Below are 90,981 nucleotides of genomic sequence, written 5' to 3' on the forward strand. Positions count from 1 at the left end.
GAAGTTGGTCGGGCTGCCCGGGGTGTAGAGCGGGTCGCCAGGCTGCAACGGGATGAACACCATGTCGGTGCTGCTCTTGGTGACCAGGTCCAGGCCATGGTCGAAGAACTGGCCGAAGAAGGTCATCCAGGCGTTGAAGCCGGCGGTCAGGCCGGCGTCAGGCGACTGATTGGGAATGAAAAACACCTGCTTGTCGTCGGCTGTGCCGAACACGCCATCCAGGCCGGGGCTGATTACCGAAGCAGCGCCACCGTTTGCCTCGACCGCGGCCGGGTTGTTGGCCGTCTGGTCGACGATCAGGTTACTGATCACCCGTGGCTGCGAATCCACCACTGTGCCCGTCCCGCTGTAAGCCGCGCGATAGGCAGGATCCAGCAGGCGCAGGAAGGAATTGTCCGCCGCGCCGAACTCGCTTTGCCCGGCGACCAGGTTGTTGTAGCTGCCATCAACAGTGCGCAGGCCAAAGGGCACCTGGCTGTTGGGTAAAAGATCAATGAGGTTGGCGCCTTTGGCGTGAGCTTCGGCGATGAAAATCTGCTTGAGGATGAACTCCAGGTCCGACTTGCTGAAATTGGCCATGTTGGTGTGCCTTCGATCTATCGAGTGACGGATGCCGGGCGCAAGGATCCCTCCCACGCCCAGTCGTTAATGACGTGCGCAGTGTTGGGTGCAGCTTCCTGAGGGCGAGAGCTGGCGCGGGAATGCCGTCACCCGGGACCCGGGATGTGCGCCTGGAGTTCGCGAAGTGAATGACTCGCCGGGCGATCAGCCGCAGCGAGCCCTGCCGCTGGGTGGGCCATGACAGCTACCGGCAGCGGCGTGTTTGCGGGGCAGCCTTTTGTCTGGGCAATGCAAGAGGTGACTCATCACGTTTACTCCTGGGACTGTCATCACACCTTGCTTTGCCAAAAAATTGGCAAGCTTCAACGGACGCCCCGCGAATATCCAAGACTAAAGTCGTAGAGCCAAGCCTTGTCAAATTCACGTCACCAAATCGGCCCGAGATGATAATGCGTTGCAACTAGCTGTTTTACCGCAACTTATAGAAATTTTGAGGCAGCTTTAGAGCGAAATGATATTACAAAATATTTCGACACAACCTACGCTGCTGCTTGTGGAAGCCACGCAGAGTTGTTGGAAAATTCGCCAATAGAGCGACCAGCTGCGTGTCAAATAACTGCCACATAGACTGCCGTACTTGCTGTCCGAGCCGCCGCAACGGCGACCCGTTTTCGAAAAGGGAGGCTCCACATGCACAAGCAGCCGCGCACCCGCTCGGAGCTCGCCGATGCGCTTTTTCGCCTACGCCGAAGTTTTTACGCATTGGCCGGCTTCAGTGGCGTGATCAACGTCATGATGCTGACGCCATCGGTGTACATGTTGCAGGTCTATGACCGGGCGTTGGTCAGCCGCAATGTCACGACTTTGACGATGCTCACCGTCCTGGTGGTGGGGCTGTTCTTGCTGATGTCCGCCCTGGAACTGGTCCGCACCCGGGTGTTGATACGGGTCGGCAACTGCCTGGACATGGACCTCAGCCGACGCGTCTTCACCGCTGCATTCGAACGTAACCTCAGCCGCGCTGGCGCCAACCCGGCCCAGGCACTGCACGACCTTGCCCAGGTTCGCCAGTTTCTCACCGGAAACAGCCTGTTCGCGTTCTTCGATGCCCCCTGGACACCGATCTACCTGCTGGTCGCCTACCTGATCCACCCGCTGCTCGGGCTGGTGACAATGATCGGCTCGCTGATCCTGATGGGCCTGGCGTACCTCACCGAGAAGGCGACCCAGAAACCATTGGCCGAGGCCAACCACGCCGCCCTCTCCAGCGCCAACTATGCCAACAACAACCTGCGCAACGCCGAAGCGATCGAGGCCATGGGCATGCTGCCCTCGATCGGCAAGCGTTGGTTCCAGGGCCACCTGCGGATTCTCGAGATGCAGACCCTGGCCTCCGACCGCGCCGCCATCATCAGCAGCACCGGGCGCTTCGTTCGCATCACGCTGCAGTCGCTGATCCTCGGCACCGGCGCATTGCTGGCCATCGAAGGCAAGATCACCCCGGGGATGATGATTGCCTGCTCGGTGCTCACCGGTCGTGCGCTGGGCCCGGTGGAACAGGTCATCGCCTCCTGGAAACAACTGCTGGGCTGCCGTTCGGCCTGGGCTCGGCTCAACGAGTTGCTGCACGACTACCCCCGCCGCCCGCCGAGCATGTCACTGCAGCGGCCAGTGGGCATGCTCGCCGTGGAAAACGTGTTCGCGGGCGCTCCGGGTACCAACAGCACGATTTTGCGCGGCGTGAGCTTCAGTCTTTCCCCGGGTCAAAGCCTGGGTATCATCGGCCCATCGGCTTCGGGCAAGTCCACCCTCGCCCGCCTGCTGGTTGGCGTATGGCCGACCCAGGCCGGCAAGGTGCGCCTGGATGGTGCCGACATCTTCACCTGGAACAAGGGCGAACTGGGCCGCTGGCTGGGTTACCTGCCCCAGGATGTGGAGCTGTTCGAAGGGACCATCGCCGACAATATCGCGCGCTTTGGCGAAGTGGACAGCGAGGCCGTCATCCGTGCCGCCAGGATGACCGGCGTGCATGAGATGATCCTGCGCTTCCCCCAAGGTTATGACACCCGCCTGGCCGCCGATGGCAGCCCGCTTTCCGGTGGCCAGAAACAACGCATCGCACTGGCCCGCGCGCTCTATGGCGAGCCCAGCCTGATCGTGCTGGACGAGCCCAATGCGAGCCTGGACGACGTCGGTGAAAAGGCCCTGGTCGACGCGCTGGCCGAACTCAAGAGCCGTGGTGCCACGGTCATCCTGATCTCCCACCGCCCCAACGTACTCTGCGCCGTCGACCACATGCTGATGCTCCGTGATGGTGGCGTACAGATGTTCGGCACACGCGAAGAAGTCTTCACCGCGCTACGCAAGGCCAGTGTGATCCCCGCTGGCGCGACCGCCCCGTTAGCCGCCGTAAAAGTGCGGGAGTGACCGATCATGGCAACCGAGATGATTCAAGCCGACGCCAACAGCCTGGTCGATCTGGATGCCGGTAAGCCCGCGCGCTGGGGCATCTGGCTGGTACTGGCCGGTTTCGGCGGCTTCCTCCTGTGGTCATGGCTGGCACCGCTGGATGCCGGCGTGGTGGCCACAGGCACGGTCAAGGTCACCAGCAACCGCAAGGCGGTGCAGCACCTGACAGGTGGCACCGTGGAGGCCATTCTGGTTGGTGAAGGCAACACGGTGAAAAAGGGCCAGGAGCTGGTGCGCCTCGACGCCTTGCGTGCCGCGGCCGAACAAGGTGCGGTCAGCGCCCAGTACATCGTCAGCAAGAGCGTGGAAAACCGTCTGGAAGCCGAGCGTGATGGCCGTGATACGGTGACCTTCGCCGCTGATTTGCTCCAGCGCTTCGCCAATGACCCGCGCCTGCTGGCGGCCATGGACCTGCAACAGCAACTGCTCGATACCCGGCGCGCGGGCCTGGCGGGCGAGATCAGCATCCTGCAGGAAAACCTGGCGGCGTCGGCGGTACAACTCAAAGGCCTGCAGCAGGTATACGGCGCCCGCGCTTCGCAGATCAACTTCCTCAACCAGGAGCTGCAAGGCACCCGCACGCTGGCGGCGGAAGGCTATGTGCCCCGCAACCGCCTGCTTGAACTGGAGCGCAGCAACGCCGATCTCTCTGCAGGACAAGCCGAGAACCTCAACAACATCGCCCGCGTGCGCAGCCAGACCACCGAGATCCGGCTGCGGATCCTGCAGCGCCAGCATGACTACCTCAAGGAAGTCGAATCGCAACTGACCGACACCGAGAAGGAAAACACCACCCTGGCCGACCGTTTGCGTGCACTGGACTATGAAGTGACCCACACCGTGATTCGCTCGCCAATCGACGGAATGGTCCAGGGCCTGAGCATCGCCACCGTCGGTGGCATCATCCAGCCAGGCGCCAAGATCATGGAAATCGTCCCGCTCGACGAACCCCTTCAAGTCGACGCGATGATTCCGGTACAAGCCATTGACAAGATGGTCCCGGGCCTTGAGGTGGACATCACCTTCCCAGCGTTCAACCACGCCCGCACGCCCAATATTCCTGGCCGGGTCAAGACCGTCTCCGCCGACCGCCTGTTCGATGAGGAAAGCAAGCAACCGTTCTACCTGGCGCAGGTGGAAGTCACACCCACAGGCATGAACCTGCTTGGCAGCAATCACATTCGCCCGGGCATGCCCGCCAGCGTCACCATCAAGACCGGCGAACGCAACCTGCTGAGCTACCTGCTAAAACCGATGCTCGAACGCGTCGACGGCGCGTTCAAGGAGCAATGAGATGAACTGTCATTGCCTGACATTCTGCCTGCTCGGGCTGTCTTTTTCGGCCAGCGCCATGGACCTCAAACAAGCCTGGGACCTGCTGCAGTACCAAGGCCCTGTGTACCGGGCCGCCGTGCATGAAAAAGAGGCCGGCACGGAAAACCGCGCCATCGGCCAGGCCGGTCTGCTACCGCAGGTCAATGCCTCCGCCTACAACAACAAGGTCAATGGCAGCCAACGCCAGCATGGCATCGACAATGATCTGGACTACGACTCCAGGGGCGCAAACGTGCGCCTGCGCCAACCGCTGTTCAACAAGCAGAAGATGGCCGAGTACCACCAGGGTCAGCAGCGCGCCGACTACAGCGACGCGGTATTCGATGCCAAGTCCCAGGACGCTGCGGTACGCCTGGCCGATAGCTATTTCAACGTGCTGCTGGCCAGCGAAACCATCAGCCTGGCCAAGGCCAAGCTGAACGCATTCGAAGAGCAGCTGGCTTCGGCCAAGCGGCGCATGGAACTGGGGGCCGGCACCGTCACCGACATCGATGAGTCGACCGCGCGCCGCGACCTTGCCGAGGCCGAGCTGATCGAAGCACAGGACAACCTGGTCAACACGCGGCGCAAGCTGGAGGAATACATCGGTGAAACCCCGGACTCGCTGATCACCCTGCAGCCTGGCTTCGCGACCCCACCCCTGCTGCCGAGCAACCTGCAGGATTGGCTGGTCAAGGCCCAGGCCGACAGCCCGCTGATCCATGCGCGCCGTCACAGCTACGAACTCGCCGAAGAAGAAGTCAAGCGTGCCAGTGCCGGACATTGGCCGACCCTGGATTTTGTCGCCGGCTATACCGCCGGGGAAAGCCAGTCGATTTCTGAACTGAACCAGCGCAACCACTACAGCTCGATCGGCGTGGAATTGAATATCCCGCTGTTCAGCGGCGGCGGTGTCAGTGCGCTGACTCGCCAGGCCAGCGCCAACAGTGCCAAGGCCCTGGACGAGCTCGACGCCTCCCGCCAGGAGGTGATCTCCGACACCACACGCGAATTTCGTGGCGTACAAAGCGGCGCCAGCCGGGTACGCGCGCTGGAGAAAGCCGTCGCCTCCAACGAACGATCGCTGCTGTCCACCCGCAAGGGCTTCAAAGAAGGTGGCACCAGTACCAACTCGGATGTCCTCAACGCCGAAGAGCAGCTGTACATCGCACGCCATGACCTGTTCGAGGCCAAGGTGCGCTACCTGATGTCGCGCCTGCGCCTGGCGTCTTCGGTGGGGAGCCTGGGCGAGGACGACATCAACCAGATCAACGATTACCTCGGCCCCGAACTGGTGGTCAGCAACTGACGTCCACTGGCCGGCATCGGGCCCCTCCCTTTGCGCAGCTCAGACGCCACAAGGTTTTGCTTAACAACGTAGTCCTGAAATACCTGTTGGCACATCCGTTGTTCCAGGCACCTGGACGAGGCAATGCGTCATCAGCGGCAATAAGCCATCTAGCTGCGAGCGAGGCACCACACCATGAAAACACCTGCCGTGATCCGTCCCAGCAGCCACGCATTCCGGCTGTCTTCCGTTACTGCGCTGATGCTCGGCCTCGGGCTGATCTCGGCGATGGCCTCCCCGCTCGATGATGTGAGCCAGCCGCCGCCGACGGACCCTTCCGCCTATACCGACCAGCCGGCCGACCCGACCCAGGCCTTGCTCAACCTCAATACCCTGCCGGAGGCCAACCAAGGGGCGCTGGAACTCAAGGACGGTGTTTACGGCGATCGCAATACGGTGCGCATCGACAACGTGCTGCAGCCTGCGCAACAGACCTCGCGCAACTACCCCACCAACGGCAAGCCCAGCCCATTGTTCGGCGCACAACCGTTCACCCAGCAATTGCTGCTGTTCGAGGAATTCGGCCCGGAAAAACTCGACCCGACCCTGCCGGCGCCGCCGCTCACCTTCCCGGTCCCCACCCTTGGCCAGGCGCCGGCCCAGGATCCCAATGTCGTGGCCCGCAGCAGCCCGAACGGCAACGCCCTGGAAGCCTTCCTCAAACAGCCGGGCCTCTACCCGTTCCCGACCCAGTATTCGAACACGCTCGACCGCAACCCTTGGAAGGCGCAGATCGAGATGTTCCTCAACCGCCACCCGGTCGGCTCGCCGGCTGAAGGCCGTCCACCCGGAAAAGGCTGGTCGCACCAGCGCTGGAACGAGTTCTACCCCCAGGCTGGCTTCAAGACCGCACAAGCGGGCGCACGCATCAACCAGGGGCTGCGCGACCGCAAGCAGATGCACAACTATGCCGCGGGCGAATTCGGCCCGAACGGACTGTATTACCGGACCTCGGACATTCCGACCGCGCTGGGCACCACAAAAGGCATCGATACCCGCTTCCACCCCAACTTCCCGCTGCAGAACCACAAGTCACTGTGGACCTTTGACGGCACCTTCCCGCCAAAACTGCTGATGGTCCGTTACGGCCAGCCGATCATCATGCGCCACTACAACGCGCTGCCCATCGACCCTTCGGCCAACGGCGGGTTCGGCCTGCACACCCTCTCGACCCACGAGCACAACGGCCACTCCCCGGCCGAGAGCGACGGCTTCGCCAACGCCTACTTCTTCCCTGGCCAGTACTACGACTACCGCTGGCCTGTGCAGTTGGCCGGCTATGACACCATCAACACCCGCGCCCAGGACCCGCGCGCGGCGTTCCCCTGCTCGCCGGGCGAAACCCTGTTCGTCAACGACGCCTCGCCTGGCCTGAAGACCTGCGAGAACGGCAGCATCAAGATTCGCGGTGACTGGCGCGAAACCATGAGTACCCACTGGTTCCACGACCACATGATGGATTTCACGGCGCAGAACGTCTACAAAGGCAACGCCGTGATGATGAACTATTACAGCGCCCTGGACCGCGGCAACGAAACCCTGCAGGACGGCGTCAACCTGCGCTTCCCCAGCGGTTCGGTCATGCCGTGGGGTAACCGCGACTACGACGTCAACCTGGTGGTCGCCGACAAGGCCTGGGACCAGAACGGGCAGTTGTGGTTCAACCCGTTCAACACCGACGGCTTCCTCGGCGACCAGGTCCTGGTCAACTGGCAGTACCAGCCCAAGCTCAAGGTGCGCGCGCGCAGCTATCGCTTTCGCATTCTCAACGGCTCGGTATCGCGCTACTTCAAGTTTGCCGTGGTGCGTGAAATCGCCGGCACCAGTGGTGAGCTCAAAGGGCCGTCCGGCTCGAACGTCTCCTATGCACGGGTGCCGTTCCACATGATCGCCAACGACGGCAACATCATGGAACACGCCGTACCGTTCGACGGCACCATGGACCTCAATGGCGACGGCGACAGCCAGGACAACAATGCCATCCTGCCGCTGCAAGGTATCGCCGAGCGCTACGACATCATCATCAACTTCGCCAAGAATGGCATCAGGACCGGCGACAAGCTGTACTTCGTCAACCTCATGGAGCACCAAACCGGCAAGGGCCCGAGCCAGGCCATCTCGCTAGCCGACGTGCTGTCCGAGAAGTACAAGGCGGTGATCAAGCAGACCAGCAATGGCCCTGAATGGGACAAGGGCGACCCTGCGGTCGGCAAGTTCCTGCAACTGCTGGTGCAGTCGTATAGCGGCCAGGACGCGAGCATGGACCCCACCGCCTACGAGCCAGCCAAGCCGGGCAAGGCCGAAGGCCTGAAGATGATCCCGCTGCCCATTGACCGCAACTCGGTTGCCGACCAGGACAAGATCAAGGCAGCCCGGCACCGCGAGTTCATCTTCGGTCGCTCCGACGGCACCGACACCACGCCCTGGACCATCAAGACCGATGGCGGCCTTGGCTACAGCATGGACCCGCGGCGCATCAGCGCGGCGCCCCAGCTTGCCAACGAGGCAACCGCCGGCGGCTTCAGTGGCGACGGCACCCTGGAAGTGTGGAAGATCAAGAACGGCGGCAACGGCTGGAGCCACCCGGTGCACGTGCACTTCGAGGAAGGCATCATCCTCAGTCGCGATGGCAAGGTCCCGCCGGAATGGGAAAAATGGGCACGCAAGGACGTGTACCGCATCGGCCCGGACCGCGACTCCTCGGAAGAGGTGGAAATGGCGATCCGTTTCCGCGAATTCGCCGGGACCTACATGGAGCACTGCCACAACACCCAGCACGAAGACTCCTCGATGCTGCTGCGCTGGGACATCGAGCACCCAGGCCAGTTCCAGGTAATGCCGACCCCGCTGCCCGGTTGGGATGGCGTGGAGTACATGGCCTCGGTGGGCCTGCCAACCTTCCGCACTGGCGGCAAAGACGACGAGGACACCAGCAACAAGCCACCCGTGGCGGTGAACGACAGTGGTGCGACCACCGCTGGCAAGCCGCTCGTGCTCAACGTGCTGGCCAACGACACCGACCCTGAGGGCAACCTGCCATTGACCGTCGTCGACCTGAACCAACCTGACTCCGGCAAAGGCTCGGTCAGTACCGATGGCACGCAGGTGACCTATACCCCTCCGGCCACGGTCACCACGCCATTCACCGCCAGCTTCAACTATACGGCGCGTGACGCCAAGGGCGCGGAGTCGGTAGCCCCTGCCACGGTCAGCATTGCCGTGACCCCGGCGGTGGTCGCCGACGAGATACAGGTCAGCAGTGCGACGGTGCAGTTACGCAGCGGCAACCGCTACACCTGGGATGTGTCCGGCACCACGTCGATCGTCGCTGGCAACAGCATCACGGTGTCGGTCGCCACCACCAATGGTCCGCTGAACCTGGGGACTGCGACGCTGACTGCAGTAGGTACCGCGGGCCGTTGGCGGGTGTCGGTCACCACCACGGGCACCGGGCCTGCAACACCGGCAACGGCGACTGTGCGCTCGGCGCTGGGCCAGAGCGTGACGGTACCGGTGAGCTTCCGTTGAGTCGTTAGCGAAACAGGGGCCGCAAAGCGGCCCCTTCAGTCAAACAAGAAAGGATTGCATCATGACCGGCTCATGGCGTGTTCTGCTCGCACTCTCCCTGTTCGCCGCCAGCATCCCCTTCTGGCCGCTGCAAGCACCCCGCAACGCGAGCGCCGAAGCCGCCACCCCGTGGGGCGCCGACTACTTCCCCAACACCCCGCTGGTGACCCAGGATGGCCAGCGCGTGCATTTCTTCGACGACCTGATCAAGGACAAGGTGGTCGCGATCAACTTCATCTTCACCGGTTGCTCCGATTCCTGCCCCGTGGAAACCGCTCGGCTGCGCCAGGTGCAGAAAATCCTCGGTGACAGGGTAGGCAAGGACATATTCCTCTACTCCATCAGCATCGACCCGTACAACGACACACCTGCCACCCTCAAGCGCTACGCCGAGAAGTTCGGCATCGGCCCCGGCTGGACGTTGCTCACCGGCGAGCCCGATGACATCGAGAAATTACGCCGCAGCCTGGGCCTCTATATAGAAGGCCTGGAAAACGGCCGCTCCAAGGACCACAACCTGAGCCTGATCATCGGCAACCAGTCCACCGGTCGCTGGATGAAGGCTTCGCCGTTCGAAAGCCCCTACATCCTTGCCGACCGCCTGGGCAACAGCCTGCACAACTGGAAGCAGGCCAGTCGGATGACCAATGACTACGCCAACGCCCCCGAGGTACGCCCGCCCAGCACCGGCGAGCAGATCTTCCGCACGCGCTGCTCCTCCTGCCATTCCATCGGCAGCGCCGAGCCCGGCGGCGTGCCAGGCATCGGGCCTGACCTGCTCGGTGTGACCCGCCAACGCGACCCTCTGTGGCTGGCGCGCTGGCTGAAAGAGCCGGACCAGATGCTCGCCCAGAAGGACCCGCTGGCGATGCTGTTGTACGAACAGTACAACCGCTTGGCCATGCCCAACATGCGCCTGGGCGACGTCGAGGTCGCCGCGCTGGTGGCTTACCTGGAAGAGGAAACGGTACGGGTGCAGACGCCGCTGGCGGACAGGGAAAAACCATAAGGGCGATTGATGTGTTCGTCGAATAGCTCGCATCAGAACACATCCAGCGGATACTGAATAATGATCCGCACTTGATCGACATCGCCGTCGGCCTGAGCCTTGTTTGCACGGTGGATCGTCTGTTGCGCAACAAGGGAGAGATCCTTCGCCGGACCGCTCTGAATCACGTACTGCAACTGAAAATCTCTTTCCCAATGCCGCCCGCCGCTCCCGAGCCTTGCGTAATAGGCATAGGCACCCGTGGGGTCTACCTTCGAGTTATCGATATGCGAGCCTCGAAGGTAGCGCGTCATAAAGCCCAGTCCTGGCACACCGAGCACAGCAAAATTGAAGTCGTAGCGCAGTTGCCATGATCGCTCACCGGGCGAATTGAAGTCCGAATACAATACCGAGTTGCTCAAGTAGATGGAGTCACCGTCTCCAAGGTAGTCGAACGGTTCGTCTCCCTGGATGCGTTGGTGCGCCAGCATCAGCGAATGCCCCCCTAGCAGCAAGCGCGCGTAAGCACTCCAGCTATCGGTGTCGATCCTGCCTGCCCTCGCAGCCCCTTGATCACGGGTGCGGTAAAGGTTGGCGCCCACGGTCACGGCGTGATGATCATCGAGTGAGAGGGTCCGGTCCAGGCTGATGTAGGTCTGGTTCCAGACATCCTCGAAACGCGCCTGGTACAGACTCAGCGACAACCCACCGGCGACGCTGTAGTCACCGCCCAGGTAACTCGCGGAACGGTAGCGGGTGCCACCGTACTCGGTGCTCAGGTCGTCGTCGTGGTTGCTGCTGGCCTTGTTGCGCGCCGCGTGCAGATGGCCGCCTTGCAGGGTCAGGTTGTCGATGAGCGTGCTGCGCAGCGAGACGCCGCGAAAGCTCTGCGGCAGCAAACGCCCGTCGCCATAGCGGAACACCGGCGTCACCGGAAACAGGTCCCCTGCCTTGAGTTCAGTGTCGAACGCGCGCAGCTTCAGCGCGCCGCCGGCGGCCGAGTAGTCCTCCTCGGCGCGGTTGTGGCTGTCCAACGGCAGCAAGTTGGTGCCCGAGGTACCGCCGCCGCTGTCCAGCTTCAAACCCAGCAACCCGTGGGTATCAACGCCGACGCCAACCGTCCCTTGGGTGTAGCCGGAGCTGTAGAATGCCTGGAAACCTTGCGCCCACTCTTCGCGATAGCTTTGCTGGCGCGAGTTGAACACGCCATCGTCACGACTGCGGAAGTCCCGGTTGAAGTAAAAGTTGCGATTGATCAGCCGCAACGTGCTGTCTTCGACGAAACCCTGCTCGTCGGCGGCCATCAGGGGCAGGCTCAACAGTATCAGGGCGCTTGCACAGAACGCGCGAGGAGTACGGATCGGTTGGGACACGTCGGCGAACCTCTTGTTGTTTTTGTATGAGGAAGCGCCAGTGTTGCCGGCCCGGCCGGGGCCGGACAAACGATCATTTTCAGTGCAGTGCATGCCGGATTTGCATGCAGTAACGCGGTCTCTCAGCGCTGCTCGGCCAGTCCGAGAAAGTCGCGGGTAGCATCGTTGGTGCGCCGGGCGTAGTCGAGAATCCAGTCCTTGAACACCATGTGCGGGCGCGAATCTTCCAGTGCCTTGGCGTAGACCAGGTGTTCGACGTGTCCGGTGTTCACCACGTCCCGCACCGGGCGCAGCAGCGTGCCGTTGGCGAAGTCGGCCAGCGGCGCGACGTAGGCCCACATCAGCACCACCCCCTGCCCGGCAAGGGCCGCCCGGCAGGCGAGGTCGTAGTTGGAAACCGAGAGGGTGTAGTCGATGCCGCGGGTCTCGCAGCCTGCACGGTTGAACCAGTCCGGCCAGCCCTTGACCGTGCGCAGGTGCTTGACCTCGAAGTCGATCAGTTTTTCCCGCGACAGGTCGTCAAGGCTATCGATACCACGGCCCTTCAGGTAGGCCGGCGTGCAGGCCGGGAAGATCACTTCCTCGAACAGACCGGTGGAGACGTAGCCGCCCCGCTGCCCCTGGTCATAGAGGATGGTGAAGTCGGTTTCGTTGTTCTGGATGGCGGCGTAGTCCTCGCCGTCGCCGGCGATCACCCGGACGCGGATGTCCGGATGAAGGTCCTTGAACTCGGCGATCCCCGGCAGCAGCCAGAAGCTGGCGATCGCCATGCTGGCGCTGATGGTGACAGTGGGGCTGCGGTCGTTCTCGATGGTTTCCACCGTGCGGCGCAACTCCGCCAGGCTGCGCTCGATCCCGCCCAGCAGCGTCCGTCCGGCCTTGGTCAGGTCGAGGGTCTTGTGGGTGCGGGTGAACAGCAGCACCCCCATGCTCTCTTCCAGGTGCTTGATCTGCCGGCTCACGGCACTTTGCGAAAGGTTGATCTCCTCCGCCGCCTTGGTGAAGCTCAGATGCCTGGCGGCCGCTTCGAAGGCTTCCAGGTTCTGCAACGGAGGGAGTCGTTTTCGTGAAATGCTCATGGTCGCACCAGGGGATTACGCTAATTAATACTCCTGCCTCCCGACCCAGCGTTCCTTGGCCAGGTACGCCTTCACGCCGACATCCAGGAAAGGCCTGGGCGGCAGCCTGCTCGGCGCGCCCAGTTCCAGCATATCGGCGATCAGCTCGTTTTCTACACCGCAAGCCAGGTCAGCCAAGGTCACGCCGGCGATGGTCTGCTTGGCGATCCCGACACCGTTGCACCCCACCGCCGCGAAGACGTTGGGTTCGATCTTGCCCCAGCGCGGCGCGCCATTGCGAGTGATGCTGAAGAACCCCATCCAGAAATGTTCCATCGCCACGTCCCCGAGTTCCGGAAAGCGCGCCAGGAACACCTCCTTGTGCTGCTCGCGGATACGCCCGCGCACACGCTCGTCGACCCGCATGCCCGGGGTGAAATCGAACTGCTGGCGAATCAGCAGGCGATGATCGCGGGTATAGCGCATGGTCGCCCCGCTGACCGCATTGGCCGGGGTCACGCCCCACTCCTCGACATCGCCGATGCGCGCACGCTGCTGCGCGGTCAGCGGCCGGGTCAGGCTGGCGTAAGAGGCAACGTTGAACATCTGCCGCTCGAAGCCGGGCAACTGCGAGGCGCTGCCATTGTTGGCGAGGATCAGCTGGCGGGCGCTGACTGCGCCGTGGTCGGTGCTGGCGAAAATCATCCGGCCACGCTCCAGGCGGGTCACCGCGCTGTTCTCGAACAGGGTGACATTGTCCGGCAGCGAATCCGCCAGCCCGCGGGTCAAAGCCGCGGGATTGAGCAGGATGCAACCTGGTGTGTAGATCCCGGCGTGAAAGAACGAGGTGCCCAGGCGCCGCGCCAGTTCGGCCTGTTCCAGCCACTCATAGGGCTCGCCGAGGGTCGTAAGCTCCTGGGCGTGCTGGCGCAGCAGGGTCTCGGCCAGCTGCGGCGCGGCGGCGCAGTGGTACTTGCCCTTCTCGCTCCAGTCGCACTGGATTCCCCGCTCCCTGACGATGCCGTCGAGCCAGGCGATGCCCGCCTTCATCAGGCGTTTGTAGTTGACCGCCTTTTCCAGCTCGGCAGTGGAGCTGCCAACGTTGTGCGGCACGTCGATGGCGAAGCCGGAGTTGCGCCCGGAGGCATTATCGCCGGCCTCGCCCGCTTCCAGCACTACGATGCGCTCGTTGGGACGGTTGTGCGCCAGTCGCCGGGCCGCAGCGAGCCCGGCGTAGCCGGCGCCGATGATCAGCCAGTCGGCGTCCAGTTTCTGGCGCAGGGTCGCGTGGGCGCGCCGCGGCGGCAGAATCGCCGACCAGCCGTTGGTGTGGTCGTCGTGGGGTCTGAGTGTGATGTCCATCCGTTTCGCTTCCATGGTTGCCTCACGCCTGCGGCGGGGTAATGACGAAGAAGACCTTCGCTTGCGAGCCGAAGTACTTCACGGCTGTGTTCCTGGGAATCCGCAGGGTCGTCTCGGGACCACCCTCGAAACGCTCGCCGGACGCCAGCTGGAAACCGAAAGTGCCTTCGAGCACGATCAGCACCTCGTCGTAGTTCAGCGTCTTGTAGGGCGACTCGTCGCCGTCCCAGCGGGCGAAACCGGCCAGCAGCGGCCCATCATCGTCCAGGGGGATGGACCAACCCATCTCGACCCGCGAATTGCCAGAAAGCGGACGCTGGCTGTAGAGCACCTGTGCTGCTTTCACGCTGAGTGGCTGGTTCATCGTGTTTCCCTTTTCATATGGCGGGCGCAGGCCCAGTAGTGGTAAGTCGCCCAGAAACCAGTGAAGGTGCAACCCAGCAGCACGTAGCGCAGGGACTCCTGCGGATTGCCCAGGCGTGGCGCGACCACGTCCGACAGCAGGCCCACCAGTTGCGGGGCGATCGCCAGGTTGGCGATGTTGGCGGTGAACAGCAGGATCGCCGAGCCCTTGGCACGCATGCCGGCGGGATAGAGGTTCTGCAGCAGGCCAATGGAAGGGCCGATGTAGATGTAGGTGATGGGCACGAACAGCCAAAGCAGCACGTGGACCAGCTCCAGCCGGGTGGTGGCGAACAGGGCGATGGAGAACAGCGTGCCGAGCAGCGTGGTCCAGGCCACGAAGCTGGATTGTTGGTACATGGCCTTGCTGCGCAGCAGGAGCATCACCAGCACGGTGATGACCATCATTGCGGTGCCGGCGATGCCGTGGATCGGACCGAGCATGGCGCCCGCCTCGCCCACCGTCATCGAGTAGGTGCGCACCAGGAATGAGGTGGCCCACCAGAGAATACCCCAGCCCCAGAAGGTGACGACGGTGGCCCCGGCGATCAGGTGGAACAGCGCCCGGTGCCGGACCGTGTAGCGCAGCGCCTCGCGGAAGCTGGTGGCTTCGCTGTCGCGGCTCTCGCCCTGGTCATGCACCCGCTTCGGCTCGCGGATGCACAGCCACACCAGCAGGGCGAACGGCAGTCCACACAGGCCGAACACCAATAGTGTGGTGCGCCAGCCGTAGGCGTCGTTCAGGTAACCCGCCCCCGAAGCGCCGAACCAGGCGCCGACACTGGCACCGATGCCGTAGACCGACAGGGCGAAGGCGCGCAACTTGGGACGGAACTTGTCAGCGAGGATCGAGTGGCTGGGCGGCGTGCCGCCCGCCTCGCCGACGCCGACACCGATACGGGCCAACAGCAGCTGCCAGAAACTGCTGCTCAGGCCGCAGAGCAGGGTCATCGCCGACCACACCGCTACCGCGGTACCGATCATGCGCTTGCGGTTGGTGCGGTCGGCCAGGGCGCCCAGCGGCAGGCCGGCGGCAACATAGAAGATCGCCAGGGCCACGCCGGTGAGAAAGCCCACCGAAGCGTCGCTGAGCTGGAACTCGTGCTTGATCGGTTCGATCAGGGTGGAGAGGACATAACGGTCGGCGATATTGATCGCGTACACCGCAGTGAGGATGAAAAGCGTGGTCCAGGCGCCGGAACTGGCGACCACAGACGAGGTAGTGGGCGACAGAGCGCCACTGATGCTGTTCGACTGCACGGACATATAGACCTCCAGCCGCTCGGCGCGCCATGGCAACGCCGCGAGCCTTTTTTATTGTTTGCGGGGCGAATGGGTAGCAGTGGATACGGCGCAATCAGCCTGATCGTCTGTGGCGATCAGCGGCGGTCTGACAGGAAAGGACGTGCGGCTTCATGGATTTCCCTCGTACCTTGTTCTTGTTGGAAGGGATGGCTGCGGGTGTTGCAGGCAGGTCCAACATACGCGGGGCATCAGGGCGGCAAAAGCGCAATTTTTTCCTGCGTTGCATGCGCCTGACGCATGCAAATTCGTTGAGAGCGCTGTAGTTGCGATGGTTGCCTGAAAAAATGGCAATCAGCAGCCAGGTTGTGATGCGGCGATCCAGTCCCACAGGGTTTGCGCCATCGGTGTCAGTTCGCGGGAGGCTGGAAAGGCAATGTATTCACCCTGCCCGGTCTTCAGGGTTCCTCGCACGCCCGACACAACCGCTGGCTGTGGAACTCGTCGGGCAGCGCCTCGGCCCAGGCCAGCGCAACGCCCTCGCCGGCCAGCGCCGCCTTGATCGCCAGGTCGTAGCTGGAGACGCGGATGATCGAGCCACGGTGCTGGTCCAGGAATCCCACCTGGCGCATCCACTGGCGGGTCGAAAGGGCCGCGGGGTCGTTGCTTTCCAGTTCGATAAGGTCGCAGCGAGCCAGGTCGGCCAGGCCCTGGATCTGGTTGGCAGCGCGAAATTGCGGGGTGCAGATGGCGAAGATTTCTTCCTCGGCGATGCGCTGGACGCACAGGTCTTTCCACTGACCCTCACCGTAGAGAATGGCGAAATCGGTATCGGTGAAATCCAGCTTCAGGCGATCCTGGGCGCCCACCACCCGCACGTTGATCTGCGGGTACAGCTTGCGGAAGCGAGAAACCAGCGGGATGACCAGATAGCTGGCGATACCGGAACTGGCGCTGATGGACAGGCTCGGCGCCAGCGCGCTGTCGATCTGCTGCACGGCTTCCTTGATGCATTGCAGGCTCTGGGTCACCGCCCGGTACAGCACGGCGCCGCTGGCGGTAAGGATCACCTCGTTGCCCTTGCGCTCGAACAGCGGCGTGCCGAGGCTCTGTTCGAGGCGCTTGATCTGTTTGCTGACCGCGCTCTGGGTGAGATGGAGTTCGCTGGCCGCCCGGGTGAAGGTGCCGAGCCGCACCACCGCGTCGAAGGCCACGACGGCACTCAGGGGTGGCAACTTCTTCGCGCTCATGGATAGTGTTCCCCCGCTCAGGCGCTGTATCGGAAGCGTCCGAGGGTAGCGACAAATCCACGGCTGGGCAATTTGCCGCGGTGCTCAACAATCGAGGGTTACATCCCCCTGGGGGATACCGCAGCAAGACAGGACATAGCCCTCGGCCAGTTCTTCGTCGCTGATGCCGCCTTGGTGTGTCATCGTCACCTCACCGGACAGCTTCAACACCCGGCAGGTGCCGCACAACCCCATGCCACAGGCCTTGGGAATATGTAGCCCGACCCGGCCCGCTGCGGCGTGCAGGGTTTCTCCTGGGGCGACCCGAACGCTGTGCCCGCTGCGGGAGAAGTTTACCTGGTGGCCTTCAGTGGTCCGCAGTGACACCGGCGCTACCTGAGCGACGAACGCTTCCTCGTGATAACGGCCCATGTCGAAGCCCGCGGCCTCCAGCATCTGCCTGACCGCCGCCATGTAGGGCGCCGGGCCACAGCAGAAGACCTCGCGCTGGAGGAAATCGGCCGCGATCAGGTCGAGCATCGGTCGTGTGAAATAGCCGCGATAGCCGGACCACGCTTCGCCTTTCTCGTAGCGCTCGCACACCAGGTGCAGCTTGAACGCCTCGCTGCGGGCGGCCATCCGCCGCAGTTCGTCGTGGTAGATGATGTCCTTCGGCGAGCGGGCGCTGTGCACGAAGACCAGGTCAACCGGCTCATGGGTGTCGAACAGCCAGCGGGCCATGGACATCACCGGGGTGATGCCGACGCCGCCGGAGAGCAGCAACACCTTGTCGGCGGGGAAGTCGATGGCGTTGAACCGCCCCGCCGGGCCGTGGACGACCAACGGGTCGCCCGCCCTCAGGTTATCGTGCAGCCAGTTGGACACCTTGCCCCCCGGCACGCGCTTGATGGTCAGGGAAAAGCTGTACGGCTGCGACGGCGAACTGGAGAGCGTGTAGGAGCGCATAAGCTGTTCACCATCGATCTCCAGCTCCAGGGTGACGAACTGCCCGGGCTTGAAGAAAAACAGCGTCGGTGCTTCGGCCTTGAAGCAGAAGGTCCGCACGTCATGGGTTTCCTCGACGACTGCGACGCAGCGCACGCCATGCCGGCCGTTGCTCCAGATCCGCGAAGTGGTGGATTGCACGAAAGTATTCATATCGGTCCCGCTGGTTATTGTTGTTCTGCCGTACAGGCTGCGAGCTCGAGTATCGAGGCGTCCCGCCGGGCGCCGCAAAGGATGTTTCGGCATGCGCCGATGCCGCCGTGGAATGGCCCCGGATGCCCATGAAAAAAGGAATGGCGGTCATGCCGGAGTTTCGTTTGGCGGCGCCCCCGCCCTGCCCTATAACAACCCCGGCCACATAACAACAACGCCCGAACCGGCGACACTCGATGAGGAACCGCACATGGCAGGCTGCAGCCACGGCATCACCCCGACCGACCATTCCTTCACCGCCTTGGCCGACCTCTACGGCAAGTGCCAGCGCGGCCATACCCTGCCGCAGGCGCTGTACACCTCCCAGGCTGTGTTCGATTTCGAGATGAAAGCGGTCTTCGCCCGCGCCTGGCTGCAGGCCGGACATCTGGCCGAAGTGCCCCGGGTCGGCGACTACATCACCGCGCAAGTGGGCAAGACCTCGGTGGTGATCATCCGCGAGGCGGAAAGCTCGGTCCGTGCGTACTTCAACACCTGTCGCCACCGCGGCGCGCTGATCTGTACCAGTGACAAGGGCTCGGCGCGGCGCCTGGTCTGCCCCTACCACCAGTGGACCTACGACCTCAAAGGCAACCTGATCTTCGCCCGCAACATGCCCGCCGATTTCGATCCGGGTCGGCACAGCCTGATTCCCGTCCATTGCGAAGTGGTGGCCGGCGTGATCTTCATTGCCCTGTCGGATGACGTGCCCGACTTCAGCGAATTGCGCCGGGCGCTCGGACCGATGCTGGCGCCCCACGACCTGGAAAACGCCAAGGTCGCCCATGCGGCGGTGCTGCCCGAATACGCCAACTGGAAACTGGTGATGGAAAACGGCCGCGAGTGCTACCACTGCAGCGCGCGGCATCCGGAACTGCTGTCCTCCTTCCGCGACCCCACCGAGGACGACTACTTCGAAGGCCTGCCGCAGTGGATGGTGGACTTCGAAGCGACCTGCCGGGCCAACGGGTTGATCAATGGCCCGGCCGAGGGCGCCTGGTTCGACATCCTGCGCTTCCCGATCAAGGATGGCGTCGATTCCCTGACCCTGGATGGCCGCCTGGCCTGTGCGAAGCCACTGATTCCGGGCGGCGAAGGCAATATCGGCACCCTGCGCTGGGCCACCGAGCCGAGCGCGTTCAGCCATGCGCTGCGCGACCACGCCTTCACCTTCGAGGCCTGGCCGATCGACGCCGGCACCACCCACGTGCGAGCTAAATGGCTGGTACACAAGGACGCGCTGGAAGGCCGCGACTACGAGCTGGCGCACCTCACCGCGCTATGGAACGCCACCAACGACCAGGACAAGTGGCTGGCTGAAAACAACTTCCTCGGCGTGCAGGGTGCCGGTTATGTACCGGGCCCGTATTCACAGAATGACGAGAAGAAGGTCATCGACTTCGTTGACTGGTATCTCGATACGGTCCGCAGCTATCTGCATAGATGAAAGGTCGTTCGACTTGATCTCATGATGCCCGCAGCCAATCTCAGGTCTGCAGGCAACTGAGTCGAATGCGCAAATTACATTTTGCTACCAGGCAGCACCAGACCCGCAGCGAGCGCGTCCAGCAAAGCACTGACCTTGGGTAGTGCCTGACGACTTTTGATCCAGACCAGATTGATCGCCAGACCGTCGGTGGCCAGATGGGGAAGCACTTGCACCAGTGTCCCATCCTCAAGCTGACGGTTCACCAACCACGTCGGCAACTGCGCAATACCACATCCCGCCAGTACTGCCGTCACCTGGCCTTCTCCATCGCCCAGCACAAACCGCGCGGGCATGACCCTTCGTTCCGTTTCGCCGGGTCGACTCCCCGAAAATCGCCACGGACTTACCGTGCCATCCGCCCGGCCATAAGCGATGCATTGGTGATGTTCCAGGTCGTGAGCATTCACAGGTGTGCCGTACTTGCTCAAATAGGCAGGTGATGCGCAAAAGATATGCCGCTCACTGCCCAGATAGCGATGCCCAAGTGCGGGCGGCCAAACGTCAGAGCCACCGACGCGCACGGCGATATCGACGCCCTCCTCGACCAGGTCGATGAACCGGTCGGAAAACGAAATGTGTGGCATCAGCAAGGCATGATCCTGGGCGAACCGCAGAATGACCGGCAACGCCTGCAAGCGACCGAAAGCCGCGGGTAGATCGATGCGAATCCTGCCGCGCGGCTCGGTGTTTTCGGCGTGCAGCGACAACTCGGCTTCTTCAAGGCTGGCCAGCACATCCGTGCACGTGCGATAGAACGCCGAGCCCGCATCCGTGACTGTCAAACTGCGAGTTGTTCGATTGAACAACCGGATCCCGATCCTGCTCTCCAGCCGAGCAATGCTTTTGCTGATGGCCGAGCCCGTCAGATTCATCCGCTCGGCAGCGGCCTTGAAGCTGCCTGAATCCACGACGCAGACAAACACATCGATACCCTTCAAGCGCTCGGAGGAGAACATACTAATTCCTTTATTGATGAATCTGATTCCTTTTACTGGGTAAAATCTATCGTAAATCAGACCTGTTTTCATCGGTAAGCTGGCGACCGAAGACATCAACCAACCTACAGGTATGTTCATGACCCAGCACAAACCGACGATCCTCGTCACCGGCGCCACCGGACAAATCGGCAGCTACACGCTGCGCTGCCTGCTGGAAAACGACTCCATCACGCCAGTGGCAGCCGTGCGTTCAGCCGCCAAAGCCGAGGCTTTCGAAGCCCAGGGCGTTCGCACGGTCATTGTTGATTTTGATAGAGAGGAGACACTGGCCCCTGCCCTGCAAGGTATCGACCGCGCCTTTCTCATGACCGGCTACACCGTGGACATGCTGCGCCAGAGCAAGGCATTTCTCGATAGTGCGAAACAGGCCGGGGTGAAACACATCGTGCATCTCGGGGCTTGCGGACGTGACGACACCACCATAGCGCATTGGGCCTGGCACCAATTCGTGGAACGCTACATTGAATGGTCAGGGTTCTCCTTCACGCACTTGCGTCCGGAAGTCTTCATGCAAAACCTGCTCAGCTACGACGGCACCCAAGCGGTGAACGCCGGAATCATTCAGCAATTCACCGGCGATGCAGCGTTCAGTTGGGTCGATGGCGAAGACGTCGCGGCAGTAGCTGCGCAAACGCTGTTGCACCCGGACAAACACGCAGGAAGGACCTACCGCCTGGGCTACGATGTAAAGTCCTACGATGAAGTCGCGGCGATCATGAGTGAGTCGTTGGGGCAACCATTCCGCTATGAAGCTTTGCCCGCAGAAGTGTTCCTGGAAAACATGCGGGCGGCGGGCGCCGAGATGGCGTACATGAGTTGCGTGTATGAAAACTTCAAGCGCATCGCCGCTCGGGCTATCCCAGGGGTCGAGGACACGTTTGACAATTTTGCGCAGATTACAGGCCGCGAGCCTGTTCGATGGAAAGAGTTCGTGCAAAAGCATCGCAGCGCATTCGCCTACTGATCCCCGACTCGATAATGGAGCTTCTCCCATTGCCAATTGGCATTGGGAGACGTTCGATGTGGATCAGTAAGTCCCGCGAATGCCTGTTTCACGAGGTAAGCCAACAATATTTCGACCGTGACCTCACTTGCTGGCGAGCACGTGATTAGCCATCGGGCAGCTCTGGGCATTAAGGAAGCGCGATTTCTTCAGCCAGTCCTGCTGCGGGTAATAGGCGAACACATAACTACCGCGCTGCAGCGTATCGATCAACTTGCCGGCAATGGCCGGTCGAACGGCAGGACACCCCTGGCTGCGGCCCAGGCGACCGAGACCGGAAACGACCTTGGGATCGGCATACGCGGCGGCATGCATGACAATCGCCCGCGACATGCTGTTGTCGTTGAACCCCGGCTCCAGCCCCTGCAGGCGCAGCGAGCGGCCGTGCTTGCCGCTGTAGGTCTGACCGGTCTCATACAGGCCGATGGAGGACTGGAAGCTGTTCGGGGTGTTGGAGAACGCAGTCGGCACATCGGCGCCGCTGTTCTTGCCATGGGCCACCCACTCCTCGAACAACAACTTCCTGGCGCGCAGGTCGAACACCCACAGGCGTTTGTCACGCGATGCCTTGGAGTAATCGATGACCGTGAGCAATTTGTCCGCGTCGCTGTCGCTGGCGCACGCATAGGCGGTGAGTGCCAGCTTCAGGGCCGAAAGGCTGGCGTTCGGCGCCAGTTGCTGCAGTTCGGTGGCGCTCGGCAGGGTCTGGGCCTGGGCGGTGTGCCAGGCGCTGAGGAAAAACAGGCCAACAGTGGCTACTGAGAGCCGGACGGCTCCCCGCAATGGGTCGAACATCGACATGGTTTATCCTGTTCAAAACCTGTCTGCGATCGAAAGCTAGTGGGCCGTACGGCGTTAATCCGCACGGACTTTCTCGCTTGCTTGCTTCGCTGTTCGCCTACTGCTTTTTTGTCTTGTACGGCGCTGGCTCACGAAGTCGTCAACAGGTGCTACGTCCTAATGGTCGGTTTTGCTTTGCGTTGTTACGGCACGCGTTCAAAGCGAAAATCGGTTTGTGTGAAGTCAAAGGCCACTACTTTGCTTGATTTTTACAGGGTTGCCGATCATTTCTTGACCAATGGTTTAGATTCTTCACTGTCTTCGGTGCTGACCACGGTGAAATTGCCATTGCTGCGGGTATCCCGGGTCGACGCCCAGTCGGTGATCACCAGCATGGTGCCGATGTCCATCGCCGAGCGTAAATGACGGCGGAATTCCGGACTCATGTTCAATTGGCCCAATTGCTCAAGCGGTGTATCCCCATACTCCGGGTTGCTCAGCGCAACCGCCGACCAGCGTAATGGCTGTGCGGCGTCGAGTGCCATGGCGGATGGCTTTTGCAACAGCGAATACACCGCCATTCCACTGCGATGCCGGCCATTTTCAAGCGACAGCGCGGGCGCCGAGCCGATCAACTGGCCACCACGAAACGCATAGGCGCGCAGGTCGGCGCGACTGATCAGGATCGACAACGGCCCCGCTGTCGGGTCCGGATCGTTCCAGAACTGCTGGTTGTTCAATACCAGCGGTCCTTGGGCCTTGCCCTCGTTGACCGTAGGCGCGAGCACACCGGGGTGGTTGACCTCCACCGGTGCGCTATGGGTATCGGAAACGATCACGGTGGTCGAACTGAAACCGGTGACGCCATACAGCTTCTTGGCGAATTCGAGCGGCAGGCGCACGCAACCATGGGAGGCGGGGTAGCCCGGAAGATGGCCAGCGTGCAGGGCAATGCCGTCCCAGGTCAGCCGTTCCATGTAGGGCATCGGCGCGCTGTTGTAGAGGCTGGATTTATGCTCGACCTTTTTCTGCAGGATGCTGAATACCCCGGTAGGGGTTTCCCGGCCTGGCTTGCCGCTGCTCACGGTGCTGACGCCGATGGCGATGCCATTGCGATAGACGTAGGCGCGTTGCTCGGTGAGGCTGACCACCACGGTCACCGGCCCTACCGGCGAGACCTGCGGGTACCAGAGAAACTGGCCAGGCTTGAGACTGTCGAGCTGGGCCCTGAGTTGGGCCGGGCTGGGCACCTGCAGCGGAGCCGCTTCGACCAAGGCGGCGGCAAGTAACAGACCCAGCGCGAGCGGTAGATGCATCATCGATTCGATCCTTGAATGAACCCTGTTGCCAGCTTAGCTGGAAGCGCCTGGCGCGACCACGCGAATATCATTCACGCAAGGGCTCTACAGAAATCAGAAATCACCTGCATCGTTGCGTCTTCGATCCTTCCTTCCAGGATTTCTGACCAGTTTGTTGACGACCGCCGTTACATCTGACCCACCGTGGTGGCCGGGTTGCGACTGCTACGCAGTCGATCGCAGGCTTCGCCAGCTCCCACAGTAGTCGCAGGGTTGCAGGGGCATCTGTGGGAGCTGCCGACAGGCTGCGATCGCTCCACCGCCGAGTTTCTCCCCTATAGGGTCGACTCACGCACACTGGGTGGCTATCTGGACAACGTCATCGCTGAACAGACCACGTTGATACACGTAAATCCTCCCACCCGTGCTTCCTTTATAGGCCTCAATGACATTGCTCGCCGCCACGGGGCTGGGCAAAACAACCCGGTACCCACGATTGGATTGCGAGAGACTGGGCTCTTGATGACCTTCCCGCAGTTTTTGTACGACGCAAGTGGAATAGGCTTGCGGCGACTTTGACGTAGTGAGTTCCAGTGTTGGCTGGTTTGGGGCGGAGGTACAGCCCGACAATACTGCAAGGGCAAGGGGCAGATAAGCGAGGGTCAGAATACGCATTGGCGTGATCTCAAACGAAGATCGGCTAAAAGACAGGCTGCCATTCTCCATCCCGACGGACTGATAGAAAACAGGTAAATATCGATGGTAACTATCACGTCTATTGATAAGTCGACGCGCCAAAATGAGCGCTGCCTTTGCCAACTTGCCCACTCAGAACAACAACCGAAGCATATCGGCCAACCGCCGGGCCTCGGCATCGGCCGATCGAGCGCAGGCTTTCAACGCTTGCTGCAGACAGGCCACAAAACAGCGCGCCGCCGGATCCAGGGCCTGGTCGCGCAAGCGCACGACACTGATGTCGCCCTCCTCCAGCGTTTCCGCCAGCTCAAGCGCCGCGGCCTTGCCGCGTAACGGCTCGCACAACAACATCGGCTCGGGTGAATAACCCAACATGCCGGCATCGATGATCAGGCTGCTGAGCATGGCGCTGGACTGGGCGCAGACCACGCGCCCGTGCGCCACGCTGTAGCCGTAGCGGCCAAACAACTCATGCATGACCTGCTCGTGGCTGGCCTGGGTGAAGTTCATCACCCAGTCCTGTTCCAGCAACTGGCCCAACGACCGGGCCGTGCGCAGCGGATGACTGTTGCTGGCCAACACCCGCATGCGGTAGCGGGCCAGCGGTTCATGCGCGAACTCCTGGCCGGGCAGATTGCCCGCAGGGCCCAGGGCAAACTGCATCTGGCCGCTACGCAACAATGACAGGCTGACCGCCTGCAGTCCCTCATAGAGCTCCAGTTGCACCGCCGGCATCTCTTGGCGAAATGCCTTCACGGCCTCGGCCAGCAAGGTCTGACCGAACCACGGCGTTACCCCCACGCAAAGCCGCGTCGGTGCTTCGCCACGCAGGCTGGCAAGATCGCGCTGGGCATTTTCCAGCTGGCTGGCGATCTGCCGGGCGTGGGGCAGCAAGGTCTGTCCGGCCACGGTCAGGCGTGCACCGCCTGCATGCCGGGATAACAGCGGCAGGCCCTGCTCTTCTTCCAGCTCACGCAAGGCCCGGGTGATCGCCGCCTGGGACAGCCCCAGGGCACGCGCCGCCGAGCGAATGCCACCACTGTCGGCCACTGCGATCAGGGCCTGTAACTGATGCAACTTCAAGCGCTTCTCCTGCCTGAACACCAAGGGTCGTCACGACAACCATTTTGCAGCTTATGCGCGCCGGCTGCGGGCGTTAGGTTAGATCTCGCGAACGCGCCAGCCAACGGGCCGCGCAGTGTCGCCTTGCGAACCAGGACAAGACAATATGCACGACACCGATTTTGCCCCCGGCATCAACGCCATCACCCCCGCCATGATCGAGCTGCGCCGGGCGATCCATCGCCAGCCGGAACTTGGCTTCGAAGAATTCGCCACCCGCAAGCGGGTGATCGGCCACCTGGAGAGTTGGGGTTACGAGGTCCACAAGGACCTGGCCACAACCGCCGTGGTCGGCACCTTGCGTAACGGTCAGGGTCCGGCACTGGGCCTGCGCGCAGAACTGGACGCCCTGCCGATCCAGGAGCACGGCACGCAACCCTGGGCCAGCCGTACGCCGGGCAAGATGCATGCCTGCGGCCACGACGGTCACACCGTCATGCTCCTCGCCGCAGCCTGCGAGCTGGCCCGCGACCGTAGCTGGCGCGGCACCTTGCACCTGTTCTTCCAGCCCGCCGAAGAAGGCCACGGTGGCTCGGGTGCCAAGCGCATGCTGGATGAAGGGGTGTTCGAGCTATTCCCCTGCGACGCCTTGTTCGCCCTGCACAATTCGCCCGGCATGCCGGTCGGCAAGTTCGGCATCCTGGCCGGCCCCTGCATGGCCTCCACCGACAGCGTCAGCATCGTCATCCATGGCAAAGGCGGTCATGGTGCCATGCCGGAAAAGACCATCGACCCGGTGGTGATCGGCGCGTCGCTGGTGCTGGCGCTGCAGACCGTCGTCTCGCGCAATGCGCCACCCAGCGAAACCGCGATCATCACCACCGGCGCCTTCCTTGCCGGTGACGCCGCCAATGTCATCCCACAGACCGCCGAGCTGCGCCTGAGTGTTCGCTCGCTCAACCCGCAAGTCCGCAGCCTGTTGCGCCAACGCATCCAGGCCCTGGCCGAACTGCATGCGCAAAGCTATGGCGCCCAGGCCGAGGTCAGCTTCGGCGCCGGCTACCCGGTGCTGGTCAATGACCCGGCAGCCAGCCGACTGGCCGAACAGGTGGTGCGTGACTGGCTGGGTGACGATGGCCTGGCGCACAACCAGAAGCCCATCTGCGCCAGCGACGACTTCGCCTTCTGGCTGGAGCGGGTACCCGGTTGCTACCTGCTGATCGGCAACGGTGACGGTGCTGGCAACTGTGAAGTGCACCACCCCGGCTACGACTTCAACGACCAGATCCTGCCGCTGGGCGCCACCTTCTGGGTGCGCCTGGCGCAACGCTTTCTCGCCTGAATCGACTTAACCCAAGAGCCCCACGACGATGACAACAAAAACAACAACGTTCGACCCCAGCTGCGCATTGGCCCGACCGAAGAACCACCGGGCCATCGCCGCTATCTGCCTGGGCAATGCCCTGGAGTTCTACGACTTCCTGGTCTACAGCATGCTGGCGACGCTGATGGCCAGGCTGTTCTTTCCCTTCGGCGACCATCCGTTGATCCCGCTGATGCTGTCGTTGGCGGTATTCGGCACCGGCTTCGTCATGCGCCCGCTGGGTGGCCTGGTGATCGGCCTGTATGCCGACCGGGTCGGACGCAAGGCCGCCATGCGCCTGACCTTGTGGCTGATGGCGATCGGTTCGCTGCTGTTCACCGTCGCCCCGACCTATGCCCAGGCAGGCTTGCTCGGCCCCGCCATCGTCATCGCTGCGCGGTTGCTGCAAGGCTTCGCCGTCGGTGGCCAGATCGGTACCTCGACGACCATGCTGATGGAGTACGCCGACAAGCATACGCGCGGCTACTACTGCAGCTGGCAGACCTTCAGCCAGAGCCTGGGTATCCTCATCGGTGGCTTGATGGTCATGGGCCTGAGCAACCTGCTCAGTCCCGAGGCCATGGACAGCTGGGGGTGGCGCCTGGTGTTCGCCATGGGCATCCTGGGCATCCCGGTCAGTGAGTACATTCGCCATCGCCTGGAGGAAACCGCCGTCCATCGCCAGTCACTGCGCAGCAGGCCATCGCTGTCGCGCTCCGGGCAGTTGGCGTTGTTGCTGCAACACCCGCGGCAGTTGCTCGCCGGTGTCCTGCTGGTGGTCGGTGCCACGGTGCCGATCTACACCATCCAGTTCTACCTGGCCAACCATGCCGTCGGCGTGCTCGGCATGCCGCTGAGCGTCGGCGCCTGGGCAGCCATTTGCGCCTGCCTGCCGCCGCTGTTGCTGTCGGCCCACGCCGGGCGCCTGAGCGATCGCATCGGCCGGCGCAAGGCGATTTTCTGGCCACTGCCGGTGCTGCTGCTGGCGATCTACCCTGCGTTCCTGCTGATCAACCAACACCCGAGCATCAGCGTATTGCTGACCGTGGTGACCTTGCTGTGCATTCCCCTGACCTACACCATCGTGCCTAACCTGGCGATGCTGCCGGAGTTGTTCCCCACGCAGATCCGCGCCAGTGGCATGTCCCTGGCCTATTGCATTGGCGTGGCGCTGTTCGGCGGCTTCGCGCAGTTCTTCGCCGCCGGGCTGGTCAATCTCACCGGCAGCCCCAACGCCCCCGCCTGGTACATCTTCGCTGCCATCCTGCTGTCGCTGATCGGTTTGAAGCTGGCCCCCGAGACCGCTGGCAAAGACCTCGACTGAACCATCCTGCTCAAGGACGAGCACCACCCTCCCAGCTCATTTGCGGCGCGCCGTTGCGTCGTGCAACCGGCTGCGTGAAAAACAATAACAACAGGTAATACGACCATGTCTCGTCCCCACGCCACACTGCTCTGCGCCACCTTGCTCACCGGTCATTCGTCACTGCTGCTGGCCAGTGCCGAGGGTTTTGTAGAAGACAGCCGCCTGGAGCTGATCAACCGCAACTATTACTTCAACCGCGACCTGCGCAACGGCGCCAGCAACACCCAGGGGGTGAACCCGGCGCGGCCTGCCAGCGAACGCAACGGCTACCGCGAAGAATGGGCCCATGGCCTGATGCTGCGCTATGCCTCCGGATACACCCAGGGCACGCTGGGCCTGGGCGTGGATGCTCACGCCGACCTGGGCATCAAGCTCGACAGTGGCCCCGGTCGCACCGGCACTGCCCTACTGCCGATCAGCCACAACCGCCAGGCCGACGCCAAGGTCGAAGACAACTACAGCCAGGCGGGGGCCGCGCTCAAGGTGCGAGCGGGAGCCACTGAACTCAAGTGGGGTGAAATGCGCACGGCCACGCCTGTCTTCACCACCGCCGACAGCCGCCTGCTGCCAGAAATGGCCACCGGCCTGTACCTGCGCAGCGATGCACTGGACGCGGTTCAACTTGAAGCCGGTCACTTCACCGCCTACCACGAGTTTGCCTCCAGCAACAGCGACGACAGCCTGCGCACCCGTTACTCCGATGTCCCGGTACGCAGCCTGGATTTTCTCGGGGGCAGCTATCGCCTCAACGAGGCCCTGGGCCTCAAGCTGTTTTACGCCCGGGCACAGGACAACTGGCTGCAAAGCTACTTCAACCTCAACTACGACGTGCCCCTGGGCATGGGCCAGGGGCTGAACTTAGACACCCATGTGTACCGAAGCGATGCCACCGGCCGTGAGTTGTCAGGGCCGATCGATAACACCAGCTGGAGCCTGGCCGCGGCTTACCGGGTCGGCGCGCAGCGGTTCACCCTCGCCTGGCAGCAGATCGATGGCGACACGCCGTTCGACTATGTCGGCGGTTTGTCGATCGATCTGGCCAACTCGGTACAACTCTCCGACTTCAACGCGCCGGGGATGAAATCGCAACAGGCGCGCTACGACCTCGACCTGGCAGCGCTGGGTATCCCCGGCCTGAACTTCATGACCCGCTACGTTACCGGCCGCGGCGCCAGCGACAGTGGCTGGACGCCGGGGGCGCACTTCGCGGGTGGCCCGGCTTCGACCTATGGAATGTATGACGGTGCGCGCTGGCATGAGCTGGATGTCGACGTGCGCTACGTGGTGCAGCAAGGTTGGGCCAGGGGCATGCTATTGCGCACGCGGTTTGCCGTGTATCGCGGCAACGTTGAGGCGCAGGCAGATCTGCAGGACATCAATGAAGTGCGGGTGATCGTGGAGCATCCGCTTGATTTGCTGTAGGGCTGCGGCAGTGGTTTGAGGTGCAAGACAAGATTAGTACGATAACCCGAAGGGAGTACATTTGTACTCTTCAGCTATTTGAAGCCCTCGGGTCGAGTGATCTAGCCCTTGCCCCTGCCCTTGTTCAGGCCATATAACCACTGACACCATCCCACAAAAGCTTCACGGCTGTGACCACCAGCAGACCGTAACAGGCGCGATACATCTGCCGTTGATCCAGTCTTGCGTGCAGCCGCCAGCCCAGCCAGACACCGCTGGGAATGGCGAGCAGGCAGATCATCATCAGACTCAGCCCGTTACCTGTGGGCTTGGCCAGCAGCAGCCAGGGCAAAGCCTTGAGCAGATTGCCCACGGTGAAAAACATACTGGTGGTGCCGGCATAAACCTGTTTGCTCAAGCCAAGTGGCAACAGATACATCGCCAAGGGTGGCCCGCCTGAGTGCGCGACCATGGTCGTGATGCCCGAGGTGACGCCCGCCGCCACCGCCTTGGCCGATGACCGCGGGCGCACCCTGACTTCCCCGCCGGACTTGAACCAGAGGCCGACAAAGGTCAGGGTGACCACTGCCATCGCAATGGCGACTGCGTGCTGGTCCAGCACGCGAAAGAGTCCATAACCCACGCCGATGCCGACGACCAGGCCCGGCACCAGCAATCTCAGGTCCGGTTTGGACCACGTGGCCGCTTTCCAGTAGCGCAGGCTGAACAGGTCCATGGCAATGAACAGCGGCGCGAGCAGCCCACCGGCAGTGATCGGGTCCATGACCAGTGACAGCAGCGGGATGCCGACAATGGCAAAGCCGCCGCCGAATGCGCCTTTCATGAAACAGATCAAGAACACCCCGGCGAATGTGACAAGGAGTGTGGCCGCAGTCAGTTCCAGCTCCAAGAGGTTGTCTCCTTGTGCTTTCGAGGTTTACGAAGGTCCAGGCGTGGGCCCGGCGCCGGGTCAGCTTGCAGAAGCCCGTGCAGCCGGCACTTGCCACCCTCCTCCCAGTGCCTTGTAGATCGCGACGATGCCGCGATACAGCTCAATCTCTCCTTGGGCCTGGGCATCATCGGCACTCAACTGCTCGCGTTGTGCATCGAGCAGTACCAGGTAATCCACTGTCCCTTCCCGGTATTGAATCGAGGCCAGGGTGGCGGCGCTGCGGCTCGATTCGGCCTGTTTTATCAATGAAGCCAGTCGTTGCTGGCGTTTGCCATAATCGCTGAACGCATTTTCCGCCTCTTCCAGGGCCAGCAGCACCTGTTGCTCATAGGTCGCCAGGGCGCCTTGCGCTTGCGCATTGGCACCGCGAAGCCGGGCGCGGACGCTGCCCAGGTCGAACGCAGGCCAGGTAATGCTCGGCCCCAATGCCCAGGCCGCTGCATTGCCCGAGCCCAATTGCGAACCGCGCGCTGCGGTAAAGCCCAGGAAGCCACTCAAACTGATCCGCGGGAACAGGTCGGCGGTGGCGACGCCGACGTCCGCCGTGGCCGCGGCCAGCTGACGTTCAGCGCTGCGGATATCAGGTCGGCGCCGCAGCAGCTCGCCGGGATCGCCAATCGGCAAGGCCTTGGCAATGGCTGGCAGTTGCGCGGGACGCAGGTCGACGCTCAATTGCTCCGGGCGCTCGCCCAGCAGTGTGGCAATGCGGTTACGTTCGCGCACCTGCTCGGCCTGTAGCTGCGGCAGCGTGGCTTCCACGGCCGCCACACGTGCATCGGCGCGCACGACATCCAGGTCGTTGCCTACGCCGGCTTCGCGTCGGGTAAGGGTCAGGCTGCGCGAATCGTTCTGGTTTTGCAGGTTCTCCAGGGCAATTCGCTCCCGCAGTTGCGCGCCGCGCAGTTGCCCATAGGCGTCGACCAGCTCGGCAATCAGGGTGACCTGCAATTGATACAGATCCTCTCGCACGGCGTCCTCGCGTGCATCGCTCGCCTCCAGTTCGCGGCGGATACGGCCGAACAAGTCGATTTCCCAGGCCATGTCCAGGCCCAGGTCATAGCGCTCGATGTTGACCCTTTTCTCGCTCAGGCCAGGCACCTGGGCCTTGCCCAGGTCGCTGCTGACGCGGCTGGTGACCACCGGCAGCTGGTCATTGGCGACATCGTCGCGAATGGCCCTGGCGGCCTGCAGGCGTGCAAACGCCACGCGCAGGTCGCGGTTGCCCTGCAATGATTTGCCTACCAACTGGTTGAGGACCGGGTCGTCGAATTGCTGCCACCAGACAGCGTCGAACCGGGTGCGGTCGTACCTGGCCGTGGCGGACTGCGCGCTGGCCGAATCAATCCTTGCCGTTGCGATTTCAGGTGCCTGGTAATCAGGCCCCACCGTGCAGGCAGCCAGCGCCACAGCCAGCAGGCCTGGCAGCGCAAGATTCAGGGCGTTCATCAATGCACCTCCGGCTCAGCGCTCAAACGTGCGTGGGCGCGGGCCGCTTTGCGCGCCTGCAAGCGCTCGACATAACGGCGAATCAACACGAAGAACACCGGCGTCAGCAACAAGCCGAAAAAGGTCACCCCAAGCATGCCGGAGAACACCGCCACACCCATGGCATGACGCATTTCCGCACCGGCACCGGAGGAGAATACCAGCGGCACCACACCCATGATGAAGGCGATCGAGGTCATCAGGATCGGCCGCAGGCGCAGACGGCAAGCTTCCAGCACCGCGGCCAGCGGATCGAATCCTTCGGCCTGTTTGTCCTTGGCGAACTCGACGATCAGGATCGCGTTCTTGCACGCCAGCCCCACCAGTACGATCAAGCCGATCTGGGTAAAGATGTTGTTGTCACTGCCGGCCAGGATCACCCCGGTGATCGCCGAGAGCAGCGTCATCGGTACGATCAGGATCACCGCCAGCGGCAGGCTCCAGCTTTCGTACTGGGCGGCCAGCACCAGGAAGGCCAGCAATACGCACAGCGGGAAGACGAACAGCGCGGTGTTGCCCGCCAGGATCTGCTGGTAGGTCAGGTCGGTCCACTCATAGGTCATGCCGTTGGGCAGCTCGGCCTTGAGCAGTTTTTCCATCGCCGCTTGCGCTTGCCCCGAGCTGAAGCCGGCCCCGGGAGCACCATTGATCTCGGCAGTGACGAAGCCATTGTAGTGCTGGACCCGATCCGGCCCCGAGGTATCGCTGACCTTGATAAAGGTCGCCAGCGGAATCATCTCGCCCTGGTTGTTGCGCACCTTGAGCTGGCCGATCTGCTCGGGTTCCAGGCGGAATTGTTGTTCAGCCTGGACGTTGACCTGGTAGGTACGGCCAAAGCGGTTGAAGTCGTTGGCATACAGCGAGCCCAGGTACACCTGCAAGGTGTCGAAGATGTCATTGATGGCCACGCCATGGGTCCTGGCCTTTTCGCGATCGATGGCGGCATCGACCTGCGGCACGTTGACCGTATAGCTGGTGAACAACCTCGCCAGCTCCGGCATGCTGCGGCTCTTGGCAATGATGTTCTGGGTTTCCTTGTACAGCTCGTCATATCCCAGGTTGCCACGGTCTTCGATCTGCACCCGGAAGCCGCCGATGGTGCCCAGCCCATGTACCGGCGGCGGCGGGAATACGGCCGTATAGGCTTCCTGGATTTCACCGAACTTGCTGTTCAACCCCGCAGCGATAGCCGGCGCCGATAGACTGGCGTCCTTGCGCTCATCGAAAGGTTTCAGGCCGATGAACACCACGCCATTGTTCGGGCTGTTGGTAAAACCATTGATCGACAGGCCCGGGAACGCCACCGCACTGACCGCACCGGGTTGCTTGAGGGCAATCTCGCTCATGCGTCCGATCACCTCCTGCGTGCGGTCCAGGCTGGCGGCATCGGGCAGCTGGGCGAAGGTCACCAGATACTGCTTGTCCTGGGTCGGCACGAAGCCGGTCGGCGTGGTGGCAAAGCCAAAATAGGTCAACACCATCAGCCCGCCGTACACCAGCAAGGCGATACCGCTGCTGCGAATGATCCGTGCCACCGTACCCACATAGCCGAGGCTGGCACGCTCGAAAAGACGATTGAATGGCCGGAACAGCCAGGCGCCGAAGAGCGTGTCGAGCATTTTCGAAAAGCGGTCTTTAGGCGCATCGTGACCGCGTAGCAGCACGGCCGCCAGCGCCGGCGACAGGGTCAGCGAATTGAACGCCGAGATCACGGTGGAGATGGCGATGGTCAGGGCGAACTGCTTGTAGAACTGCCCGGTAAGGCCCGAGATGAACGCGGCCGGTACGAACACCGCACACAGCACCAGCGCCGTGGCAATGATCGGCCCGGTGACCTCGCCCATGGCCTTGCGCGTTGCGTCCACGGGTTTGAGCCCCAGCGCGATATTACGCTCGACGTTTTCCACCACGACGATGGCGTCATCGACAACGATACCGATGGCCAGCACCAGGCCGAACAGCGATAGCGCATTGAGCGAGAAATCGAACAGGTGCATGACTGCAAAGGTGCCGATCAGCGACACCGGTACCGCCACCAGGGGAATGATCGACGCGCGCCAGGTCTGCAGGAACACAATCACCACCAGCACGACCAGGACCAGGGCCTCGAACAGAGTGTGCACCACCGCTTCGATCGAGCTGCGCACGAAGATGGTCGGGTCGTAGACGATGCTGTAGTCCATGCCTTCGGGGAAGTCCTTCTTCAGCTCGGCCATTTTCGCCCGAACCTGGTTGGACACCTCGATGGCGTTGGAACCTGGACGCTGGAAGATCGGCATGGCCACCGCCTGCTCGTTGTTCAACAGCGAGCGCAAGGCGTAGCCACTGGACCCGAGTTCAATCCGGGCGATGTCTTTCAGGCGGGTGATTTCGCCATTCTCACCGGCACGGATGATGATGTTCTCGAATTCTTCCTCGTTTGCCAGGCGGCCCTGGGTGTTGATCGACAGCTGGAAACTGGTGGCCGCAGGCGATGGCGGTGCCCCCAACTGCCCCGCCGCCACCTGGCGGTTCTGCTCGCGAATGGCCTTGACCACATCGGTAGCGGTCAGATTGCGCGAGGCGGTCTTGTTCGGGTCCAGCCAGACGCGCATCGAGTATTCGCCCAGGCCCCAGACTTTGACATCGCCGATGCCGCCCAGCCGGGACAGTTCGTCCTTGACGTTCAGGGTCGCGTAGTTGGACAGGTACAGCATGTCGTAGCGCTGGTCGGGTGAGGTCAGGTGCACGACCATGGTCAACTCGGGCGAGGCCTTGTCGACGGTAATGCCGATGCGCGTCACTTCTTGAGGCAGCTTGGGTTCGGTGCGGGTTACGCGGTTCTGCACCTGCACCTGGGCGTTGTCCAGGTCGGTGCCCAGGGCGAAGGTGATGGTCAGCGTCAGCTTGCCGTCCGCCGTGGATTGCGAGGACATGTAGAGCATGTTCTCCACGCCGGTGATGGCTTGTTCCAGCGGTGCGGCGACCGTTTCGCCGATGACCTTGGGGTTGGCGCCCGGGAAGCTGGCACGTACGACCACGGTGGGCGGCACGACTTCCGGGTACTCGCTGATGGGCAGCTGGAACAGGGAAATGGCACCGGCGATCAGAATCATCAGCGACAGCACGGCGGCGAAAATCGGCCGCTGGATGAAAAACTGGGAAAATTTCATGTCGGTCCCCCTCAGCCACGTGGTGACGCGTTACTGGCAACCTTGGGTTGCACAGCGAAGGTTTTGCCTGGCGAATTGCCGGCTTCCAGCACCTGGCGTTGCCTGGCCAACGCCGCCAGGGTCTGCTCGCTGGCCATCGGCGCTTCTTGCGCATCGACCGCAGCCCCCGGACGTACCCGTTGCAAGCCGGCGACGACGATGCGCTCGCCCTTTTGCAGGCCACTGCGCACGATGCGCAGGCCCTCAAGCTTTGGCCCCAGTTCGACGGGGCGGTAGGTCGTGGTGTTGTGCGCGTCGACGATCAGCACGAACTTCTTGCCAAGGTCGGTACCGACGGCTTCGTCCTTGATCAGGATGGCCTGGTAATTGCCGCTGCCCACCAGTTTGAGCCGGGCATACAGACCCGGAGTGAAGTTGCCATCGCGATTGTCGAACACCGCACGGCCACGGATGGTGCCGGTCTTGGGATTGACCTGGTTGTCGACGAAGTTCATCTGGCCCAGGTGCGGGTTGCCGGATTCACTGGACAAGCCCATGTACACCGGCGTGGTCTGCCCACGCTGACCGTCGCGGCTAAGTTGGTTGTACTTGAGGTACACACGTTCATCGACGTCGAAGTAGGCGTAGACCTGGTCGGTCGAGACCACGCTGGTGAGCGCGGTCTGGTCGGCGCGGGCAAGGTTGCCGGCGGTGATTTCGGCGCGGCTTGCGCGGCCGCTGATCGGTGCGGTAACGCGGGTAAAGCTCAGGTTCAGGCGCGCCAGGTCCAGTTGTGCCTGAACGCTGGCGACGCTGGCGCGCGCCTCCTCGGCAAGCGTGCTGCGCGACTCGGCCAGTTCCGCCGAGATCGCATTGCTGGCCCGCAGGCGTTCGCCCCGCTGCGCCTCATTGCTGGTACGCACAACCGTGGCCCGGGCTTGTTGCAGCTGGGCTTCCAGGCGATGGACCTCGGCCTCGAATGGCCGAGGGTCGATCTGGAACAGCAGGTCGCCTTTGCTGACCTGGGCTCCCTCGGTAAACGCCACGCGGTCGATCTGTCCTGAAACCCTTGGGCGCACGATGACGGTTTGCGGCGCTTCAAGGCGACCGGTGAACTCATCCCATTCGGTGATGGGTTGCTCGAGCACTGTCGCGGCAGTGACCTTCGCTGCCGCAGGCGCGGTTGGCGACGCACTTTGCGGGGTTCGATCACAGGCAGCCAGGGCGATCAATCCAGCGGCCAGGGCTGAATAGCGCAAGCGCTTGAGGGATTTGTCCATTGGGCTCACCGATTGTTGTTTTAGAGTGCGCTCAGCGTGTGCCTGCAAGGGCTGCAGCACCAATCGACCGGAACGAAACTTACTATCACCAATCATGATAGTCATCATAATTAGGCACGAGCAGAGGCTAGAAAGCCCGTTATAGAGGGATTCCAGTGTCTGATTTGCGTTGAACGAGCGATGCTGCCAGGGAAACGCACCCCTTGCTTTTATGATGATCGTCATTATTATTTTAAGGTCGTAGGCGATCCACGCGTCCTCTCCCGCAGCGACAGGAGCAGCAAAATGAAGGTCACCAAAGAAAAGGCGGCAAGCAACAAGGCGGCGATCCTCCAGGCCGCCGCCCACCTCTATCGGGAGCACGGTGTCGAGGGTGTCGGCATAGGCCAGCTCGCCCGTTCCGTCGGCCTCACCCATGGCGGGTTCTACGGACAGTTTCCTGGCGGCAAGGAGGAGTTGGCGGCAGCGGCTGTGCAACAGATGTTCGAGTCCGACCGATCGGCCTTCAAGCAGGCCACGACATTGACCGAGCTGGTTGAGGCCTATCTTTCCGAGCGGCATGTTGCCGGTGTCGGTACGGGGTGTCCGGTGCCCGCGTTGGCGGCCGATATCGCGCGTCAGACAGATACCGTGAAACAGCCCTTCACCGCAGGCATTCGCGCCATGCTGGCGACCATCGAGCGGGTCGACGGTGTCGAAAACGATGAGACCAGTCACTTGCGTGCCGCACAGATCCTGGCCTCCATGGTCGGCGCGGTGCTGCTGGCCCGAGCAGTCGACGATCCGCAGCTTGCCCGGCTTTTCCGTGAGGCCACGGCCGAGGCCTGGTGTTCATCAACCCCCTAAGGCACTGACAGGACGCTATAGATCTCGGAAACCACCTGCTCCGTTGCATCTTCGAGCGTTCCGTCATTACGGCATAACGCCCAGCCATGCTCTGCAATCGCCCGCTCGAACGCCTGGGTACAAGCGGCATGCTCCTCCAGCTTGTGCAGCACAGTACTGCTCAGCCCACGCGTACGCGCTGCTGCCCGCGCCCATGAAACATCAGGTGCGGTGACGACCCCGACATGCAGGTCCGGCACTTGCACATTTCGCTCGATGTTCAACTGCAGGATCTCGGCAAACGGGACTATCCGGCGAAACGCGGCTTCAGACGGGTACCAGCGATCGATCAGGATGATGCTGCCCGGGGGCTGTTTAGGCAGTATGTGGCGGGAAATCCAGGAGCGACTATCGGCAAAACGCTCACACACCCCCAACTCCAGGTCCCGGGAGGGATTCCGGACGAGTTTGTTGACGAGGGCCATGGTGTCCCCCCTGAAGGGATCGCTTTTCTTCTCGCAAAGCCGGATCACCTTTTTGTTGTCGGCCCTCAGTACTTTGGTAACGGCCTCCAACAGTGTGGTTTTGCCGGTGCCCTTGGGCCCATCTAATGAAACAAACAGCGGACGATTCATTGTTCAAATAACGCTTGAGAGACGGTTGTTGATGAGCAGGCTAACGGGCGACGCCCAGCATTGAGCTGTAACTCGACGGCGAGGCGCCCATCACTTTGCGAAACGCATTGCTCAGGTGGGCCTGGTCGAAGAAGCCCAACTCGACGGCGATGCGCGCAGGCGCGTCGCCAAGGCGCAGGCGCCGGCGTGCTTCGATCAGGCGCAACTGCTTGAAATACTGCATCGGGGGGAGGTTTTTCTCGGCCTTGAAGCTTCGCACCAGATGGAACCTGGACAGGTTCGCTTCGGCGCACAGGTCTTCAAGCTCGATCGCCTCGTACAGATTGGCCTTCATGAAACGGATCAAGTGTGCCACCCGCAACGGCTCGCCGCTGGTATCTGGCGTGCTCCGAAAACGCGCCAGCTCACTGAACAGCACCAGCAACGCCTCGTCACGGCTGCTGGAGTGCAGCTGCTCATGCAGGTCGAGGATCGAACCAAACAGCGCACTGTCGCGGATATTGCCCTCCTGAAACGCGGGCAGGCCATTGTCGTGCGTGGTCTGGTCGAGAATGCTGCGCACCTGTTGTTCATCCAGATGCAGGCTGATGAACTGTGCGCCCTCACCGCAGAACTCCGATGACTGCACGGTCATCGGGTTATACAGCGTTACCTCGCCCGACAACACCTCTTGCTGCCTGCCGTTATACCAGATCCGCTCTACCCCGCTAAGGTTTGCGCTGATCACATACTCTTCATGGGTATGCTTGGGGTAGCAGGCGCCACTGGCATTGACCTGCGAACATTCAATACGCCCGAACCGGGTCAGATTTTCCATTACCAGGGCCATCGGCCTAGCTCCTCGAACGAATCGGCGCTTAGGGGGAGACATGCCTTAACCGGAGTACCTGTCCATCAACGCCCCCATGCACGCCAGGTACTCGCCACGCCCCAGGTGCAGGATATGGTTGCCGGGGAACCAGTGCAACGCACTACCCGGCCAGTGCCGGTGCAGCAGCCGCAGGTGGCGCGGCAGGGTGATGCGATCGCCGGCACCGCCGATGATCAGCATGCGCTCGCCCTCCAGGCACGGGGCGTAGGTCAACGGATTGTGCACGGCCAGTAATCCACGCATCTCGGCCACGCCAATGCCCTGGCTACGCATCAGCCGGGAGAGCAACAGCCCCGTGGGCTGCCACTCAAGGAACACATCGACCGGGCTGACCGCGGGTACGATCGGGATGCAATAGGCCAGGCGCGGGTCAACGGCCGCCAGCAGCGCCGCGGTATAGCCGCCCAGGGAAATGCCCGTCACACCGATAGGCTCGACGCCGCGTCCCTGGAGATAATCGATGAACACCCGCAGGTCGTGGATCGCATGCAGCGGCGCCTCGTTGAAGGCCACCAGCCCACCGCCGAACAATCCCTGGCCGCTGAACCAGTCGCTGCGCTCTGCGCGCCGACCATGGTGCGGATAGGTGAACAGCAGAATGTCATAGCCGCGCCGATAGAAGCCGGCCAGCGACAGCGCATGGGCATTGAGCCAGTGCGGGTCGGCGGCGAAGCCGTGGATGACGATCAGCGTCGGTCGCGGCCGGTCGCCGTGGCACCAGTGCTGGGCATGGGCAAACCTATTGCGCTGCATGGCCTCGAACTGCGGGCGGGCGTAGGGATTGAGCGGTTTGAACGGACTGGCAAAGCGCAGTTGGAAACGACGGATGTCATTGCCGGGCAACGCGCGTTGTGAAATGGCGATGCCCTTCGGCGGCGCCTGGAATACCCGGGAGGCATCTTGCGCGCGTGCCAGCGGTTCGTAGAAGCGCAGCGCCTCGAACTCGCGCTGCACCCGGCCAGGTTTGCCGAGCGTGGCCAGCGCGCTCGCCGCCACCGTAGCCGCCAGAGAGGTGCGCATCACCCGTTCGATCGCGGCGCTGCCATGTATCTTCAGGCGATGCCTGGCATCGAGCTCGGTGCCATCGGCCTGCCGCCAGAAGTCCTCGGGCAAGCACTCCCACCAGGGCCTGGGTGAATCCCCCGGCCCTTTATCGTTCACGCACTGTTCTTTACGCCACACGCAAGATCCCCTCCCCGGACGGGGGCCAGCAGGTGCGCCCCGACGGTGCGCACGAGACCCTCCGATAGCGCCAGAGTAAAGCGGCGCCCTGCGCGCTTTCCCCCCCATTTGCAGGGGGACGGGGCAAAGGCAGATCGATGAATCTGCCCATCCACCTGCGCCACCACCTTGCGAGAACGTTAACGATGAGCAAACTCAGCGGGCAAGATGCCCTGTTCCTCAAAGTCGATCGTCCCCATGCCGCGTCGCACTGCACCATGATCTATATCTACGATCAGTCCACGGTAGAGGGGCAACGACTCGGCTTTCGGGAAATCGTCCAGCATATCTCGGACCGTCTCGACGTCTCGCCGGTGTTCAAGCGCAAGATCATCCAGGTGCCCTTTGGCCTGGGCTATCCCTACTGGGTGGACGACGATCTGTTCGACATCGACTTCCACGTGCGCCATTTCGCCCTGCCCAAGCCAGGCGACTGGCGCCAGTTCTGCATCCTGGTGTCACGCATCCATGCCCGCTCGGTAGACCTGGCCCGGGCCCCCTGGGAGATGTACGTGATCGAGGGGCTCGACAACATCGAGGGTATCCCCGAGGGCAGCTTCGCCATCCTGACCAAATCGCACCATGCCGCGATGGACGGCGCCGCAGCCGCGGAATTGACCTGGGCCTTGCACGATCTGGCTGGCGCGCAGGGCAAACCGGTCGCGGTGCTTGATAACACGCCGGCGGCAAGCAGCGCGCCGTCGCACTGGGGCATGCTCGACACGGTCGGCCGTATGTTCACCGACAACCTCACGGCCTCCGCCCGCATGGCCCTGCCCTTGGCCCGCGTGCTACCCAGGCTCGCCATTGCCAGTCTGCGTAAAGTGGCAAGCTCCGTGTTCAGCGCTGAAGGGGGCGCACCGCGCACACGTTTCAACAGCAACGTCACGTCCAGTCGGGTCTGGGATTCGGTCACCCTCGATCTGGGCGAAGTGAAAAAAATCAAGAACCTGGTGCCCGGGGCAACGGTCAACGATGCGGTCCTGGCCATGGTCGGTGGGGCGATGCGTCGCTACCTGATGGCAAAGGATGAACTGCCCGAGAAGTCGCTGGTGACCCTGGCACCGGTTAACACCCGCCAGGGCAATGAAGCTGTCGCTGCCGGCAACACCGTGTCGATGCTGACCTTCCCTCTGGGCACGGATATCGAAGATCCGCTCGCCCGGCTGCAAGCGCTGCAGGCCGCCACATCGCAATCCAAGGCGATCCAGAATGCGGTCGGTGCGAACGACCTGACCAACCTGCAGAAATTCGCACCGCCGGCGACCCTGGGGCTCGCCGGCCGCCTGGCGACGCTGATGGGCATGGGCGGCAAGGGCCCGGTGCTGCTGCACAACTGCATGGTGACCAACGTCCCGGGCCCCAATGTGCCGCTGTACATGCTCGGCGCCAGGCTCGTGTACTGGTGCGGTGTGGGGCCGCTGGTCGATGGCCTGTCGTTGATCTGGAACCCCACCAGCTACTGCGGGAAGATGTTCATCTCACTGACCAGCTCACCGAACGTCGTCCCCGACCCGGATTTTCTCGCGCAGTGCCTGAGGGACTCCTATGAGGAACTACAGGCAGTGGCGATCCAGGCAGCCAAGCCCGGTAAAACCAGGCGCGTTGCCCGAAAAACCGCCATACAGAAGGTCGACGAACAGTAGCGGCGCTAGCCGCGAGCGGTCGCCAAGGTCGCGTGAAGGCAAAGCAGGCCAACCGGGCCTGTTTTGCCGCACTGCCACTGCTGCACTGACGTATAATCCCGCCCCCCGAAAATACCGATGATGCTTTTGTATGAAGAAGCTGTTGTACGTCGTAACGCTATCCCTTGCTGCTGTTTCTCCTGCCTTCTCAAGCCCTCCCGCCACCTTCACCGAAGCCAAGGTCATCGCCAAGCAGAAGATCTACCTCGACCAGGCGAACAGCTCGATGGGCGAACTCTACTGCGGCTGCAAATGGACGTGGGTGGGTAAATCCGGCGGCCGGGTCGATGCCAAGTCTTGCGGGTATGAAACCCGCAAAGAGCAAACCCGTGCCGAGCGCACCGAGTGGGAACACATCGTGCCCGCCTGGACGTTCGGCCATCAACGTAAATGCTGGCAAAGCGGCGGCCGGGAACAATGTGTCGATACCGACCCGATATTCCGCGCCATGGAAGCCGACCTGTTCAATCTCTACCCCTCGGTGGGCGAAGTGAACGGCGATCGCAGCAATTTCAACTATGGCATGGTGTCAGGGGTTGCCCCTCAATACGGCCAGTGCACCACCAAGGTTGATTTCCAGCAGCGGGCAGCGGAACCTCGCGACGAGGTCAAAGGCCTCGTGGCGCGGACGACCTTCTACATGTTCGACCGCTACCAGCTGAACATGTCCAGGCAGCAGCAACAGCTACTCATGGCATGGGACAAGCAGCATCCGGTGACGGCCTGGGAGAAAGAGCGCGATCGCCGTATCGCTGCGGTCATGGGGCACTCCAACCCGTTCGTTACCGGTCAACGCAGCTGGACGAGCGGGTATAAGCCGGTCGGTGACGGTGTCGCCAGCGCTGCCCCGGCGCGCGCCCCACAACCTGCTGCAAAACCCACCCTGGCAAGTGCCTCCACCGCCACCGGCGTGGTCATCGGCAACCAGAAGAGCCACGTCTATCATCTGTCCAGTGGCTGCCCTGGCTATGCGCAGGTGTCGGCAAAAAACCAGGTGTCCTTCACCTCGGAAGCTGAGGCCCAGGCAGCAGGTTTCAGAAAAGCGGGTAATTGCAAATAGCGCCAGGCAGTGGACACTATCCATCTAAAGGCAGTGTCCACTCAGCCCCGGGCAGACCATCATGCAGAACATGCTCAACGCCGATCTCCAAGAACGCGCCATCATGCACGGCGGCAGCTTGCCGTGGATTCCCAGCCCTGCTCCGGGCGTTGAGCGGCGCCTGCTGTTTCGGGTCGGTGCTGAGCAGGCCAGGGCCACATCGCTGGTCCGCTACGCCCCCGGCAGTCGATTTTCCGCTCACTCGCACCCAGGCGGAGAAGAGTTCCTGGTACTGGCCGGTGTTTTTGAAGATGAAAACGGCAGCTACCCGAGCGGTACCTACGTGCGCAACCCGCCCGGGAGCAGCCACTCGCCAGCCTCTGCCCAGGGCTGCATCATCTTCGTCAGGCTGCGCCAGTTTCATTCGCAGGATAACGACCGTGTCGTCGTCCAGTTACCCGAAAGCGGCGACAAGCAACTGTGCTGCAATGAGCACGAAAGTGTCTGGCTCAAGGCGCTGTCGCCCGGGCAGTCCCTATCGGTAGGCAATGAGCGTGGGCTTGAGCTGTTTGTCGTGGACGGTGACATTCGAGGTGAGGGTTTCGAGCTAGGTCCGTGGGGCTGGATGAGACTGCCACCTTCTGCTCAATTGCACGCAGTCGCTGGTGAGGCCGGGGCCAGGATCTGGATCAAGGATGCGTCTCTGGAACTAGGATTCTAAAGGCGCTCAGCCCCGTGTTGAGCGTTGGCTGGCGTGCCAGACAGCTTGTGCTAGCGTTCTGAGGTCAATCCCTCCTTTGCGAGCCCGAGCCATGGATGAATCCATCGTTAGCATGACCACCACGAAGTTCAACGCGCTAGTCGCGCTTGTGCAACAGTACGGCGCCGCTTTCGCGGTGAAGATTCTCTCGGCCATCGCCTTCTGGATCGTCGGGCGCTGGTTGATCGGCTTTGCCGTCGGCATGGTGCAACGGGCGCTGACCAAGCAGAAGCTCGACCCGACCGTGCTGCGCTATGTCGGTTCGGTCATCACCGTGACGCTGAACATCATGCTGGTGATCGGCATCCTCGGTTACCTCGGCATGCAGACCACCACCTTCGCCGCGCTGCTCGCCGCGGTGGGCCTGGCCATCGGCATGGCCTGGTCGGGGCTGCTGGCCAACCTTGCGGCCGGTGCCTTTATTATCGTCCTGCGCCCGTTCAAGGTCGGTGACTTCATCTGCGCCGGCGGCGTGACCGGTACGGTCACCGAGATCGGCTTGTTCGCCACCGCGATCAACACCCCGGACAACGTGCTGACTCTGGTCGGCAACAACAAGATCTTCAGCGACAACATCCAGAACTTCACCCACAACCCGTTCCGCCGTGTCGAGCTCAAGGCGCAGTTGTCCGGCGCGGCCGACTGGAAGGCCGCCGCGGCGTTGCTCAAGCAGCACATCGCGACGCTGCCCAACGTGCTCGCCGAGCCTGGGGTGGATGTGGAGATCCTCGAGTTCAACCTGGTCGGCCCGGTGCTGGCGGTGCGCCCGTACTGCCATAACGAGCACTATTGGCAGGTCTATTTCGACACCAACCGCACTATCAAGGATGCCCTCGGCGATGCCGGCTTCCCGGCCCCGATGCCGGCGCAGACAGTGATCGTCCAGCAGCAGGCCAACTGATCGGCAGCGCCTTGACGGCGTCTGCGGTACGAAGTGTTCCGCGGGCACGTCGAGGCACCCTCCCCCTGCTCCCTGCCCTACGCGGCGCGCTGGGCCCGTTCCGACTCATCCAGGTGCTCCAGCAACAGCGCTTTGGTTGCATCGCGCAGCTTGATCGCCTCCACCCAGTCCGGCCCTTGCGCCAATAGCGGCGGGCAGACGTCGACCTGAATTGCGCCATAACGCGGGAACCACCGACCGTCACGCAGCACGCTGCGCGTGCCGCCGACTGCGACCGGCAGCAGTGGCACGCCGGCACGGGCGGCGAGCACGAAGGCGCCCATATGGAAGGTGCGCAAACCGGGTTCGCGGGTGAAGGTGCCCTCCGGGAAGAACACCAACGACTGACCGGCCTGTAGCGCCGCGGCCAATGACTCGGTGTCTGCGGCGCTGCGCTGCAGGTCGAAGCGTTCGACGAAGCAGGTACCCAGCTTGCGCAGGAAGCGGCCGGCGAGCCACTGCCCGGCCAGTTCGCGCTTGGCAACGAAACTGAAGCGCGGCGGCAGGGCTGCACAGAGAATGACGCCGTCGAGGTAGCTGGCATGGTTGGCGGCCAGCACACTTACCCCGGACTCGGGCAGATGCTCCAGCCCTTTGACGCTGAACGGTACGCCCGTCAAATACACGAACACGCGTGCGGCCGCACGGGTAAAGCTGCGGCACCGGCGCTCGCCCGGCACTATCGCGACGCCCAGCCAGGTCAGGGGCGTGACCAGCCAGAACAGCAGCCAGATGTAGGCGCCATAGAGCAGCGCACGGCTGTTGCGCCAGCTGCGACCGAATCGGCTGCCCACGGCCTGCATCAGCAAGCGCAGTAGCTGGCGCCACACGGCAAGGTGTGGCCGGCCTACGTCGCCGTGCTCATACAGTTCACGACTGGCGGCCCGCCGGATCTTCCCGCTCGAGGTCTTGAGCACGCTATGCGGCGGCGCCAGCACGACATCGTCGGGCGACACGCCGGTGAGGTCGAGCACGATGCGGTTGACCTCCTGCTGTAGCCGTTGGCGCGCGACGGCTTCTGTTTCGTAGCTTTCGGCCATCACCACCAGGCGCTCGGTGCCGGTGGCCGGGTCGGCGCTGCCGAACACCGCGACGCAACCTTTGCGCAGGCCGGGCAAATTGCCGACCGCCGTCTCGACATCGTAGGGGTAGATGTTACGCCCGGCGCGGATGATCAGATCCTTGGCGCGGCCCGTCAGGTAGATCTCACCGCCCGCCATGTAGGCGAAGTCCAGCGAGTCGATCCAACCGTCGCGCAGCACCCGGCGAGTCTCTTCGGGGTTGCGGTAATAGCCGCCGGTGGTGGATGGCCCGCTGAATTGCAAATGACCTTCGCAGCGCTCGGGGAGTTCGACCCCTTGGCCATCGACGATGCGGATCTGGTGACCCGGTAGCGGCCGGCCGCTGGAGACAAACTGCAGGACTGCGCTGGCGCCCGCTTCAGCCGGCAGTGCCTGGCCACGGGTCTGGAACGCCTCTCGCTGCACAGGGTCGATCAGCGGCCCTCGGCCCAGGGGCGGAAAGGCCACGCCCAGCGTGGCCTCGGCCAGGCCATAGACGGGCGCCAGTGCAGTGGGTGCCAGGCCGTAGCGCGCAAAGCGTTCGGCGAAGCGCTGCAGGGTAGCCGGGCTGACCGGCTCGGCACCGTTGAACGCCAGGCGCCAGCGGCTCAGGTCCAGGCCCTCGAGGTCGCGGTCAGCGAGCTTGTTCAGGCACAGCTCGTAGGCGAAGTTGGGGGCCGCCGACATTGTCCCGTGAAAGCGGTCGATGGCCCATAGCCAATGCTGCGGGCGGGCCAGGAACGCCAGCGGCGACATCAGCACCAGGTTGTAGCCGTAATACAAGCTGCCCAGCCAGGCACCGATCAAGCCCATGTCGTGGTACATGGGCAGCCAGCTGACGAACACGTCCTGTGGCCCCACTTTCAGCGCCCTGCCCATGGCGCGCAGGTTGGCCAGCAGATTGGCGTGGCTGACCATCACGCCCTTGGGCTGGCCGGTGCTGCCGGAGGTGTACTGCAGGAAGGCGATGTCATCCGCTTGCCGCGCCGCTGTGATGCACTCATCCCCCTCACCCGCCAGTTCGGCCACGCTGGCGATCAGCGCCAGGCTCGGGACCTGCGGCCGCAGCAAGCGGGCCAGCAGCTTCGCCTGCGGCACGGTAATCAGCACCTTGGCCTCGGCGTTGCACAAGATACCGGCCTGGCGGCGCAGATGGTCCTCTATCTGCGACAGCCGCAGCGGTGGATAGATAGGCACCGGCACGCCACCGGCCAGCAGGATGCCGAAAAAGCTCTCGAGAAAGTCGCGGCCGGTGGGCAGCATCAGGGCCACCGTCTGCCCGGCGCGCAAGCCGCCGCGTTGCAACCCTGCGGCAACGGCCAGGGCGCCCTGGTGCAAGGCGCCATAGCTGATCGCTTGTTGCTGGTCACCCTCACCCAGCAGGCGCACATGGAGGTGCTGCGGCTGGTGACGCACATGCCAGTCCAGGACCTCGATCAGGGTACGTGCGGCATCCGGCGTCTGCCCTGTCGCTGCCAGGGACTCGCCAGCGTCGCCCGAAGGCGACGGACGGACGGCCTCGGGAGCATGACTGTGGTTCAGCACGCGCAGTACATCGGCGGGGGTTTCCGCCGAGGCGAACAGGCTTTCCGGCAAGCGCACGGCGAACTCGCGCTCGATACGCGACCACAGCTCGACACGAGCCAGGCTATCCAGGCCCAGGTCGCGGTCCAGCACACTGTGCAAGCTGACCTGCACGGCGTCTGCCGCTTGCGGGTGCAGTTCGAGCACCGTGCGGCGGACAATGTCGAGCAACTTTTCCTCCCCCCCATCGTCGTGGGCAACGGCGGAAGGGTCTGGAGGCGGACGAGTCATCGGCGGCCCCTCATGACAGGACACTCTGCGTGTAACGCCTTGCCAACTGCCATTATGCGCCTATTGTGGCGGCCGGAAAGCCAATATGGGCCGGACCGCTCGCAGGATGGGAGGGCCAGGGCTAGGCTCAATAGCAGTCGGTCAGGGACCTTGACGTGCAAGACAAGCCCATCGCCACACGCCTGCAGAGAGAGCGGCCATGCCAGCCAGCCTTGCCCCCGGGGTGACACGCCGAGAAATCTGGGCCTGGGCGATGTACGATTTCGCCAACTCCGGCTACACCACCGTGGTGATCACCGCCGTGTTCAACGCCTACTTCGTCGCGGTGGTGGCCGAGGGCGCTGCCTGGGGGACATTGGCCTGGACCTGCGCCCTGGCCCTCTCCTACGCCCTGATCATCCTCAGCGCGCCATTGCTGGGCGCCTACGCCGACGCCTTCGCCTGCAAGAAGCGCCTGCTGCTGTTCAGCACGGTCGGCTGCGTCGTCTTCACCGCCGGGCTGGCGCTGGCAGGACCGGGGGAGCTCGCGGTGGCGATCCTGTTCATCGTGCTGTCCAATTTCTGTTTCGGCAGCGGCGAGAACCTGATCGCCGCTTTCCTGCCGGAACTGGCCCGTACCGATGCCCTGGGCAAGGTGTCCGGCTGGGGCTGGGGGTTCGGCTATATCGGCGGCCTGGTCAGCCTGGGCGCCTGCCTGGCCTTCGTCAGCTGGGCCCAGGCGCAGGGCCAGACAGCCGCACAGTTCGTGCCGGTGTGCATGCTGATCACCGCCTCCCTGTTCGCCCTCGCCAGCCTGCCGACCTTCCTGTACCTGAACGAACGCAGCCAGCCGCAGCCCGACCGCGGCACCGCACCTGTCGCCCGGGCGGTGCTGGCACGCTTTGCGCAAACCCTGCGCGAAGCCGAGCGCTATCGTGACCTGCTGCGCTTTCTGGCCTGCACCGTCTGCTACCAGGCCGGCATCTCGGCGGTGATCACCCTGGCGGCCATCTATGCCAACCAGGTCATGGGCTTCGGCACCCAGCAAACGCTGCTGCTGATCCTGGTGGTGAATGTCACGGCGTCCATCGGTGCCGTGCTGTTCGGGTGGTTGCAGGATCGCCTCGGCCATCGCGCCACGCTGACGCTGACACTGCTGGGCTGGCTCGGCATGGTCGGTCTGGTCTGGGTCGCACAGGGCCCCGGATTGTTCTGGCTGGCGGCCAACCTCGCCGGCCTGTGCATGGGGGCCAGCCAATCGGCCGGACGCGCGATCGTCGGCCTGCTTGCGCCGCCGACACGCCTGGCGGAGTTCTTCGGCCTCTGGGGGTTGGCGGTCAAACTGTCAGCAATCCTCGGGCCGATGACCTACGGCCTGGCCAGTTGGCTGTCTGCGGGCGATCACCGCCTGGCGATGCTGATTACCGGCAGCTTTTTCGCCTTCGGCCTGCTGCTCCTGGCCGGCGTCGATCTCAAGCGCGGTCGGCAGGTCGCTATCAGCGCGAGCGCACCTCAGGTCAGGCAATAGAAATCGCTGAGTTCCGCGACGATCTCGCGCTTGGCGTTGTACAACCGCGCCTCGGGCGTCATGGCCATCGAGCGGCCCTCCAGCACATAGCGTTGGCCGGCGACGAAATGGTCATAGTGCAGGGTCAGGTAGCACACCCGTACGGTGGGCCCGCCCATCATCCCCATGTCGCCGCCCCCGGCGACCTCATAGTCGAAGCGGACCATCAGCTCGTGGCTACCCGGGGTGACCTGGAAAAAGCGCCCCTCGCTCAGGCGCTGTTTATCCAGGCGCTCGGCCATCAGCAAGCGGTCGTTGGGGAATGGCGTGGAGAAATCGACCCAGGCCATCTGGGGATTTGCGGTGGGCATCGGGGACTGGCAACCAGCGACCATAGCGGCTGCGAGTAACAGCATTAACGTGCGCATGATAAATGGCCCAAGGGACTATAGATTCAGCATAGCGCCGCCTGTGCAAGCGGGTGCAAACGATGATCAGGCTTGCAAGGGCGCAGCGCTCTTCACAAACATCTGCGCGGTGGCAATGCAGCACTTCTCGGCTTTCTTCGAGCTGAACGCCTTATGGTCGAGCGCCCATTCCAGCCAGAATCCGTCGATCAGCGCGGTAATGGTCAAGGCGGCGCTCCTGGCGTCGATCTGCGTGCCGTTTGCCTTGCCGATGTCCTTGAATACGGCCTCCAGCTCCTTGCGATAGTCGGCGTAGAGCTTCTTGTTCAGCGCGCGCAGTTCCTGCGACGACACCGCCGCGCCCCAGAAGCCCAGCCAGGTGGTGAGGGTGAATTCATTGAAAATCTGCCCGCGAAACGATGAGCGAATGATCGCCAGCAGCCGATCCTCGGGCGAGCCGCCCTGGGTTTCCAGGTATTTGCGGGTTTCTTCACGCAGCTGGTCGGTCAGCTCCTGGTAGGTCGACAGCATCAACTCTTCCTTGCTGGAAAAGTGGTGGCCGATCAGCCCGATGGACACCCCGGCTTGCGCGCAGATGCGTTCCAGGGTGCTGCCACTGTGGCCATAGCGGGTGATGCATTGCATCGTCGCTTCGATAATGGCTTTGCGGCGCATCCCGGGGTCGATACGTGTCCGGCGTTTCTTGGTTTCGACTACTTCAGACTCACTGCTCATACATCGAAAACCTGTGTGTTGCGGGGCATAAATCGACTCTCCGGACAGCGGCAGCATTGGGCACGATACGTGGAACGCGGCGTTAATCTAGCAACTTTTGGCCGGGAGAGTGACAGGAAATAAGCGTGAGGGCGGTGTGGATCAACAACGTGAAACCCGCCGCCCATTGCAGGCGGCGAGCCATTTCAGACCAGGATCAATTGGCTTGCAGGCCGCTTTCCAGGTCCTTGTCCAGGTCATCGATGCGCGACAGCTCTGCCTGGATGTCCTGGGAGCGGCACAGCCAGCCGTAGACAACGGCGGAAACCACCAGGCCAACCAGCATGCTGATGTCGGCACCGTCGAGCAAGGTGGTCACGTAGCCGGTGTACAAGCCGGTGCTGGAGAACGGCAGCATGGCCACGAAGCCGGCCACGTAGGCGCCGATCCCCCGCCAGTTCCAGCGTCCGTAGATGCCGTTGGGCTTGAAGATCTCGGTAATCGAGAACTTGCCGTGGCGCACTTTGTAGAAGTCCACCAGGTTGATGGCGGTCCACGGCGTGAACAGGTACAGCAGGATTGCCAGGAAGTCGCCGAATTCCTTGACGAAGTTATCCGAGGCGGTCATGGCGATGGCGATCGCGGTGCCGCCCACCAGCACCATCGAGACAATCCGCTTGAGCAAGGTGGAGGTCTGGGTTTTCACCGTATCGGCAATGCTCAGCAGGGTGATCGAGGCGCCGTAGAAGTTCTGTGCGGCGCTGGTCACCAGGCTCAGTACCGCCAGAATCAGCAGCATCTCGCCAAAGCCGCTGAACAGCGAGTTGCCCAGCATCACCAGGCCCTTGGCCAGGTTTTGCCCCGGGCTCAGTGCCGCGGCCAGGGCGCCGATCAGCATCATCCAGACGCCGCCGATCATCGCCCCCAGGTAGGTCCACCAGAACGACGAACGCACGCTGACATTGGCCGGCAGGTAGCGTGAATAGTCCGAGACGTAGATCGCCCAGCTCAGCTGATAGGCGGCGGCCACGAAGAACTGCGCCAGGAACGGCGTGGCCTTGAAGCCGGACACGCTCAGTTGCTCCGCCGGCAGCTGGACGAAGAAGAACAGCCCGACGGTGAACACCATCATCACCGCAATCAACACGAAGGCCAGCAGCCGTTGCACCTTGTGGAAGGTGTTGTAGCCGGCAATGGCCATGATGATCGCCAGCAGCGAGAAGGCGATCGCCGAGCCGTTTTCCGGGACATCGAACAGTTCATGCAGGGTCTGCCCGACCAGCAACTGGTTGAAGGCGTTGTAGCCGACATAGGTGGCGATCGCCACCACATAGACCAGCAGTGCGCCCAGGTAGCCGAACTGCGGGCGCGACTGGATCAGTTGCGGCAGGCCCATCTGCGGGCCCTGGGTCGAATGGCCGGCCATGAACAGCGTGCCGAAGGCGCAGCCGAGGAAGATCGCCAGCGCCGACCAGAACAGGTTGGCGCCCATGCCGACGCCGATGATGCCGACCGCCAGGGTGGTCAGGTGCGCTTCCCCGCAAAACCAGATGGGCCACAAGTGCCAGGCCTTGCCGTGGCGTTCGGCGAGCGGGACATAGTCGATGGAGCGGGTCTCGAGGTTCAGGCGTCCCTTGGACGCCGCTTGGCTTGGGGCAGACATGGCAGTTGCACCTTTTGTTATTGGTTTGGTTGCACGGCTAGGTAGTTGGAACGGGGTCAGGCCATCAGTCGCGGGCGCGATCGATCGCCTGCGCCAGCAGCGCCTCGAGTTGTTCGAGGGCGCTGTCGCGCGGGTTGGTCAGGCGCGCCGGATCGCCCATGGCCTTGAGCGCCACGGCGCCGATATCGGCGTGTTTCACGCCCAGGACCGACAGCGACTTGGGAATATCCAGGCGATCGAGCATGGCGCACACGGCGTTGTAGAAGGTCTCGAAGCGATCGTCCGGCAAGTCCATGGCCTGGGCCACAGGCTTGAGCCGTGGGCTGATCAGCGCCTGGTTGAAGCGCAGCACTACCGGCAGGATGATCGCGTTGGTCAAGCCGTGGTGGGTGTTGTAAGTGGCCCCGACCATATGGCTCAGCGCATGCACCATGCCCAGGCCCTTGAGAAAGGCCACACCCGCCAGGCACGAACCGATGAGCATCTTGCCCCGCGCTTCCAGGTCCTGGCCGCGCTGCACCGCCGTGTCGATCGAGCTCCACAGCAACGTCAGGGCCTGCAGGGCGGCGCCGTCGCTGAGCGGGTTGAAGCTCGGCACGAAGTAGGCTTCCAGGGCATGGATGATCGCATCGCAGCCGGTCCAGGCGGTCAGGTTGGCCGGCAGGCTTTGGGTCAGCTCAGGGTCGAGGATCACCGCCGATGGCCGGGCCCGGGGGTGCCAGACACAACCCTTGATGCCGCGACCGGTGTCGGTGAGCATCGCCGTGCTTTCGGTCTCGGCACCGGTGCCGGCGGTGGTCGGGATGCTGATGACCGGAGGAAAGTCCGCAGCGCTGAAGCCTGCTGGCACCGGCTTGTCGAAATCGAACGCCCATAGATCGCAACGCTGCTGGCGGGCGACCAGGGCCACCGCCTTGCCGCCGTCCAGGCCACTCCCACCACCCAGGGCGATGATGCCATCGGCTTCCCAGGCCTGGTACGCCGCCGCGCCGGCCATCACCGACAGGTCGGTCGGGTTGGGTTCGATGCCGCCGTACAGGCCGCAAGCCAGGCCTGCGTCGGTCAGATTGCGCTGTATTTCGCCGACGAAGGGCAGGTTCAGCGAGCCCTGGTCGGTGATGATGATGGGCCGGGTAATATTCAGGTCCCGGCACAACCGGGCCAGTTGCTGGCGTACGCCCGGGCCGTATTCGATCGGCACCGGTACGGTCCATTGTTGCGGGTTCAATGCTGATAGCGTGTTGTCCACGGGGCTCACCTTAACTGCAGCGCATGATGGTCGATTTCAACTCGGTGTACTTGCTCAAGGCATGGGCCGAGTTGTCCCGGCCATTGCCGGACTCCTTGAAGCCGCCGAACGGGAAGTTCATGTCCACCAGTTCGTCGTAGCAATTGACCCAGACCGTGCCGGCCTTGAGCTGGCGGGTGGCGGTATGGATGGTCGCGAGGTCGGACGACCACACCGCCGCCGCCAGGCCAAATTCGGTCTGGTTGGCGATGGCGATGGCTTCTTCGAGGGTGTCGAACGGGATGACCACCAGCACCGGGCCGAAGATTTCTTCGTTGGCGATGCGTGCCGATGCGTCCTCGGCGAGAAAGATCGTCGGCTCCAGGTAGGCACCGGCGTCAATCTGCGACAGCGGCTGGCCACCCTTGAGCAGCCGGGCCTCCTGCTTGCCGATGTCAATGTAGTGACAGACCCGCTCGAACTGCACGGCATCGATGATCGCGCCAGTGACGCTGCCCGGGTCCAGCGGGTGACCCGGAAGGTAATCGTCCGCGGCCGGGAGCAACTCGCGCAGCAAAGGCTCGACGATAGCGCGCTGGACCAGCAGGCGCGAACCGGCGCTGCACACCTGGCCCATGTTGGCGAAGATCGCCGCGGCGGCCGAGCGGGCCGCTTGAGCGATATCCGGGCAGTCGGCCATGACGATGTTGGCCGATTTGCCCCCCAGCTCCAGCCACACCCGCTTGAGGTTGGTGGCGGCGGCATTCTGGGCGATTTCCCGCCCGACCCTGCCTGAACCGGTGAAGGCGATGCAGTCGACATCGACATGCAGGCTCAGGAAGCGACCAACCGCGCCATCGCCAGTGACCACGTTGAACACGCCTGCCGGCAGGCCCGCCTCCATCGCCAGGGCGGCGATGCGCAAGGCGCTAAGCGGGGTTTTTTCCGACGGTTTGAGCACGACGCTATTGCCGGCCGCCAGAGCCGGGGCAAATTTCCAGGCAGCCATCAGCAACGGGTAGTTCCAGGGCACCACCGCCGCCACCACGCCCAGGGGTTGCTGGGTGACGGTGCCGAAGAAGTGCGGGTCGGTGGCCGGCACTTCGCCGTGCACCTTGTCGATCAGTTCGGCGAACCAGCGCAGGCAGTAGATCGTGCCGGGAAGATCGCCGCCCAGGGTGTCGGCGATCGGTTTGCCGCTGTCCAGGGATTCCAGCAGGGCCAGTTCTTCCGTGTGCGCTTCCAGCAACGCTGCCCACTTCAACAACACCGCCTTGCGCTCGCGGGCAGCCAGGCCGGACCAGACGCCTGCCTCGAAGCTGCGACGGGCGGCGCCTACGGCCAGGTCTACATCGCTCCCGGCGCACAAGGCCACAGGCGCCAGCAACGCACCGTCAACCGGGCTGTATGAACTGAAGGTCTCTGCGCTGCGGGCATCGACATAGGCACCCTCGATAAACGCCCTCCCCTCGATCCGCAACTGCCGGGCTTTGTCGAGCCAATAGGCTCTGTCTTTCAACGCTGTCACCGCATCACCTCGTTTTGTTCTTGTCAGGCTGGCGGCAATCCTAGGTGATACTGAAAATATCTTCAATAAGGCCGGCAGCCTTTACTGAATTTTTTTTCAATATAAATGCCCGTATCGGCGGGCATTTCGGCAGGCATCGAGTTGACCGCTGGTCAGAATCGCACCCTGGGCTTGACCTGCATCAACCAGCCCGGATCCCACAGGTGTAGATAGGAAGGGTGCAGTACGAACCTATCCCTCTCTTCGGAGCAACTCCCATGGCATCTGTTCAACCTAATGCACAAGCACCCGCCTCCCCGGCTTTTCCGGCCGAGCCAGGCGAGCACTGGATCGAACCGCTCAAGGACGGCGGGCACGTGCTCATCAGGCCTTTGCGTGCCGAGGATCGCGAGCGGGAAAAAGCCTTCATCATGCGTCTTTCCCCCGAGTCGCGGCATTTTCGCTTCCTGTGCCAGATCAAGGAGCCAGGCGAAGCGATGCTCGATCAGTTGATGACCGTCGATGAGCCGCAGCGCATGGCCTATGTGGCGCTGGCCCACGTCGATGGCGAACTGCGGGAAGTCGGCATCAGCCGCTATGCGGCCTGCTCGCAGCCGGACGAATGCGAATGCGCGGTGACCGTCGATGATCAGTGGAAGGATCGCGGCCTGGGCGCCCTGTTGCTTGGCCACCTGATCGACAAGGCCCGGGCCAACGGGTTCAAGGCGATGTTCTCGATTGACGTGGCCGCGAATGTGGCGATGCACGACCTGGTGCGCGAATTCGGTTTCTCCACCCGCCGTGATCCCGAGGATGCCTGCCAGGTGATCCATCGCCTGTCATTGGCGTGACGCGCGTATCCCGGCGCCATGCGCAAGCACCGCGTCCAGACAGTGCTGCTCGTCTTCTTCGCTGATGCCCTGGTAGTCGGTCACCTCCAGGGCCGCAGTTTCGAACAGGGCGAGCCGCACCATGCCGTTACGGTCCAGGAACACCTGGGCCAGGCATTGGCATACGGGCGCAGCGATCGGTAGCGACCGCCCACCTTCACCCGGGATTGCCAATTGGTCGTTGAGGTTGGTTTCGCAAGCCGCGACGATGGTGCGCAGCGAACGGGCGGCAAAGTACAGGGTCGCCGGGTAGCCTACCGCTACCGCCAGCAGCAGACACAGCACCAGGTTCGATTCCCTGGCCCAGCTGGTCATGCGCCCGACCCGGTTGCGCCAGCCTGATGCACCCGGCGCGAAGATCGCCTTGCCAACCAGCACGGTGTAACGATGCTGGACGATGACGCCCACCCCCAGGCTGATGGCGATAAACCCTGCCAAAACCCAGGGCCTGGCCGTCAGCAGTTGCGCAACACCCTCGAAGGCGCTGGCGATGGAGACCAGCACCACGAAGCTGCCGACGCCGGCAATGGCGCCAAAGCTGCCCCGTGGCCTTTTCAGCCAGGCGCCGAGCTTCTCCTTGGCGGAGGCGTTCATGGTGTGCGATTGACCGCCAGTACACTGCAAAGCGCCGAGTTCACGATCCGCTCGGTCGTATCACCGAGCAATTTGCCCAGGCCCTTGGGTTGCACGATGCCCATCACCACGACATCGACGGCAAGGTCCAGCACCTGTTCCCTGATCACGGCAACGGGCGCCCCCTGGACAAAATGCCGGCATTCAGGCGCGACGCCGTAGAGATCGGCCAGCGCATCGTAGGGTTCACGCAAGGCGGCTACCAGCTCCTCGACCCAGTCCGAAGCGGCATTCGAGTCCGCAACGAACAGGGGCGAAATGTCATAGGCGCACAGCAGGTGCAAGCGGGCATCGCATTGCAGCGCCATGGCCATGGCCTGGCGGATGATGCGCTGATTGAAGTCGGCCCCCTGCTCCGGCAAGGAGGTATCGATGGCGGCGAGGATGACCTTGGGCAGCGCCGCCGCGCCATCCGGGACGACATGTACCGGTACCTGGCTGGCCTGCATCAGCTGTTTGTCGAAGGGCGTGCCGAATGCCCGAGCCAGCGGCGAGACCTTGTGCAAGTCGCTGATGACCATGTCGGGGCGACGTTCGCCCAGGCACGCCAGCACGTCCTTGAGCGGATCATCGCACACCACTGCCTGGCCGCTGGCGCAGGTATTGTCGAGACCGATCGCCCCGACCTGCTCCAGCAAGCGGTCGCGGAACTGCCCGAACTGTTCGGCAATGTGCCGATCCGTGTCTTTTTCCTGCTGCCAGTGGCCAAGCCCGTGGGGCTCGAACAGCCCCAGGACATGCAAGCCTGCTCCCGTCGCCCTGGCCAGGGCGGTGGCGCGTCGCGCCGCCGGCGAGGTCAGCTCGGCATCCTGTGCAAGCAGCAACAACTGCTGGTACTGACTCATGGCAACCTCCAGCCAGGCCTTCGCCTGCGCGCGCAATCAGCTATCAGATCACCGGCGACTCCGGGGTCACGACCAGGACACTGCTCGGCATCTTGTACAGCACCCGCTCCACCGTACTGCCGATGTACTTGGCCAGTCCACGATGATGCACACGGCCCATCACGACGATGTCGATGTCATGGGCTTCACAGAAGATGCTCAGGACTTTCGTCGGATCGCCCATGATCATGTGGCAACGCTCCGGATCGATCCCGTTGCCCTCGGCCAGCTCGCGAAAGGCGGCGCTTTGGGCTTCATGCAGGCTTTCGGCAAGGTTGGAGCCGAACAGGAACGATTTACGCCCCAGGGTTTGCGCATCGGTCTGCAAGGAGCTCAGGTCGTAGGCATACAGCAGCTCGACCTGCGCCTTGCATTGCATGGCCAGTTTCAGTGCTTCCTTGATGATACGGTCATTGAAGCCGGGGAACTGATCTTCAGGACGCGACAGGTCGACCGCCGCCAGCACCTTGCGTGGCGTGGCGTGGCCGGCGTCGCTGACAAAGTGCAAAGGCACCCTGGTTTCGCGCAGCAGCTGGATATCCAGGGAGGTGAACATCGCCCGCATCAGGCGCGATTCACGCTCGATATCCTTGACCACCAGGGCAAAGGGCTGCTCCTTCAGGTGAATGAGGATTTCGTCGAGGACATCGTCGACCCAGACCACTTCAGTGGTGACCGTGAGTCCGTTCCGGCGCATCGGGCCGGCCTGCTCTTCAAGCCATTGATGGTGCTTCTCGACATAGGCCTGGCGCATCACCGCCAGTGCCTGTTCATTGACCAGGCCGGCGGTGGCAAGGCCCACCAGGTAGTCGAACGCCACGATGTGCAGCGCCATGCCCTTGGCTTTGGCCAGGGCTGCGGCACGGTCATAGGCATCGGTGTGCTGCATCAGCGGGGAAGCGATCAGCAGCACGCGTTGATAGTCGGACATGACACACCTCGCACTGAGCGATGAGTAGGTACGCACCATCGTGCATCTGTCCTACGCTGTGTAGTTGACCTGCATCAAGATCGACTGCAAAGCCCGGCAAAACCAGGCACCGTTCGGCTGAATCCGATGACCATCGGTGTGCTCCGACGCACGGTAAGCGCACGACCGGGAACCGGGGTGGATCCTTGATCCGGGTCAATTGATTCGATGATTTTCAGCGCACGCTAAGCAAAGGTGAATGCCGCAATCCGAAAAAGGGAATCGATGCCATGGCGACCATGAAAGCTGCAATTTTTGTGGAAAAGAACAGGATAGTGCTGGACGAAAAGCCGATTCCGGACATAGGCCCTGCCGATGCCCTGGTGCGACTCACCACCACGACCATCTGCGGCACCGACGTGCACATCCTGCGGGGTGAATACCCTGTCGCCAAAGGCTTGACCATCGGCCATGAGCCGGTCGGCATCATTGAAAAGCTCGGCGCCCAGGTCAAAGGCTTCAGCGAAGGACAACGGGTCATCGCCGGTGCGATCACCCCCAGCGGCTACAGCAACGCCTGCCTGTGTGGCTGCGCCTCCCAGGACGGGCCCGGCGCCCTGCATGGCTTCAAGGCGGCCGGAGGCTGGAAGTTCGGCAACACCATCGATGGCTGCCAGGCCGAGTACGTCCGCGTGCCGGATGCCATGGCCAACCTGGCGTTGATCCCCGATCACCTGACCGACGAACAGGTGCTGATGTGCCCGGACATCATGTCCACCGGGTTCTCCGGCGCGGAGCGCGGCGATGTGAAGATCGGCGATACGGTGGTGGTCTTCGCGCTCGGGCCCATTGGCCTGTGTGCGGTCGCCGGTGCCCGCCTCAAAGGTGCGGGCATGATCATCGGCGTCGACAGCGTCAATGCGCGCATGACGGTGGCCCGAAAGCTCGGCGCCACCCACCTCGTCGACTACACCCAGGGCAATGTCGTCGAGCAGATCATGGCGATTACCAACGGCCGCGGGGTGGATGTGGCGATCGAAGCGCTCGGCACCCAGGCGACCTTTGAATCTGCGCTGCGGGTCCTGCGCCCGGGCGGCACCTTGTCCAGTCTCGGCGTCTACGCCTCGGACCTGCGCATTCCCTTCGATGCCTTCGCGGCGGGCCTGGGCGACTACAACATCGTCACCACCCTGTGCCCCGGCGGCAAGGAGCGCATGCGCCGGCTGATGGAAGTGATCGCCAACGAGCGCATCGACCTCGGGCCGCTGGTGACGCACCGGTTCAAGCTCGACGACATCGAGGCCGCCTACGAGCTGTTTGCGCATCAACGCGACGGTGTGATGAAGGTCGCGATTACGCCCTGAGCGGCACTGGCTTCGGGCGGTTTGCACACCGGGTGGCATGGACGCCGTTGCTGATTCGATCGAATGTGGAGCGCGTCACATGTTCACCATACGCTTGTTGTCAATCCTGGCGCGCCTGCCTGGCCTATTTGGCCGCAGGCGGCGCCAACGCGCTCCGGACCTCGAGTGCCTGTTGCGCCGCGAAGTGGGCCTGCCTTGCCAAGGGGCGGGTTGCGCTTCGGCGTTGCGAAATTGCCGTCTCCCTCCCCGCGCCCAGCGCACACCCGGGCATCGACCAGGAGTTGCGTCAAATGAACGTCTACATTGAAGATCACCCACGTCAGGATCGTTGGTGGGTTCACCTGGATGTATGGATGGTGAGCTTTCGCAGCCTTGACGAAGCATCGGCCTTCGTCGATCGCCTCAACGCCCGGATCAGCGCCCCGCACTCATTCGCGCCGATGCAGGACAGGACGCGTTGGCCGCTACCCGTCAGCGGGCACGCCGGCTTTCCAGCAGGTTGAAGATCGCCATTCCCGCCAGCATCGCGAATACGAATACCAGTATCTGCCAGTGGCCGCTCAACACCAGGGCGACTGCTGGCCCGGGGCAGACACCGGCAATGCCCCAGCCGACACCGAACACCAGGCTGCCACCCACCAGGCGGCGATCCAGTGCCCGCGCCGTGGGCAGGCGCATCGGCAAGCCAAGCATCGAACGTGTGCGTTTGCTGCTCCAGCGCATGGGCAGCAAGGCCGCGCCGATAGCCCCCACCATCACCAGCCCGAGCGAGGGGTCCCAGTGCCCGGCCAGGTCGAGAAAACCGAGGACCTTGGTCGGGTTGACCATGCCCGCCAACAACAGGCCGAGGCCAAACACCACGCCGCAGATCAAAGCCGATAGCCCTCGCATCTTCAGGCTCCCAGCAGGTGGCGGATGATGTACACCACGGCAAAGCCCGTGCTCATGAAGCACAGGGTTGCCACCAGCGAGCGCGGCGACAGGCGCGCCAGCCCGCAGACACCGTGGCCACTGGTGCAGCCGGCGGCGTAGCGGGTCCCCACGCCCACCAGCAGACCGGCCACGAGCATCCCCGGCCAACCGGTCTGGAACTGCACGACCGGCGCCCCGGCGAACAACCACCACAGCAGTGGCGCGACCAGCACGCCCAGGAGAAACAGCCCTTTCTCCCCTCTGCCCTCACCCGCCTTTTGCAGCACACTGCCGAGCAGGCCGCTGATGCCGGCGATACGACCATTCATTAGCGCGAACAAGCTCGCGGCAAGCCCGATCAGCACACCGCCGAACAAGGCCGACCAGGGGGTGAAGCTGGGCCAGTCGATCGTCATTTCAACTCCTTTGCAGAAAACAGCGGGTCCGGGTAGCTTGTGTTGTAGGAGCGGGCTTGCCCCGCGATTGCACACTATATCGCGGGACAAGCCCGCTCCTACAGAGGGTAGCGAGCGCAGTTCCGGGAATGCCCAAACAAAAGCCCCCTCACCAGGAGGGGGCTGACGTTGGGCAGGTTCACTGCCTTTTCCGGTCTTTCACTCGTTCAGCGTGCATGAATACCCGCAAGCATCCATGGGCCCGGCTGAGCCGCCACGCTCATGCGTCGGCCGCGTGCCCACTGGGTCAGGGCCACCATCAGCGCGAAGCCGAGCACGATCAACAACGGGTATGCCAGCAGCAACTCGGTGAGCGAATACTTCCAGGCCAGTGGCCGGCCGACACCCAGCATGGCGGCATACAACCAGGACACACCCGACAGTGCGCCGGCGAACAGGGCAAACATGCGTACACCGACCTTGAGATCGAGCAGCGACCCGGCCTTCATCAAGGCAGGCAATACATAGCGATGCAACAACATGCCGTTGAAGGTCAGCAACAAGACAATAATGACTTTGGCGTGAAGTTTTGGGTTATTAAAATAGGTCATGCCTTTTTCGATATAGTCGATGCCGATAATTGCGGCACCGGTCAACCATAAAAATAAAAGTGCATTGGCAACAGACTTCTGCAAACTTGCCATGTGTTCATTATCGTGCCCGCTCGATACTCCACCTTTCAATAAGTCCTTGACCATTGCCGCATCGCTGGCAAACACCAGGCCGATGGCGACACAACAGGCCAGCAAATGGATATAAATAACCGCCAGACGCATAAGTTCCATGGATTCTTTCTGCCCGAACAGGCTGATAATTGTATTAATCTCCACGACGACTTCTCCACGTGATGCATTACTGCTGAATGACCATGCAACCGGCGCACGAAGGCCTTGGTCGCAACTACAGGATCAAGCTCAGATAAACAGACCAGATCATTAATCTGGCATGACGAGGACGCAGCGACTCGCTGGGCGAATCATTGATGGGGGCATGTCATTACTCCGGATTTCAGATAAAAAAAATCCCCATGTGCATGCCCTACCATGCAGATGAGGTTGAACGTCCATTTTTTTACTGGGGAGTGCACGGCGCGATCACTGAGTACCGGCCTGCTGGAAGATAAGAGGCCCGTAGTGTTTGATCGTTCATTTTTATGTGCCATCACCGACGGGCGGTAGTGGGTTCTCGACCTAAGTCTACTAGCCACGGCGACCTGAACCGGCAAGCGGGCACTGCGGCAGCGGCGACACGGGTGACTGTTTGTGGGAGCGGGCGTAGCCCGCGATGAGGCCCGTGCCCCCGGAACCAATTAGACACAATTGCATTTCGCACGATATGCATCCCGGTGATAGCCTTGCGCGCGGTTTCAGCCTAGCTCCACCTGCCTGGGGACGACCCCAGTCACGGTTCTTCTTTTCAACAGGGACGGCCCTGAACTTCCGAGGAAGTAGACAGTGGCCTCTACGATTTCCCATAACTGGGCATTGGGCGCCTTCCTGGTCGGCGTCGTGTCGATCTGCGTGATCATGCTCGGCGTTTCAAAGTTCCTCGGCGGACGCGCCTGGGGACGCAGCAAGAACCAGCCCTTCGAGTCGGGCATGCTGCCTACCGGAGGTGCGCGCCTGCGCTTCTCTGCAAACTTTTATCTGGTTGCCATCCTCTTCGTGATTTTCGAAGCCGAAGCGCTGTTTCTGTTCGTTTACGCCGTGTCAGTCCGTGAAACCGGATGGGCAGGCTTTATCGGTGCGGCGATCTTTATCGCCATTCTGCTGGTCGGTTTGATCTACGAAGGGGCCATGGGCGCCCTCAACGGTGGCGTCTCGGTAAACCAACGCAAGAAGGCCTCGAGCACTCAAGCCCAAGGCCTCCCCGCGTCCAGCGATTGATCCGCGATCAACGATCAGTGATAGGCATCCCCCACCTGCACCTTGCCGCGGAACACGTGATAGCTCCAGAAGGTGTACACCAGGATGATCGGGATGATGAACAGCGCCCCGATCAGCGCAAACAGTTGGCTCGACAGCGGCGAGGCGGCGTCCCAGATGCTCACCGCAGGCGGCACGATGTTCGGCCAGATACTGATCGCCAGGCCCAGGTAGCCGAGGAACACCAGCCCCACCACCGCCATGAACGGCAGGTGCGAATGGCGCTTGCGCAGGGTCTTCTGGATCACCACCACGGCCAGCAGCGCCAGCACTGCGATCAGCGCGGAGCGGACCCAGTGGCTGCCGGCGAACCAGCGCTGGGCGATGTCGTCATGCAGCCAGGCGGTCCAGGCGAAGATCAGCGCAATCACGATCGCCAGCAGGTAGGTCAACGGCCGGCTGTAGTGACGCATGCGCGATTCGAGCATGCCGTCGGTCTTGATCAGCAACCAGGTGCTGCCCAGCAGTGCATAGGTGAGGATCAGGCCCACGCCGCAGAACAGCGGGAACGGTGACAACCAGTCCAGGGCACCGCCGGCGAACTGACGGTTCTCTACCGGAATGCCGCTGATGTAGGTGCCAATGGCCACGCCCTGGAAGAAGGTGGCCAGCACCGAGCCGCCGATGAACGCCTTGTCCCACCAGTGGCGTTTGCTCGGGTGTGCCTTGAAGCGGAACTCGAAGGCCACACCGCGAAAGATCAAGCCGGCCAGTACCAGCACCAACGGCAGGTACAGCGCTTCGAGAATCACCGAGTAGGCCAGCGGGAACGCACCGAACAGCGCCGCCGCGCCGAGCACGGCCCAGGTCTCGTTGCCATCCCACACCGGCGCCACGGTGTTCATCATCACATCGCGCTCGCTGGAGTCGCTGATCAGCGGGAAGAGAATGCCCAGCCCCAGGTCGAAGCCATCCATGATCACATACATCATCAACCCGAAGGCGATGATGACGCCCCAGATGACCGACAGGTCGATACCTTGAATACCCATAGTTCGACTCCTTCTCAGTCGGCGGCCGACAGCGGCCGGCGTGCGGTGGCGTGATTGTCCGGTAGCTCCGGGGACGGGTGCGGCTCATGGGCGCCCGGGCCTTTGCGCACCAGGCGCATCATGTAGCCGATACCGACGGTGAACACCGAGAAATAGATCAGCACGAACAGCGCCAGGGTGACGCTCATCTGCACGGCATTGTGGTTGGAGGCCGCCTCGGTGGTGCGCAACATGCCGTAGACCACCCACGGCTGGCGCCCGACTTCAGTGGTGAACCAGCCCGCCAGCAAGGCCACCAGGCCCGAGGGTCCCATCAGCAGGGCCAGCCACAGGAACGCCCGGTTGCGGTACAGCGCGCCGTTGCGACGCAGCACCAGGGCCAGCAGCGCACAGGCCATCATCAGCATGCCAAGGCCCGCCATGACCCGGAAGCTCCAGAAGATAATGGTGGAGTTGGGGCGGTCTTGTTTGGCGAAGCTCTTGAGCGCCGGGATCTGCTTGTCCAGGCTGTGGGTCAGGATCAGGCTGCCCAGGTAGGGCACTTCCAGGCTGTAGCGGGTGGTCTCGGCGTCCATGTCGGGCAGGCCGAACAGCACCAGCGGCGAAGCTTCGCCCGGCTTGTTGTCCCAGTGCCCTTCGATGGCGGCGATCTTCGCCGGCTGGTGTTCCAGGGTGTTCAGGCCGTGGGCGTCACCCACCACCACCTGCACCGGGGTGGCGACCAGGATCATCCACATGGCCATCGACAGCATTTTGCGTACCTGCGGCGTGTTGCGACCGCGCAACAGGTGCCAGGCCGCCGAGGCGCCGACGAAGAACGCCGTGGACAGGAACGCCGCCAGTGCCATGTGCGCCAGGCGATAGGGGAACGACGGGTTGAAGACAATCTTGAACCAGTCCACCGGCGCCACGCGGCCATCGATGATCTCGATGCCCTGGGGCGTCTGCATCCAGCTGTTGGACGAGAGGATCCAGAACATCGAGATCAGCGTGCCGATGGCGACCATGATCGTGGCGAAGAAGTGCAAGCGGCGCCCTACCCGGCCCCAGCCGAACAACATGACGCCGAGGAAGCCCGCTTCCAGGAAGAACGCGGTGAGCACCTCATAGGTGAGCAAGGGCCCGGTCACGGCGCCGGCGAAGTCGGAGAACCGCGCCCAGTTGGTGCCGAACTCGTAGGCCATGACCAGGCCGGAGACCACGCCCATGCCGAAGTTGACGGCGAAGATTTTCGACCAGAAGTGATAGAGGTCCCGGTACACCGGGTTGTCGGTTTTCAGCCAGCAGCCTTCGAGCACGGCCAGGAAGCTGGCCAGGCCAATGGTGATGGCCGGGAAGATGATGTGGAACGAGACCGTGAACGCGAACTGAAGCCGCGCCAGGTCCAACGCGCCGAGCGTTGCCATGAGGATGTCCTTCTAGACGGACAGCCGTCCACTGCAGGTGCGACCGCCACGCGCGGCCTGCACCCGATGCAGGGAAGTACTGTCGATGGGATCAGGAGAGTGAGGCTTAACCTGCGACGGTGTGGATACGGTTATCCGCCCGTGCCTTCTCCAGTTTGATGGCGATGAACTTCGACGTTGGCGTGTACGTCCGGTCGCCATAGCTTTCCAGCGGCACCAACGGGTTGGTCTCCGGGTAGTAGGCCGCCGCCTGCCCCGCCGGGATGTCGTAGGCCACCAGGGTAAAGCCCGACACGCGCCGCTCGCGACCGTCCTCCCAGAGCGAGACCATGTCGACCTTGTCGCCGGGTTCAAGGTCCAGGCGGCGAATGTCCGCCTCGTTGGCGAACACCACCTCGCGCAGGCCGAACACCCCACGGTAGCGGTCGTCCAGGCCGTACAGCGTGGTGTTGTACTGATCGTGCGAACGCAGGGTCTGCAGGATCAGGTCCGGTTTTTCGCCACGGGCCAGCACGGTTTCATTCACCAGCTGGGCAGGCAAGGCGCTGGGCGTGAATTGGGCCTTGCCGGTCGCGGTTTTCCACTCCCGGGTGGCCGCCGTGTTGCCCAGGTGGAAACCACCGGGATGTTGCAGCCGGGTGTTGAAGTCGGCAAAGCCGGGAATGGTATCGGCGATCAGGTCGCGGATACGGCCATAATCGGCCACCACCCAGTCCCAGTCGATCGGGCGATTGCCCAGGGTGGCCTTGGCCATGCCGGCGATGATCGAAGGCTCGGAACGCAGCAGCGGCGAGCGCGGCTTGAGCTGGCCGAAGGAGATATGCACCATGCTGAAGGTGTCTTCCACGGTCACGCCTTGCGGCCCCTCGGCCTGCACGTCGATCTCGGTGCGGCCCAGGCACGGCAGGATCAGCGCATCGCGGCCGGTCACCAGGTGAGAGCGGTTGAGCTTGGTGGCGATGTGCACGGTCAGCTCGCAGTTGCGCAGCGCGGCATGGGTGCGTGGGGTATCGGGCGTGGCCTGGGCGAAGTTGCCGCCCAGGGCGATAAACACCTTGGCGCGGTGTTCTTCCATGGCCTGGATCGCCAGTACGGCGTTATGCCCGTGCAGGCGCGGCACCTTGAAGGCAAAGCGCTTTTCCAGGGCGTCGAGGAACCAGGTCGGTGGGTGCTCGTCGATACCCATGGTGCGGTCGCCCTGCACGTTGCTGTGGCCGCGTACCGGCGACAGCCCGGCGCCTGGCTTGCCGACGTTGCCGCGCAGCAGTTGCAGGTTGACGATTTCCTGCACGGTCGGCACCGAATGGCGGTGCTGGGTCACGCCCATGGCCCAGCACATGATCACCCGCTCGGCGCGCCGGTACATGCGCGCGGCCAGCTCAAGCTCAGCCAGGCTCAGGCCCGACTGCTCGACGATATGCGCCCAGGTGGTGGCATCGACTTCGGCCAGGTACGCGTCCAGGCCGCTGGTGTGCTCGGCGATGAAGGCATGGTCGAACACCGGCGGCTCGCCGTTGGCCTGGGCCTCGCGCTCCCACTTCAGCAAGAACTTGGCGATGCCGCGCATCACCGCCATGTCGCCGCCCAGGGCCGGGCGGAAGTACGCAGTGTTGGTCGGCTCGGAGCCGTTGCTGAACATCTCGAACGGGTGCTGCGGATGCTGGAAACGCTCAAGGCCGCGCTCCTTGAGCGGGTTGAAGCAGACCACCTGGGCACCGCGCTGCACCGCCTCGCGCAGCGGCTCGAGCATGCGCGGGTGGTTGGTGCCGGGGTTCTGGCCGATCACGAAGATCGCGTCGGCGTGTTCAAGGTCGTCAAACACCACGGTGCCTTTGCCGACACCCAGGGTTTCCGACATCCCTACCCCGCTCGCCTCATGGCACATGTTCGAGCAGTCGGGGAAGTTGTTGGTGCCGAAGGCGCGCACGAACAACTGGTACAGGTAGGCCGCCTCGTTGCTGGCCCGGCCCGAGGTGTAGAACTCGGCCTGGTCGGGCGACTCGAGGTTGTTCAGGTGCTGCGCCACCAGCGCGAAGGCGTCCTCCCAGGAGGTTTCGACATAGTGGTCGGTGGCCGCGTCATAGCGCATCGGGTGGGTCAGGCGGCCCTGGTACTCCAGCCAGTAATCGCTTTGCCCGGCCAGTGCCGACACGCTGTAGCGGGCAAAGAAATCCGGGTCGACCAGACGCCCGCTCGCTTCCCAGTTGACCGCCTTGGCGCCGTTCTCGCAGAACTTGACCATGCCGTTTTCAGGTGACTCCCCCCAGGCGCAACCCGGGCAGTCGAAGCCACCGTTCTGGTTGGTCTTGAGCATCATCCGAAGGTTCTTGAAAGCGTTCTCGCTGCCGAGCCAGGCCTTGGTCACACTTTTAAGTGCGCCCCAACCGGCGGCCGGCGCGTTATAGCTTTTAATATGCTCTTCTTCACTCATCTGGGTATTCCTCGATTGGCACACAGGACGCAGAGAACTTATGAAAGTTATTGCCGAGTTGTTTTAATCGACACATAAGTCTTGCAATGCCGGCAGCCTATTGTTTGACCCAGGCAGCGTCCAATCGAAAGTTATGACAGGGTGATCGGAACCGTCTATCACGCCTGCAAGCCACGAATCACAAGGGCTCCAGGCGGTGATAGAGCGTTCTTATCAACCGGTCACTAAAAGCAATTTGACGCTGCAACAGCCCCCTGCCTATCCTCGCCCAACAGAGTTGTTACTCCCCCTTTCATGCAGTGGATAAATCGACGAAAGTCAGTTTAAGAGGTTATGGCAGTCGTGAATAACGCCAATACAGAACTGCTCGACGGGTTCAGTCGAAAAATCGATTATTTGCGCATGTCGGTTACCGACCGCTGCGACTTTCGCTGCGTTTACTGCATGGCCGAAGACATGCAATTCCTGCCGCGCCAGCGTCTGCTGACCCTGGAAGAGCAATACCAGATCGCCGAGCGCTTCGTCGCCATGGGTACCCGCAAGATCCGCCTGACCGGTGGCGAGCCGCTGGTGCGCCGGGGCGTCGTCGATTTTTGCGCACGGCTGGCCGCCCTGCCGGGCCTGCGCGAGCTGTGCATGACCAGCAACGGCTCGCAGCTCACGCGCCTGGCCAAGCCGCTGTTCGACGCCGGCCTGTCGCGCCTGAACATCAGCCTCGACAGCCTCGACAGCCAACGCTTCAAGGAACTGACCCGCACCGGCGACCTGGCCCAGGTCATCGCCGGCATCGACGCCGCCCGGGCCGCCGGCTTTCGCCGCACCAAGCTCAATTGCGTGGTGCTCAAGGGCCGCAACGATCACGAGGTCATCGACCTGATCCGCTTCGCCATCGACCGTGAGCTGGACATCTGCTTCATCGAGGAAATGCCCCTGGGGATCATCAGCGAACACCAGCGCAGCGAATCCTACTGCTCCAGCGATGAGGTGCGCGCCCGGATCGCCGAGCATTTCACCCTGATCGAGTCGGCCGAATCGACCCAGGGCCCGTCGCGCTACTGGCGCCTGGCCGAAGCGCCGCACATCCGCCTGGGCTTTATCTCGCCTCACAGCCACAACTTCTGCGGCAGTTGCAACCGCGTGCGCCTGACCGTCGAGGGGCGCTTGCTGTTGTGCCTGGGCAACGAGCACTCCGCTGACCTCAAGCACGTGCTGCGCGCCCACCCGGGCGACAGCGAGCGGCTGGAAAAGGCCATCCGCAGCGCCATGGCGCTCAAGCCCTACCGCCATCACTTCGAGGTCGATGGCGAGGTGCAGATCCTGCGCTTCATGAACATGACAGGAGGCTGAGGAACGCCCATGGTCGTCCATCCCAAACCCAACCTGCTCAATGTGCTGGTCGCGCTCAAGGGCTCGATCGCCAAGCGCGTGGCCCGGCGTACCCTGATGGTCGCGCTGCTGGCTTCGCTGATCGTGTTGCTGGAGAACCTGCACCCGGCGTTCTTTTCCCGGGTCAACGCCACGCCCTTCACCCTGCTCGGGATCTCCCTGTCGATCTTCATGAGCTTTCGCAACAACGCCTGCTACGACCGCTGGTGGGAGGGCCGCAAGGCCTGGGGCCAGGTGATCATCGAGGTGCGCTCGTTCATTCGCGAAAGCGTGGTGATCAGCGACAAACGCCGCAGGAGCGCCCTGTTGATGAGCTTGTGCGGATACGCCCATGCGCTCAACGCAAGGCTGCGCAACGAAGACGAAGTGGCGGCGGCCAGGCAATGGCTGCCAGAGGCCAACAGCCTGCCGGCCTGGAACGTCAGTGACGGTATCCTGCAACTGGCCGGGGCGCAGTGTTCGGCGCTGGCCAGCAGCGAGCAGATCAGCGAATGGCGTTACGTGACCCTGGAGCAGCGCCTGAAGGGGCTGTCCGAAGCCCAGGCGGTGTGCGAGCGGATCAAGGCCACGCCGCTGCCCTTCCCTTACACCCTGCTGCTGCACCGCACCATCTACATGTTCTGCGTACTGCTGCCCTTTGCCATGGCCGAGCCGCTGGGCTGGCTGGCGCCGCTGTTCACCGCCATCGTCAGTTACACCTTTTTCGGGCTGGATGCGATCAGCGACGAACTGGAAGATCCGTTCGGTCGCGATGAGAACGATCTGCCCACCGATGCGATGGTGCGTACCATCGAACGCGAGATCCTCGGCGCGCTGGGCCACACCGACCTGCCTTCGCCGCTGGTACCGGTCGACTTCATTCTGACTTGAGCCAGATTGCCTGAGGCCCCTCAGGCACCGCTTGCCCACCCCCTTTACCTGACACCCCCACGCCGCGAGCGCAACGAACGCTCGCGCGCCTTCGCGTGCCCGCTTCACCGCGTCATCCATAAGGAGCAGTCCCCATGAAACGTTGCACCCTGTCCCTGGCCGTCGCCCTGGGCGCGAGCCTGGCCCACACCTGTGCCAGCGCCGCCGGCTTCATCGACGACAGCAAGGCCAGCCTGACCCTGCGCAATTTCTACATCGACACCGACAACCGCAATGGTGCTGCCGCACCCAGCAAGCAGAGCGAATGGGGACAGGGCTTCCTGCTCAACTATGCCTCCGGCTACACCCAGGGCACGGTCGGTTTCGGCGTGGACGCCCTGGGCTTGCTCGGCGTGCGCCTGGACGGCGGCGGCAAGGCCGGCAAGCCGGGCATCGAACGCCAGCCGGGCACGGTGTTCCCGCTGGCGCATGACGGCACGGCCACGGACAACTTCAGCAGCCTGGGCCTGACCGCCAAGGCGCGGTGGTCGAAGACCGAGCTGCGTTATGGCACCCTGCTGCCGAAACTGCCGGTGGTGGTCTACAACGATGCGCGCTTGTTGCCCCTGACCTACCAGGGCTCGCAGGTGACCTCCGGCGAGATCGACAACCTGAGCCTGACCGCGGGCCAGCTGGAGCACACCCGCGGGCGCAACTCCACGGACTGGCGCGCCCTGAGCATCGCCGGCGCCAATGGCAGCAGTGCGAGCGCGCGCGACAGCAATCACTTCTACTTCGCCGGCGCCGACTACAAGACCGCCAAGAACCTGCTGTTGCAGTACTACTACGGTGAGCTGGACAACTTCTACCAGCAGCACTTCGTCGGCCTGGTGCACAGCCAACCGCTGGGGGGCGGCACGCTCAAGAGCGATATCCGGGTATTTATCAGCACGGCGGACGGCAACAACGCCAGCAGTGCCGGCCGTGCAGACGGTTACCTGAGCAGCGGTTACTACGGCAATGGCGTCAAGCGTGGTGAGGTGGACAATAACGTCTACAGCGGGATGTTCACCTATAGCCAGAACGGCCATGGCCTGGGCGCGGGATATCAGGTGTTGACGGGCCAGAGCGACTTTCCCTACCTCAATCGTGGCGATGGCGAAGGCACCAGTACCTACCTGGTCACCGATGCGCAGTTGCTCAAGTTCAACCGGGCCGGTGAACGCACCTGGCTGGCTCGCTACACCTACGACTTTGCCGCTGCCGGCGTTCCGGGGCTGGGCTTGAGCCTGCTGTACCTGAATGCCGACGATATCAGTGGGCGTGGTGTGGATCGGGGTGAGTGGGAGCGCGATGTGGCCCTGAGCTACGTGATCCCCTCGGGGGGATTCAAGGGGCTGGGGCTGACCTGGAAGAACACCAGTATGCGCAGTGGTCTGCCTGCGGATACCACGCCAGGGGTTGCCAGTCAGCGTGACCAGGATGAGAACCGGCTGATCGTCAGTTATACGCTGCCGTTGCTGTAAACAATCTCTCCACGAAACCCAGGGGGCTTTGAACCTTGGGTTGGGTTGCTGAGGATGCGAGCATATCCATTCGATGTGGCGAGGCTGCCGGCCCCTTCCGCCCTTACGGCGGGTCCCTTTTGTCTTGGCAAAAGGAACCAAAACCGCTCGCTCCTGCATACGGCCCTACGCTGCGCTCCGGGTCCCCTCGCTACGGTGTCCTCCTGAAGTCGCGAAGTTACGGGCGGCGCCTGCACTGACGCATCTTCGAGAGCAGAGTCTGGCGCAGCCAGGCTGACGCCATCGCGGGGCAAGCCCGCTCCCACTCTTGCTCTTGATTTTGATGCGCGTTGTTTCAGGCGCCGCAGGGCGTGGCGTCTCTCGCGTTCCAGGGCATTTCGAATTTCCGGCAGCTTTACCTGCCGAAAAGTGTCAACCATCTCCCCGCACACCTGTCCACCCTGTGTCCGATCCATACACAAAGCCAAAGTGCGTAACGGCCCGCTCTTGCTCTTGCTCTTGCTCTTCATGCACGTCAGTTCAGGCGCCGCAGAATGCGACTTCAGGAGGCCGAGTGGAGGTGCCTGTAGGGGCGTGCGCAGCACCTTCGGCGTAGCCGAAGAACGCGAGCCGTAGACTTGGCGAAGCAAGTCGTAGGCCGCGTGGCCCCGGAGGGCGCCGGAGCGAGGGGACCCGGAGCGCAGCGCAGGGCCGGATGCAGGAGCAAGCGGTTTTGCCTACTTTTCCCAAGAGAAAAGTAGGCCGCCGTAAAGGCGGAAGGGGCCGGCAGCCTCGCCACATCGAATGGATAAGCTCACAAAGCCAAACCCTGGCCGATCAATGAGACCTACCCGGACTGACCAAACAGGCAAAGGAAATGAAATCGAGCCGCTCACCGGATCTGAAGGTCTTTCCGCGAGGCACTTCGAGCACACCGTCAGCCTCGACGGCACTGAGCAAAGTCCCCGAACTCTGGCTGGCCTGCAACACCGCGCGCCCCTGCTCGACCCGCACCCGCAGGTACTCCTGGCGATTGCCCGCCTTCGGCCAGTCGAACCCCGCAACCACAGGCACACGCAAGGGTTCGACCTGCTCCACCCCCATCCGCCGCAGCAAGTAAGGCCGGGCCAGCAACAGAAAGGTCACCAGCGCGGAACCGGGATTACCCGGCAAGCCTATGAACGGCACAGTGTTGATCAAACCAAAGGTGAACGGCTTGCCAGGCTTGATCGCCAGCTTCCACAGTTTCACCTCCCCGCCTTCGCGCAAAAAGCTGCCGATACAGTCGGCATCACCGACCGACACACCGCCGCTGCTGATGATCAGGTCGGCACCGGCGGCCTGATCGAGCACCGCACGAACCAACGGCAGCTCGTCCCTGACCGCACCAAGGTCGATGACATCGCAGCCCAGCCGGCGCAACAACGTCCTGAGCACGATCCGGTTGCTGTCATGAATCTGCCCAGGCGCAAGCGTCGCGCCTGCCTTCGCCAGCTCATTGCCGGTCGACAACAGTGCCACCCGGGGTTTGCGCAGCACCGCGACGCGGTCTATCCCCTGCGCCGCCAGCACGCCCAATGCCACCGGCCCGAGCACGGTCCCAGCGGCAAGCAGCGGCGCGCCGACGCCAATCTCCTCGCCCTGTACACGGATGTTCGCCCCAAAAACCAGGGGCACCGTCGATGACACACGACCGTCAGCATCAACCCGGCAGTTCTCCTGGAGCTGCACACAGTCGGCGCCCTGCGGAACCGGCGCGCCGGTAAAGATCCGCGCACAGGTGCCCGGCGCCAGTGGTTCAGGGGACGTACCTGCAAAAATTGTCTGTGATACCGGCAAAGGCTCGCGCTCGGCCTCCGCCAGCCTGAACGCATAACCGTCCATTGCGCTGTTGGACCAGGGCGGCGAATCGGTCCTGGCCACAAGGTCATGGGCCAGTACGCGCCCATCGGCATCCTCCAGGCACACCTGATCCACAGCCTCCAACGGGGCCTGCGCCGCCAGCTGCAGCAACTGGCCCAGCGCCTGGTCCACGGCGAGCAAGGGGCTGGCCTTCATTGACGCGACTCGCAGGCGTTGCCGGGCTTGAGGTGGGCGACGAAGTTGCAGGGCCGATGCCGCGCATCCAGTTGCTCGACGAGGATGCCTTCCCAGGCCGTGCGACAGGCGCCGGTAGAGCCCGGCAGGCAACACACCAGGGTGCCGTTGGCCATGCCGGCCAGGGCGCGGGTCTGCACCGTCGAGGTGCCGATATCCAGGATCGACAGCGCGCGGAACAACTCACCGAAGCCGTCGATGTGCTTGTCCAGCAGACAGGCCACCGCCTCGGGGGTGCTGTCGCGCCCGGTAAACCCGGTGCCGCCGGTGATCAGCACCACCTGCACCTGCTCGTCGGCGATCCAGGTCGCGACCTGGGCGCGGATCTTGTACAGGTCGTCCTTGAGTAAGGTACGGGCGACCAGCCGATGGCCCATTTCCACGGCACGACTGGCCAGCAGCTCGCCGGAGGTATCGGTCTCGAAGGTTCTGGTATCGCTGACGGTCAAAACCGCGATGTTCAGCGGAACAAATAGCGCATCCAGTTTGATGCTCATGTAAACCTCTGCTGTGCGACTGTTAATTGCAGGGAAACTAGAGACAATTAAAATCCGCGTCCAATCGACAGTTTCAAACACCCCATCGAACCGCTCTATCGAGACAGTTGAAAGTGCCGCTATCGACCCCGTCTATCATCCGTTAATAAATACCCATTGGACGCCTGGAATACTTCGCTATAACGTGCAGCAACTTGCAAGTTCATGGGCTAGTTCAGCGGTCAGGGCGATGGCCCAAGACACGCGCTATGCTTGAAACGCCCGTTTATGCCTTCCATTTCTTCAGCCAGGCCGTGCCATGGATATCAAACAGCTCAAATTCCTCATCGCGCTGGACCAGACCCGTCATTTCGGTCAGGCCGCCGCGCTGTGCCACATCACCCAGCCGACCCTGTCGATGCGCCTGCGCAACCTGGAAGATGAGTTGAACCTGGTGCTGGTGACCCGTGGCCAGCGTTTCGAGGGCTTTACCGAGGCCGGCGAGCGCATCCTGGGCTGGGCCCGCACGCTGCTGGCCGCCTATGACGGGCTGCAGGCCGAAGCCGCCAGTTGCCGGGGGCAGATAGTCGGGAGCCTGCGCGTGGGCATGGTGCCGCTGTCGAGCTTCAACCCCATGCAGTTCCTCCAGCCGCTGGCCCAGCGCTACCCGGAGCTGCAGTTCCAGCTCAGTTCCCTGAGCTCTGAGCAGGTCACCGACGGCCTGAGCCGCAACCAGCTCGACCTGGGGATCTGCTACCTGGACCAGATCAACACCGCCTATTTCGATGTGATCGAACTGGGTTCCACCAGCATGGGCCTGCTGTACGACACCCGGCATTTTGAGTTCGAGCAACCGGAGCTTTCGTGGGAAGCGCTCGGCGAACTGCCCCTGGGGCTGCTGTCGCAAGGCATGCATTACCGCCAGTCGGTGGACCTGAGCTTTCGCAGCCGTGGCCTGAACCCGCTGACGGTGCTGGAAAGCGACTCCACCTACCAACTGATCCAGGCCGTGTGCGCCGGCATGTGCTGCGCGATCATGCCGCTGCAGTACGGCCTGGAAGAATTGAGCGAGCACATCCGCATCCTGCCGATCTCCAGTGCCAGCGTACACGCCCCCATCGGCTTGCTGCTGCGCCGGACCGAACCGCGTTCGGCACTGGCGGAGAAGTGTTTTGCCGAAGTGAAAGCCATGCTTGGCGAACAAGGTTAATACCGCCTTAGTTAAACTTCGAGACACTAACAACTTCGCCCTGATTGAAACCTCATATTGCCTGATCAAAGCAAGCGATTGGACGCGCCTGGGGTTCTTCGTAGCCGGCAATTACTCGCCGTAGTTGCACAGCATTAAACTTGAATAACGTTCGGCAGTCTGTTTCCAGGCTGCCACGGAGTGTCAATGAACCAACCGTTTGAACCTGCACCGGCCCTGACCCATCTGGACAGTCGCGGCAATGCCCATATGGTCGATGTGACCGACAAGTCCGAGACCCGTCGCGAGGCCATGGCCGAAGCCTGGGTGAGGATGAAGCCGGAAACGCTCAACCTGATCAATGCCGGTGGCCATCCCAAGGGTGACGTGTTCGCCGTGGCGCGGGTGGCCGGCATCATGGCGGCCAAGCGCACCCATGAGCTGATCCCGCTGTGCCATCCGCTGCTGCTGACGGCCATCAGCGTCGAGTTGAAGGCGGTGACACCGGACTCGGTACGCATCGTTGCCACCTGCAGCCTCAAGGGCGTCACCGGGGTGGAGATGGAGGCCCTGGCTGCCGCCAGCATCGCCGCGCTGACGCTGTACGACATGTGCAAGGGTGTCGATCGCAGCATGCAGATCGACTGGGTGCGGCTGCTGCGTAAAGCCGGCGGCCGCTCGGGACTTTATCAGCTGGAGCAAACGCCATGATTCGCCTGCAGTACTTCGCCCGCTACCGCGAGCAACTGGGCCTGGAGGGCGAGTCGCTGCCCTGGCTGCCGACCCTGACCGACCTGCGGGCCTTGCGTGAGCTGCTGGTCAGCCGCGGCGCAGTCTGGGAGCAGACCCTGGGCCAGGCCAACCTGATGTGCGCACGCAACCAGGAACTCTGCTCGCTGGACGAGCCCTTGTGCGATGGCGACGACATCGCCTTCTTTCCGCCAGTGACCGGGGGCTAGCATGGCCATCACCGTCCAGCACAAGGCGCTCGACTGCAACCGCCGGATCGAGGCACTGCGCGCCCGTGCCCGGGGCCTCGGCGCCCTGGTGACCTTTACCGGTTACGTGCGCGACCTGGGGCTGACGATCACCGGTGTCAGCGAATTGTTTCTCGAACATTATCCCGGCATGACCGAAAAGAGCCTGGAGAGCATCGTCACCGCCGCCCGCCAGCGCTGGCAGCTGCTCGATGTCGAGGTGGTCCACCGGGTCGGCAGCATCGCCGCCGGGGAACCGATCGTGCTGGTCGGCGTCGCCAGCCTGCACCGCCAGGAAGCGTTCGAGGCCTGCGCCTACATCATGGATCAGTTGAAAACCTGCGCGCCGTTCTGGAAGCGTGAGCAGAGCCGCGACGGTGCTCGCTGGGTGGATGCCCGCGAGAGCGATGTGCAGGCGGCGGCGCGCTGGTTGTCGTCGGCGCTTCTGGTCAGCCAGTAGCAGCTGCGCCTGCGGGATGCTATCACTGCATAATCAGAACAACGCCGGAGATCGCCATGCGTCGCGTAGACAGGCATTGCATCTGCACGGCCCTGGCACTCGCCATGGCCACCAGTGGCGTACGGGCCGACCTTCCCGTCGATGAAATAGGTGCGACGGTGCTGCCGTTCCCGCCCGATCCGCACCGTGTCTACATTCTTGACGTGGACTTCAAGAACCCCATCGCCGGCCGCGTGGTGGTGGTCGATCCCAAGCAAAAGCGCATGCTGGGCATGACCACCAACGCCTTTGTCGCCCCCACCGCCCTGAGCCCGGACAACAAGACCCTGTACTCGGCCAACCTGTTCTACTCCCGCGGCTCCTACGGCGAGCGCACGGACGTGCTGGTCGCCTGGGACACCCAGACCCTGCGCCCCACCTGGGAGGTGGTGCTGCCCGGCAAACGCGCTTCGGTGCTGACCGAGAAATACGCGCTGGGGATCAGCGCCGACAACCAGCTGGCCTATATCTTCAACCTGACGCCCTCGACCTCGGTCACGGTGGTCAACACCCAGAGCAGGAGCGTCGCCGCGGAAATCGACATCAGCGGTTGTGTCCTCAACTACCCGGTCGGCACGCGCGGCTTTGCCTCGCTGTGTGGTGACGGTCAGTTGCAGGTGGTGACCCTGGATGACCACGGCCAGGAAACGGGCCGAACCAGGACGCCGTTTTTCGACCCCGACAAGGTGCGCCTGAATGAACGCGCCATCGCCAATGGCGATACCTACTACTTCACCAGCACCGACGGCGAGATCCTTCCGGTCAGCTTCGCCGACGGCAAGACCACGCCCCTGCCCACCTGGTCGCTGGTCAGCGAACAAGAACGCAAGCAAGGCTGGGCGCCCGGCGGCTGGCAGGTCCTGGCCCTGGCCCCGAGACTGGACCGACTCTACGCACTGATGCACGACCAGCACAGCGACGGCAAATGGGAAGACCCCGGCACCACGATCTGGGCCTTCGACCTGAAGACCGGCAGGAAGGTCGGCGTGCTCGAATCGCCCAAGCCGGTCTGGAGCCTGCAGGCGAGCAGTGACAAGGCGCCTATTCTTGTGGGTACCGACCTGGAAGGGGGCGTGCAGTTCTTCGATCTGACCACCGGCAAGCATAGCGGTGCCATGGACAAGATCGCCGACACCCCGATACTGACCCTCAGCCCCTGGTAAGCGGGAGGCCGCGGATGCTCGATCCTGTACTCGTGACGGCCAGCAGCACGGTGCTGGCGGCGCTGCTCGCGGGCGCCGCCTGGCATAAAGTGCGCGACTGGCAGGGTTTCACCCGGATTGTCCACGCCTATGAGCTGCTGCCGGGGTTCCTCGCACCGGCCGCCACCGCGATCCTGGCGATCAGCGAACTGGCCCTGGCGTCGGCCCTGGTGCTGGGGGCCTGGCGCCCTCAGGCGGCGATCGGTGTAATCCTGTTGATGGCGCTGTACGCCAGCGCCATCGGCCTGAACCTGTGGCGCGGCCGCCGCGGCATCGACTGTGGCTGCGCCGGCCCCGGTGCCAGGCAACCGCTGCGCCCGGTGCTGCTGTTACGCAACCTGGTCATCGCCCTGCTCGCCGTGGTCGCGGCCAGCTCCGCCAGCGAGCGCGTCCTGGATGCCCTGGATATTTTCGTGGTGATCGCTGCCAGCGCCGTGGCGCTGCTGATCCACCTGGCAGTGGATGGCCTGCTCGCCAATCAGCCACGCCTTGCTGACTTTTCTGGACGCTAGCCCATGGAACTGCTCATTGCTTCGAACATCCTGCTCTGGCTGTTGCTGATCGCAGTTGCCTTCACCGTCATGGCCCTGGTCCGCCAGATCGGCGTGCTGCACGGCCGCATCGCGCCGGCTGGCGCCCTGATGGTGGACAAAGGCGTGGCGGTCAACGACCCTGCGCCGAGGGTCACCGCCGCCGACCGCCAGGGACGTGCGGTCACTATCGGTTATCGCAGCGACCGTGCCCAGCTGCTGTTCTTCCTGGCGCCGGGCTGCCCGGTGTGCAAATCCTTGCTGCCGGCAGTCAAATCCATTGCCAGGGACAATGCCGGTGAACTGCAAGTGATCTACATCAGCGATGGCGACATGGCCGAGCAGCAAACCCTGATTGAAACCCATCAACTGCACAACGCCACTTACGTGGTCGGCCCCGAGATTGGCATGACCTACCAGATCGGCAAGCTGCCCTACGCGGTGTTGGTCGACCCGGCCGGCGTGCTGCGCGCCAAGGGCCTGGTCAACTCCCGCGAGCATCTGGACAGCCTGCTGGAAACCCGGCATCTGGGCAGCGCCAGCCTGCAGCACTACTTGCACGGCCAGCCGGTGGCCGACCCTGGCAATCACCGCGCCCACCCTTGACCGTGGAGCATGACCATGAACTTCATCGACAAACTGTTCGAACGTTCCACGCGTCATGTCGCCGATACCACCTCACGCCGACACCTGCTGGCACGCCTGGGCTCGTTCCTGGTGGTCGGGGTTGCCCTGCCGGTACTGCTGCCGATTGACCGCACGGCCAGGGCGCTGGCGTCCGAGCAGCCGAAGATGGGCGACCCGGGCGACCCGACCCGTTGCGACTACTGGCGCAATTGCTCCATCGACGGCTTCCTCTGCTCGTGCTGCGGCGGTTCGGTGACCGCCTGCCCACCGGGCACGGACGTCTCGCTGGTGACCTGGATCGGCACCTGCCGCAACCCGGCCGATGGCAAGAACTACATCATTTCCTATAACGACTGCTGTGGTAAGCATGCCTGCGGGCAGTGCACCTGCACCCGTAACGACGACGAGCAACCACTCTACCGGCCCTTCAACAACAACGACATCAACTGGTGCCTGGGGGCGCAATCGAAGGTCTACAACTGCACGATCACCGTCATTCGTGGCGTGGCCGTGTAGGCCATGACCGCGTCCAAGGGCCTTGCGGCACTGCTGCTTGCCTGTGTGTCGCTGCCCTGCGCCCAGGCAAGGACGCTGCCCGTCCCCGATCAGCGACCGACGCCGGGCAATGAAGCCCCGCCGCTGCCGATTGCCCGGGCGGCCTACTCGACGCCGGTCAACTATCTACTGCAGTGCGCCGGCTGCCACCTGGACCGTGGCCAGGGCTCGGCACAGAACGATACGCCGCGCCTGGAGGGCTTCGTCGGCAACTTTCTCAAGGTCGAGGGTGGCCGTGAGTTCCTGGTCAGGGTGCCGGGCGTTTCCCAGTCGGCGCTCAATGACCAGCAGGTCGCCGACCTGCTCAACTGGCTGCTGGACCGCGACGGCATGGCCGGCAGCAGTACGCCGGAGCACTGGCAGCGCTACACGGCGCAGGAAGTCGGCCGGCTACGCAGCCAGAGCATGCTTGACCTGCCCAAGGTCCGCCGGGGCTTGATCCAGGCGCTGCGGGCCCAGGGCATCGTCATCGACGACGGCCTCCGGCACTGACGCCTCAGGTCGCCGCACCTTCATCCTACCCGGTGTTCCCAAATGTTGCGTCGCCGGGAAACACCCGCGCGCCTGACGCTACATTTTGAAGCGACGCTCACAGGTTTCTGCCGTGCAAAAGCCGGCACGAATGCTTCAAGCCAAAATATTAATTCTTTTAAAACAAGACCTTGATTGGAAAACACTAACCTGTCGCCCGGCCTTTGGCGCGATTATTGCTTGAATATTCAAGTGAATAGTGTCGCATACCCCCATTCCAAGAGTCGCCAAAGCGATCGGTTTGCAGATTTCCCACGAGGCATCCATGAATCACGCACCCCGTTTTACCACTGACAACTTCCACGCCTGGATGCACCAGGTCAACGAAGCCTGCGGTCACTTCAACGGACGAAAGCTTGACCAGGGATTTTGCGGTCATCTCGACAAGCGCCAGGTAGGCCAGATCTCCCTGAGCTTCGTTGACATGACGCAGGTGAACCTGTTTCGTGGGCGTCAGGAAATCCTGGCCAGTGGTGCCGACAACTACTACGCCGTGCTGCAGATCGCCGGTACCTCGCGCATCGAACACCAGGACGCGCGCATCGAACTGCAGCCCGGCGACCTGACCATCATCGACGCCAGCAAACCGCTGGACATGCACTTTCACCAGCAATCCCGGCAGCTGTCCATGATCCTGCCGCGCGCCCAGGTACAAAGCAGCACCCGCGGTATCGCCGTCCAGTGTGGCAGACGCCTGTGCGCACAAACGCCGCTGGCCACGCTGGCCGGGCAAATGATGCTGGAGACCGGGCGGATGCAGCAGCTGGCGGTTCCGGAAAGCCAGGCGGTGCTCGACGCGCTGGTCACCCTGTTACGCCCCGGCATTGCCCAGGACTCGGTATCCGGCAGCCACGAACGCCTGTTCCAGAAAGCCGTGGCCTTGATCGACCAGCGCATCACCTGCGACGAGCTCACGCCGGAGGTCATCGCCCGGGAGGTGGGGATCTCCATGCGCAGCCTGTATCGGGTGTTTTCCAAGCGCGGGCTGGTCATCGCCCAGTACATCCGCAACCGCCGCCTGGACTTTTGCGCCGAGAGCCTGCGCAACCCGGCGATGGACCAGAAAGTGTCCTCGCTCGGCTACGCCTGGGGCTTTTCCGACTCCAGCTACTTCAGTACCGCGTTCAAGGGGCGTTTTGGCATGACCCCCGGCGAGTACCGTAAATGGCACGCCAGCAAGGCGGCCTGACAGGCACAACAAACGGCCTGGCAGGCAGCACACAACCCGGCATTGGCCACGGGCGCACAATCGCCCGTGTCGCCTTCCAACAATAAGCAGCCTGTAGCTGCATTCAGCCACAATCAGGAACCGTGTGAGATGTCGAACGTCGTACGCAGCAAATTCGCAATCCCCTTTGTGCTGGCCTCCCTGGCCATGAGCAGCCAGTTGGCCCTCGCCAGCGAATGCGCCGCACCGCAACGCGAGCAAGGCGAACATCTGTTCGCCCGTGACTGCGCAGCGTGCCATACGGCACAAAAGGACGGCCCGACCCTGATGGGCCCCAACCTGCACGGTGTGATCGGGCGCACGCCAGGCACCCTGCAGGGCGTCACCTATTCCCAGGCGATGAAGTCGCAAAAGGCGGCCTGGACCGCCCAGGGCGTCGCCGCCTTCATCGAACAGCCCCAGGCTGCCGTTCCCGGCACCTACATGCCCTATGCCGGCATGGCCGATGCCGGCGAGCGCCAGGCCGTGACGTGTTTCCTGGCAGGGATCAAGTAAGGGCCCGACAAGGGCCAGGCTTACCTGGCCCGCGAATAGCCCCAGGCCCGGGGGCTCCGCCTCACCTCAATCTTTTTCCGGCACCGGCAACGGTGCTTCACTGTTCCATGGGCCGGTGGGGCGGCTGAACAGGTTCTCGGTCTGGAAATGGGCCATGCGCCATTGGCCCTCTTCACAGGCGAAGCGTACCCTCAAGCGCGCGGCATTCAGGTGCGACGCCCCGTCGGCAAAAGTGCTGGTCTGCAGCATCACCCATTGCCCCACGCCGATCTCCCCCTCCATCTCGATGACCTCGCTGGTCAGGAAATGCACATTCAGGGCAAAGTGCGCCGGCGTCTTCATGTAGGTGGCGAACATGGCGCCGATGGCCTCCCGGCCCCGGTAGCCGCCGAAACTGGCCGCATACTTGGCGCCCTTCCCCTCCCATACCGCGTCACGGGTGAACAGTCCGGCCAGCTCGTCGATCGGCGTGTCGGCATCGAGCCTGTCGCACAGTGCCATATAGCGATTGATGCAGACCCGTATGGCCTGCTGGCTTTCAAACACCTGCAGGCGCGCCTGCAAATCGGCGATCTCGGTCATGCAACGTCTCCTTTACCAGGATCGGGGCCGCGCAGTGCCGGCCCCAGGGAGTGGTGCCCATCAAGGGGTCGGCTTGCCCGCGCCATAGAGGTTCAGCAGCAAGCGTTCGGCGATCGCCAGCAACTGCGCGTCGGCGCCCTTGGCCGCTACCAGCTGCAAGCCCACCGGCAGCCCTGATTCACTGCCCAGTGGCAGGGTCAGCGCCGGGTGGCCGGACAGGTTGAACGGGCGCACCAACGAGGTCATGCCCAGCACCGCCCGGGTGTCGGCGGCCTCTTCCAGGCGCAGGGGGAAGTCCGGCAGGGTCGGCAGTGCGATGACATCGTAGCTCGCCAGTGCTTCATCGACTTCGGCGGTGAAGGCCTGGCGCACGGTTTCGGCCTCGGCCAGCGCGCTGTCGCTGGTCTGCCCGGCCGCCGCCAGGCGACCGGCGATGTCGGCGCCGACCTGTTCGGTTACCAGTAAATGGCCACAGGCGTCATGGGTTTCGCGGTTGATCACCACCATGCCGGCTTCATAGGCTGCCCGAAAGTGCTGGAAGCTTACGCTGCCCAGTGGCAGGCCGCTGGCACTCAAAGCGCCGAATACGGCCCGTTGGATCTGCGCTTCGGCGGTCACGTGCAGTACACCGATACGGGCGCTGTCGGGCACCGGCGCCGGCACGAAGCCCGGATCGATCATGCTCATGGCCCGCACCAGCATCGGCAACGAGGCCGCCAGCGGGCCAACGCAGTCGAGGCTGGTGCGCGCCGGCATCACACCCTCGCGGCTGACCCGACCAAAGGTCGGCTTGAGGCCGAACACGCCACAGCAACAGGCCGGTACGCGCACCGAGCCACCGGTATCGGTGCCGAGGCTGAAATCGGCAAGGCCGGCGGCAACCGCCGCCGCCGAACCACTGGAAGAACCGCCCGGAATGCGCCCGGGATAGCGCGGATTGGCCGCGGTGCCGATGTAGTGATTGATCCCGGTGGTGCCGAAGGCCAGTTCATGCAGGCTGACCTTGCCGGTCAGGCGTGCGCCGGCGGCCAGCAGGTGGCTCACCACCCTGGCATGCTCCACCGCTACCGGTGCCGCCTCCAGCGCACGGCTGGAGGCTCGGGTCGCCACGCCGGCGACATCGATGGTGTCCTTGACCACCACCCGGGGGCCGTTGCCCCCCAGGTCGAGGGTCTGCACTATGATGGTCATGCTTTCTATCCCCTTGGCAGAATCGCTGCCGGACGTGGCGCCGGCACTCGACTTGGTTTTAAACTTGAAATGTCAGGTGAATATTCAACTAGTTGTGATGGCTTTTCTGATCGCTTCATGGTCTGATTCGCCGCACTGTCGTTGTAGCCAATTCGCCGGGCCGTCCCAGATGGCGCGACCAACTCCGCACAAGTAAGTGAATCGATGAGCAACTCGAAGAAGCAAGGCAAGAGCCATTACGACCCCGCCAGCGAAGAGTTTCGCAAGGAAGATTTCCCCTTTTACTGGCTGGCCCGGGCGCATGGCCGCTACACCCAGAACATGGAGCGCCTGCTCAAGAAGGTCGACCTCGATGTGCCACGCTGGCGTGTCCTGTGGATCCTCAATGAAAACGGTGAGTCGAGCATTTCGGAAATCTCCACCCATGCCATCGCCAAGCTGTCGACCATCACCAAGATCGTCTACCGCATGAAGGACGACGGCCTGGTCGATACCGCGCCGAGCCTGGAAGACGGCCGTGTCACCCAGGTACGCATCACCGCGCAGGGCCTGCAGACCATCGAGCGCATGCAGGACGTCACCCGCGAGTTGTTCCAGCGCAGCTTCAAGGGCCTGACCGACGCGCAGGTGCAACGCCTCAACCGCATGCTTGAAGTGGTATTCCACAACCTCGAAACCCTGTAAGTGCCGGTCGTGTGCTGCGCCTGCCTGGATGAAAATGCCCAGGGAGCCACTGGGCAAAAAGGCACACGCACGTCATTCAGCAGGCCTTGGAGGCTTCGCACACCCGGTGGTAGGCACGGTTGAAGTACACCAGGCCCTCCTCGGCACCGCTGTAGCGAATGTCCTGGACCTCACAGTAGAAGATGCTGTGCGAGCCGATCTCGTGCACCTGGGCAATACGGCAGTCGAAGTTCACCAGGGCCTCCAGCATCACCGGCGCGCCGCTTTCCAGTATGCTCCAGCTTGTGGTGGCGAAGCGCTCGTCCATGCTCAGCGCCTTGTTGGCGAACGAGCCGGACAAGGCCTGGTGGGACCCCGCAAGCACGTTCACACACAGGGTGCCGTTGGCCTTGAAGTGGGCATTGGAGTTCGATGCACGGTTCATGCACACCAGCAAGGTCGGCGGTGAGTCGGTCACGCTGCACACCGCCGATGCGGTAAAGCCGAAGCGACCGGCAGGGCCATCGGTGGTGATGACCGACACTGCCCCGCCGAGCATTGCCATCGCGTTGCGAAAACTGGCTACCTCTACCATGGTCATTCTCCTCAGATATCCAGCACGAGTTTCTTGGATTTGGCCCGCGAGCAACACACCAGCATCTGGTCGTTGGCGGCTTTTTCTTCGTCGGTCAGGTACACGTCGCGGTGATCGGGCTCGCCTTCGAGGACATCGCACAGGCATGTACCGCAGACCCCTTGCTCACAAGAGATCTCGATCTTGATGCCGACCTGCGCCAGGGCGTCGAGGATGGTCTGGCCCTCGGCCACCTGCACGGTCTTGTTGCTGCGTGCGGCGACCACTTCAAAGCCCTCGCCACTGGCGTCCACCTCGACCTGGAAGTACTCCTTGTGAATGTGGTCCTCGGCGTAGCCCTGCTGCCGGGCCCCGGCCATCACCCAGTCCATGAAACCCGACGGGCCGCAGGTGTACATATGGCAACCGCGGGTCCCCGGGCCGAGCACCCTGGCCAGGTCCAGACGCTGCTCGACGGCCTCGTCGTCGAAGTGGGTAAACACCTTCGCCGCGAACGGCGCGTTGCGCAGTTCATCCATGAAGGCGCTGCGCTCGCGGGAGCGGCCGCAGTAGTGCAACTCGAAGTCGGCGCCCTGCTGATGCAGGGTATGGGCCATGGCGATCATCGGCGTGATGCCGATGCCACCGCCCAGCAGGATCGAACGGCTGGCATCCGGGGTCAGCGGGAACAGATTGCGCGGGGCGCTGATCTGCACCTGGCGGCCTTCGAGCAGCAGGTCGTGGACGCCGATCGATCCCCCGCGCGAGGCCGGGTCCTTGAGGACACCCAGGCGATACACCCGAGCGTCGGCCGGGTCGCTGCACAGCGAGTACTGGCGCACCAGGCCAGGGGCGATATGGATGTCGACATGGGCGCCGGCCTCGAATGCCGGCAGTTCGGCGCCGTCGCTATGGGCCAGGTCGAGGACGGCGACGCCATCCCCTTGGATCTCGCGCTTGCGCACCACTACGTTCAACAATTGTTCATTCATGACGGGTGTCCCGTATTACGACAGGGGGCGGCCAGGCGCCCCGAACTATGATCAGCGCATGAACAGGCCGCCATTCACGTCCCAGGTCGCCCCGGTGGTGAAATAGGCTTCAGGCCGTGCCAGCTGGACAATCAGGTCACCGATGAAGTCGGCATCGCCCAGGCGTTGCACCGGAATATTGGCCAGCAGGCCGCTCATGCGTTCAGCCGGCACCGCCGCCTGCACCGCGGGTGAATCGATCGGCCCCGGGGCAATGGCATTGACGGTCACGCCGCGACTGGCGAACTCCTTGGCGAAGATCTTGCTCAAGGTGACAATGGCACCTTTGCTCGCCGCGTAATGTGCGCCCGTGGCGGTGCCGCCGTTCTGCCCGGCCAGCGAGGCCATGTTGATGATGCGTCCGTAGCCGGCCTCGGCCAGGTGCGCACCCAGTACCTGGCACCCGAGGAACACACTGCGCAGGTTGAGCCCGACCACGGCATCGAATTCCTCGGGGCTGATCTGCATCAACGGCGTGGTTTTGGTCACTGCGGCGTTGTTGACCACCACATGCAGTGCGCCGAAGCGGGCAAGCACCTGTTCAAGGGCCTGCTCGAAGTCCTGCTTGCTGCCGACATCGAGTTTCAGTGCCAGGGTCCTGCTGCCTTGCGCATCCAGTTGCGCGGCCGCGGCCTGGGCGGCCTGCAGGTCACGATCGGTGATCACCACCGCAAAGCCTGCGGCCAGCAGCCTTGCGCAAAAACGCATACCCAGTCCCTGGGCCGCGCCGGTAACCAGTGCAATGTGGTTCATGGCCGCGTCCTCAGAGGATGTAGCCGATGCCGGCAAGGGCATCGTCACTGTTGATCAGGCTGACCACCTTGCGCTCGATCCTGAAGCCGCCTTCGGCGCGCACCAGTTCGTACACCAGGTCGGCGCTGTAGTGCTTGAGGCTTTCCTTGCGAAACTCGCGCAGGTTCTGCGCGCAGCGCACGGTGACGTTGACGCCGTCGTCGACCAGCACGCGAAAGCGCGAGAGCGTGCGCACGGTACGCGGTTGCGGGCTGGTGGAAATGGACTCGCCGCCGATCAGCCGCTGCACGCGCAGCTGGCGCATGTGATGGTCGTCGTAGGCGTAGTTCAGGGTATTGGCGTAGTCGGTTTCCCTGGGGTTGATCGGGATGATGTAGGTCCCCTTGGCCGTCCACAGGTTCAGCCAGGTGTCGTACTCGCCATGGTCGAGCATGTCGCCTTCCTGCCAGATGAAAGCGGTGACTTCTTGCAGCAATTGCAGGTTCATAAGGTTCTCCACACTCAGGCCGACATCATCTTTTTCCACTGCTGGTAGGCGCCGCGCATGCCGGTTTCGGCACTGACGTCGGAAATCCGCCCATCCTCGCTCGCGGTCTCGCCCGGCAAGCCGCGGTTGAGCATGATCCACAGCTCTTCGCCGGCGTTGGCGCCTTTCTGCACGCGCTCCCAGGCTTCGGAGTCATCCGGTGTGCCAAAGCCCATCGGGCCCTGGAAGTGCTCGTGCAGGCGCAGGCGGTAGCGGTTGGCGGCGGCCGGGCCGTCTTTCATGGTGATCACCGAGTGGTGGATCTCGGTCTCGTTCACCGAAATCGGTTGCAGCACCCGGAAGAACGCCATCGAGCAGGCGATGTTGGGGAACAGGTTGAGGTTGAAGCCCGAGCCACCCACCGCACGGACAATGCGCCGCACTTGCTGCTCCTCGATGCCTTCGTCGCGCAGTTCGGCCGCCAGCGACTCGAAACGCTCCGGGATCGGCTTGTCGAGGTCGGCTTCCAGGTCGACCAGCTCCGGGATCATCACCATCACGCTGTGACCGTTGCCCAGGTCCTCGACGTAGCCGGGGCCTTTGACGAAGTCGAACAGCTCCAGGGTCTGTTCGTCGACCGACGACAGGAAGCTCTTGTGCACCAGCGGGAAGTGGTAGGCGTCGGTGGTGTTCTCCAACTGGATCTTCCAGTTGCCGGGGAAGCGGAAGCGATGCTCGCCGGGCACATTGATGCCGTAACCGGCGCCCTGCTTCATGAACAGGTCCATCCACTTCTTCGCCGCACCGAGGAAGTCCTGCAGCGGTTCGATGTCGTCCTTGAAGGTGGCGAAGATCATGCCGGCGTAGCTTTCCACGCGCAGGCTGACCAGCGGCAGTTCGGACTTGTCCAGGCAGTCGCCATAGCTTTCCGGGTGCGGAATGCCGCGCAGCGAACCGTCCAGGGCATAGCCCCAGCCGTGGTACGGGCAGACGAAGCTGTTGGTCTTGCCTTTCTTGTGTTCGCAGACAGTGGCACCGCGGTGACGGCAACGGTTGAGCAGGACATGAATGTCCTTTTTCCGGTCACGTACGACAATCACCGGCTGCTTGCCGATGTAGGCGGTCTTGTAGCTGCCCGACTCGGGGATTTCGCTCTCATGGGCGACCCAGATCCAGGTGCTGTAGAAGATCTTTTCCAGCTCGGCGTCGAACAGCGCCGGGTCGGTGTACAAGGACGTGTGGACGCGATCGGCCTTTACCAGGTCGGCAGGGTCGACCGCCAGATTGATGGCGGGAATCAGGTTGGTCACGGAACGCTCCTTGCCAGCTGCTACGGCTGGCAGTCTTGGATACTCGGTGGGCAGCCCCGGGTTGCGGGGCCGGCCTGGTTCAATTGCGCTGGATGATCAGTTCGCGGCCGACACGGGCCTCGACCTTGGCGTAGCGCCACAGCTTGTAAGGGCCATCGCCCACCGCCGTGGTGCGGAACAGGTTGCAGGCGGCGTGCACCGTTTCGATATCGGCGACATCGGCCAGCAGGTAGGTGGTCCAGGGGAAGCCGTCGGACGGGCCGACCATGCTCTGGTCGTCGTCCATGTTGCCCAGCACCTGCACGCCGGCCAGGTCATGGATGCCGTTCCACATCTCGCTGAACGCTGCCCACACCTGCAGTTGCTCGTCACGCGGGGCGTCGAAGAAGTTCTGGTTGATGCCCATGCAGAACAGCACGCGCAACGTCTTTTTAGTGGTCATGAGAAAATCCTGACAGTTACAGATAGCCCGGAAGGGGCTGCTTTCCAAAGAACATCGCGCCAGCGTTCTGGTAGGTGGCATCGCCCATGAAGGCGTGCTGGGTCACTACCTGCGCGTCGTTGACGCAACGGGCCAGCGGGCTGTCGTTATAGATACCGGTCATGCCCGAGAGCATCTGCGCGGTACGCGCCACGTCTGCGGCGACCCGCGCCGCGTGGGTCGACGACAGGCGCAACAGGTTGGTGACCTCGACCGGCACCGGATCGCCGGCCAGCACGTGTTCCCAGGCACGCTCGATGGATTCATAGAAGAATGCCCGGGCCGAGCGCAGCGCGGCCTCGGCCTTGGCGATATCCACCTGGGCCAGGGGGCGGTCGGCCAGCGCCGGGGCGCCGGTCACGGAGATGCGCCCGCTGGCCATGCCGGACAGTTCGTCCAGGGCGGCACGCGCGACCCCAAGCCCGACCACTGACAGCACCTGGGTGGCGAAGGACAGCGACGGATAGCGGAAAAAGGCTTCGTCCAGGTTGGCTTTGCCACCGCGCACGAAGGTCCACTCCTCGCCCACCAGCACATTCTCGACCACCAGGTCGTGGCTGCCGGTACCCAGCAGGCCGACGGTGTCCCAGGTTTCCTCGATGCGCGCAGCTTCGCGCGGCATCACCGCCAGGCGCGGCAGGTCCAGCTTGTCGCCGTTGCGCGGGGCAATGCCGACGCCAACGATGTCAGCGCCCATCGATCCGCTGGAGTACTTCCAGCGGCCATTGACCTTGAAGCCGCCCGGCACCACCTCGGCAGGCTGCGGCGGGAAGATGCCGCCGGCAAACACGATATCGGGGCTCTTGCTGTAGATGCCGGCGATGGTCTGAAGCGGCAGCGCTGCCAGGTACACCGGACTCATGCCGAAGCTGGCCACCCAGCCGGCAGAGCCATCGGCATGGGAAATACATTCGATCATTTCGCAGAATTCGGCGGGCGAGCACTCCAGCCCGCCGAAGCGCCGTGGCACCAGGGCGCGGTAAACGCCGTGGGCTTTGAACGCATCGATCACATCGCGGGAGATGTGCCGCTGCCGATCGAACTCACCCGAACGGGCACGATCACGAACGCCTTCGAGCAAGCTTTCGAAGGCAGGGCCAGAAGCAAGCGCAGACGCTGGCGCTGAACGCAGGCAAAGCGAATCCATAGACTGTCTCCGTCTCAGGTACGGTTGGAACTAATTGGCGGTAGGGAACGTGCCGCTTCCCTGGAAGGAACGGGCATCACCGCGAAGCGGTGGCGAGGTGGCTGCACTGGCCTGTGGCAAGCGCCAACCACTCGGGATGGAGTGCGTTGGATCGGGCGGCATGATCTGTCTCTCTTGTTTTGGTGCCGATGGGCAGAATTTGCGATTTATTACGTGAATTGTCAATTGATTTTTCACGATATAAATCACGCTTGAAAGGCGTTCAAAAATTTCGCAAAACAATGCATTAAAGCGGTGATTAAACGTTTCTTGTCCGATTTTCACCAGAACATCTCTTACTTTTTCATTTGCTCATAAAGAGCAAAAGCAGTAAAAAACTATCGCGATATCACTAAATAAACAGACAAAAATAATCCGACAGCACAGCAAAAACGCCAGGCCTTGGCAGATCCGCAACGGCATGCCTCCCACGCCGCCAGACAGCCGACGCGGGGCACCGCCGTGGAAGACCTGATTCACCCTCAGCACAAGGGTGAAAACGCGGCCGGCAAATAGACCATCGAGCTCATTTTCTGCAGCTGTGGCGCCGAGTTCTGCGGCGGCCATACGCCCTCCTTCACCGCCCGGGTACGCACGTCCAGGCGTTGCTCCAGGGTCGCGTACGGCCAGATGTGCAAGTAGCGCGGCACGCGCCCGCTGGTGGCATAGAACGCCGCGAACACCTGGGAGTAGCCCTGCTCCGTGCGCGGACCGATTGCATCGCGCCAGCCTTGCAAGGTGGGCGCCAGGCCCGAGGTCACCAGGTCGTACTCGCGCAACTCGTAGAACGGACCGTGCGCACCTGGCGGCAGCGGCTCAAGGAAGGGAAACAGGCGGTAGTCGTCCATGTGCTGTTCGAGAATGTATTCACCGATGCCGAATGCATCGCTGGCCGCCAGCACCCGCTCACGTTCGGCCGCTTGCACCTGCACACTGGCAAAGCGGCGCAGCACCGCGATGGTGTTCTGCGGGCCGATCTCGGATAGCCAGCAGCCCATCAGCTCAACGCCCTCGAGCGCGTCCTGCAAGGCTGCCTGCAGGCGTGGCAAGGCGTGCGCCGGGGTGCGTACGCGCAAGGTGAAACGCAGCAGTTCGTAGCGGTCCACACGGGGTGTCGTGCGGCTATTGCCGTGGTGTGTATCGGACATGGCTTTACCTCTGTTGAAAAAGAACGGTGCTTCACGCAATCCTGGGGACCAGGATCTTTGGGCTTGGGTGTAGAGGTGGATTGCTGCGTACGGCCCTACGCTGCGCTTCGGATCCCTTGTGTCTTTGTGGGAGCGGGCTTGCCCCGCGAAGCGCTATGGCTGACACACCGCTATCGCGGGGCAAGCCCGCTCCCACAGGCGCCTGCACTGACGCATCTTCGAAATCAGATTGTGGCGGAGCCAAAATGAGTACCGCCCTGCTCTTGCTCTTCATGCGCGGTATTTCAGGCGCCGCAGAACGCGACTTCAGGAGGCCGAGTGGAGGTGCCTGTAGGGGCCGTGCGCAGCACCTTCGGCGTAGCCGAAGAACGCGAGCC

At 63.0% G+C, this 90,981-nt stretch carries 82 protein-coding genes and 1 pseudogene (1 of these 83 cut by a window edge); 35 read left to right on the forward strand and 48 right to left on the reverse strand.

Annotated elements, in window-relative coordinates:
- A protein-coding gene (locus tag M2D63_RS07435) for a peroxidase family protein (protein ID WP_285862195.1) crosses the window boundary here: on the reverse strand, nucleotides 1-579 show its 5' portion. The gene continues 10,245 nt to the left of window position 1, outside the view; the window shows 579 of its 10,824 coding nt (coding positions 1-579); the start codon lies at nucleotides 577-579; its stop codon lies off the left edge, out of view.
- 672 nt (nucleotides 580-1,251) lie between these two features.
- Here M2D63_RS07435 and M2D63_RS07440 point away from each other — a divergent pair.
- The 5 genes from M2D63_RS07440 to M2D63_RS07460 all read left to right on the forward strand — a co-directional run bounded on the left by M2D63_RS07440 (nucleotide 1,252) and on the right by M2D63_RS07460 (nucleotide 10,268).
- Nucleotides 1,252-2,988 carry a type I secretion system permease/ATPase gene (locus tag M2D63_RS07440; RefSeq protein ID WP_285862196.1) on the forward strand — a complete coding sequence of 579 codons (1,737 nt, stop codon included), beginning with the start codon at nucleotides 1,252-1,254 and terminating at the stop codon, nucleotides 2,986-2,988.
- A gap of 6 nt (nucleotides 2,989-2,994) precedes the next feature.
- Nucleotides 2,995-4,323 (forward strand): HlyD family type I secretion periplasmic adaptor subunit, encoded by a 1,329-nt coding sequence (locus tag M2D63_RS07445; RefSeq protein WP_285862197.1) that lies wholly within the window; start codon nucleotides 2,995-2,997, stop codon nucleotides 4,321-4,323.
- A gap of 1 nt (nucleotide 4,324) precedes the next feature.
- Complete coding sequence (locus M2D63_RS07450) at nucleotides 4,325-5,653, forward strand: TolC family outer membrane protein (protein WP_285862198.1); 1,329 nt, start codon at nucleotides 4,325-4,327, stop codon at nucleotides 5,651-5,653.
- Between the two features lie 174 nt (nucleotides 5,654-5,827).
- A complete protein-coding gene (locus tag M2D63_RS07455) occupies nucleotides 5,828-9,220 on the forward strand; it encodes an Ig-like domain-containing protein (RefSeq protein ID WP_285862200.1) in 3,393 nt (1,130 codons plus the stop codon).
- 61 nt (nucleotides 9,221-9,281) lie between these two features.
- A complete protein-coding gene (locus M2D63_RS07460; RefSeq protein WP_285862201.1) occupies nucleotides 9,282-10,268 on the forward strand; it encodes an SCO family protein in 987 nt (328 codons plus the stop codon).
- Between the two features lie 32 nt (nucleotides 10,269-10,300).
- Here the strand turns inward: M2D63_RS07460 and M2D63_RS07465 are convergent, their stop codons facing one another.
- The 8 genes and pseudogenes from M2D63_RS07465 to M2D63_RS07500 form a co-directional block, all read right to left on the reverse strand.
- Complete coding sequence (locus M2D63_RS07465; RefSeq protein ID WP_285862203.1) at nucleotides 10,301-11,713, reverse strand: OprD family porin; 1,413 nt, start codon at nucleotides 11,711-11,713, stop codon at nucleotides 10,301-10,303.
- Nucleotides 11,714-11,742: 29 nt separating this feature from the next.
- The gene (locus M2D63_RS07470) at nucleotides 11,743-12,699 is read right to left on the reverse strand and encodes a LysR substrate-binding domain-containing protein (protein ID WP_285862205.1); all 957 of its coding nucleotides are present in this window, start codon (nucleotides 12,697-12,699) and stop codon (nucleotides 11,743-11,745) included.
- Between the two features lie 24 nt (nucleotides 12,700-12,723).
- On the reverse strand, nucleotides 12,724-14,040 hold the full coding sequence (locus M2D63_RS07475) for an FAD-binding oxidoreductase (protein ID WP_285862206.1): 1,317 nt from the start codon (nucleotides 14,038-14,040) through the stop codon (nucleotides 12,724-12,726).
- 22 nt (nucleotides 14,041-14,062) lie between these two features.
- Nucleotides 14,063-14,404: a hypothetical protein gene (locus M2D63_RS07480; protein WP_285862207.1), complete on the reverse strand. Its 342-nt coding sequence runs from the start codon at nucleotides 14,402-14,404 to the stop codon at nucleotides 14,063-14,065.
- Nucleotides 14,401-15,708: an MFS transporter gene (locus tag M2D63_RS07485; protein WP_285862208.1), complete on the reverse strand. Its 1,308-nt coding sequence runs from the start codon at nucleotides 15,706-15,708 to the stop codon at nucleotides 14,401-14,403. The genes M2D63_RS07480 and M2D63_RS07485 overlap by 4 nt, the downstream gene beginning before the upstream one ends.
- A 434-nt stretch (nucleotides 15,709-16,142) precedes the next feature.
- Nucleotides 16,143-16,934 carry a LysR substrate-binding domain-containing protein gene (locus M2D63_RS07490; protein WP_285862210.1) on the reverse strand — a complete coding sequence of 264 codons (792 nt, stop codon included), beginning with the start codon at nucleotides 16,932-16,934 and terminating at the stop codon, nucleotides 16,143-16,145.
- An 84-nt stretch (nucleotides 16,935-17,018) separates the two neighbouring features.
- A complete protein-coding gene (locus tag M2D63_RS07495; RefSeq protein WP_405309400.1) occupies nucleotides 17,019-17,345 on the reverse strand; it encodes a 2Fe-2S iron-sulfur cluster-binding protein in 327 nt (108 codons plus the stop codon).
- Nucleotides 17,319-18,071, reverse strand: a pseudogene (locus M2D63_RS07500) (FAD-binding oxidoreductase); the annotation flags it as partial. The pseudogene M2D63_RS07500 and the gene M2D63_RS07495, both read right to left, overlap by 27 nt.
- A gap of 250 nt (nucleotides 18,072-18,321) precedes the next feature.
- Here M2D63_RS07500 and M2D63_RS07505 point away from each other — a divergent pair.
- The gene (locus tag M2D63_RS07505; protein ID WP_285862214.1) at nucleotides 18,322-19,557 is read left to right on the forward strand and encodes an aromatic ring-hydroxylating dioxygenase subunit alpha; all 1,236 of its coding nucleotides are present in this window, start codon (nucleotides 18,322-18,324) and stop codon (nucleotides 19,555-19,557) included.
- Between the two features lie 74 nt (nucleotides 19,558-19,631).
- On the opposite strand, the gene M2D63_RS07510 is transcribed toward M2D63_RS07505, so the two are convergent.
- The gene (locus tag M2D63_RS07510) at nucleotides 19,632-20,555 is read right to left on the reverse strand and encodes a LysR family transcriptional regulator (RefSeq protein ID WP_285862216.1); all 924 of its coding nucleotides are present in this window, start codon (nucleotides 20,553-20,555) and stop codon (nucleotides 19,632-19,634) included.
- Between the two features lie 118 nt (nucleotides 20,556-20,673).
- On the opposite strand from M2D63_RS07510, the gene M2D63_RS07515 reads away from it, so the two are divergent.
- Nucleotides 20,674-21,561, forward strand: a complete 888-nt coding sequence (locus M2D63_RS07515; protein ID WP_285862218.1) for an SDR family oxidoreductase — start codon at nucleotides 20,674-20,676, stop codon at nucleotides 21,559-21,561.
- Nucleotides 21,562-21,684: 123 nt separating this feature from the next.
- Here M2D63_RS07515 and M2D63_RS07520 read toward each other — a convergent pair whose 3' ends face one another.
- From M2D63_RS07520 to M2D63_RS07530, 3 genes are all read right to left on the reverse strand, one after another.
- Nucleotides 21,685-22,401, reverse strand: coding sequence for a murein L,D-transpeptidase catalytic domain family protein (locus tag M2D63_RS07520; RefSeq protein ID WP_285862219.1), 717 nt, complete (start codon nucleotides 22,399-22,401; stop codon nucleotides 21,685-21,687).
- A gap of 263 nt (nucleotides 22,402-22,664) precedes the next feature.
- Nucleotides 22,665-23,708: a L,D-transpeptidase gene (locus M2D63_RS07525; protein WP_285862285.1), complete on the reverse strand. Its 1,044-nt coding sequence runs from the start codon at nucleotides 23,706-23,708 to the stop codon at nucleotides 22,665-22,667.
- A gap of 798 nt (nucleotides 23,709-24,506) precedes the next feature.
- Nucleotides 24,507-25,457, reverse strand: coding sequence for a LysR family transcriptional regulator (locus M2D63_RS07530; RefSeq protein ID WP_285862220.1), 951 nt, complete (start codon nucleotides 25,455-25,457; stop codon nucleotides 24,507-24,509).
- A 145-nt stretch (nucleotides 25,458-25,602) separates the two neighbouring features.
- Between M2D63_RS07530 and M2D63_RS07535 the strand changes: the two genes are divergently transcribed.
- From M2D63_RS07535 to M2D63_RS07545, 3 genes are all read left to right on the forward strand, one after another.
- A complete protein-coding gene (locus tag M2D63_RS07535) occupies nucleotides 25,603-26,778 on the forward strand; it encodes a M20 aminoacylase family protein (RefSeq protein ID WP_285862221.1) in 1,176 nt (391 codons plus the stop codon).
- A 28-nt stretch (nucleotides 26,779-26,806) separates the two neighbouring features.
- Nucleotides 26,807-28,123: an MFS transporter gene (locus tag M2D63_RS07540; RefSeq protein ID WP_285862222.1), complete on the forward strand. Its 1,317-nt coding sequence runs from the start codon at nucleotides 26,807-26,809 to the stop codon at nucleotides 28,121-28,123.
- 105 nt (nucleotides 28,124-28,228) lie between these two features.
- Entirely contained in the window at nucleotides 28,229-29,587 is a 1,359-nt protein-coding gene (locus M2D63_RS07545; protein WP_285862223.1) for an OprD family porin, read from the forward strand.
- Between the two features lie 124 nt (nucleotides 29,588-29,711).
- Here the strand turns inward: M2D63_RS07545 and M2D63_RS07550 are convergent, their stop codons facing one another.
- The 4 genes from M2D63_RS07550 to M2D63_RS07565 are packed head-to-tail and all read right to left on the reverse strand — an operon-like array spanning nucleotide 29,712 to nucleotide 36,414.
- The gene (locus M2D63_RS07550; protein ID WP_285862224.1) at nucleotides 29,712-30,476 is read right to left on the reverse strand and encodes a sulfite exporter TauE/SafE family protein; all 765 of its coding nucleotides are present in this window, start codon (nucleotides 30,474-30,476) and stop codon (nucleotides 29,712-29,714) included.
- 60 nt (nucleotides 30,477-30,536) lie between these two features.
- The gene (locus M2D63_RS07555; RefSeq protein ID WP_285862225.1) at nucleotides 30,537-31,964 is read right to left on the reverse strand and encodes an efflux transporter outer membrane subunit; all 1,428 of its coding nucleotides are present in this window, start codon (nucleotides 31,962-31,964) and stop codon (nucleotides 30,537-30,539) included.
- Entirely contained in the window at nucleotides 31,964-35,155 is a 3,192-nt protein-coding gene (locus M2D63_RS07560; protein WP_285862226.1) for an efflux RND transporter permease subunit, read from the reverse strand. The genes M2D63_RS07555 and M2D63_RS07560 overlap by 1 nt, the downstream gene beginning before the upstream one ends.
- Before the next feature lie 11 nt (nucleotides 35,156-35,166).
- A complete protein-coding gene (locus M2D63_RS07565) occupies nucleotides 35,167-36,414 on the reverse strand; it encodes an efflux RND transporter periplasmic adaptor subunit (protein ID WP_285862227.1) in 1,248 nt (415 codons plus the stop codon).
- A 285-nt stretch (nucleotides 36,415-36,699) separates the two neighbouring features.
- On the opposite strand from M2D63_RS07565, the gene M2D63_RS07570 reads away from it, so the two are divergent.
- Entirely contained in the window at nucleotides 36,700-37,260 is a 561-nt protein-coding gene (locus M2D63_RS07570; protein WP_285862228.1) for a TetR/AcrR family transcriptional regulator, read from the forward strand.
- Here M2D63_RS07570 and M2D63_RS07575 read toward each other — a convergent pair.
- The 3 genes from M2D63_RS07575 to M2D63_RS07585 are packed head-to-tail and all read right to left on the reverse strand — an operon-like array spanning nucleotide 37,257 to nucleotide 39,906.
- Nucleotides 37,257-37,874: a dTMP kinase gene (locus M2D63_RS07575; RefSeq protein WP_285862229.1), complete on the reverse strand. Its 618-nt coding sequence runs from the start codon at nucleotides 37,872-37,874 to the stop codon at nucleotides 37,257-37,259. The genes M2D63_RS07570 and M2D63_RS07575 overlap by 4 nt on opposite strands.
- 40 nt (nucleotides 37,875-37,914) lie before the next feature.
- Nucleotides 37,915-38,703: an AraC family transcriptional regulator gene (locus M2D63_RS07580; protein ID WP_285862230.1), complete on the reverse strand. Its 789-nt coding sequence runs from the start codon at nucleotides 38,701-38,703 to the stop codon at nucleotides 37,915-37,917.
- A 45-nt stretch (nucleotides 38,704-38,748) separates the two neighbouring features.
- Nucleotides 38,749-39,906, reverse strand: a complete 1,158-nt coding sequence (locus M2D63_RS07585; protein WP_285862231.1) for a S9 family peptidase — start codon at nucleotides 39,904-39,906, stop codon at nucleotides 38,749-38,751.
- A gap of 158 nt (nucleotides 39,907-40,064) precedes the next feature.
- Here M2D63_RS07585 and M2D63_RS07590 point away from each other — a divergent pair, with 158 nt between their 5' ends.
- From M2D63_RS07590 to M2D63_RS07605, 4 genes are all read left to right on the forward strand, one after another.
- Nucleotides 40,065-41,612, forward strand: coding sequence for a wax ester/triacylglycerol synthase family O-acyltransferase (locus M2D63_RS07590; protein WP_285862232.1), 1,548 nt, complete (start codon nucleotides 40,065-40,067; stop codon nucleotides 41,610-41,612).
- Nucleotides 41,613-41,742: 130 nt separating this feature from the next.
- Nucleotides 41,743-42,711 carry an endonuclease gene (locus M2D63_RS07595; protein ID WP_285862233.1) on the forward strand — a complete coding sequence of 323 codons (969 nt, stop codon included), beginning with the start codon at nucleotides 41,743-41,745 and terminating at the stop codon, nucleotides 42,709-42,711.
- Nucleotides 42,712-42,772: 61 nt separating this feature from the next.
- The gene (locus tag M2D63_RS07600) at nucleotides 42,773-43,411 is read left to right on the forward strand and encodes a cupin domain-containing protein (protein WP_285862234.1); all 639 of its coding nucleotides are present in this window, start codon (nucleotides 42,773-42,775) and stop codon (nucleotides 43,409-43,411) included.
- 91 nt (nucleotides 43,412-43,502) lie between these two features.
- The gene (locus M2D63_RS07605; RefSeq protein ID WP_285862235.1) at nucleotides 43,503-44,351 is read left to right on the forward strand and encodes a mechanosensitive ion channel family protein; all 849 of its coding nucleotides are present in this window, start codon (nucleotides 43,503-43,505) and stop codon (nucleotides 44,349-44,351) included.
- A 77-nt stretch (nucleotides 44,352-44,428) separates the two neighbouring features.
- Here M2D63_RS07605 and M2D63_RS07610 read toward each other — a convergent pair whose 3' ends face one another.
- Entirely contained in the window at nucleotides 44,429-47,266 is a 2,838-nt protein-coding gene (locus M2D63_RS07610; protein ID WP_285862236.1) for an AMP-binding protein, read from the reverse strand.
- A 199-nt stretch (nucleotides 47,267-47,465) separates the two neighbouring features.
- Between M2D63_RS07610 and M2D63_RS07615 the strand changes: the two genes are divergently transcribed.
- Nucleotides 47,466-48,773: an MFS transporter gene (locus tag M2D63_RS07615; RefSeq protein ID WP_285862237.1), complete on the forward strand. Its 1,308-nt coding sequence runs from the start codon at nucleotides 47,466-47,468 to the stop codon at nucleotides 48,771-48,773.
- Here M2D63_RS07615 and M2D63_RS07620 read toward each other — a convergent pair.
- The 5 genes from M2D63_RS07620 to M2D63_RS07640 all read right to left on the reverse strand — a co-directional run bounded on the left by M2D63_RS07620 (nucleotide 48,758) and on the right by M2D63_RS07640 (nucleotide 54,292).
- The gene (locus M2D63_RS07620; protein WP_285862238.1) at nucleotides 48,758-49,180 is read right to left on the reverse strand and encodes a hypothetical protein; all 423 of its coding nucleotides are present in this window, start codon (nucleotides 49,178-49,180) and stop codon (nucleotides 48,758-48,760) included. The genes M2D63_RS07615 and M2D63_RS07620 overlap by 16 nt on opposite strands.
- 66 nt (nucleotides 49,181-49,246) lie before the next feature.
- Nucleotides 49,247-49,894: a transcriptional regulator BetI gene (gene betI, locus M2D63_RS07625; RefSeq protein WP_285862239.1), complete on the reverse strand. Its 648-nt coding sequence runs from the start codon at nucleotides 49,892-49,894 to the stop codon at nucleotides 49,247-49,249.
- Between the two features lie 196 nt (nucleotides 49,895-50,090).
- Complete coding sequence (locus M2D63_RS07630) at nucleotides 50,091-51,536, reverse strand: cytosine permease (RefSeq protein ID WP_285862240.1); 1,446 nt, start codon at nucleotides 51,534-51,536, stop codon at nucleotides 50,091-50,093.
- A 64-nt stretch (nucleotides 51,537-51,600) separates the two neighbouring features.
- On the reverse strand, nucleotides 51,601-52,785 hold the full coding sequence (locus M2D63_RS07635; RefSeq protein WP_285862242.1) for an iron-containing alcohol dehydrogenase: 1,185 nt from the start codon (nucleotides 52,783-52,785) through the stop codon (nucleotides 51,601-51,603).
- Between the two features lie 10 nt (nucleotides 52,786-52,795).
- Nucleotides 52,796-54,292 carry an aldehyde dehydrogenase family protein gene (locus tag M2D63_RS07640; RefSeq protein ID WP_285862243.1) on the reverse strand — a complete coding sequence of 499 codons (1,497 nt, stop codon included), beginning with the start codon at nucleotides 54,290-54,292 and terminating at the stop codon, nucleotides 52,796-52,798.
- A 257-nt stretch (nucleotides 54,293-54,549) separates the two neighbouring features.
- Between M2D63_RS07640 and M2D63_RS07645 the strand changes: the two genes are divergently transcribed.
- Entirely contained in the window at nucleotides 54,550-55,122 is a 573-nt protein-coding gene (locus M2D63_RS07645; protein WP_285862244.1) for a GNAT family N-acetyltransferase, read from the forward strand.
- Here M2D63_RS07645 and M2D63_RS07650 read toward each other — a convergent pair.
- From M2D63_RS07650 to M2D63_RS07660, 3 genes are read right to left on the reverse strand one after another with little or no spacing between them, the layout of a single operon-like run.
- Nucleotides 55,111-55,755, reverse strand: coding sequence for a hypothetical protein (locus M2D63_RS07650; protein ID WP_285862245.1), 645 nt, complete (start codon nucleotides 55,753-55,755; stop codon nucleotides 55,111-55,113). The genes M2D63_RS07645 and M2D63_RS07650 overlap by 12 nt on opposite strands.
- Complete coding sequence (locus M2D63_RS07655) at nucleotides 55,752-56,639, reverse strand: universal stress protein (protein WP_285862246.1); 888 nt, start codon at nucleotides 56,637-56,639, stop codon at nucleotides 55,752-55,754. The genes M2D63_RS07650 and M2D63_RS07655 overlap by 4 nt, the downstream gene beginning before the upstream one ends.
- A 43-nt stretch (nucleotides 56,640-56,682) precedes the next feature.
- Entirely contained in the window at nucleotides 56,683-57,609 is a 927-nt protein-coding gene (locus M2D63_RS07660; protein WP_285862247.1) for a universal stress protein, read from the reverse strand.
- A 269-nt stretch (nucleotides 57,610-57,878) separates the two neighbouring features.
- On the opposite strand from M2D63_RS07660, the gene M2D63_RS07665 reads away from it, so the two are divergent.
- Nucleotides 57,879-58,952, forward strand: a complete 1,074-nt coding sequence (locus tag M2D63_RS07665) for an NAD(P)-dependent alcohol dehydrogenase (RefSeq protein ID WP_285862248.1) — start codon at nucleotides 57,879-57,881, stop codon at nucleotides 58,950-58,952.
- Nucleotides 58,953-59,242: 290 nt separating this feature from the next.
- Complete coding sequence (locus tag M2D63_RS07670) at nucleotides 59,243-59,455, forward strand: hypothetical protein (RefSeq protein WP_285862249.1); 213 nt, start codon at nucleotides 59,243-59,245, stop codon at nucleotides 59,453-59,455.
- Here the strand turns inward: M2D63_RS07670 and M2D63_RS07675 are convergent.
- The 3 genes from M2D63_RS07675 to M2D63_RS07685 all read right to left on the reverse strand — a co-directional run bounded on the left by M2D63_RS07675 (nucleotide 59,424) and on the right by M2D63_RS07685 (nucleotide 61,104).
- A complete protein-coding gene (locus M2D63_RS07675; RefSeq protein ID WP_285862250.1) occupies nucleotides 59,424-59,843 on the reverse strand; it encodes a DUF6691 family protein in 420 nt (139 codons plus the stop codon). The genes M2D63_RS07670 and M2D63_RS07675 overlap by 32 nt on opposite strands.
- 2 nt (nucleotides 59,844-59,845) lie before the next feature.
- Nucleotides 59,846-60,280: a YeeE/YedE family protein gene (locus tag M2D63_RS07680; protein ID WP_285862251.1), complete on the reverse strand. Its 435-nt coding sequence runs from the start codon at nucleotides 60,278-60,280 to the stop codon at nucleotides 59,846-59,848.
- Between the two features lie 206 nt (nucleotides 60,281-60,486).
- The gene (locus M2D63_RS07685) at nucleotides 60,487-61,104 is read right to left on the reverse strand and encodes a hypothetical protein (protein ID WP_285862286.1); all 618 of its coding nucleotides are present in this window, start codon (nucleotides 61,102-61,104) and stop codon (nucleotides 60,487-60,489) included.
- A gap of 669 nt (nucleotides 61,105-61,773) precedes the next feature.
- Between M2D63_RS07685 and ndhC the strand changes: the two genes are divergently transcribed.
- The gene (gene ndhC / locus M2D63_RS07690; RefSeq protein WP_285862252.1) at nucleotides 61,774-62,205 is read left to right on the forward strand and encodes an NADH-quinone oxidoreductase subunit A; all 432 of its coding nucleotides are present in this window, start codon (nucleotides 61,774-61,776) and stop codon (nucleotides 62,203-62,205) included.
- A gap of 14 nt (nucleotides 62,206-62,219) precedes the next feature.
- On the opposite strand, the gene cydB is transcribed toward ndhC, so the two are convergent.
- From cydB to M2D63_RS07705, 3 genes are all read right to left on the reverse strand, one after another.
- Nucleotides 62,220-63,236 (reverse strand): cytochrome d ubiquinol oxidase subunit II, encoded by a 1,017-nt coding sequence (gene cydB, locus M2D63_RS07695; RefSeq protein ID WP_285862253.1) that lies wholly within the window; start codon nucleotides 63,234-63,236, stop codon nucleotides 62,220-62,222.
- A gap of 14 nt (nucleotides 63,237-63,250) precedes the next feature.
- On the reverse strand, nucleotides 63,251-64,642 hold the full coding sequence (locus tag M2D63_RS07700) for a cytochrome ubiquinol oxidase subunit I (protein ID WP_285862254.1): 1,392 nt from the start codon (nucleotides 64,640-64,642) through the stop codon (nucleotides 63,251-63,253).
- 106 nt (nucleotides 64,643-64,748) lie between these two features.
- The gene (locus M2D63_RS07705) at nucleotides 64,749-67,073 is read right to left on the reverse strand and encodes an FdhF/YdeP family oxidoreductase (protein ID WP_285862255.1); all 2,325 of its coding nucleotides are present in this window, start codon (nucleotides 67,071-67,073) and stop codon (nucleotides 64,749-64,751) included.
- Nucleotides 67,074-67,406: 333 nt separating this feature from the next.
- Between M2D63_RS07705 and moaA the strand changes: the two genes are divergently transcribed.
- From moaA to M2D63_RS07720, 3 genes are all read left to right on the forward strand, one after another.
- A complete protein-coding gene (moaA, locus tag M2D63_RS07710; protein WP_285862256.1) occupies nucleotides 67,407-68,420 on the forward strand; it encodes a GTP 3',8-cyclase MoaA in 1,014 nt (337 codons plus the stop codon).
- 9 nt (nucleotides 68,421-68,429) lie between these two features.
- Nucleotides 68,430-69,329, forward strand: coding sequence for a bestrophin family protein (locus M2D63_RS07715; RefSeq protein ID WP_285862257.1), 900 nt, complete (start codon nucleotides 68,430-68,432; stop codon nucleotides 69,327-69,329).
- A 134-nt stretch (nucleotides 69,330-69,463) separates the two neighbouring features.
- Nucleotides 69,464-70,834 (forward strand): OprD family porin, encoded by a 1,371-nt coding sequence (locus M2D63_RS07720; RefSeq protein WP_285862258.1) that lies wholly within the window; start codon nucleotides 69,464-69,466, stop codon nucleotides 70,832-70,834.
- Nucleotides 70,835-71,650: 816 nt separating this feature from the next.
- Here the strand turns inward: M2D63_RS07720 and glp are convergent.
- Entirely contained in the window at nucleotides 71,651-72,871 is a 1,221-nt protein-coding gene (gene glp, locus M2D63_RS07725; protein ID WP_285862259.1) for a gephyrin-like molybdotransferase Glp, read from the reverse strand.
- Entirely contained in the window at nucleotides 72,868-73,407 is a 540-nt protein-coding gene (moaB, locus tag M2D63_RS07730) for a molybdenum cofactor biosynthesis protein B (RefSeq protein ID WP_285862260.1), read from the reverse strand. The genes glp and moaB overlap by 4 nt, the downstream gene beginning before the upstream one ends.
- Before the next feature lie 298 nt (nucleotides 73,408-73,705).
- Here moaB and M2D63_RS07735 point away from each other — a divergent pair, with 298 nt between their 5' ends.
- The 11 genes from M2D63_RS07735 (at nucleotide 73,706) to M2D63_RS07785 (ending at nucleotide 81,219) form a co-directional block, all read left to right on the forward strand.
- The gene (locus M2D63_RS07735; RefSeq protein ID WP_285862261.1) at nucleotides 73,706-74,596 is read left to right on the forward strand and encodes a LysR family transcriptional regulator; all 891 of its coding nucleotides are present in this window, start codon (nucleotides 73,706-73,708) and stop codon (nucleotides 74,594-74,596) included.
- A 186-nt stretch (nucleotides 74,597-74,782) separates the two neighbouring features.
- The gene (gene moaC / locus M2D63_RS07740; protein WP_285862262.1) at nucleotides 74,783-75,286 is read left to right on the forward strand and encodes a cyclic pyranopterin monophosphate synthase MoaC; all 504 of its coding nucleotides are present in this window, start codon (nucleotides 74,783-74,785) and stop codon (nucleotides 75,284-75,286) included.
- Nucleotides 75,283-75,534, forward strand: coding sequence for a MoaD/ThiS family protein (locus M2D63_RS07745; protein ID WP_285862263.1), 252 nt, complete (start codon nucleotides 75,283-75,285; stop codon nucleotides 75,532-75,534). The genes moaC and M2D63_RS07745 overlap by 4 nt, the downstream gene beginning before the upstream one ends.
- A 1-nt stretch (nucleotide 75,535) precedes the next feature.
- On the forward strand, nucleotides 75,536-76,012 hold the full coding sequence (gene moaE, locus M2D63_RS07750) for a molybdopterin synthase catalytic subunit MoaE (RefSeq protein WP_285862264.1): 477 nt from the start codon (nucleotides 75,536-75,538) through the stop codon (nucleotides 76,010-76,012).
- A gap of 56 nt (nucleotides 76,013-76,068) precedes the next feature.
- On the forward strand, nucleotides 76,069-77,214 hold the full coding sequence (locus M2D63_RS07755) for an amine dehydrogenase large subunit (RefSeq protein WP_285862265.1): 1,146 nt from the start codon (nucleotides 76,069-76,071) through the stop codon (nucleotides 77,212-77,214).
- Between the two features lie 14 nt (nucleotides 77,215-77,228).
- Complete coding sequence (locus M2D63_RS07760) at nucleotides 77,229-77,765, forward strand: MauE/DoxX family redox-associated membrane protein (protein WP_285862266.1); 537 nt, start codon at nucleotides 77,229-77,231, stop codon at nucleotides 77,763-77,765.
- Nucleotides 77,766-77,768: 3 nt separating this feature from the next.
- Entirely contained in the window at nucleotides 77,769-78,389 is a 621-nt protein-coding gene (mauD, locus tag M2D63_RS07765) for a methylamine dehydrogenase accessory protein MauD (protein ID WP_285862267.1), read from the forward strand.
- 15 nt (nucleotides 78,390-78,404) lie between these two features.
- Nucleotides 78,405-78,926 (forward strand): methylamine dehydrogenase light chain, encoded by a 522-nt coding sequence (locus tag M2D63_RS07770; RefSeq protein WP_285862268.1) that lies wholly within the window; start codon nucleotides 78,405-78,407, stop codon nucleotides 78,924-78,926.
- A gap of 3 nt (nucleotides 78,927-78,929) precedes the next feature.
- Nucleotides 78,930-79,457: a cytochrome C gene (locus M2D63_RS07775; protein ID WP_285862269.1), complete on the forward strand. Its 528-nt coding sequence runs from the start codon at nucleotides 78,930-78,932 to the stop codon at nucleotides 79,455-79,457.
- 304 nt (nucleotides 79,458-79,761) lie between these two features.
- Complete coding sequence (feaR, locus tag M2D63_RS07780) at nucleotides 79,762-80,685, forward strand: transcriptional regulator FeaR (protein WP_285862270.1); 924 nt, start codon at nucleotides 79,762-79,764, stop codon at nucleotides 80,683-80,685.
- A gap of 129 nt (nucleotides 80,686-80,814) precedes the next feature.
- On the forward strand, nucleotides 80,815-81,219 hold the full coding sequence (locus tag M2D63_RS07785; RefSeq protein WP_285862271.1) for a cytochrome c family protein: 405 nt from the start codon (nucleotides 80,815-80,817) through the stop codon (nucleotides 81,217-81,219).
- A gap of 66 nt (nucleotides 81,220-81,285) precedes the next feature.
- Here M2D63_RS07785 and M2D63_RS07790 read toward each other — a convergent pair whose 3' ends face one another.
- On the reverse strand, nucleotides 81,286-81,801 hold the full coding sequence (locus tag M2D63_RS07790; RefSeq protein ID WP_285862272.1) for a nuclear transport factor 2 family protein: 516 nt from the start codon (nucleotides 81,799-81,801) through the stop codon (nucleotides 81,286-81,288).
- Nucleotides 81,802-81,861: 60 nt separating this feature from the next.
- Nucleotides 81,862-82,992: an amidase gene (locus M2D63_RS07795; RefSeq protein ID WP_285862273.1), complete on the reverse strand. Its 1,131-nt coding sequence runs from the start codon at nucleotides 82,990-82,992 to the stop codon at nucleotides 81,862-81,864.
- Between the two features lie 204 nt (nucleotides 82,993-83,196).
- On the opposite strand from M2D63_RS07795, the gene M2D63_RS07800 reads away from it, so the two are divergent.
- Entirely contained in the window at nucleotides 83,197-83,676 is a 480-nt protein-coding gene (locus M2D63_RS07800; RefSeq protein ID WP_285862274.1) for a MarR family winged helix-turn-helix transcriptional regulator, read from the forward strand.
- A gap of 76 nt (nucleotides 83,677-83,752) precedes the next feature.
- Here M2D63_RS07800 and M2D63_RS07805 read toward each other — a convergent pair whose 3' ends face one another.
- From M2D63_RS07805 to M2D63_RS07845, 9 genes are all read right to left on the reverse strand, one after another.
- Nucleotides 83,753-84,250 carry a flavin reductase gene (locus tag M2D63_RS07805; RefSeq protein WP_285862275.1) on the reverse strand — a complete coding sequence of 166 codons (498 nt, stop codon included), beginning with the start codon at nucleotides 84,248-84,250 and terminating at the stop codon, nucleotides 83,753-83,755.
- Nucleotides 84,251-84,261: 11 nt separating this feature from the next.
- Complete coding sequence (locus M2D63_RS07810; protein WP_285862276.1) at nucleotides 84,262-85,221, reverse strand: PDR/VanB family oxidoreductase; 960 nt, start codon at nucleotides 85,219-85,221, stop codon at nucleotides 84,262-84,264.
- A gap of 51 nt (nucleotides 85,222-85,272) precedes the next feature.
- Nucleotides 85,273-86,013, reverse strand: coding sequence for an SDR family NAD(P)-dependent oxidoreductase (locus M2D63_RS07815; RefSeq protein WP_285862277.1), 741 nt, complete (start codon nucleotides 86,011-86,013; stop codon nucleotides 85,273-85,275).
- Between the two features lie 10 nt (nucleotides 86,014-86,023).
- Nucleotides 86,024-86,500, reverse strand: a complete 477-nt coding sequence (locus M2D63_RS07820) for an aromatic-ring-hydroxylating dioxygenase subunit beta (protein WP_285862278.1) — start codon at nucleotides 86,498-86,500, stop codon at nucleotides 86,024-86,026.
- 14 nt (nucleotides 86,501-86,514) lie between these two features.
- On the reverse strand, nucleotides 86,515-87,789 hold the full coding sequence (locus M2D63_RS07825) for an aromatic ring-hydroxylating dioxygenase subunit alpha (protein WP_285862279.1): 1,275 nt from the start codon (nucleotides 87,787-87,789) through the stop codon (nucleotides 86,515-86,517).
- Between the two features lie 79 nt (nucleotides 87,790-87,868).
- Nucleotides 87,869-88,231: an IacB protein gene (locus M2D63_RS07830; protein WP_285862280.1), complete on the reverse strand. Its 363-nt coding sequence runs from the start codon at nucleotides 88,229-88,231 to the stop codon at nucleotides 87,869-87,871.
- Nucleotides 88,232-88,247: 16 nt separating this feature from the next.
- Nucleotides 88,248-89,417: an indole-3-acetate monooxygenase gene (iacA, locus tag M2D63_RS07835; protein ID WP_285862281.1), complete on the reverse strand. Its 1,170-nt coding sequence runs from the start codon at nucleotides 89,415-89,417 to the stop codon at nucleotides 88,248-88,250.
- A gap of 30 nt (nucleotides 89,418-89,447) precedes the next feature.
- Complete coding sequence (locus M2D63_RS07840) at nucleotides 89,448-89,741, reverse strand: hypothetical protein (protein ID WP_285862282.1); 294 nt, start codon at nucleotides 89,739-89,741, stop codon at nucleotides 89,448-89,450.
- 197 nt (nucleotides 89,742-89,938) lie between these two features.
- Nucleotides 89,939-90,604 carry an NIPSNAP family protein gene (locus tag M2D63_RS07845; protein WP_405309396.1) on the reverse strand — a complete coding sequence of 222 codons (666 nt, stop codon included), beginning with the start codon at nucleotides 90,602-90,604 and terminating at the stop codon, nucleotides 89,939-89,941.
- Nucleotides 90,605-90,981 lie beyond the last annotated feature (377 nt).

The organism is Pseudomonas sp. BJa5 (genome assembly GCF_030272875.2).
Classification (GTDB): domain Bacteria; phylum Pseudomonadota; class Gammaproteobacteria; order Pseudomonadales; family Pseudomonadaceae; genus Aquipseudomonas.

Coding starts and splice junctions, on each gene's coding strand:
- M2D63_RS07440 (WP_285862196.1), top strand. CDS start 1,252: ATGCACAAGCAGCCGCGCACCCGCTCGGAGCTCGCCGATGCGCTTTTT.
- M2D63_RS07445 (WP_285862197.1), top strand. CDS start 2,995: ATGGCAACCGAGATGATTCAAGCCGACGCCAACAGCCTGGTCGATCTG.
- M2D63_RS07450 (WP_285862198.1), top strand. CDS start 4,325: ATGAACTGTCATTGCCTGACATTCTGCCTGCTCGGGCTGTCTTTTTCG.
- M2D63_RS07455 (WP_285862200.1), top strand. CDS start 5,828: ATGAAAACACCTGCCGTGATCCGTCCCAGCAGCCACGCATTCCGGCTG.
- M2D63_RS07460 (WP_285862201.1), top strand. CDS start 9,282: ATGACCGGCTCATGGCGTGTTCTGCTCGCACTCTCCCTGTTCGCCGCC.
- M2D63_RS07465 (WP_285862203.1), bottom strand. CDS start 11,713: ATGCACTGCACTGAAAATGATCGTTTGTCCGGCCCCGGCCGGGCCGGC.
- M2D63_RS07470 (WP_285862205.1), bottom strand. CDS start 12,699: ATGAGCATTTCACGAAAACGACTCCCTCCGTTGCAGAACCTGGAAGCC.
- M2D63_RS07475 (WP_285862206.1), bottom strand. CDS start 14,040: ATGGACATCACACTCAGACCCCACGACGACCACACCAACGGCTGGTCG.
- M2D63_RS07480 (WP_285862207.1), bottom strand. CDS start 14,404: ATGAACCAGCCACTCAGCGTGAAAGCAGCACAGGTGCTCTACAGCCAG.
- M2D63_RS07485 (WP_285862208.1), bottom strand. CDS start 15,708: ATGTCCGTGCAGTCGAACAGCATCAGTGGCGCTCTGTCGCCCACTACC.
- M2D63_RS07490 (WP_285862210.1), bottom strand. CDS start 16,934: ATGAGCGCGAAGAAGTTGCCACCCCTGAGTGCCGTCGTGGCCTTCGAC.
- M2D63_RS07495 (WP_405309400.1), bottom strand. CDS start 17,345: ATGGGCCGTTATCACGAGGAAGCGTTCGTCGCTCAGGTAGCGCCGGTG.
- M2D63_RS07505 (WP_285862214.1), top strand. CDS start 18,322: ATGGCAGGCTGCAGCCACGGCATCACCCCGACCGACCATTCCTTCACC.
- M2D63_RS07510 (WP_285862216.1), bottom strand. CDS start 20,555: ATGTTCTCCTCCGAGCGCTTGAAGGGTATCGATGTGTTTGTCTGCGTC.
- M2D63_RS07515 (WP_285862218.1), top strand. CDS start 20,674: ATGACCCAGCACAAACCGACGATCCTCGTCACCGGCGCCACCGGACAA.
- M2D63_RS07520 (WP_285862219.1), bottom strand. CDS start 22,401: ATGTCGATGTTCGACCCATTGCGGGGAGCCGTCCGGCTCTCAGTAGCC.
- M2D63_RS07535 (WP_285862221.1), top strand. CDS start 25,603: ATGCACGACACCGATTTTGCCCCCGGCATCAACGCCATCACCCCCGCC.
- M2D63_RS07540 (WP_285862222.1), top strand. CDS start 26,807: ATGACAACAAAAACAACAACGTTCGACCCCAGCTGCGCATTGGCCCGA.
- M2D63_RS07545 (WP_285862223.1), top strand. CDS start 28,229: ATGTCTCGTCCCCACGCCACACTGCTCTGCGCCACCTTGCTCACCGGT.
- M2D63_RS07555 (WP_285862225.1), bottom strand. CDS start 31,964: ATGAACGCCCTGAATCTTGCGCTGCCAGGCCTGCTGGCTGTGGCGCTG.
- M2D63_RS07560 (WP_285862226.1), bottom strand. CDS start 35,155: ATGAAATTTTCCCAGTTTTTCATCCAGCGGCCGATTTTCGCCGCCGTG.
- M2D63_RS07565 (WP_285862227.1), bottom strand. CDS start 36,414: ATGGACAAATCCCTCAAGCGCTTGCGCTATTCAGCCCTGGCCGCTGGA.
- M2D63_RS07570 (WP_285862228.1), top strand. CDS start 36,700: ATGAAGGTCACCAAAGAAAAGGCGGCAAGCAACAAGGCGGCGATCCTC.
- M2D63_RS07575 (WP_285862229.1), bottom strand. CDS start 37,874: ATGAATCGTCCGCTGTTTGTTTCATTAGATGGGCCCAAGGGCACCGGC.
- M2D63_RS07580 (WP_285862230.1), bottom strand. CDS start 38,703: ATGGCCCTGGTAATGGAAAATCTGACCCGGTTCGGGCGTATTGAATGT.
- M2D63_RS07590 (WP_285862232.1), top strand. CDS start 40,065: ATGAATCTGCCCATCCACCTGCGCCACCACCTTGCGAGAACGTTAACG.
- M2D63_RS07595 (WP_285862233.1), top strand. CDS start 41,743: ATGAAGAAGCTGTTGTACGTCGTAACGCTATCCCTTGCTGCTGTTTCT.
- M2D63_RS07600 (WP_285862234.1), top strand. CDS start 42,773: ATGCAGAACATGCTCAACGCCGATCTCCAAGAACGCGCCATCATGCAC.
- M2D63_RS07605 (WP_285862235.1), top strand. CDS start 43,503: ATGGATGAATCCATCGTTAGCATGACCACCACGAAGTTCAACGCGCTA.
- M2D63_RS07610 (WP_285862236.1), bottom strand. CDS start 47,266: ATGACTCGTCCGCCTCCAGACCCTTCCGCCGTTGCCCACGACGATGGG.
- M2D63_RS07615 (WP_285862237.1), top strand. CDS start 47,466: ATGCCAGCCAGCCTTGCCCCCGGGGTGACACGCCGAGAAATCTGGGCC.
- M2D63_RS07620 (WP_285862238.1), bottom strand. CDS start 49,180: ATGCGCACGTTAATGCTGTTACTCGCAGCCGCTATGGTCGCTGGTTGC.
- betI (WP_285862239.1), bottom strand. CDS start 49,894: ATGAGCAGTGAGTCTGAAGTAGTCGAAACCAAGAAACGCCGGACACGT.
- M2D63_RS07630 (WP_285862240.1), bottom strand. CDS start 51,536: ATGTCTGCCCCAAGCCAAGCGGCGTCCAAGGGACGCCTGAACCTCGAG.
- M2D63_RS07645 (WP_285862244.1), top strand. CDS start 54,550: ATGGCATCTGTTCAACCTAATGCACAAGCACCCGCCTCCCCGGCTTTT.
- M2D63_RS07650 (WP_285862245.1), bottom strand. CDS start 55,755: ATGAACGCCTCCGCCAAGGAGAAGCTCGGCGCCTGGCTGAAAAGGCCA.
- M2D63_RS07655 (WP_285862246.1), bottom strand. CDS start 56,639: ATGAGTCAGTACCAGCAGTTGTTGCTGCTTGCACAGGATGCCGAGCTG.
- M2D63_RS07660 (WP_285862247.1), bottom strand. CDS start 57,609: ATGTCCGACTATCAACGCGTGCTGCTGATCGCTTCCCCGCTGATGCAG.
- M2D63_RS07665 (WP_285862248.1), top strand. CDS start 57,879: ATGGCGACCATGAAAGCTGCAATTTTTGTGGAAAAGAACAGGATAGTG.
- M2D63_RS07670 (WP_285862249.1), top strand. CDS start 59,243: ATGAACGTCTACATTGAAGATCACCCACGTCAGGATCGTTGGTGGGTT.
- M2D63_RS07675 (WP_285862250.1), bottom strand. CDS start 59,843: ATGCGAGGGCTATCGGCTTTGATCTGCGGCGTGGTGTTTGGCCTCGGC.
- M2D63_RS07680 (WP_285862251.1), bottom strand. CDS start 60,280: ATGACGATCGACTGGCCCAGCTTCACCCCCTGGTCGGCCTTGTTCGGC.
- M2D63_RS07685 (WP_285862286.1), bottom strand. CDS start 61,104: ATGGAACTTATGCGTCTGGCGGTTATTTATATCCATTTGCTGGCCTGT.
- cydB (WP_285862253.1), bottom strand. CDS start 63,236: ATGGGTATTCAAGGTATCGACCTGTCGGTCATCTGGGGCGTCATCATC.
- M2D63_RS07700 (WP_285862254.1), bottom strand. CDS start 64,642: ATGGCAACGCTCGGCGCGTTGGACCTGGCGCGGCTTCAGTTCGCGTTC.
- M2D63_RS07705 (WP_285862255.1), bottom strand. CDS start 67,073: ATGAGTGAAGAAGAGCATATTAAAAGCTATAACGCGCCGGCCGCCGGT.
- moaA (WP_285862256.1), top strand. CDS start 67,407: ATGGCAGTCGTGAATAACGCCAATACAGAACTGCTCGACGGGTTCAGT.
- M2D63_RS07715 (WP_285862257.1), top strand. CDS start 68,430: ATGGTCGTCCATCCCAAACCCAACCTGCTCAATGTGCTGGTCGCGCTC.
- M2D63_RS07720 (WP_285862258.1), top strand. CDS start 69,464: ATGAAACGTTGCACCCTGTCCCTGGCCGTCGCCCTGGGCGCGAGCCTG.
- glp (WP_285862259.1), bottom strand. CDS start 72,871: ATGAAGGCCAGCCCCTTGCTCGCCGTGGACCAGGCGCTGGGCCAGTTG.
- moaB (WP_285862260.1), bottom strand. CDS start 73,407: ATGAGCATCAAACTGGATGCGCTATTTGTTCCGCTGAACATCGCGGTT.
- M2D63_RS07735 (WP_285862261.1), top strand. CDS start 73,706: ATGGATATCAAACAGCTCAAATTCCTCATCGCGCTGGACCAGACCCGT.
- moaC (WP_285862262.1), top strand. CDS start 74,783: ATGAACCAACCGTTTGAACCTGCACCGGCCCTGACCCATCTGGACAGT.
- M2D63_RS07745 (WP_285862263.1), top strand. CDS start 75,283: ATGATTCGCCTGCAGTACTTCGCCCGCTACCGCGAGCAACTGGGCCTG.
- moaE (WP_285862264.1), top strand. CDS start 75,536: ATGGCCATCACCGTCCAGCACAAGGCGCTCGACTGCAACCGCCGGATC.
- M2D63_RS07755 (WP_285862265.1), top strand. CDS start 76,069: ATGCGTCGCGTAGACAGGCATTGCATCTGCACGGCCCTGGCACTCGCC.
- M2D63_RS07760 (WP_285862266.1), top strand. CDS start 77,229: ATGCTCGATCCTGTACTCGTGACGGCCAGCAGCACGGTGCTGGCGGCG.
- mauD (WP_285862267.1), top strand. CDS start 77,769: ATGGAACTGCTCATTGCTTCGAACATCCTGCTCTGGCTGTTGCTGATC.
- M2D63_RS07770 (WP_285862268.1), top strand. CDS start 78,405: ATGAACTTCATCGACAAACTGTTCGAACGTTCCACGCGTCATGTCGCC.
- M2D63_RS07775 (WP_285862269.1), top strand. CDS start 78,930: ATGACCGCGTCCAAGGGCCTTGCGGCACTGCTGCTTGCCTGTGTGTCG.
- feaR (WP_285862270.1), top strand. CDS start 79,762: ATGAATCACGCACCCCGTTTTACCACTGACAACTTCCACGCCTGGATG.
- M2D63_RS07785 (WP_285862271.1), top strand. CDS start 80,815: ATGTCGAACGTCGTACGCAGCAAATTCGCAATCCCCTTTGTGCTGGCC.
- M2D63_RS07790 (WP_285862272.1), bottom strand. CDS start 81,801: ATGACCGAGATCGCCGATTTGCAGGCGCGCCTGCAGGTGTTTGAAAGC.
- M2D63_RS07795 (WP_285862273.1), bottom strand. CDS start 82,992: ATGACCATCATAGTGCAGACCCTCGACCTGGGGGGCAACGGCCCCCGG.
- M2D63_RS07800 (WP_285862274.1), top strand. CDS start 83,197: ATGAGCAACTCGAAGAAGCAAGGCAAGAGCCATTACGACCCCGCCAGC.
- M2D63_RS07805 (WP_285862275.1), bottom strand. CDS start 84,250: ATGGTAGAGGTAGCCAGTTTTCGCAACGCGATGGCAATGCTCGGCGGG.
- M2D63_RS07810 (WP_285862276.1), bottom strand. CDS start 85,221: ATGAATGAACAATTGTTGAACGTAGTGGTGCGCAAGCGCGAGATCCAA.
- M2D63_RS07815 (WP_285862277.1), bottom strand. CDS start 86,013: ATGAACCACATTGCACTGGTTACCGGCGCGGCCCAGGGACTGGGTATG.
- M2D63_RS07820 (WP_285862278.1), bottom strand. CDS start 86,500: ATGAACCTGCAATTGCTGCAAGAAGTCACCGCTTTCATCTGGCAGGAA.
- M2D63_RS07830 (WP_285862280.1), bottom strand. CDS start 88,231: ATGACCACTAAAAAGACGTTGCGCGTGCTGTTCTGCATGGGCATCAAC.
- iacA (WP_285862281.1), bottom strand. CDS start 89,417: ATGGATTCGCTTTGCCTGCGTTCAGCGCCAGCGTCTGCGCTTGCTTCT.
- M2D63_RS07845 (WP_405309396.1), bottom strand. CDS start 90,604: ATGTCCGATACACACCACGGCAATAGCCGCACGACACCCCGTGTGGAC.